The organism is Janthinobacterium sp. B9-8 (assembly GCF_000969645.2).
Taxonomy (GTDB): Bacteria; Pseudomonadota; Gammaproteobacteria; order Burkholderiales; family Chitinibacteraceae; genus Iodobacter.
On record NZ_CP014222.1, the window covers coordinates 4,542,983 to 4,658,325 of the forward strand.

Consider the following 115,343-nt stretch of genomic DNA (forward strand, 5'->3'; position numbering starts at 1 on the left):
TTTAAGCATATCGTATGCAGCCATGGTAGCTGGTTTGCAATATGTGGTGCCCGGGAAGGGGCATTCGTTAGTTTGTGTTACTCCAAAAGCAACGAGCGGCTGAGCAATGTCTAGCATATCGGGTGCTTTAAAGCCGGTACCAATCGAGCCACGAATTAAGAAAGATTTAGTTGGTTGGTAGCGAGCAGATAATTTGTATGTGCTCGCGGCCATGTCTTCGCCCATGGTTGTACCAGTAATGCCGTTATCAATTTTATTTATACTGTCGTAACGCAATGCGGCGCTAATTTCTAGATCTTTAATCACGGGCATGAGTAATTCCGCAAATACACCATAGGTGGCGCGATGCATGTCGTAGGCTGGAATATCGTTAAAGGCGTAAAGTTTACCGTTTGCCAATGGCGTTTGTTCATAACGGTAATCACGATAATCAGCTCCTAAACCTAAGCTGACTGCTCCACTTGGAAGTGTGAATAGCTCACTAGAGACTTTTGCATCCACGCCTTGTAGTGTGGTGGATGCTGTACGAACCGAGCCATTGAAAAGTGAATTCTTGATCAGTTGCTTTGTCGCGTCTGATTGGGTGCCAATTGGAGCGAATGGGTCAAATGAGCCATTTTTTAGCATGTCGCGGAATTCAGTGTCCTTCACATAGCCGCCGACATAGCGCTCTTCTAACTCATTCCTAGACCAAGTTAATGCGGTGTTCCAGCTCCAGCCATTTAAATCGCCCTCGGCACCGGCTACAAAGTGATTGGAATCAGTCAGAGTTTGACTATCACGCGTGCCCCAGTCGTACATACGATAGGTGGCGGAGATTTTTTTTACATCTGCAGCTTGTGACGTACTTAAAAAAGGTGCAATTGAGTTTTTGTAGTAGGCAGAGTTTTTATCAATGGTGACAGATACTGCATTGGGGGCAATGCGGGCAGTTAAGTCATAACGCGATAAGGCGATATCACCAAAGAACTGTAGGTTGTCGTTAACTTTCAGTTTGCCATTGACAAACAGAGTGTCACGTTTTGATTCTGGGTAGATTTCAATTGTATTAACAAAATCAAAGCCACAGGAGTCTTTAGTGCTTAAGCTTGGGAAATTCAACTCGCCACAATTACCTGTTTTAAGCAGACCCGGATTAAATGTCTTATTTGGATTCGTTTTTGCATCATTAAATTGAACTGTGGCATTGGCTGGTATTGATGATGGGCTGGTTTTATCAAAGATATAGTTTTTGCCGTTATGGCTTACTGGCAAATATGATGTTTTAGCAAAGTCACGATCTTTCGCTTTTAATGGTGCTTGTTCATCATGGCGATAGGTAATCAAAGCATTGAAGTTATTTTCGTCCAAATTGCCAAAGCCATAGGTGAATGAAGTATCCCAAGAAGAGCCCCCGCCTGATTGCTGCGGAGCATTGTAGGTGCCTTCTATTTGACCGCCTTGCAGATTTTTTTTAGTAATAAAGTTAATAACGCCGGCAATAGCATCAGAACCGTAAATCGCCGATGCACCATCAGTAAGCACTTCGATGCGTTCAAGTGCGCTCATTGGAATGGCGTTTAAATTTACGGTGCTGCCTGAGCCTTGTGGCGCAATTCGGCGGCCATTCAGTAATACTAAGGTGTATAGCTGGCCAATATCGTGCAGTGATGCATAGACGCTACCTCCGGAGTTTGTACCTGCCGCTGTAGCAGCAACCTGAAAGCCTTGCATGGCAGGGATATTTTGCAGTAATTCGGCAACGTTGGTAGCGCCTGAACGAGCAATTTCTTCTTTAGTAATTTGCTGAACGGGTAAAGCGCCTTCTTTAACGATGCGTTTAATACTTGAACCCGTTACTTCTACGCGTTGAACTTTATTGGGTGTTGGGGCATCTTCAGCAAAAGCTGTAGAAACACAGCTGATACTGGCGATAGCTAATGCTAAGGCTTTGATTGGGAATTTCATCTCTCGGCTTCCTTGGATCTGGCTTGTTTTATTTGAATAAGTGCCGCTGTAAGCAAGCGTGTAGTCTGATCGTAACAATTACCTTGTAAATATTCCCGTTTAAAACAGTAAGTCATGTCATTTGTTGCGCGTTTATGACAGGTGCGGCAATGAATCACCTTTCACTTGGGGCTGAAGTTGAATCCGCTTTTGCATTTGTGAGGGGCTTGATGCAATGGGTCCTTCTTAAACTCCGCAATACAAGCAAAGCCCTTGGCTAGTTTCCTTGATTGATTGCTCCTACACTCGAGCTGCGCCTTTGAGCGTGGTGTTTTCACATAAAAACGAGACAGGGAGACAAGATGACGCAGCCAGCGGGTGCACATATACAGTTGAAGTGGGAATGCCTGACTAATCATTACGAAGGCGATCACTTTTTAGCCGAGCTGACGATTACTAATCTGTCTGATGTGGCTTTAAGCGGGCAAGATTGGGCGATTTACTTCAATACCTGCCGCAAGATTAAGCCAGAGACGGTGCAAGGCGGCGTGGTGATGGAGCATGTAAACGGCGACGTTTCGCGCTTTATTCCCGCTGCAGATTTTGCGGGCCTGCCTGCTGGCGCTTCGATGGTGGTTCGCTATCAGGGGATCTTCTGGGTGATTAACGAAACCGACGCGCCACTGGGCTTTTATATTGTTTATGGCAATGCGGTGGCGGATGCGATTGGCGATCCAGAGATCGTGCCCTTTAGTCGTCCAGAGCAATGTAATCGTAATTTAGTAGATGCCGTGCCTTTGATGACAGCCGCATTACGCTTTGCAGAGAACCAGGCACTCACGCTATTGCCTGGTGATGCTGTTGGCAAGATTACGCCAACGCCGCTCGAGGCGCGTTGGGATGCAGGTCAGTACCTTATTACTCATACGACTTTGATTGTGTATGGCGAGGCGCTTGCTCAAGAAGCAGCCTTCTTGCGTGCTGCTCTGCGCGATGTATCGGGCGTGGAATTACAAAGAGCCAGCCGTGGCGCTGGGATTACTTTGCAAGTGGCTAAGGTGGATGTACCCCAGAGTGGCGCGCCGCTAGAGGCTTATAGCTTAGAAATTAGCGCAGCAGGGATTGTGATTACCGGCGCAAGTGCGGCAGGTGTGATGAATGGGATTCAATCGCTGCGTCAGCTTTTACCAGTAGGCAGCTATCTTAATCCGCTGGCTAGCTTGGCTGTGCCTTTCGGCTATGTGATCGATGCACCCCGTTTTGCTTATCGTGGCATGCAGCTGGATGTGGGGCGTAATTTCTCTAGCAAGGAAACCGTGCTGCGTCTTTTAGACTGCATGGCTCTATATAAACTGAATAAATTTCACTTTCATTTAACCGATGATGAAGGCTGGCGTTTAGAGATTCCATCTTTGCCCGAGCTAACCGAAATCGGCTCCTTGCGTGGCTTTAGTCCTAATGAAGAAAGTAGCCTGCTGCCAAGCTTTGGCTCTGGTGCTGTGGTGCAAGGCTCGGCGGGAACTGGCTTTTATAGCCGTGCCGATTTTATTGAAATCCTGCAATTTGCTACCGCCCGCCATATCGAAGTGATCCCAGAAATCGACGTGCCAGGCCATGCCCGCGCCGCAATCAAGGCGATGGAATTGCGCTATGAGCGCTTTAAAGCGGCTGGCGATTTGGCGGGGGCAGAAGAATATCTGCTTAGCGATTTCAACGATCAATCCAAGTATGAGTCGGTGCAGCTGTGGCACGACAATGTGATGTGCATCGGCCAGGAATCTTGCTATCGCTTTATTGAAACGGTGCTGGTGGATATGAAGGCGATGTTTGCCGAGGCAGGCGCTCCGCTCACCACCATGCATACCGGCGGTGATGAAGTGCCGCATGGTGCTTGGGAAGGCTCGCCTGTTTGCCAGGCGTTTATGCAGGCGCAGGGTATGGCTTCTATTCAAGCGCTGCAAAATTACTTTTTGGCCCGTTATCGCACGCTACTACAAAAGCACAATTTGGTATTCGGTGGCTGGGAAGAGATTGCCCTATCCAAGCAAGACGGCAAGCATGGCCCGAATCCGGAGTTTGTCGATGCCAAATTCCAGCCTTATGTTTGGAATAATGTCTGGGGCTGGGGGCAGGAAGATTTTGCTTATCAGCTAGCCAATGCGGGCTATCAAGTGGTGCTATCGAATGTGACTAATCTGTATTTCGATTTGTCCTACGCCAAAGATCCGCAAGAGCCGGGTTATTACTGGGGTGGCTTTATTGAAACGCGTGGCGCTTATGAATTCTGCCCGCTGGATATTTACACTACCGCCACGGTTGATCTGTTTGGCAATTCGCTTAATGCGGATAGCCTTGCCAAAATGCAGCGTCTCACGGCAGAGGGTACTAAAAATATCTTGGGGATGCAGGGCCAGCTTTGGGGCGAAAATACACGCAGCCAGGAGCGGGTTGAATATTTGGCGATGCCGCGAGTGATTGCCTTGGCAGAGCGCGCTTGGGCCGTTGATCCGGGCTGGACCAATATGAGCGACGTGGCTGCACGGGCTGCAAAAATGGATGCAGATTGGAACCAGTTTGCTAACCGCTTAGGCCAACGCGACATGCCACGCTTGGATGGTTTTCTAGGTGGCTACGGCTACCGCATTCCACTGCCGGGTGTGAAGCGAGAGAGCGGCAAGGTTGCGCTGAATATATCCGCGCCGGGCTTGGCTTTGCGCTACACCTTGGATGGTAGTGATCCTACTGCTGAGTCAGCTCTTTATACCGAGCCTTTTGCCGCCGAGGAAACGGTAAAAGCCGCCAGTTTTAGTCGTACAGGGCGTAAGAGCAGGACGGTAGTGGCTTAAAGCGTTTCGTAGGGTGTGCAAAAGCTGCGCATCGTCTTGCCGAGGTGCGTAACGACTTCGTCGTTTCACACCCTACGATTTATGCGTCTATTTTGCCAACGCCGCTTTCAGCATCTCTTCAATCTGCTGAACAATTGCCGCTTCCTTATCTGCATCGTATTGCTTAATCGCTGGCGTATGAATATGGCCGACGGGGATTTTTACCCCTAGCTGATCGCGTAGGCGCAGGCTGCGGTAGGAGATTTCGTTGGATAAATAACCACCGCCAGAGCCTTCTACCGATACTTCATTCGCTAATGCGGCCAGATTCTTTGGGCAATACTCTTTTTGCCGCAGGCTGCTGATGGTGCAGTTATCGTGCACGATAAACGGTGCTTGTACGGTGAGCATATTTTTAATTGGCAAGCTGAATTCTACAAATTCTGCACCCGGTAATGTCTTGCCTTTTAGCAGGGGCAGGACGGGATTAGTCAGTGTGCCGCCTGTTTTAATATTTAAATTATCCGGAAAATCAGCCGAGCGGCGTTTGCCCGGGTAGCGTTCTAAATCAAAATCTTTGCGCCCCATGCTGACGGTAACAATTAAATCGACAGGGTTTTTAAGATAGGGTGTGAGCAGGTCTTCTACAAAGCCTGCATCAAAATCGGCAAAGCGTACGGGCGCAATGGCGGTTTCGATTTGTGCTCTCTGGCCGTTTACTTCAATAAATTTGCCATCCAGTAGCAGGGCCGCCAGTCCGGATGGATTGCTTTGGTTGATATTTCTATCTAGCAGAAAAGGATCAAAACCCGTGAGCAGGATGCGCCGTACCCCTTGGGTGTAGCGGATATCTTGAATGCCACGGCTGTTTTGCTCAAATAGCACCAGCCAGTTATTGCGTTGGGCAGCATCGGCATCAAAGCCTAATTTGCCATCGCGAATTTGTTGAGTGATGGCGAGGCGAGCCCAGTAGAGCGGCCTGTCGTCTGTGGTTTGCCGTGCTTGTTGGCGGGCATCGTTCCATAGCACTTTTCCGGCTTCGATGAGCAAGGTATCGACTTCTGCACTATTTTTTGCCGCGGTTAAGCTGATGCTCAGCTTGCTGATTTGAGTCTCAAAAGGGGCAAGTAAATGCGGCATGGCGGCTTTGGCAGCATCTAATCGTTTTTCCTCCACACTGGCTGCAAGGCTTGAGGTGCTAACAATCAGGCTAAGACAGAGGCAGGCCGCTTTTAATATCATTCGATTTTATCCGGTGTGGGGGGCTTATATTAAGTGCGTAAGCATAAGCTGATCGCAATGCGGGCAGGCATAAAAAAACGCCTGAGCTCACATACTGTTGTATGTAAGCGCCAGACGTTTTTTATGTATCAGCAAGTTGGGTTACGCTATGTTGTCTACCATAAACCGGCGGATAACATGGCTAAGCGCGAGTTGCGATAATTAATGCGTTCGGGAATGTGGCAATTAAGCTGCTAAGCGTGCAGCAACTACATCCCAGTCAACCAGCTTCCAGAAACCTGTCAGGTAGTTAGGGCGGCTGTTGCGGTAGTCGATGTAGTAAGCATGCTCCCACACATCACAGGTCAACAGCGCAGTGTCAGCGGTAGTGAGCGGTGTTGCAGCAGCAGAAGTGTTTACGATATCGAGCGAGCCGTCTGCTTTTTTAACTAACCAAGTCCAGCCAGAGCCAAAGTTGCCAGCAGCAGAAGCATTGAAAGCTTCCTGAAACTTAGCAAACGAGCCCCACTTAGCGTCAATGGCTGCAGCCAGTGCGCCAGCAGGCGCGCGGTCAGCTGCCTCTGCATTTGGCTTAAAGCCTAGCCAGAAGAAAGTGTGGTTCCAAACTTGCGCTGCATTATTAAACAAGCCGCCTGCAGGGGCTTTTTTAACAATTTCTTCAAGCGACAGTGATTCATTGTCTGTGCCCTTGATTAAATTGTTTAAGTTGGTGATGTAAGTCTGATGGTGTTTGCCGTAGTGATACGACAGCGTTTCTGCTGACATAAATGGCGCAAGTGCGTCTTGTGCGTAAGGCAATTCAGGTAGCTTGTGTTCCATCGTGATCTCCGATCGGGTGTGTTTTTGGGCGCGAAACAGCTTGAATAAACATGGGGACTAAGTGGTCTTATTTCAAGCGTTGGGCGGAGTGAGTGCCGGTATTTTGCCAGCTTTCTGGCAAATTAAGTCGTTAATTTGTGCCAAATGATGGCTAAGCCATTTATGCTTACGATAAGTTTGCAATAACCGTGCATCGTGTACCGTATAGTTAGCAATACTCGGTTTTGGGGCTAGCGCTTGCCTGTGGTATCTTTCGCCGTCTGCAAAAGTTGTCGGTCACACCGGCTTCGGGAATTTAAAAATGACTATTCTTGCACTTATTATTGCACTGGCGCTGGAGCAGTTCCGGCCCTTATCAAATCGTAATCTGTTTACGCTGGCCTTTGTGCGGCTTGCCAATCAATTAGAGCGTGGCTTGAATGCCGGCGAGTATCGAAATGGTATGGGCGCTTGGCTGATGCTGGTATTGCCCTTATTGATTGTGTCGTTTGTGATTTATATGCTGCTGTGCCGCGTAAATGTGGGCTTTGCCCTGCTTTGGGATGTGGCAATTTTGTATCTGACGATGGGCTTTCGCCAGTTTAGCCATGCGTTTTCAGGGATTTCTAAAGCCTTGCAAGCGGATGATCTGGATACGGCGCGTGCTTTGCTTGCCGATTGGAATGGTCAGCACACATCTGAAATGAGCGCTGATGAAGTTTCCAGGATGGCTATCGAGCAAGGCCTGGCAGATTCTTATCGCTATGTATTTGGAACTTTATTCTGGTTTGTGGTGCTGGCGTGGTTTGCTGGCCCTGCGGGCGCGTTGCTTTACCGTTCGGCAAGCTTGCTGGCGCAAAAATGGGGCCGTAGCTCGGGCGCGTTTGGCCGTTTCTCGGTACTGGCGCTGGAAGTGCTCGATTATCTGCCAGTGCGCTTTACTGCCGCCAGCTTTGCAATTATGGGCAATTTTGAAGACGCTGTTTACTGCTGGCGCACGCAGGCTCAAAGCTGGTCAGATTATATTGATGGCATTCTATTATCGAGTGGTGCGGGTGCGATTGGCGTGCGTTTGGGTGATACCCTGCATCAAGATCACACGGTCAAGTTCCGCCCCGAGCTGGGTGTGGGAGAGGCGGCTACACCAGACTATCTGGCGAGTGCCGTGGGCCTGATCTGGCGCACTGCTATTTTGTGGATTGCACTGGTCTTACTCTTTAGTCTGGGCTCGTGGCTGGGGCATGTTTAGTTATTTTTCTTGATTTTTACATCAAGCTGATTTAAAAGCGGGCATTCGTCCGCTTTTTTTATCTGAGGAATCTGCCGTGCCCAGTATCCGAATCGATCAAACAAACATTAGCGTTAATAATATTTTTTGTGTAGCCCGAAATTACGTGGCCCATGCTGCCGAAATGGGCTCCAGCATCGGCAGCGAGCCGGTGGTATTTATTAAACCGAATTCCGCTATTTTGCAGTCTGGCCAGGCTTTGCAATTACCTGCATGGTCTAAGGATGTGCATCACGAAGCCGAGCTTGTGGTAGCGATTGGCCGTGGTGGTAAAAATATCAGCAAGGAAAATGCGCTGGAACACGTGGCTGGCTACGCTCTGGGCCTGGATTTAACCGCCCGCGATGTGCAGACAGAAGCCAAACAAAAAGGGATGCCGTGGACTTTGGCTAAGGGCTTCGATGGTGCAGCGGTGCTTACACATTTTGTGCCTGCTAGTGCGATCAGTAATCCGCCTGAGCTTGAGTTTATTTTAGAAATTAACGGCACAAGTAAGCAGCATGCTGATACCCGATTGATGGTTTTTGATGTAGCCACACTGATTGCGTGGATTTCCAGCCGCTTTACGTTGCAAGTAGGAGATTTAATTTACACGGGTACGCCAGAAGGTGTGGGTGCAATTCATTCTGGTGATCAGCTAAAGCTGACACTGGGCGAGCTGATTAATGAAACGTTTGTAGTGGCTTGATGGCTTGCAGAGGCACGGTAGGAAACTGAACCACGGAGGTCTCCGCGTTTCTCGGAGAAAACCTTAAGGATAAGGGCTTGGTTTTCTCCGTGGTTCAAGATTTGGTTTTTTTCTCGGCAGAGTAGAGATTAAAATTTGTGATTCAAACCGCAGGTAAGCTAGATAAATCCCAGCGAGGTTGCACCGCATAGCTGCCTGCTGGTGTGGCGAACTTCAAGCGCTGCGCGCCCGCAAAGGCAATCATCGCGCCATTGTCGGTGCATAATTCTAGTGGCGGATAAAACACTTCAAAGCGGCGTTTTTTAGCTGCCGCATCAAGGCCCGCCCGTAGCTGCTTATTGGCACCTACGCCACCAGCAATCACCAAACGATTCATCCCTGTCTGCTTTAGTGCTGCCAAGCATTTTTTGCTGAGTACCTCCACAACCGCCTCTTGAAACGCAGCGCAAATATCGGCTTGCGTTTGCTGATCCAGTTCTTCTTGCTTGCTGGCTAAAGTGAGTACGGCCGTTTTTAGTCCGCTAAAACTAAAGTCCAGGTTGCCAGAATGCAACATCGGGCGAGGCAAGCTAAAGCGTTTGGCATCACCAAGCTCGGCTAATTTAGACAGCGCTGGGCCACCGGGATAACCTAATCCTAATAATTTGGCAGATTTATCAAATGCTTCACCCGCCGCATCATCGACTGTTTCGCCCAAAATTTCGTATTGACCAATGCCGCGCACGGCCATCAACTGAGTGTGGCCGCCAGAAACGAGCAAGGCAATAAAAGGGAATTGGGGGGCTGGGTCAGCCAAGAGCGGAGAAAGTAAGTGCCCTTCCAGGTGGTGCACAGCGATCACAGGCTTGCCCAGAGAAAAAGCGAGGGCATTGGCAACAGAGGCGCCCACCAGTAGCGCACCGGCAAGGCCAGGGCCTGCGGTGTACGCAATGGCATCAATATCGGCCAGTGTTTTGCCTGATTCTGCCAAACAGGCCGAAGTGAGCGGCAGTGCCCGGCGGATGTGATCACGCGAAGCCAGCTCAGGCACCACACCACCATATTCGGTATGCATGGCGATTTGCGAGTGGATTTGATGCGCAAGTAAGCCTGTTTCGGTGTCGTATAACGCAATACCGGTTTCGTCACAAGAAGATTCAATGCCTAATACCAGCATGCCAATACTCTATAAAAAAGGGAGGTAATGCGCTATATTAGCGGGCTGTTGCAGATCTATAAAGCACTGATGCGCGATTGTCCTTTGACAGGTAGCAATAGTTTATGGATAATGCTACGCCTTGATTGATGTAAACGATTCGGTCTTTCAGATCATCGTAAAACAGGATTGCTCGATGCCTAACGTACGCGTAAAAGAAAATGAACCGTTTGAAGTTGCGATGCGTCGCTTCAAGCGTGCTGTTGAAAAAACTGGCCTGCTAACAGACCTTCGCTCACGCGAATTCTACGAAAAGCCAACGGCTGAACGTAAACGCAAACAAGCTGCTGCTGTAAAGCGTCAGCACAAGCGTCTGCGTAGCCAAACACTGCCACCAAAACTCTACTAAGAGTTTTTGTAGCAGCGCATGCCGGAAGGTCGCCTAGAGCGGCCTTTTAGCATTTCTACTTAATTAGATTGTTGCAAGTGAAAAAAGCTCAAAACCCAGTGGGCAGTATGCTGGCTTACGATTTGTGCATAAGCTTGTGTCGATCTGATTCAATCACAGGGAATGACCATGACTCTCAGACTGCAAATCCAGAACGATATGAAAACCGCAATGAAAGCGAAAGAGGCTGATCGCCTCGGTACGATTCGTCTTTTGCTGGCTGCAATTAAGCAGCGTGAAGTGGATGAGCGAATTGAGCTGGACGATGCCGCGGTCACTGCCGTGATTGAAAAAATGCTGAAGCAGCGCAAAGACAGTATTCAACAGTTTGAAGCAGCAAATCGCCAGGATCTGGCTGATAAAGAAAAGCTTGAAGTTGCTGTGCTCATTGCTTATATGCCGCAACAGTGTTCTCCGGAAGAGATTGCAGCGGTAGTTGCTGCTGCTATTACTGCTCATGGCAAAACACCGGCAGCAATGGGTAAGATTATGGCAGATCTGAAAGCGGCTTTATCTGGCCGTGCTGATATGAGCGAAGTTTCTAAGCTGGTTAAAGCTGGGATGGCTGCTTAAGTTTTGTAAGGGCAGCTAAAACCTGCCCCTGAAGTCGAGTCCATCTTTTAAGGCGGAAAACAGCACAAGATGGCAAAAATACCTGACGATTTTATTCAAGATCTCCTTAACCGCGTCGATATTGTTGACGTCGTTGAGCGCTATCTGCCGCTTAAAAAAGCGGGTCAGAATTACAGCGCCTGCTGCCCGTTTCATAAAGAAAAATCACCCTCATTTACAGTGAGCCAGACTAAGCAGTTTTATCATTGTTTTGGTTGCGGCGCGCATGGTTCGGCGGTGGGCTTTGTGATGGAGCATCAGGGGATGAGTTTTCCTGATGCAGTACGAATGTTGGCTGAATCGGTGGGCATGCAAGTACCGGTAAGTGATGCACCAATAAGCGAAAAAGCTAAGGCCGCTCCGGGTATTTATGACGTATTAAAAACGGCTATGAATTATTACCGCGCCCAGCTTAAAACAGCACCGGCGGCGATTGAATACTTAAAGAGCCGAGGCGTAGAGGGCAAAACGGCAGCACGCTTTGGCTTGGGTTTTGCTCCCAGCGCAGGGCAATCGCTGAAAGCCGTGTTTGCGGATTACGATAAAAACCCGGTGATTAAAGACGCTGGGCTGGTAGCCGAAGAAGAAAACACCTTGCGGCGCTACGATCGTTTTCGCTCTCGGGTGCTGTTCCCTATTTTAAATCAGCGCAGCCAGGTGATTGGTTTTGGCGGCCGGATTATGGGCAATGGTGCGCCCAAGTACTTGAATTCACCAGAAACGCCCGTATTTGAGAAGGGTAAAGAGCTATATGGCCTGCCACAAGCCAGAGCCGCGATTCGTGATCGTGGCCGTGTGCTGGTGGTGGAAGGCTATATGGATGTGGTGATGCTGAATCAGCATGGTGTGGAATACGCCGTCGCCTCCTTGGGTACGGCTTGCACGCCTGAGCACATCCGTAAATTACTAAAGCTGGCTGACGAAGTTTATTTTTGCTTTGATGGTGATAAGGCTGGTAAAAAAGCCGCGTGGCGAGCGTTAGAAAACAGTTTAGAGCAGCTGGTTGATGGCAAGAAACTCGCTTTCTTATTTTTACCCGCTGAGCATGATCCGGATTCTTACGTGCAAGAGTTTGGTCAGGTACAGTTTGAAAGTGCGCTCTTGCAAGACTCCGTGCCCCTCGCGCAATTTCTATTGAAGGAATTGTCTGCTCAAGTAGAGCTGGAGAGCGAAGAGGGTAGGGCTAAATTGATTTCTTTAGCAGCTCCAATGCTGAGCCTAGTCAAGGCCCCAGCCTTTGGAATGATGATCAGAAAGCGCTTAGCAGAGCTATCTCGCTTAGAAATGAGCGAATTAAGCACCGTTTTGGATGGTAGCCCTGTAAGATCTGTGCCCGAATATGTGCCAAGTGAAAGCTATCAGGGGGAATTTGCCCCGGAGCCTTGGCAAGATGGGCAGGAGTGGTCGAATGATGGGCAGCCTAGTCGGCAACAAAGTCAGCCAAATACGCAATATGCTAGGCAAGGTAATCGATCAGCGTGGAAGCCTAATTGGCAGCCAAAAGGTAAATGGAAAGGTCGCGGCGACGAACGGATTCCCGCTCATATGATGCCAAGACCAGCGCCTAGGGCGGCCCCCACTGGGCCAGTACATAAATTGATTCAGCTGGTTTTAGCGCATCCTGGTTTGGTGCGCCGTAGTGAGCCAGTATGGTTATCGTGGCCAGAGACCGATGCAATGGGCCTGGCGCAAGAATTGCTTCAAAAGATTTGCAACTACCCGGATTTATCTAGTTTGCAAATCGTTGAATCATGGCAGGGCATGTTTGACTACGATGTATTGCATCGTTTGCTTATCTCTGGCGGAGAGTATTTTGATAAGGCCTCAGAGGCTGAGCTGGATGAGCAACTGGCTGCTACGCTAAAAGCGGTGGAAGTCAGTGTGATTCGCCCTATGATGCAAGAGCGCTTTTATGCTCTGACCTATAAGCAAGCGAATGGTGGACTAACGGAGGCAGAAAAACTGGAATTTGCAGCACTCGTATCTCGCCGATAATCATCGTTGGCAACAAATTGTAGCGATTGCTGTCTAAAACAGCCTGCGTTTACAGCGTAAACGAGGACTATGGTGGCTTATTGTCACAGCAGTATCGGCATTGTTGACTAATGAACGATGCGGTGGATTTACTTACGCCGAAGAATTGTCACAAATTTGTGATACAATCTACGGTTTTCCCGAACATACCTGAACTCGAGAGTCATGGCGGCAGATCAAGAAATCGACAACGAAGACCAAGCGCGGACTGATTTCCGTGAGGTCAATCGGCCATCTGCTGAGCAGAAGGCCGATCCCGAACAACGTAAAGCGAAGTTTAAAACGCTGATCGTGCTCGGTAAAGAGCGCGGCTATCTAACCTACGCCGAGATCAACGACCACCTGCCAGATGACATGCTGGATGCCGAGCAAATCGAAGGCATCATCAGCATGATCAGCAATATGGGCATCCAGGTGTACGACGAAGCACCGGACGCAGAAGATCTGCTTATGTCCGATGCTGCGCCGTCTGTACCGGATGAAGATGCTGCTGAAGAAGCCGAAGCAGCCTTATCTTCCGTCGATGCAGAGTTTGGTCGCACTACTGACCCAGTGCGCATGTATATGCGTGAGATGGGTACGGTAGAGCTCTTAACCCGTGAAGGCGAAATTGAAATCGCCAAACGGATTGAGGACGGTCTTAAGCACATGATCCAGGCGATCTCTGCCTGCCCAACTACTGTTGCCTATATTTTAGGCTTGGTAGAAAAAGGCTTGGCTGATGAGATTCGCATTGATGATGTGATCGACGGCTTTATCGACCCTAACGCAGATGAAAACACCCCACCGCCAATCGAAGTGATTGAAGCGGAAGCCGAGGATGCTGACGATGCGGTCGATGAAGAAGAAGGCGAAGAAGACGACGGTAGTGCAGCAGCTAAGGCCAATCTTGAGTTATTAAAAACTCAGGTGCGTGAGCATTTCGACATTGTGCGTGAGCACTTTGACAAAATGATTAAAGCGCTGGCCAAAGAAGGCGCACACGGCAAAAACTATCTGGAGCACCAGCAAGCCATTGCCGGGATTTTCCTGATTACTCGCTTCTCGGCTCGCCAGGTTGAATCGCTCTGCGACCAACTACGTGGCATGGTGGATGAAATCCGCAGCTGCGAGCGTGAAATCATGGATATCTGTACTGTCCGGGTAAAAATGCCGCGTGATCACTTCATCAAAACCTTCCCAGGCCGTGAAACAGATACGACATGGGTAGTGGATGAGATCAACTACGGTCACAAATACTCCGCCATTCTTGCGCGCTATCAGCACGCCATTATGGAAAAGCAACAAACTCTGGCTCAGCTGCAAGTTAACGCAATGATTCAGATTAAGGACCTTAAGGAAATCAACCGTCAGATGTCGACGGGTGAAGCTAAGGCCCGCCGCGCCAAGCGCGAAATGATTGAAGCCAACTTGCGTCTGGTCATTTCGATTGCTAAGAAATACACCAACCGTGGTTTGCAGTTCCTCGACCTGATTCAGGAAGGCAATATTGGCCTGATGAAAGCGGTAGATAAGTTTGAATATCGCCGTGGTTACAAGTTCTCAACCTACGCAACATGGTGGATTCGCCAAGCGATTACCCGTTCGATTGCCGATCAGGCCCGTACTATTCGTATTCCGGTACACATGATCGAAACAATCAACAAGATGAACCGCATTCAGCGGCAAATCTTGCAGGAAACCGGCATTGAGCCGACTCCTGACGAGCTTGCTGAAAAAATGGAAATGCCGGAAGACAAGATCCGCAAAATCCTCAAGATCGCCAAAGAGCCGATCTCGATGGAAACGCCGATCGGTGACGACGACGATTCCCATTTGGGCGATTTTATCGAAGACTCAAACAATCTGGCTCCAGCCGAAGCCGCTATCTACGCAGGCCTGCGTGAAGCGACGAAGGAAGTGCTGGATACTCTGACTCCACGTGAAGCTAAAGTGCTGCGTATGCGCTTTGGTATCGATATGAACACCGATCACACGCTGGAAGAAGTGGGTAAGCAGTTTGATGTTACGCGTGAGCGTATTCGTCAGATCGAAGCCAAGGCTTTACGTAAGCTTCGCCACCCGACTCGTTCAGAAAGACTGAAAAGTTTTGTTGAAAGTCAGGCCAGCGAAGGTTAATATAGCGCCTCTTATGGGCCTGTAGCTCAGTTGGTTAGAGCAGAGGACTCATAATCCTTTGGTCGTCGGTTCAAGTCCGACCGGGCCCACCAGTATCGCAATAGAAAAATACCCAGCCATGTGCTGGGTTTTTTTCGCTTGTAATTCTAAAAAATATTTGTCGGGCTAATCATTTTGATGGCTGTATTGGCTTGTTAGCTGGAGTGTAGCCATGGTTTATATATTTTCTATATTATTACTTCCTTATAAAGAATTTTTTAAGATTGGTAATATAACTTTTAAAGGAAAGCGTCATGTACTAAAGGGGTGTTACGTAGTAATATAACAAAACAGAAGTAAGTATTTGTAAGTTTTTGGTGTAATATAGTTTGTTAAAATTAAAAAACGTTTAGTGCGCATGAAATTCATATATAAGTAATCAATTAATATACTGATATATTAATTTATGTAAGAAATTGATTAGGGTTTTTTATTATTCTTACAAGAAAATTGTTGGTATTTTGCAATGTAAAGCAGGATATGCAGTAAGTTGAAAATACAGGTAAACTGTTTGCTATGACATGTAGAAAAAATGTAACGCGACTATCAGTAGGCGATTTGAAATACTTCTCCTGTACCTTCCTAAATTAATAAGAGCTAAATAAGTAAGGATTTTAGTGATGTGGTTTCGTATTTGCCTGCTAGGGGTTTGTTTTATTGACTATGCGCAAGCTGCCTATGATCCGGAAGACATACTCAAATTGAACGCTGGCTTAGGGTATCAATACGATAGCAACTTATTTAAATTAGATGAAAACATTAATAATACGCAAACCAATAAAATGGGTAAAAGATCAGATTCAAAGTTAGAGGCACGGTTGGGCGGGCGTTTAGATTTAACTATTTCACGGCAGCTGCTTACTATTAATGCGGATATTAATCAGATTAGCTATCAGAATTTTAGTGATTTGAATCATAATGATTGGAACGCAGGGTTAACATGGAATTGGCTCGTGGGTAGCACTCTGAGCGGAAAATTAATTGCCAATACATCAACAAGAATGTCATCGTTCGAAGATGATTTTTTGAGTGGAAGCGGTAATAGTGTATTAGATATGCAGCGTCAGAATAGCTTGAATTGGCAAGGGACACTGCAATTGAAAAGCTCTATCGCTATTATTGCGTCAGCGGGAACGACTACAGAAAAGCATGATTTAAAAGAATATATTAACGCAAAAAGCGATGTTGCGAGTATTGGTATGCAATACCAATCAGAAAAAGGAAATTTTATTGCTGCGAGGCACAGTTGGCGAAAATATACCTATGATCAGGATTTGCCCTTTAGAGCTGGCTTTACAGAGCAAACAAGCTCGATTGATATAGGCTATGCGCCCAGCAGTAAAATAGATCTAAATGCAAGCGTGGGCTTAAGCCAATGGGAGTCCGCACTGAATGGGCAGAGCCAGAATACACCGCAGGGAGATTTAGCCCTTGTATGGCGTGCAACAAGTAAAAGTATTTTTAGAATGAGTTATGGTCAGAGTTTTGCCGAATTTACGAGTGGTGCGGGGCGAAACTTAGATCAGCGTATGAATTTAAACGCTAAATGGCTGATGACAGAGAGAACAGACTGGACGATTGATTTTAATCATAGAGATCGAAGTCTTGAAGTAGTGGGTAGTCGTTCGGCAAATGATGAAAGCACTGATAGTTTGCGATTGGCTTTGAGCTATAGAGCACTTAAGCCATTGACGATCTCTAGCTATGTTCAGGCAGAGCAACGCAAAAGTGATGTGCGCAATGGTAACTATAAAGATTATCAGTTTGGGTTTAATGCAAGGTTTGACTACTAAGTAATTATTTAATGGTAGAAGCATTATTTTATCTTGCAAAGAAATAAAAGATTGAAACTTTTTATTTCCTAAGGCGCTTAATATTTTGAATGACTCAGCAAAAAACATCGATCAATATATGGACAGAAACTCTTTAGAGACAAGTATTGTAGCAACACCTAGTTTGCTTGCAGATAGATTTCGCGAGTTCTCTAATGCTGCGCCATTTATTAGTTTCTTTAAGCTTTTCATTGATCCGATTTTGGTGGTGGTCACCCTCTATTTATTGGCAATTCCGTTCCATGTTGCGATGGATGGTTATGAGTTTATATTAGCAACGCTTGCTTTCCTGCTAACGGCGCTTTTGCTCGATGGCATGTTTTTATTTATGCCTGGCTACTCGCGGTCCTGGCTAGGGGTTGGCCGATTTATTACTGAGTGGCTAGGGGTTGTGATTGCGCTAGTGTTAATTGGCCGTATTTCAGGTTTTATAGATTACTACTACCCTCCGTTTGTTATTACATGGTTTATTGTCGCCCCTATTGTTTTGATTTCAGTGCATGTGGCAATAAGGGTTTATGTATTACGCGTAGACTCAGGTGAAAATGCAGAGCGCAGTAAAGTAGTGGTAGTAGGGATTAACCAGCCTAGCCAGCTTTTGGTTAAAAATATCCATGAAGAGCCATTTTTAAAAATGGACTTCATGGGGTATTTTGATGATAGATCAATTAGCCGCTTACCAAAAAGTGCATCAGAGCATTTAAAAGGTAGTTTAGATTCGCTGCCAAAATATATAAAAGAGCACGGAATTAAAAAAATATATATTTCTTTGCCGATGAGCTCGCAGCCTAGGGTGCTTGAGCTGATAGATGAGCTAAAAGACAGCACGGCATCAATTTACTTTATTCCAGATTTATTCGTTTTTGATCTGATTAACGCGCGGTTTGATAATGTGGCGGGCATGCCAATCGTCGCTATTTGTGAAAGCCCATTTATGGGGCTAAATGGCGTCATTAAAAGAATTAGTGATATTTCATTATCATTCCTTATTCTGGCAATGATCTGGCCTGTTCTGGTGGCGATTGCGCTTGCGGTGAAGTTCACATCTGCTGGCCCTGTTTTCTTTAAACAGCGCCGTTATGGTGAAAATGGCGATAGCGTGCTGGTGTACAAGTTCCGTTCAATGACCGTGATGGAAGATGGCGAAAAAGTAGTGCAGGCGACTAAAAATGATCAGCGCTTAACTTCTATTGGCAGTTTTCTTCGCAAAACATCCTTAGATGAGTTGCCTCAGTTTATTAATGTGCTGCAAGGAAAAATGAGTATTGTTGGCCCGCGCCCGCATGCTAATGCACATAATGAGCAGTATAGAAAACTGATTAAAGGCTATATGATCCGTCATAAAGTAAAGCCTGGTATTACCGGCTGGGCACAGGTTAATGGCTTTAGGGGGGAGACAGACACCCTTGATAAAATGCAGAACCGCATTAAGTATGATTTGGATTATTTACGAAATTGGTCGGTATGGTTGGATCTGAAAATTATTGTGTTAACAGTTGCAGTCATCTTCCGCGATAGAAACGCTTACTAAAACTTAATTTAAAAGTAAAAGGATTCGCAATGCTTAAGACAACAATAAAACCGCTGGTTCTAACGATTGCTGCAGTAGCGTTCTTGGCTGGGTGTGGAGATAAAGAAGAAAAAAAATCCCCAAGCCAGGTTTTAGCAAAGGTAAATAAAGCAGAAATTACTGTTCACCAGTTAAATGCTTTGCTGGGGCAAGTGCAATCTGCCACGCCAGCGATTAAGCAGCAAATGTTGGATCAATTAGTTGATCAAGAATTATTGGTGCAAAAAGCGACTGAGCTTAAATTAGACAGAGAGCCAAGTGTTTTGCAATCTATTGAAGCGGCCAAGCGCCAAATTCTGGCACAAGCGGCTGCTGAGCGTGTACTGGGTAAGCCTGAAGAGCTTAAGCCTGCAGATATTGAGCGTTTTTACAACGATAATCCGGCCCTGTTTGCTGAGCGAAAGAATTACGATTTTGCTGTGTTTAGTCTTGAAAAGAAATCTTATGACGATGCATTGATTAAGCAATTGGATAAGGCGGCTAGTGCGCAGCAAGTAAAAATGATTCTAAATACAGCCGAAATTAAATTTGATGAAAACGAAGTAAAGCGCACTGCAGAGCAATTACCACTTTCCTTATTACCTAAATTTGCAGCAATGAAAGTGGGCGACATCATTACCATGCCAGAAGCAGATAAGGTGGTATTGCTGCTCTTAAAAGAAAGCGTATCTGTTCCGGTTGCAAAAGAGAATGCCTCTCCTTTAATTCAGCGTTATTTGCAGAATGATAAAGTGCAGACAGATGCAAAAGCAAAAATTAAAGCATTACGCGATGCTGCAAAAATTGAGTACACACAAAAATTTGCTGAGTCAAAACCAGCAAGTGCAGCCAGCAATGTTGCAGCAGATGATGGAATAAAAGCAGGATTAAAAGGACTTAAATAATGAAAGCGACCCAGATAGTGGCTTTTGTTTTGATGCTATTTTGCAGCTGCATGGCTATGGCCGCTGCAAATAGTGAATATAGGCTAGGGCCGGGTGATATCGTTAAAATCAGTGTTTATGATCACCCTGATTTAAGTACGGAATTACAGCTGAATGAGCAAGGGTCTGTTGCTTTTCCTTTATTGGGTGAGGTGAAGCTATTAGGCCTGCCTTATACGGAAGCTCAAGCTTTGATTGCCAATGGCTTAAAAAAAGGTGGGTTTGTAAATCAGCCTAATGTGAGTGTTTTGATTTCTCAATACCGCAGCCAGCGTATTGCAGTGATTGGTGAGGTAAACAAGGCAGGGCGCTACGCACTTGACGGGGCGACTGATATGGTTGATTTACTGGCGATTGCAGGCGGTTTAAATGCCAATGCAGGCGATACGGTGGTGGTATTGCGTGGTGCAGAGCGGATTGAGTATCGTTTAAGCCAAGCCATGAAGCTGGGTGATCAAACGAAGCGCAGTATGCCGATTGCTAATGGTGATGTGGTGTATGTGCCACGTGCTCAGCAGTTTTATGTCTATGGCGAAGTAAACCGCCCAGGCGTATATCGCATGGAGCCAAAAATGACGGTGATGCAAGCATTGGCGGTATCGGGTGGGTTTAATCCACGCGCGTCACATCGTAATTTAGAGATCCATCGGATTGATCAGTCAGGTGCAGTAATTAAAGTAGAGGCTAATTTAAGTGATCTATTAGTAGAAAACGACACGCTTTTTGTGAAAGAAAGCCTTTTCTAATCTTTTCGTAATAGAGCTTAATTAATAATGACACTCGAACAGTTTTTAAATATTTTACGCGCCAGAAAACGAATTGGCATTGCTGTGTTTATCTCGGTGATTCTCGCTGCTCTGATTCTTAGCTTATTGCAGCCAAAGCAATACACTTCGGATGCAGCCTTGGCGGTGGATGTTAAAGCCACTGATCCTGTTACGGGGCAGCAGGTCGCTGGTTTTTTGGCGCCTAGCTATATGGCTACTCAAGTTGAAATGATTGCCAGCCAAAATGGGGCTTTAAAAGTAGTGGATGCACTTGGCTTAGCCTCTTTGCCAGAAGCGCAGGCCCAGTTTGCTGAGGCAACGCAAGGAAAAGGAGATATCCGTAATTGGTTTGCAGAATCTTTATTGAAAGGCCTGGATGTAAAGCCTAGCCGTGAAAGTAATGTGATCAATCTTTCATATACCGCAGCAGACCCACAATTTGCGGCCGCATTAGCTAATGCATTTACGCAGGCATATATACGCACTACGGTAGATATTAAAGTAGCGGCTGCTCAGCAAAATAATACTTTTTTTCAAGAACAGCTCAAAACATTGCAAGCTAATTTAGAAAAGACACAGCAAAAATTATCCGAGTATCAACAGGAAAAAGGCATTGTGGCGACGGATGAGCGCTTGGATATTGAAATGCAGCGTTTAAATGAAATATCCAGCCAGCTTGTTGGGGCGCAATCACAGACTTTCGATGCACAAGCGCGCGCGCGGGGGGGCCAAACAGCACCTGATGTATTGAATAACCCGCTTATTTTGCAATTAAAAGGACAGCTCTCTGCACAAGAAGCAAAGTTAAAAGAGCTGGCTGAAAAAAATGGCCCTAATCACCCACATTATCGTCAGGCACTGGCTGAAGTAACAGCAACACAAAATCAGCTTAATGATTTAATGAAGCAGTACTCAGGTGGCTTAAGTGGCATTGCTGGTAATTCCCAGTCAAGACAAGCTGCTTTAAATGAAGCCATGAAGGCGCAAAAAGAGCGTGTATTAGAGCTTAAATCAGGGCGGGCCAGCATCGATGTATTGCAGCGTAATGTAGATAACGCACAACGTAGTTATGATCAGGCATTACAGCGTTTTAGCCAGACCATGCTAGAAAGCCGTTCGGATCAAAGCAATATCACGATATTAAAATCGGCGACACCGCCTTTAAAACACTCAAAGCCTAAAACCGCATTAAATATGATTTTAGCTATTTTAGTGGGGGGCTTATTAGCAATTGGCATTGCAATGTTGGTTGAGTTGTTTGATCGGCGTATTCGCAGTAAAGAAGATATTGAAGCTATTCTTGGCATTCCTGTATTAGCCGATTTGCCTTTACCGGCCCGTAATAAGAAGAAAAGGTTTGGTCGCTTGCTAGGGGTAAAAGCATGAATAGCATGATTAATCACGAGATCATAAATACAACGGCAGCAGCAGGTAATATTGGTAAGCAGTTATTAGATGCAGGAAAGCTTACGGTTAACCAAGCTGAGAAAGTATTATTACTGCAAAAAGAAAGTAATTTACGCTTTGGCCAGGCGGCTATCCAGCTGGGCTATATTACTGAGGCAGATATTCAAGATGTCTTGGCTCATCAATTTGCATATCCTTATCTTAGCTCCGGCCAAAGCGGGATTGATGAACGCATTATCGCGGCCTACAAACCCTTTGATCCAAGAGTCGAGGCTTTGCGCAGCTTGCGTAGCCAACTATTGTTGAGCTGGGTAGAAAACGGTAATAAATCAATTGCCCTGGCTTCATATGATGCTGGAATCACAACAGAGTTACTGGCGGCTAATTTGGCAGTGGTGTTTTCTCAATTAGGCGAGCACACCCTGTTGGTGGATGCCAATTTACGCTCGCCGCACCAGCATGCTTTGTTTGGGCAAACCAATCGTATTGGTTTAAGCGATGTGCTGGCTAATCGAGCTGGCCTTGAAGCAATTCAAAAAATTGGCGATTTGCGTGATTTATCCGTGCTAACAGCGGGGACTCAAGCACCCAATCCGCAAGAATTACTCTCAAGAGATTCATTCAGCCAGCTAGTTACAGAATTAGCTAATCAATATGATGTAGTGATTTACCATACCAGCCCATTGATGAATGCGGTGGATGCGCAATTAATTGCCGCAAGAACTAAAGGAGTATTACTGGTTGTTAACCGCAATAAAACGCCAGTAAAAGGTTTAGCCACGACGAAGGAGCAACTCGAGTCGAGCGGTGCAGAAATATTAGGCTGTGTGCTTGCTACACCAGATGAGCAATATAAATGATGGTTTATATGAATAATCCACGCGAGTTGTTTAATAGAACATGGCCAGTTTGCCTAGGCTTGCTGCTCATGTTTATTCCGGCATTTTGGTGGCTAATTAATCATGTATGGGATAAAGAGAGCCAGGCCCACGGCCCTATTGTTTTAGGTATCAGTTTCTGGCTAATTTACAGAAATAAAGATAAAGCAATCGCTACCTTTTTGCAGGGTGAAAAAAAGCCTGCTATCGGATGGGGGCTACTTCTATCAGGATGTGTTTTATTCATATTAGGCAAATCACAGTCTATTGATTTAATTTTAGCATTCTCATTTATCGTGGTGCTTGCATCCCTGCTGCTTTTATATGGGGGATGGGCTGCTATCAAAGCAATGTGGTTTCCTCTATTTTTTATGCTATTTATGTTACCGCTCCCTGGGGGGCTGGTTGCTGCGTTAACGCTTCCTATGAAAATGGCGGTCTCATATGTTGCTGAATGGTTGCTTTATCATGCAGGTTATCCGGTTTCGCGCTCTGGCGTCATTATTCAGATTGATCAATACCAGATGCTCGTGGCGGATGCATGTGCAGGTTTGCATACACTATTTACTTTAGAAGCCATCGGATTGCTTTATTTAAATTTGATGGGTTATAAATCTTTTTCCCGAAACCTGTTTATTGCCCTGATGGTTGTACCTATTTCCTTTGCTGCAAATACAATTCGGGTGATTACCCTTATTTTAATTACTTATTACTTTGGAGATGAGGCTGGCCAAGGGTTTTTACACGGTTTTGCTGGTTTTGTCTTATTTGGTGTTGCGCTGTTTTTATTGATGTCATTTGATACTCTTGTTGGCTTTGTCATGAAGAAATTTGGCATTACAGATGCGGGGGTAAAAAAACATGCTTAAGCGTTTTTTTGCTAATGACTATTACTCACTGATTATTGCTTCCGTACTTTTTTTATCTGCTTTTTTGGGGTATGCCTTAACACCGCGCCAAGTAATGGCAACAAGTAGGCCACAAATTGATTTAGAAAAATCAATTCCTGCTTCTTTTGGTGATTGGAAGTTTGATGGCAGCGTCGCCCCGATTACTACTTCTGCCGATGTGCAAAGTAAGCTTGATGAGCTGTATAGCCAGATCGTTAGCCGCACTTATATAAATAGTAAAGGCCAACAAATCATGCTCTCTATTGCATATGGCAGAGATCAGGGTGGGGATGGTACTCAAGTTCATCGGCCTGAGTATTGTTATCCTGCACAAGGCTTTGAATTAAAAAATAGTAAAGATGGCCAGTTAAAATATAAAGAAAATGATATTCCTGTAAGGCGTTTATTAGCCATACATGGGAATCGAATCGAGCCAATTACCTATTGGATTACCGTGGGCGATACCGCTTTACGTTCTGGATTTGAACGTAAGATGGCTCAAATTAATTATGGTTTGAAAGGCACGATTCCAGATGGCTTGTTATTTAGAGTTTCAAGCATTTCTGCAGATTCAAATCAGGCTTATCAGCTTCAAGAAAAATTTACAAACGAATTATTAAACAGCGTAGACATGCCAACCAGAATCAGGTTGGCTGGACACTTACAAGGAGAATGAGTTGAGTAAAAAAGTAGCTTTAATTACTGGTGTTACCGGCCAAGATGGCTCTTACCTGGCTGAGTTTCTTTTAGAAAAAGGCTATGAAGTGCATGGCATCAAGCGCCGCGCATCGTCGTTTAATACCCAACGCGTCGATCATATTTATCAAGATCCGCATATTGAAAACAGCAGCTTCAAATTGCATTACGGTGATTTAAGTGATTCATCTAATTTAACCCGTATTTTGCAAGAAGTGCAGCCGGATGAGGTTTATAACCTTGGTGCGCAATCGCATGTGGCGGTCAGCTTTGAATCGCCCGAATATACGGCTGATGTCGATGCAATGGGCACGCTGCGCTTATTAGAAGCCATTCGCTTTTTAGGCTTAGAGAAGAAAACTCGTTTTTATCAAGCATCCACTTCCGAGCTATATGGTTTGGTGCAAGAGATTCCGCAAAAAGAAACGACGCCATTTCACCCACGCAGCCCATATGCTGTGGCAAAAATGTATGCCTATTGGATTGTGGTGAATTATCGCGAAGCCTATGGCATGTATGCATGTAATGGCATTTTGTTTAATCACGAAAGCCCGCGTCGTGGTGAAACTTTTGTTACGCGCAAAATCACCCGTGGTTTAGCAAATATCTCTCAAGGTTTAGAAAAATGTCTGTTTATGGGCAATATTGATTCCCTGCGCGATTGGGGCCATGCCCGTGATTACGTCAAAATGCAATGGATGATGTTGCAACAAGAAGTGGCGGATGATTTTGTGATTGCTACTGGCGTGCAATATAGCGTGCGTGATTTTATTCGCATGTCGGCCAGTGAATTGGGTATCTCGCTTAAGTTTGAGGGCACTGGGGTAGATGAAAAAGCCATTGTTACTAAAATTGAAGGCGATAAAGCACCTGCATTAAAAGAGGGCGATGTGATTATGCAAGTCGACCCGCGCTATTTCCGCCCTGCCGAGGTTGAAACATTATTGGGTGATCCAACAAAAGCCAAAGTGAAATTAGGCTGGGTACCAGAAACCACCTTGCCAGAACTAGTGCAAGAAATGGTGGCTCATGATTTAGTACAAGCCCGCCAGCATGCTCTGCTTAAAACGCATGGCTATCGTGTTTCTGTAGCGATTGAAAGTTAAAAATTAATTGGCTCAATTATAAAATTAGTTGAGCCAAAGGTAAAATATGAAAAAGGTTCCTCGTGATGAATTCGAATCCTATTTAAAAGAAAAATTGGGTGGCGTAAATAAATTTATACTTTTCTCTTGCAGAATTAAATTTACATTATTTCGCCTGATGATTAAATATATTCTTCATGTTGATTTGCCTTTTGGTAATTTAAAGGGCTTACGTATGGGGCACCCCTTTTCTATTGTAGTTAATAAAGGTACGAAATTAGGTCGTAATGTCACTATTTTTCAAGGGTGTACTTTAGGCAGCAAACGCGGTGGCAATAAAGCAGGTGCTCCTGATATTGGAGATAATGTAATTATATTTCCGAACTCTATTATTATCGGAAATATAAAAATAGGCGCTGGTTCTGTTATAGGTGCGGGATCGGTTGTTGTTAATGATATTGCTGAAAATATGATTGTGGCTGGCAATCCAGCTATTGCTCTTGCAATGGTAGAGGGAGTTTAGTTTTGTTTATTGAAAATTCAAATAAAATATACGTTGCGGGCCATCGTGGTATGGTTGGCTCTGCGATTGTGCGTGAATTAAATAAACTTGGGCTCACAAATATTGTGACGCGCACTCATGCAGAATTAGATCTGACAAATCAGACAGCAGTCGATGCGTTTTTTGCAGCAGAAAAGCCTGATTTTGTATTTTTAGCCGCAGCAAAAGTAGGCGGTATTCATGCCAATAATGTTTATCGCGGCGATTTTATTTATCAGAATTTAATGATTCAAAATAACGTGATTCATGCTGCTTACCAGCATGGTGTAAATCGTCTGATGTTTTTAGGCTCCAGCTGTATTTACCCTAAAGATTGCCCGCAGCCGATAAAAGAAGAATACCTGCTTACTGGTCCATTAGAGCAGACCAATCAGCCTTACGCTCTGGCTAAAATTGCCGGTATTGAGATGTGCTGGAGCTATAACCGTCAATATGGCACGCAGTATCTGGCTGTTATGCCGACTAATCTCTATGGCCCTGGCGACAATTATCACCCGGAAAACAGCCATGTGATTCCGGCACTTATTCGTAAAGCGCACGAAGCCAAAGAAAGCGGTGCAAAAGAAATGATGGTATGGGGTAGTGGCAAGCCACGCCGTGAATTTCTTTATTGTGAAGATATGGCCGCAGCATGTGTCTACTTGCTGAACTTGCCAGATGAAGAATATAAAAAGCAATTAAACGATCAACACCCACCGCTGATCAATATTGGCACGGGTGAAGATATGACGATTCGTGAATTAGCGAGCACGATTTGTGAAGTGGTCGGCTTTAAAGGTGAGCTGGTATTTGATGCGAGCAAACCGGATGGCACGATGCGCAAATTGCAGGATGTAAGTAAATTAAATGAGATGGGATGGCGGGCTTCAACTCGCTTTGACTTAGGGCTAAGAAACGCTTATGGCGAATTTACAGCTCGAAGTTTATAAGGTTTATAAATAAATTATGTTCAAAAAAGTATTTGGCGGGTTTTTTATTAGTAATGCACTGCAAGCAGGTTTGCAGTTTCTCATGATTCCATTTATTGTCCGGGCATTGGGAGTAGAGGAATATGGAAAATGGGGTTTGTTCGAACCTGCTATTTACTTGTTTGCGCTGATTGCACAATTTGGTGGTAACTGGAGTATTTTAAAGCTGGTTAATGCAGATAAAATGCCAGTTAATTTTGCATTGCGGCTTTGTCTTAAAATGTGTTTGTGGCCAGCATTGGTATCTATCGTATTGGCTTGTATATGGGCCATGCTGCAATTTAAATTAAAATATGCCATATTATTAATGCCCATTATTATTTTAGCAGAAGCTACTTTGGGTCTGGGTTTAGCTTCTGCACGGGCAAAATTGCTTGCACGCCCTTATTTTTTAGGAACTTTAGGTAAGTTTGGAGTTTTAGCTTTATTTTCTTTTATAAATGTCATGGAACACCCATTTATTGTTGATACGGCAATTGAGTGGCTGGCTGTGTATGCAATTGCAGTGAGTTTTTCTGCAATTCTGGTTAACTATCAAATATTAAAGAAAGAAAATTCAACAGTTTACTCCGTTGATAATGAGCAAGTGTTGAAAGTTGCCGCTTTAAAGTATGGCGTGCCTATAATGATTTCGGCTATTTTTGCTACTATTTTGAATAATGCTGATCGATATATTGTTTCTTCTACACTTGATCATAAAATATTAGGTAGTTATGTTGTTGCATTAAAGTTAGCAGGAGTATTAAATTTTTTAATAACACCTGTTGCACTTTGGTGGCCAACTGCGCGTTTTCAGCATATTGAAGATGTAGATAGAGGCCAAATATTTTTTTCAAAAATGTCTGTTTTTTTTAGTCTGGGCTATTCACTAGCAGGAGCTATTCTTTATTTTTTAGCGCCATGGTTATTGCCAATTCTTGCACCAAATGTTCATGTTGAATTTAGTATTTTACTTCCATTAATTATAGGTGTTGTAATTCGAGCTGTTGAACCTAGTTTGAATATTGGGTTACTTCAAGAAGGGCAAACTCACCTGTTGATTTACACCACAGCAATAGGTGCTATTTTTCAAATTGTATTAGGTTTTATTCTCTCATCTTATTTTATGGCACAGGGTGTTGCATGGGCGTTTCTAATATCCAGTTTATTTAGTGTTGGAGCAACCCATTTTATTTCTCAAAAAGTATATAAAATTAAATTTCCCTATTTTTTAATAATTTCTTGCGTAATTTTTCCGTTTGCTCTAGTTGGGGGAATTTAGATGGTAAGGCTAGGTTTTTTATTACTGTATTATGGTGTTTTTCGTTATTTACCGTCATCCTCCTCAAGAGGTTTTTTATGGACAAGGAAAATACGCCGTTGGTGCTGTAAAGGTCTTTTCTCTTCATGTGGAATAAATATTAACATTGAGCATGGTGCTTCTTTTGGTTCTGGTCGACAGATAAAAATTGGGAATAACTCCGGCTTAGGTGTTAATTGTAAGTTATATGGAAGTGTCGCAATTGGGGATAATGTCATGATGGGGCCTGATGTAATTATTCTGACGGTAAATCATGAGTTTGCAAGTATTGAGGTGCCAATGATTAATCAGGGAATGAAAGAATTTAAGCCTGTATGCATTGGGAATGATGTTTGGATTGGGCAGCGTGTCATTATTTTGCCGGGGGTTCATATTGGAAATGGTGTAATTATTGGCGCTGGATCTGTTGTCTCAAAGTCAATTCCTGACTATTCCGTAGTTGTGGGCAATCCTGCACGAATAGTTCGAAGCCGAGTGTCATGATATTCAGGCATTTTTAATTTTTGAGTGAGTACTCTGTATTGAAAGAAGAAAATAATAATCGGTCATTTTTTATTGTCATTTTTATTTTTATTCTAATGATGGGAGAGTTCCGTATATTTTCTGGAATTTCAGGCATGGTTAGCTTTACTGTGCTAGAGCTTGCTATTTACTTTGGATTTGCTCATGTTTTTTTATCTTTAGTTGCAAATCCATTAGTAATACCAGCCTGGAGGGATGCATTTTTTGAATCAAAATGGGTGATGCTTTACGCTTTACTTGCTGGAATAGGATCTGCGCTGGCGTTTGTTACTGGAGCAGCATCGGGCCTTCAGGCATTTAAAGATGTGTTACCTGCTTGTTTGCTTGTGCCATTGGTCTTGTTTCTTACTGATACTAAGAAACAATTATGGATTTTATTTTTGTTGCTTATTGTGCTTGGTTTGTTGAGTGCGGCAATGGGTATTATGCAGGGCCTTGTGGGCTGGCCCTACATTTTTGACGTAGATGTAGGTACTCTGGGAAAAATGGCGCTTGATGGGTCTGTATTAAAGTCGAATGTTGCTATCGGTTTTTTTAGGCATCCCAATGGTTTAGGGCTGTATCTGGTTTTCCCTGTTGTAGGTCTTTTTATGCTGGCGCTTTATGTGCGTTCTATTTTATTTAAAGCATTGTGTGTTATTGGCTTATTTCTGATGTTTACTGCCTTTTATTATGCTCAAACAAAAGGTGCATTTATATGGAGCTTAGTGGGGATCGCTTGTAGTCTGGCATATTTATGTATTGGAAAAAATGCTGGGCGTTTTATTATTGTCTTATTCCCTTTGCTTATTTTTTCTATAGTCAGTTTTTCTTTATCTTCGACCGAGCATACTTTATCAACGATGCAGACTCGTTATCAATTATGGCAATCAGCAATTCATGTGTTTTTAAACTCAGATTTCAAATTTTTTACCGGTTCATTACAGTTTGAAATGTTAAGGGCTAGTGATTATTATACTTTTGGTAAATTTATCTATCCTAATGCTCATAATACTTACTTAAATATAGTGATTAATTACGGTATTTTTTCATTGTTCGCATTTGTTTTTTTATTCAGTCATATTATTTTAGAAAAAATAAGTAATACTGAAGATAAGGAATTAAAATATATTGTTTGTGCGATAAAAGGCGGTATTGTTGGTTTGCTTGGGATTTATTTTTTCGAGCCGGCTGCTGCTGGTGTGCTCATTCAAGCACAATTTTTTGCATTGGTTGCAATCATATATAAAGCTAGAAGTATCATTAGGAATGAAAAATGAGGGATGTTGCATATTATAGAACGACGATGCCGTTTGTTTCTGAGTCATTTATTCTAGAGCAAGCTCATTCACTGCATAATTATAATGCTTTATTTGTATGCAGGGATTTAAAAGCACCTATTGAAGCTGATGTAGTTACTATTGATGCACTACATAAATATGAACGAATGAAGTTTACTTTGTTGCGGCAGTCTGCGGTGATTAAGCAGGGTTTAATTCAACATAAACCTGCAATAATTCACGCTCATTTTTTGCCTGATGCCGTTATGATTGCACCGATAGCAAAGAAACTTAATATTCCATTGATTGCAACAAGCCATGGCTTTGATACACAGATGAGCCGTTGGTCTTTGTTTAAAACACGTAAGCCTACAAATTGGCAATATTTATTGAATGAAAGAAGCTTGTATAAAAATGCAGATGCTTTTATTGCGGTATCCCAGTATATGCGGCAAAGAATGATTGAGCGCGGTATTGCGGATAGCAAAATATTTACACATTATATTGGTGTAGATACTGAAAAATTCCAGCCATTAATGCATCAGGGAAAATTTATTCTGAATGTTTCCAGGCATGTCAAAGTAAAAGGAATTGATGTGCTGCTAAGAGCTTTTGCTAAAGTGGCTGCTATTTTTGATTGGCAGCTGGTGCAAGTGGGGGCTGGCACAGAAACTTTACAATTAATGGCTTTGGCTAAGGAATTAGGTATTGAGCAACGAGTTACATGGTTGGGTGCCCAACCACATGCCGATGTTAAGCGCCTAATGCAGGAGTGCGCATGCTATGTGCAAGCGAGCATGCCAGATAAAAATGGACAAACCGAAGCTTTTGGTATTGTTCTATTAGAAGCCGCCGCTTCGGGCGTACCTGTTATTGCTAGTCGAAGTGGCGGGATGCCTGAAGCGTTAATAGATCAAGAAACTGGTTTTTTATTTGAGCCAGGTAATGTGGATAATCTGGCTGAAAAATTAGATTTTGTATTAGGGCAGACAAGTGAATGGCGTAATCGCATGGGTAAAGCGGGCAGAGATTTTGCACTGAGTTTAGATATTCGTAAGCAAGCTATGCTTTTGGAGAATATATATGACCAAATTATTGACCGCCATGCGAATTGCTAGGACCTTGTTGCTGGCAATGTTGACTGTTTGTTGCTTACAGTCTGCAGTTGCCGTTGATGAGCCATTAATGTTAAGAAAAAGTAATTCTGATTCTTTAATGGCAATACCAAAAACGAATATAGCTTCACGTTTTCAGCAGGAAATTACCGCTAGTTATTTTGGAGTGCATGTTCACCGGCCTGATTTGAATAAGGCATGGCCTATCTCGGGTATAAGTAGTTGGCGTCTTTGGGATCTTTATGTTGGCTGGAAAGATATTGAGCCTAGTGAGGGGCAATATAATTTTGCGAAGTTAGATGCAATTGTTGAATACAGCCAGAAAAACAATATTCGATTGCTTCTTCCATTAGGTGTAACACCTGTGTGGGCATCAAGCCGCCCTCAAGAAAAATGCGCTTATGGTTTAGGTTGTGCTGCCGAGCCTGCGAATATGGCTCATTGGCGCAGCTATGTTAGAAAAGTTGCGACTCGTTATAATAATGTTATTTATAATTATGAAATATTAAACGAGGTTAATTTAAAACCATTCTGGTCGGGAAAATGGGAAGCTCTGCTTGAGATGCAGAAAATTGCGTATATTGAATTAAAAGCAGTTAACCCAAAAAATCGTCTAGTTGCTCCGAGTATGACGGGTAATTCAGAAAATGAATTAGCAAAATGGGATAGATATCTTGCGATGGGGGGGGGTAAGTATTCAGATATACTTGCTTATCATTTTTATGTCCCTAAGTCAGAGCCTGAAGCGGCCTATGGTTTGGGTGAGAGGCTTTACCAAATTATGGGCAAAAATAGGCAGGCTCATAAGCCGCTCTGGAATACAGAATCAGGCTGGTTGATTGAAAATCTATCGGGACCTGAAATTAGTAAAAATTATAGTAATGAATGGCGTAGATTAAATCAAAGCCAAGCGGTTGCTTATGTTTTACGTGCAAATATTCTTGCTCTAATTCAGGGGGTAGGTGAGTCTTATTGGTATTCTTATGACCATGGGGAAATGGGTTTAGCTGAGCCAAAGAGTAAACATAAAAAAGCTGCTGCATTTGCTTATCAGAATTTTGCATCTCAGTTAATTGGCAGTACACCCCGAGGGTGTCAAATTGATGGATTGGTTGTCTGGATTTGTAAATTTACAGATCGCCAGAATGCGGCACAGTATTTTGTGTGGACGACCAGTGATGAAGTAACAAAAATTGCTCGGTCAAAAATCGGGAACATTAGCAAGGTAATCTCTTTCCCAATGGGCAGGGCAGAAGATATTTATAGCGATGAAATAGCGATTGGTGCTGTTCCTGTTATTCTTAAATAACGCCTCTCATCTCTCTGGTTTTTAAACCACGGTTACTTATTACTAGCATATAAATATTGCATCAATTTATTTCATAAGTTGGAAAGCGAGTATATGGTTAAAACGATGTATTTTTCTCATACATCATTTGTATTAAACTGTGTAACGATAAATGCATTTGTTCAAAATTTTGTAAAGTTTTTTGCAGAAGCATGTTTTTGAGTTTTACGCAGTTAATTATTATTTACAGTAATCAGGGTGTGCATTTTTCTGATCTTTTTTGGAATTAGCTGGGTTGTTGATGGGCTTTGTCTTTGGAAAAATAGAGTTATTGTAGCTATTTTTAGCTTACGAAGCAGGCTTGTTACGTACCCTTGCGCTTGTATAATTAAAACATTTTAAGAAATAGAACTTCGCTTATTTCATTTTGAAATAGTGATTTTATTTTATTTATTTTTAAATTTGAAATCCACTATGACTAAAAATGAAGTTAATGCTTGTTATCAGCCTACTGTCCTTTTTGTGCAAAGGCGCTTGCCACATTATCGGCTGCCCTTTTTCGAGGCTTTACGCCAAGAGCTTGAGGAAAGAGGGTGCAGGCTAAGATTGCTGCATGGTATGCCAAATAAAGATGAGCTGAGCAAGAATGACTCGGGTGAATTGCCTTGGGCAGAAAAACTACCTACCCATTATTTGCTGGGTGGACGAATTTGCTGGCAGCCCTTTTTTGAGAAAATAAAAGATGCTGATTTAGTTATTTGCAGTCATGAAAATAAATTATTATTTAATTTAGTTGCGCAATATCTGTACCCGTCAATTAAAGTGGCATTGTTTGGGCATGGTGCTAATTTACAGGGAAACCCAGATAGCTGGAGCGAGAAAGTCAAGAGAGTGATTGCAAAGCGTGCGGATTGGTGGTTTGGTTATACCGCAATGAGCTTGCCCTTGATTAATCGTTTTGATTTTCCTGTTGATCGGGTGACGATAGCAAATAATTCTATTGATACCCATCAAATGGCTAAATTATTTGGTGAGATTGATGATAGTAAAAAAGATGTAATTAGGGATAAATTAAAAATTAGTAGTAAGAACGTAGGTGTTTTTATTGGTTCTTTTTATGAAGAAAAGCGCATCGAGTTTATGCTTGAGGCGATTATTAAAATAAAAAAATTAGTTCCTGATTTTGAAATGCTTATTGCTGGTAATGGTGTTCAGCGTAAGCTTATTGAAGATTTTTGCCGTGAGCATGATTGGGCTAAATATGTAGGCCTATGCAAAGGTAAAGAAAAAGTGGAGCTATTGTCTGTTTCTACAGTGATGATTAATCCTGGGTTGGTTGGTTTAGGGATTTTAGACTCGTTTGTTTGCGCTGTACCTATGATCACAACTGATTGCGGTGTTCATAGCCCCGAAATTGCATACTTGAAAAGCGGAATTAATGGTTTGCTGGTTGATTTTTCGCAAGATAAATATGCGACTGCTGTGATTGAATTAATGAATGATCAGGGTAAATTATCTGCCATGCAGCAAGCATGTTTAGAAAGTGCTAAGGAGTACAGTGTAGAGAATATGGCAAGAAACTTTGCAGAAGGCATTATAAAGTGTCTTGCCGAGCCAATATACCGGGGCAATCAATAATGAAACGGGTGTTAATTGTTCACAATGCTTATCAGCAAAAAGGTGGTGAAGATTCGGTTGTTGATAATGAAATTGCATTGTTAAAGAAACATGGTCATGAGGTTGAGCATTATTTTCGTCATAATGATGAAATTATTAATCAATCAAAACTGTCATTATTGAAGCAGACCGTGTGGTCTAAAAAAACATATACTGAATTCTCGCTTTTGCTTAAGAGAGTAAAGCCTGATGTTATTCATGTTCATAATACATTTCCACTGATTTCACCTTCTTTATATTGGGCGGCTCAGGCTCTAAATGTACCTCTGGTGCAGACATTACATAATTTCAGATTGCTGTGCCCTCAAGCCACTTTTTTGCGCGATGGCCGTGTTTGTGAAGATTGCGTTGGGCATGCAACGTGGCGTGGCATTATGCGTCGTTGCTATAGAGATTCTTTTGCTCAAAGTGCTGTTTTATCTGGCATGCTAACAATTCATCGCTCTGTGGGAACGTATAAAAATAAGATTAATCGCTATATTGCTTTAAATGAATTTTGTAAGAATAAATACATTCAGGGCGGGATTCCTGCGGATAAAATAATGATTAAGCCCAATTTTGCTGAAGATGTGGGGTGTGGAGCAGAGCAAAGAAGTGGTTTCTTATATGTAGGCCGTTTATCTCCGGAAAAAGGGGCTCGTATTTTTGCGACAGCCTTTAGTGCTGATCCACATGGGCATTTAGCGGTTGTTGGGGCTGGTGAAGAATCTGTTTATTTGACTGGAATTGCTCAGCTTGATTTATGTGGCGCCTTACCGCAGCAAGAGGTTCGAGCCTATATGCGCTCAAGCCTGGCCTTGGTTTTGCCAAGTATTTGTTATGAAAATATGCCGATGACTTTGGTTGAGGCTTATTCAAGTGGTCTGCCGGTTATCGCTAGTCGCTTGGGGCCATTATGTGATTTGGTTGAAGATGGAAAAACAGGGTTATTATTTAATGCTAGTGATGCTGATGATTTAGCAAAAAAAATGACTTGGGCTGTTAACAACCCTGAAGCGATGGCAGAAATGGGGCGTAATGCGCGTGAGAAGTATTTAGCAGAATATACCCCGGATAAAAATTATGAAATATTAATGAATATATATAATGAGGCGATAAATGCATGTCCGAGATAATTGATAAGCCATTAGTGGCGAGAAAAACAACCTCTGTTCTGGGCGCTTCTATTGATGTGCTGGATTGGGATACGGCTTTGCAGCGTATCAAGCGATGGAGCTCCAGAAGAGAATCCCGTTATATTTGCATATGTAATGCCCATTCTGTGGTGACTACTACAAATGACCCGGCTTTTTATGATGTGGTTAAAAATGCAGATATGGCAACCTCGGATGGTGCGCCCGTTGCCTGGTTAATGCGTAAAATGGGGTTTTATAATCAGCAGCGAATTAATGGCCCTGATTTAATGTGGAAATATTGCACAGAGGCAAATAAATCAGGGGATTGGCCTTCGATTTATTTGTATGGTAGCAGTGAAGATACATTACGTATTTTACTGCTTAAATTGAGCAGTAGTTTTCCTGCATTGAAAATAGTGGGTGCATATTCCCCCCCCTTTCGCGCTTTAGCTGAGCAAGAAGAGCAGGAAATTATTAGTAATATCAATGCATCTGGAGCAGGGGTTGTCTGGGTTAGCCTAGGTTGCCCAAAGCAAGAAAAATGGATGGCTGCGCATCGTGGCAAAATTAATGCGGTGATGATTGGTGTGGGGGCGGCATTTGATTATCACGCAGGCACGATTGTTCGTGCACCTTTGTGGATGCAGCATTCAGGATTGGAATGGTTGCATCGTCTATGCTCGGAGCCACGACGTCTTTGGAAACGCTATTTCGTAACAAATACCATTTTTGTTATTAAAGCGATTCGCCAGCTTACTCATAAAAATTAATTTATTAAGTGGGAGTGTTTTTACAATGAAAATTACCGTGATTGGTTCTGGCTACGTAGGTTTGGTTACTGGCACATGCTTGGCGGAGTATGGCAATGATGTGTTATGCCTAGATGTAGATGCAAATAAAATCCGTATTTTGCAGGAAGGTGGCGTGCCGATTTTTGAGCCCGGCCTTGAGGAAATGATTAAGCGTAATGTGGCTGCAGGTCGTTTACGCTTTACAACGGATGTTAAAGAATCGGTAGAGCATGGCACGATTCAGTTTATTGCAGTGGGCACACCGCCCGATGAAGATGGCTCGGCAGATTTGAAGTATGTGGTGGCTGCAGCACGCAGTATTGGCCGCCATATGAATGGCTATAAGGTGATTGTGGATAAGTCCACTGTGCCGGTGGGCACTGGGGATAAGGTTCGCGCGGCCATTACGGATGAGTTGCAGCAGCGCAACGAGCAAACGAGTTTTGCGATTGTTTCTAATCCGGAGTTCTTGAAAGAAGGCGCTGCGATTGAAGACTTTATGCGTCCGGATCGGATTGTGATTGGCACGGATGATGATACGGCCAAAGATTTGATGAGCTCTTTATACGCGCCGTTTGTGCGTAATCATGATCGTATTTTATTTATGGATGTGCGCTCTGCCGAAATGACGAAATATGCGGCTAATGCCATGCTGGCTACGCGTATTTCGTTTATGAATGAATTGGCTAATTTATCAGAGGTAATGGGCGCAGATATTGAGCTAGTGCGTAAAGGGATTGGCTCTGATCCACGTATCGGCTATCACTTTTTATACCCTGGTGTGGGGTATGGTGGCTCATGCTTTCCTAAAGATGTGCAAGCTTTGCAGCGCACGGCTGAAGAGCATGGCATTAGCTTAAAAGTGCTGGATGCCGTTGAAAAAGCAAATCATGCGCAGAAATCGGTGCTGGTGGATAAAATTGTTAAGCGCTTTGGTGATAATTTAAAAGGTAAGCATTTCGCTTTATGGGGTTTGGCATTTAAACCCAATACAGATGATATGCGCGATGCGCCAAGCCGTGTAATTATTGAGTATTTGCTGAATCAGGGGGCGACGGTGGCTGCGCATGATCCGGTTGCAATTCACGAAGCACAGCGGGTGATGCCAGATTGGAAAGGTTTAAGCTATGGCGATAGCCCAAATGCGGTATTGCCTGATGCAGATGCTTTGATTATTGTCACCGAATGGAAAGCATTCCGCAGTCCTGATTTTACGGATATGAATAAACAGCTTAAAAATCCATTGATTTTTGATGGTCGCAATTTATTTGATCCAAAGCGCATGCAAAAAGAGGGCTTTGAGTATTACCCAATTGGCCGTCAGCAAGTCAGTCTTTAAGTTATTTTGCGGCGCGAGTCGCCGCAAAATTATATTGAAATAACAATTAATGGATAGTTCATGTCAATTACTCCGGTGATTCTTTGTGGTGGTTCGGGTAGCCGTATGTGGCCGCTGTCTCGTGGTGGTTACCCTAAGCAATTTTTAAAATTGCATGGTGATCAAAGCTTGCTGCAGCAAACGGCAACACGCTTGCAGGGAATGGCAGATGTAGCCGCGCCTTTATTAATCAGCAATCAGGAGCATCGCTTTTTGGTGGCCGAGCAATTGCGTGCGGTGGGCATGAGCGATTCCCGCGTGGTTTTAGAGCCGATGGGTCGTAATACTGCACCGGCTGTGGCGGCTGCGGCTTTGATTGCGCTGGAAGACAACCCGGATGCCATGCTGCTGGTGCTGCCATCAGATCATGTGATTCAGTTTGGCGATGTGTTTCAAGCCTTGGTGGCACAGGCGGCAAGTGTTGCCGCAACAGGTAAGTTAGTTACCTTTGGGATTACGCCTACTGAGCCGCAAACGGGCTATGGCTATATTCGCCGTGGCGATAGCCTATCTGGCGATGCCTATGCAGTTGCTGCTTTTGTAGAAAAACCGAATGCTGAGCGTGCGGCAGAGTTTTTAGCTTCGGGTGATTATTACTGGAATAGCGGCATGTTTATGTTCCGCGCCGATGCGTATGTAGCGGAAATGGCGGCTTATCAGCCTGTGATGTTGGCTGCGGTGCAGGCTGCGGTTACTAAAGGCGTGCGTGATTTAGACTTCTTGCGCTTAGATAGCGATGCTTTTGCTGCATGTGAATCAGATTCGATTGATTATGCAGTGATGGAAAAAACCGCGCATGCGGCGGTGATTGCTGCGGCGGGCTTAGGCTGGAGTGATATTGGCTCTTGGTCAGCACTCCGTGATGTAACGCCACAAGATGAAGCGGGCAATAGCGTGCTGGGCGATGTGATGCTTGATCGCGTATCAGGCAGCTATATTCGCAGCGAAACCCGCATGATTGCGGCGATTGGCGTGCAGGATCTGGTGATTGTAGAGACGGCCGATGCGATTCTGGTGGCGCATAAAGATCATGTGCAGGATGTGAAAAAGATTGTTGAGCGTTTAAATAGTGCCGGCCGATCAGAATCGGTTACGCATCGCCGCGTGTATCGCCCTTGGGGTAGCTATGAAGGCATCGATGCCGGTTCGCGCTTCCAGGTGAAGCGGATTGTGGTTAATCCAGGCGCGTCGCTGAGCTTGCAAATGCATTACCACCGTGCCGAGCATTGGATTGTGGTGAAAGGTACAGCCAAGGTGGTGAATGGGGATCAAGAGATTCTCTTGTCAGAAAACCAATCGACTTATATCCCGCTTGGTACGACGCATCGCTTAGAAAACCCGGGCAAGATGCCGCTAGAGCTAATCGAAGTGCAATCGGGCTCCTACCTGGGTGAGGACGATATCGTGCGCTTTGAAGATGTGTATGGCCGAACCAAATAAGGCGCTGCCGTTTCCAGCGTTTTTACAGGTGGTTGAGCGCGCGCCTTTGATATCTATCGATTTGATTGTGCAAAACTCAGCAGGCGATGTCCTGCTGGGGTGGCGCACAAACCAGCCCGCCTGCGATCACTGGTTTGTGCCGGGCGGACGGGTGCAAAAAAATGAAACGCTGGATGCTGCTTTTTTACGCCTGACTAAAGCCGAATTAGGCGTGGCTTTGGCGCGCTCTTCGGCGCAGTGGCTGGGCGTTTACGAGCACTTTTATGATAGTAATGCCGGGCGTGTGGAAGGTTTTGGCACGCATTATGTGGTGCTTGCCTACACGCTACAGCTTGATGAATCCGATATGGCCCTGCCGCTGGGTGAGCAGCATTCCCAGTATCGCTGGGCTAGCAGGGCAGAAATCGTACAAGACGCTGCCGTACACCTTCATTCCCGAGCTTATTTCGAGTAAACCAATGACTAAATTAACGTGTTTCAAAGCCTACGATATCCGCGGCCAGCTTGGCACTGAGCTCAATACCGATATCGCTTATCGTATTGGCCGCGCTTATGGCCAACTGCTCAAACCTAAACGTATTGCACTGGGTGGCGATGTTCGTTTGACCAGTGAAGAGCTAAAGCAAGCGTTGGCTAATGGCCTGATGGATGCCGGTAGCGATGTGATTGATTTAGGCATGACCGGTACCGAAGAAGTTTATTTTGCTGCGTTTCATCTGGATGTGGATGGCGGGATTGAAGTGACAGCCAGCCATAATCCGCTGGATTACAACGGCATGAAGCTGGTGAAGCGCGGTGCAGTGCCGATTAGCGGCGATACTGGCCTGCGTGATATTCAGCTCTTGGCTGAATCGGCTGATTTTGCACCGATTGCTCAGCGCGGCAGCAGCAGCTCGCTGTCTATTCTAGATGCCTATATCGAGCATCTGATGGGTTATGTGAATCTATCTGCCTTGCGCCCATTAAAAATTGTTTTGAATTCAGGTAATGGCGCAGCAGGCCATGTGGTGGATGCACTGGAGGCTAAATTTAAAGCGGCCCAAGTACCGGTTGAGTTTATTAAAGTGCACAACCAGCCGGATGGCACTTTCCCACATGGTATCCCTAACCCGCTTTTGCCAGAAAACCGTGCAGATACAGCCAATGCAGTCATTGCAAATGGGGCTGATTTGGGAATTGCTTGGGATGGTGATTTTGATCGTTGCTTCTTGTTTGACGAGCGCGGCGATTTTATCGAGGGTTATTACATCGTTGGCCTTTTGGCAGAAGCCTTCTTGCAAAAGAACCCTGGGCAAAAAATCATTCATGATCCGCGTTTAACTTGGAATACCGTCGATGTGGTGCAAGCTGCGGGCGGGGTAGCGATCCAAAGTAAAACCGGCCATGCCTTTATTAAAGAGCGGATGCGCTTGGAGGACGCGGTGTATGGTGGCGAAATGAGCGCTCATCATTACTTCCGCGATTTTGCCTATTGCGATAGCGGCATGATTCCGTGGCTATTGGTGATTGAGCTGATGAGTCGTCGCGAGCAAAAATTGTCCGCCATGGTGGAGCAGCGCATTGCGGCTTATCCATCGTCGGGCGAGATTAATCGCAAGCTGGTTGATGCTAAAGCAGCGATTGCTCGTGTTTGTGCGGCTTATCAGAGCGATGCTTTAATTGTAGATACGACCGATGGCATTAGCATGGAGTACGCCGATTGGCGCTTTAATCTGCGCTCGAGCAATACCGAGCCAGTGGTGCGTTTAAATGTGGAGTCGCGTGCGGATATGGCTTTAATGCAAAAGCATACTGAGGCGATTTTGCAGTTATTAGATGCGTAAATATGCATTGGAATAAGTAGTGAAAAACGCCTCTGATGGGGCGTTTTTTATGGCTTGATGAGGGGCGAGATAAATTTTTGCCTAAAAAAACGCCCCATAGATCATGGGGCGTTTTGCATGGCTTAAAGCTGATTAAGCTGTTTTACGACGACGAGCAAGCAGGGCAACCAGACCCAGACCCATCAGCGCGTAGGTTTCTGGCTCTGGAACCGGTGCTGCGTTCATTGTCAGTGTACCCGTACCTTTGTAGCCTGCCGTTGCAAGGCCAGCAAAGCTGATTAAGTACTTGCCTGCAGCTAAGGTAAACGGTGCTGCGTGCTCATTAATTTCTTTCACACCAGCGGCGTCACTTAGCGAGCCTTTGCCACCCAAAGAAATTGGGGTGTTTGGGTTGCTTAGCGAAGTAAGCGTGCCATTAAGGTAGCTAATTGTTGAGCTGTTAGCGATCGTTTGACGTACTGTCCACCAGCTATTTAACACTGATTGTTCAGCCAGTTCAAAAGTGAATGTTTTGTTCACACTACCTTTTACTTGAAAAGCAGATGAGGCATCACCATCACTATCGAAGTCAATTTGTACAGGTATAACGGCAGCCTGAGATAAACCTGCAGCTACAAAGAAAGTAGAGACTAGCAGTGTTTTAAGTAGTTTCATTTAGAATCCTTTTACATATTTGCAATGGATTGTTTAATACGGACGTAAGATATGTTGCAGTTATTGATTATACCTATTTAATTTTTGTTTTAGTGCAATTGCTGTTAATTATTTATTATTAATAAGCGTGCCATTTGTTTATTCGTATATAATTGTTTTCTAATTTTTAATGGTAATTATTTATATCTTTATTATTTACATGTCATTGCGTAAATAGGTGTGGTAATTGAATTGGCTTATTTATATATAAATGTAAATAAGCCAAAACAAGGGTAACTACACTCATTTGCTTTTGGGGTATTTTGAGTGCCAGCAAAAAACACTCTTCTCGAAGGGAGAGGTGATAAGCGCTTTAAGTTTTACGATGGCGCCAAAGCCGTGCAACTAACTCTGAGCGCATTGGTCTCTCTCTGGTACAGGCAGGCATCCAGTGCCTACATAGACTGACTCAGCACTAACTACAACGCCAGCTGCAAGTAAGTGGCTTGATATATCTCTTTCGTCGCTATGCAGCCTGATGATCGTGGCACGGGGGAATCCAGTAGCTCAGAATCGTGACGTAGCCAGCTGTGTTTGATATTGATAGATTTTATGAAAATATTTTTTAATCAGCGTGGGTAAATAAAAAGCATAGGTTGTTTTGTTTTTAATATTTTTATAATTTTATTAAGATGATGTGTTTTATTTTTAAATTTTTTTTTTAATTTCGTAATTTTTTTCTTATGAAGGTATCCTGATTTTTTGTTTTTAATTTTAATTAAAAAGCGTGCTATTATTTTAATTGTTATTTTCGTTGGGTGTAAGTTTAAGGGGGTGCCGCTTAATTGGCTTAATTGATTCACTTTGATTTTTTCTCGCTCAGGTAAATAGCGGGCCTTGGCTTATGCCGAGTACCTTGCTCATGCCAGAGCCCAAGAGAATCAGCCCGCTTTTGCGGCACACTTATTACTTAAATTTATGTTTTGTTTATTTGATTGATTGTTTAAGATTGATCCTTTAGGTAGCCAAGATTCAAAATGTCCCAATATCCTCGTCCTTCATTTGAACAAAAAATCTGCCCACCAGAGCAATTAGCCGCTCGATTAGCAGGTTTGCCGCGTCCGCTGGTGTTTACCAATGGCTGCTTTGATATTTTGCATCGTGGCCACGTTACATGCTTGGCACAGGCTCGTGCTCTGGGTGCTGGCTTGATCGTGGCGATTAATACCGATGCGTCGGTAAAGCGCCTTGGCAAGGGCGATGACAGGCCAGTGAATCATACCGAGCAGCGTGCTGCCGTGCTGGCTGCGCTGGAGTGTGTGAGTCTGGTAACGTGGTTTGATGCCGATACCCCGCTGGATCTTATTTTGGCCGTGCGCCCGGATGTGCTGGTCAAAGGTGGCGATTGGGTGCCCGAGCAGATTGTGGGCAGCCAGCAGGTGCTGGAATGGGGCGGCAGTGTGCATTCTATTCCCTTCTTATTTGCGACTTCCACCACCGAAACGATTAAGCGGATACGCCAAAGCTCATGAGCACACGTAATAATTTATTGATTGATTTTGTAAATGAGCTGGGTGGGCAAGGTTATTTGCACCCGCAGTTTTTTGCCCAGCTAGGGATGGTTTTATTTGCGCTGGCGTTCGCCTGGTGGGTGAATCGCAGCGTAAAGCGCAGAGTGAGCCCGGATCAGAACAGCTGGCACTGGCGTATGGGGGGCGAGGGTTTATTGCGGGCTTTTTTCCCTTTAAATGCTTACTTACTGGTTATTTTATCTGGGGTGATACTTAAAATATGGTTTGTGCCGCCTTTTAAATTGATTGCCTTGGCGAGCGTGCTTTTGCTGGCTATGGCCAATATTCGTATTTTGGTTTATGTGATTCGCCGTGTTTTTGATGGCGCATCATGGGTGATGCGTTGGGAGAAATATATCGCAGGGGCAATTTGGTTTGTCTATGCCCTGCATGTATTGGGCATCTTGCCCGAAGTGGCTGAAATGCTCGACAGCATTAGCCTTCCTATTGGTAAGGCGCATATCTCTGTTTTAACGATCGGGCAAGGCTTGTTATCTGTGGCCGCTACTTTGCTGATTGCGATGTGGATGGGCAGAGAGCTGGAAAGACGCTTAATGAGCAGCCAGATAATGGACATGAATGTCCGGGTGGTGTTGTCTAAAATTTCCAGCGTTTTACTGCTGATTTTTGCTATTGTGATTGCCCTGCCACTTGTGGGTATTGATTTAACCGTGCTCTCGGTTTTTGGTGGTGCGGTAGGTGTGGGTTTGGGTTTTGGCTTACAGAAAATTGCATCTAATTATTTATCGGGCTTTATTATTTTGCTGGATCGCTCAATCAAAATTGGCGATTTAGTTCAAATTGATAATCGACTAGGTACCATTAGCAGTATTACGGCGCGGTATGTGGTTTTAAAATCTGCAGATGGCACTGAGGCCTTAGTGCCTAATGACACGTTGATTACCTCGACGGTGGTGAATCAATCGTATAACGATAAATCCATTTGGACTTCCTTACCGATTCAAGTGGCTTACGGGACTGATTTAGATTTTGTTTTAGAATTATTACGTTCGACCACGGAGGGTGAGGCGCGAATTTTAAGCACGCCAGCCCCTGGCGCTTTTGTTTCCGCCTTTGCAGATAATGGTATTAATTTAGTGTTGGGCTTTTGGCTGGCCGATCCTGAAAATGGTCAGCTTTCTCTGCGATCTAGTCTAAATCTAAAGATCTGGCGCTTGTTTCAAGAGCACAATATTGAAATTCCTTACCCTAGACGTGAAGTCACCTTGCTTAACGCTGCGGCATTAAAGCCGCCACTTGATGCTGCTTGATGGGCAAGTCTTGCGTAAAATCAGTGCTTACAAAAAATAAAACAGGCTACTGGCCTGTGTGGAGATAAGAAAATGACTTGGCTAAATGGGCTGATTGATCTGCCTTGGTGGGGTTACATCGCAGTGATGCTGGTACTGACGCATATTACTATTGCTTCAGTTACCATTTTTTTGCACCGCCATCAGGCACATCGTGCGCTGGATTTGCACGCGATTCCTAGTCATTTCTTTCGTTTCTGGCTCTGGTTAACGACCGGTCAGATTACTAAAGAATGGGCTTCTATTCACCGCAAACACCATGCTAAGTGTGAAACGGCAGAAGACCCGCACAGCCCGCAAGTTTATGGGATTAAAAAGGTATTCTGGGAAGGCTATGAGTTGTATCGCGCAGAAGCTGCGAATAAAGAAACCATGCAAAAGTATGGCCACGGCACGCCTGATGATTTTTTAGAACGTCATCTCTATAGCAAGCACAACACCCTTGGCCCTGTTGTGATGCTGCTGATTGATCTTTGCCTGTTTGGCGCAAATGGGATCTGGATTTGGGCCGTGCAAATGATGTGGATCCCGATTACCGCTGCAGGCATTATTAATGGTATTGGTCATTATTGGGGCTACCGTAATTTTGAATGTGAAGATGCTTCAACCAATATTGTTCCTTGGGGAATTATGATTGGTGGTGAAGAGCTGCATAATAATCACCACACTTTTGGCACATCGGCCAAGTTGTCTTATAAATGGTTTGAGTTTGATATTGGCTGGATGTATATCCGCATTATCGAAATGCTTGGTCTTGCCAAAGTGCGCAAAATTGCACCTAAGATGACGCTTTCAGCTGCGGCGAAGCGCGAGCTGGATGAAGCCTCTTTGCAAGCAATTATTGCTAATCGCTACGCGATTGCTGCCAATTACGCACGTACTTTAAAAGATACCGTGGGTGAAGAAGTTGAACGGATGCGTAGCTCGGCCAAACTGCCACAGATCGATTTTGATCCGGTGCGGCAGATGAAAATCTGGCTCAAGCAAGATGCTAAAGACACGCCGGAGCAAGATCAGCAAATTCTGGCCAAAGTGTTGGCTGAAAGCACGGTGCTGGAGCAGATTTATCAAATGCGCCAGGAGTTGACGCGTTTATGGGAGCGCTCTACCTTATCCCGCCCAGAGCTGGTGAAGCTGCTACAAGATTGGTGTAACCGAGCAGAAGCCAGCGGAATTGCAGCACTGCAAGACTTCTCATTCCGACTGCGTACCGTAGTTTGATGGTATAAAAAAGGCGAACGACAGTTCGCCTTTTTTGTGTTTTCTATATACTTGAAAAGCTTAAAAAAAGATCTGTAGACACAGAGAAAGTGCAAAGAATACAGAGCACACAGAGAAAAAATTCATAGTTAAATAAGATTGTTTAACAGGGTTTAAAAATGCATTGAATTTGCAGCTGAATTCAAAGCAGAAAATTATATTTTGTTGCTTTTCTCCGTGTGCTCTGTGATCTTATTGATGTCTGTGTCTACAGAGCTTTTTAAGCTTTTCTTCAATTCAAAGGGAGTTTTAAATGTCTTCAATTCAACGTTATCACGTCGGTCCGCGTTTGTCTGAAATTGTGGTACACAACAATACTGTTTATTTAGCTGGGCAAATTGCGGAAAATTTAGAGGCCGATGCAAAGAACCAAACCGTTGAAGTATTGGGTTTTGTTGATAAATTATTAGGTGAAATTGGCTCGGATAAACATAAGATTCTTTCGGTAACGATTTATCTGGCTGATATGGCCGATTACGATGCAATGAATATCGCTTGGTCAGAATGGGTGCCTGCCGGTCATACCCCTTGCCGTGCAACGGTTGAAGCCCGTTTGGCTGATCCGCGTTATAAAGTAGAAATGTCTGTGATTGCTGCCTTGTAAGTAATTAGTCAGCAAATCTGAAACGGCAGGCATAAATCGCGTCTTTTTCCGCCTAGCTGCGTTGCTCGTCATTGCATAGCCAGCTATGCGGCTTCCTCGCGCCTTGCCAGACGAAAAAATCCATCGATTTCTAACCCGCCTTTTTCAACTAGACTGACTACTAGGCGGCTACTTGACCGTAGATGAGGGCGCTATGAAGCATATTTTATTGGGCTATATCGCAGGCTGGACTGATTGGTCTGGCTTGCCGCTAGAGCGGGATGCCGCAAGGCTCACGCATATTTGCTATGCCTTTGCCAATATTAAAGAAGGCGAAGTGGTGTTGTTTACCGAGCAGAGCAAAGATCAAAGCCAGCCCCGTGCCGTGGAGGGGATTGCCCATTTGCGCGGCCTGCGCTCCCGGCACCCTCATCTTAAGCTCTTGATTTCGATTGGTGGCTGGGAGGCAGAAGGCTTCTCTGACGCGGCTTTAACGACCAACTCGCGCGCGCAATTTGCAGCGTCTGCAATTCGCTTTATGCATCTGCATGGTTTTGATGGCATCGACTTAGATTGGGAATACCCGGCGAATGATATGGCGGGGATTAAGGCAAGGCCGGAAGATAAGCACAATTTTACGCTGCTGTTGGCCGAATTACGCCGCCAGCTTCATGCAGAATCTAAAACGCATGGCGATAGCTATTTGCTCACCATCGCTGCCGGTGCTGGCCAATATTATCTCGATGGCGTAGAGATGCCAGCGGTAGCCGAGCTATGCGATTTTGTTAATTTAATGACTTACGATTTTTATAATGGCTGGGCGACACGCGCTGGCCACCACAGCAATTTATTTAATAGCTCGCTTGATCCAGAAGGCGATAGCTGCGCTAAATCGGTGGCACTCTTTACGGCCAATGGCTTACCGGTAAATAAACTGGTCTTAGGCTGCGCTTTTTATGGCCGTAGCCTGATTTCACCAGCCTTGGGTGAGGCGGGGGTCGCAAAAAGTAATGGTAGCGCCAGTTATAGCCAAATTACTCACGAGCTGATTCCGGCTGGCGCGGTAAAGCATTGGGATGAGGCCGCCAAAGCGCCGTGGCTGATGGCGGGTGAGCGTTTTGTGAGCTATGAAGACGAAGCCTCCATTGCCCACAAGATGGCTTTTGTGAAGCAACATGGCTTAGCAGGCGCTTTCTTCTGGGAATACACAGAAGACCGGGACGGTGTTTTGATGGATGCGCTGTGGGAAGGCTTGCAATACGAGTAGGGTGGGCACGACGTTGTGTCCACGCGTGTATAAACGAGTGGGCAGAAAAACCTGCCCACCCTACCTTTTAATTACTTAAACAAACTACCTATCCGCTGTTCAGCGGACAAGATGTATTTTTGGCCATTGTCTTGCAAGGCTTTGCCATCAAAACGATCAATACGGTAGATCGTGCCAAAAGAGAAGGTTGGCGCGGCAACACCGGCTCCACCGACTACTTCTGCTCCGCGACGTACATTATCGGCCATCCATGAAGTTAAACGTAGATGGTAAGGATTGCGTTGTACTTCGCCTACGTGGCAAGCTAGCGCGGCGATCAGATCCGCGGTATCGGTGATATTGGTTTCGATCAGTGCATTGGGTGTGGCCATCGCGCGCCAGAATTCGGATTGCACCACAAAGCAGGCGTGGCCTAGCTTAGCTAGGGCATCTAGCAAGAGGTAATGCGTGCCAATATGCGCGGCATGGCCGTCGTTGTCGTTAGGCACGACGCATATGGTAGGCTGGTATTGCTCGATCAGCCCGGCAATCACATCCACTTTCTCTGCCCATGCCGCAGGATCGCTATTGCGTGTTGTCGGGTTAACCGCCATCAGGCCACCGGGGATTGTTTCTTGTAATTCAAAACCAAGTACCTGACAGGCACGATCCAGCTCGGCCAAGCGCTCTGGCTGGCGTGGCATATTAGAGCCGAGTGTGACCGCTACATTAATGACACGATAGCCATCTTCACGCGCTAAACGCAGTGGTAAAGCACCGATAATGCATTCATCGTCTGGGTGGGGGGCAAAAACCATCGCAACAGGAGCGGCTGCTTGGGCTTGCTTTGTTGCAATGGCCAAACCATCCAGTGTCGTGAAAAGAGGGGCATCGTGCTTTTGCAATAGGGCATCGTGGGCCTTAACCAGCTCGATATACGGGTTACTCATGCAGTTTTCTCCGGGGCTTAACTTAGTGAAAGTACTTACGTAGTATATGCTTTTGCGTTAATCGAGGGGAGGGGGTGATCTTGATGTAGATCGTGATTGGGCAGGCTTCCCGCGCAGGATTTGCTACTCCCCACTCCCTTTCTCCCCGCCTCTTTTTACAAAGCGGCTAATAATTTGCCATGTATGCCACCAAAGCCGCCATTGCTCATAATCAAAATATGGTCGCCCGCCTGCGCCGCTTGGCGAACGGCTTCGATCAGGAGCGTTAGATCATCAAAGCTTTGGGCTTTTTCTCCTAGGCAAGCGAGCGCCTCACTGCTGCTCCAGCCTAAGTTTGCACCGTAGCAAAAAATCAGATCCGCCCCTTGTAAGCTGCCGGGCAGGGCTTGTTTCATGCTGCCTAATTTCATGGTGTTTGAACGCGGCTCCAGCACGGCCAAGATGCGCGCGTTGCCGACTTTCTTGCGTAAGCCCGCTACGGTGGTGGCAATGGCTGTGGGGTGGTGAGCAAAGTCATCGTAAACGGTAATGCCCTTGTTATGGCCTTTGATTTCCATGCGGCGTTTTACATTTTTGAATTCTGCTAGCGCGGCAATCGATTGCTGAGGGGTAACACCCACATGGCGGGCTGCAGCAATGGCGGCCAGGGCGTTCATTTGATTATGCTCACCGATAAGCGCCCAGTGCAGCTCGCCTTGCAACTGATCGCCGAGCAGTACTTCAAAGCCATCGCTAAAAGATTTGCCGACTCGCCAGCCTGATGCGCCACCAAAGTATTCAATTTCACTCCAGCAGCCTTTATCCAGCACCCGTTTCAGGCTGTCTTCCCTACCATTGACGATCAACCGGCCCAGCCCAGGCACGGTGCGCACTAAATGGTGAAATTGGGTTTCGATGGCGGCCAGATCAGCAAAAATATCGGCGTGATCAAATTCCAGATTATTCAGTACGGCAGTGCGTGGCCGGTAGTGGACAAACTTACTGCGCTTATCAAAAAAAGCGGTGTCGTATTCGTCGGCTTCCAGTACAAAGAAGGGCGAGGTAGAGGCCATATCCTGGCGTGGTGCGCCGGGGGCTCGGGCAGAAATACCAAAGTTTTCTGGAATGCCGCCAATTAAGAAGCCCGGTGCCAAACCTGCGTATTCTAAAATCCATGCCAGCATCGAGCTGGTACTGGTTTTGCCATGCGTGCCCGCTACCGCAATCACCCATTTATCCCGTAGCAGATTATCCCCCAGCCACTCTGGGCCGGATGTGTAGGGCAGGCCTCGGTTAAGGATTTCTTCCATCAGTGGATTGCCACGCGTAACCACATTGCCGATCACATAAAGATCTGCGCCTAAAGCCAGTTGATCTAAATTCCAGCCTTCGATCAGCTCAATGCCCAGTGCTTCGAGCTGGGTAGACATTGGCGGATAAACATTGGCATCGCAGCCGGTGACTTTATGGCCTGCTGTGCGAGCAAGTGCAGCAATCCCACCCATAAATGTGCCGCAAATGCCAAGGATATGTATATGCATATTGATTTAAATTCCTAGGGTGATAAGGGTATTGTCATAGATTCATCGCTTGTGATTGCGTACAATCGTTCTTCTAAATGACTTGTGCAATGGCTCTGAGTATCTATGTCTAATGTATCAGCTATCAATCCGGTGGAAATTGCACGGATTGCACTTAAAAAGCTCTCGGAACGTGGATTAACGCCTACACCAGAAAATTACACCAAATTTTACAACGCCATTGCCACAATTAAGTCACCCGACGCCAAAACATCGAATGAAACTTTACAAGCCTGGCAATTGCTTTACAAAGTGGAAGATATTCTGGGTGATATGGGGGAAACGGCCGATCAGTTACTTTCTGCTTTAGCCGGGGGCAATGAAGCGATGTCTGCCAGCCTCGATCAATTACAAGATACAAGGCGGGCGCATTTAGAGCAGCGAGTTAGTGCAGATGATACGCACAGCAAGCTTGAATCTTTGCTTAATACCATTATCCATTCTACTTCTGAAATGCATTCAACGGTAAGCGCTTCAAATACCGATTTACTGGCGATTCGTGATTCGGTGCGCAGCATTGAAGAAAATCTAGCGATTAGCCGGCAAATTTTAGAGCAAGATGCATTAACGGGGGCGATGAATCGCCAAGGATTTGATAATCGTCTGGTGGGCGAGGCAAAGCTGGCTCAACGCCTTGGGCATAAATTATCCGTGGTGCTGTTTGATCTGGATGATTTCAAATTAGTGAATGATCGCTTTGGTCATGCAGTAGGCGATAATGTGCTGATTCATATCGCAGGCCTTGCAAAATCGGTATTAAGAGACTCGGATATTCTGGTGCGCTATGGTGGCGAAGAGTTTTTGATTTTGTTGGCAGAAACCGATATGCACGGGGCTCGGTATGTTTTGGAGCGTTTACAGCAAATGGTTCGCCGTAATCCATTTATGTATAAGCAGCAGCGTTTGGATATCACTTTTTCAACCGGTATTGCCATGCTGCGTCATGATGAAAACGGCCGGGCTTTGGTGCTGCGTGCAGATGAAGCTTTATACGTGGCAAAGCGTAATGGCCGTGGCTTAATTGAAATGGCTGAGTGATCATTTATTAAAAATAGATACTCGGTTTCTGCCATTATGTTTTGATGCATACAGCGCTAAATCGGCGTATTCAAGCAGCTTTTTGGAGTTTTCGGTGTGCAGCGGGTAGACAGAAATACCCGCTGAAAACGTGATTTTCAGCTCACCGTTCTGATGCCGGATAATGGTGTTGGAGAAATCATCCCGATGCCGGTCAATTTTTAGCAGGGCGTTTTCAGCCGAAGCGCCCATCATTAAAATCAAAAACTCCTCTCCGCCTAGGCGGCAAACCACATCGCTACTCCGGGCTTGCTCACTTAAAAACAGCGCCAGACATTTGAGTGCTTCATCGCCTGCCGGATGACCATAGCTATCATTTACCGCTTTAAAGTGATCGATATCAATCATTACGGCACTCAGCGGCATATTATTGCGGGTGGCTTGCGCCAGCATAATATCGAGTGTTTCTGCCAGGTAGCGCCGGTTATAGAGGCCAGTTAAAGGGTCTCTCAGTGCGGCTTCTAATAGCTTATCTTGTAATGAGACGATTTCTTCCAGCTTGGTTTCCAGTTTGATTTTTGCATCTTGCAAGGCATCAAAAGTGTGTTTTCTTTGGGTGATATCTTCGTAAGCACCCACAATACCAATAACCGACCCATCGCTTTCTAATAGGGGCACATGGTTTAGGCTGATATGTGTGAGTTTGCCATCATGGGTGGTAATCGCACCCTCTTGATTTAGCAAGCTTTGCCCGGTGCTGATTACGGTATGGGCAAATGCTTGCAGCGCAAATGCACGCTCCGGCATCAGATCAAAATCTGTTCTGCCTATGATGTCTTCAGATGAAACCATGCCATTATCATTGGCGAAGTGCCGATTACAGCCGATATAGCGGGAATCAGGGTCTTTCCAGAAAACGCGGATCGGAATCGCATCTAATACGGCATTAAGTAAGCGCTTGGCTTTTTCCGCATCAAGCTCTTTTTGCTCAAGTACTTTGGCAAATGCTAAAAGCTCATGGTGCATTTTATTCTGTGAAATATGCGAGCGAACGCGGGCGCGCAAGATGGTGCGGCTAATTGGCTTAGTGACATAGTCCACCGCGCCCAAGGCAAAAGCACGTTCTTCATCGGCCACATTTAATAAGGCCGTGACAAACACAACAGGAATTTCTGCGGTGGCAGGTTTTGCTTTGAGCTGCTCACAGACGGCATAGCCATCCAGATCAGACATCATGATATCCAGCAAAATTAAATCGGGCAGATGTTGAGTGGCTAATTCCAAAGCAATACGGCCATCATCGGTCGTGAGCAGCTGATATTCGTCTTCCAGGCAAGACGAAAGAATGGCAATGCTATCCGCTCTGTCATCAACGATTAAAACGGTAGGCTTGGTCTCAGCTTTCATGATCGCACTCAGTTGATGGTGATAGTGCAAAGCGGCAGAGGTTTTATAAGGGCGGCTTACTTGCACGATGCCGCCCTCTGATTACAAAAGGGCTTACTGATTAATCTAAACCACGTTTACGCAAGAGGGGAAGAACCTCCGCCGAGCGGCCGCGAAATGCAAGATAAGCGTTGGCCGGTGCAATGGAATTTCCCACACTATAGATAGTGCGATACAAACGTTCTGCCGTGGCCGGATCAAAGGGGTTGCCGCATTCTATAAAGGTATCGAAAGCATCGGCCTCTAAGACTTCAGCCCACATATAAACGTAATAGCCTGCTGCGTAGTCATCGCCTGCAAAAATATGCCCAAAATGGGGCAGGCGGTGGTTAATGCCTACGGCTTTAGGCAGGCCCATTTTTGCCAGTGTTTCTTGCTCAAAATGGCTGATATCGTGTAAATCGCTCGATAAATCTAAATGAATCTGCAAATCGAGCAGGGCAGAACCCAGATAGCGTACGGTTTCAAAGCCTTGATTAAAAAAGCGCGCATTTTTGATTTTTGCTAGCAGCGCATCGGGAATGGCCTCACCGGTTTCAATATGCAAGGCGTGTTTTTTGAGCACCTCATCCTGTTCGGCCCAGTTTTCATAAAGCTGCGATGGCAGCTCTACATAGTCTTGCGCCACAGAAGGCCCGGCTAGCCGCTTGTATTCAACATCGGATAACAGCCCATGCAGGCCATGGCCAAATTCGTGAAATAAAGTGCGCACATCATCAAATGAAAGCAGGGTAGGCTGGCCAGCGGCGGCTTTAGAAAAGTTATTATTGTTGATGACAATTGGCAAAATACGCTGCCCGTTAGAGCGGCTTTGAGTGCGGAATTCATGCATCCATGCGCCGCCTTGCTTGCTGGTGCGCGAGAAATTATCACCAATAAAGAGGCCGATCACGTTGCCGTGGCGGCAGACTTCCCAAAGCCTTGCATCTGGATGATAAAGCGGCACATCAAAACGCTCTTTAAAGCTCAGGCCAAATAGGCGGCCTGCGCAATCAAAAGCAGCGGCGATCATATTCTCCAGCGCAAAGTAAGGCTTGATTTCGGCATCGTCCAAATCAAATCGCGCCAGGCGTTGTTGCTCGGCGAGATAAAACCAATCCCAAGGCTCGATATCCAGTGGCTCACCCAGCTCGGCAGCCAAAGTTTGCAGATCGGCTTGTTCTTCAAGCACGCGCTGCAGCGCAGGTTGCCAGACTTTATTCAGTAAGTCTAAAGCGGCCTGCGGCGTACCCGCCATGCGATCGCTCAGGGCGTAATCAGCAAAATTGGCGTAGCCCAGCAATTTAGCTTGTTCAAGACGCAGCGCCAGAATTCGCGGGGCTATCGGGCGGTTATCTGCTTTGCCTGCATTTTCGCCGCGTGCTTTCCATGCCTGATGCGCTGCTTGACGTAAATCACGGCGGCTGGAGTAAGTCAGAAAAGGCACTACTGACGAGCGTGAAAGTGTAATGGCATAGCCATCCACGCCTCGATCAGCTGCGGCTTGCCTCGCTGAGTTTTTAATTGAATCGGGCAGGCCTGCTAAATCGTTTTCGCCATTGAGCATTAAGCGATACTCCGCTTCATCGCTGCGTACATTTTGTGCAAATTGTGTGCTTAGCGTAGCAAGCTCGGCCACGATGGCAGCAAAACGCTGGCGGGCTTCACCTTTGAGCTCTGCACCATTACGCACAAAATCTAAATGAATTCGCTCTAAGAGCCGCATTTGTTCGGTGCTTAGCTTTAAATCACTGCGCTGTTGGTAAAGGGCATTCAGGCGGATAAACACTGCTGCCTGTTGATAAACTGCATTATGGTGAGCCGCTAATTCAGGAGCGAGGGCGAGTTCAATGGCTTCGAGCTCTGCGCTGGTTTCAGAGGCGGTCAGGTTTTCAAATACGGCTTGAATACGCGCAAGTAATGATCCGGCGCTGGCAAAGCTTTCTACACTATTGGCAAAATCGGGCAAGCTGGTTTGTGCTGCAATGGTATTTAATTCTTCACGATGCTGAGCCATCGCAAAGGCAAAAGCGCTAGGGAAATGTTCGGGATGAATTTGATAAAATGGTGGCAGACCATAAGGCGTTTGCCAGTCTTGCAATAAAGGATTGCTCTCTGTATTCATGGTAAGCCCACATGCGATTGGAGTTTGAATTTTATTACAACGGCATGTGGCTGACTATTGGTGAATTAAGAATAAAGCGTTTAATGCTAATTTCTGCTGAAATCATTGCTTTATAAAAAGTTTTTTGAGCTGTATCGTCATCCTTTGCTGAAAAAGCGTGGTATTAATCTGATGATTCATCTGCATAAATATAGCTGGCTAAGCAGCAGCTATGATTTTTGACTACGCTGTTTAGCTGATTTTGTGAATAATAATCACGGATTTTAGAATTGAAAATTGCAGCGGAGTGCTATAAACACCGCTGCATTCAAGGTAATCAGAAAACGATGATGTAATTGTTGTTCTGTAAAGTATAAATAAGACATGCAAATATATTGCGGCGCACAAGGATGGCTTATTGTGCGGCTAACAAAATAGCTTATGGAGAAAGCGATGGAGAATAACCAGCTATTACACACTTCTGTTGTGCTGTTGGCAGCAGCGGTGATTGCAGTCCCCATATTTAAGCGTTTTAATTTAGGATCGATCTTAGGCTACTTGGTGGCTGGCGTAATCGTTGGTCCCTATTTCCTTGGCTTTATTGATAACCCTACTGCGGTACTGGATTTTGCTGAAATAGGTGTGGTGCTGTTGTTATTTGTTTTAGGTTTAGAATTAAACCCTAAATCACTTTGGCAAATGCGTAAAAAAATTCTTGGATTAGGCGGGGCACAGTTATTGTTTTGTGGCTTGGCTTTAGCTGGATTATCAATGCTCTCCTTGAGTATTGATTTTAAAGCCTCATTATTGATCGGTGTTACGCTAGCCCTATCTTCTACGGCATTTGCGATTCAGCTCTTAAAAGAGCGCAGTATGTTGAATCAGCCTATGGGCAGAATTGGCTTTGCTATTTTGCTGATGCAAGATCTGGCCGTGATTCCTGTCTTGCTGAGTTTGCAAGCGATGGCACCGGATCCAAGTGGGCATATTGCACCTTGGTGGCTGGGCCTATTGGCGGTGGTGATTACTTTATTTATTGGCACTTATCTACTAAACCCGCTGCTAAAAATTGTAGCCAAGTATGGTAATTCAGAAGTGATGACGGCCGCGGCGCTGCTAATTGTATTAGGTGCGGCACTTGGTTTTGAGTATGCTGGTTTATCGATGCCAATGGGGGCGTTTATTGCGGGAATTATGCTGGCTAATTCCAGCTTCAGGCATCAATTAGAAGCAGATATTGAGCCTTTTAAAGGTTTATTGCTCGGGTTATTTTTTATTACCATTGGCACCAGTATTAATTTAAAAATGTTGTTGGCCGATCCATGGGTTTTATTCTCTGCCGCTTTATTACTGCTGCTAGTTAAGAGCTCGGTGATTGCGGGCCTAATTGCCTACACAGGGCAATCTAAGCTCAATAGCTTTAGGCTGGGGCTGATGCTGGCACAAGGCGGTGAGTTTGCTTTTGTGGTGATGGCACAGGCCTTATCTTTACATATTTTAGATAGCCAAATTACCGAAGAAATTACTATTGTCGTTGGTTTGTCGATGGCTTTGAATGCACCCTTATTAATGATCTTTGAGCGTCTTATTCATCGTAAAGTCAAAGAAAAGAAAGTCGATTATAGTAATGTGAAATTTGAAACCAATAAAGTCATCATTGCTGGATTTGGCCGCTTTGGTCAAGCCACGGGGCGCTTATTGGCCGCAAAGGGCATGCAATTCACCGCCTTAGATAAAGATCCTGAGCATATTGAATTTTTAAAAAAAGTAGGCCATAAAATCTATTTTGGGGATGCCACACGTTATGATTTACTAAGAAAAGCAGGCGCAAAGCAGGCTACGGTATTATTAATCGCCATTGATAATATCAGTGATTCTCTGCATTTAGCGCAAATGGCCAAGCGCAAGTTTCCTCATTTGCAGATTATTGCTCGGGCGCATAATCGTACCCATGCATTGTCTTTAATGGATTTAAATGTGGATGTGGTGATTCGTGAAGTATGGGAAGGCAGCTTAACTGCGGCAGAGCATACTTTATTAGCCTTGGGGTATTCGCCCTCACATGCTGAGCGAATGATTGATATTTTTCAGCGCCATGATGAAGCGTCTTTATTAGAGCAATTAGAGCATAAAGACGATATGAATGCTTTAATGGCTTTGGCAAAAGCCAATCGCCAGCAAATGCATGATTTATTTGTGGCCGACAGAAATGTTTATGCCAGTGAAGAAAAAGTGGTTGAGTAATGAATGAATTAAAGCGTTGGGATATTTTTTGCCGTGTAGTTGATAACTACGGTGATATTGGCGTGTGTTGGCGCTTAGCGCGGCAATTGGTGGCAGAGCATGGTTTTGTTGTGCGGCTGATGGTGGACGATTTAGCCAGCTTTCAGCGGATTCAGGCAGAGATTCGTACTGATCTTGATCAGCAGATGTGCTCGGGTGTAGAGGTTCAGCATTGGGGTGAATCATTGCCTGATATAGAGCCTGCTGATGTTGTTATCGAGGCTTTTGCTTGCGATTTACCTGACGGCTATATCGCTGCTATGAAGGCTAAGACTAGCGATTTGGTTTGGTTGAACTTGGAGTATCTTTCGGCAGAAGACTGGGTGCTGGGTTGCCATGGCTTACCGTCGCCAGCTCAAGGCTTAGCCAAGTTTTTCTTTTTTCCTGGCTTTGTCGATGGCACGGGCGGCGTATTGGGCGAGCAGGCGCAGCTTAGCGCTCGGGCGGCTTGGTCGCAAGCGGATAGCGAAGCGTATTTGGGCCAATGGCAGGCTCTAGAAGCCAATAGTATTAAGGTGTCTCTCTTTGCTTATGCCAATCAGGGTTTGGCCGATTTGCTGAGTATCTGGCAGCAATCAGATCGGCCCGTGCAGGTGTTTATGCCCGAAGGCTTGTTACTGCCTTTGGCCGAAATCGCGCTAGGGCAGGCATTGCCGATAGGCGAAACAATTTGTCGTGGTACGCTTAGCTTATCGGTGCTGCCGATGCAATCTCAAGATGATTACGATCGCCTGCTATGGAGTTGCGATCTTAATTTTGTGCGGGGGGAAGATTCTTTTGTGCGTGCACAGTGGGCTGGATTGCCGATGGTCTGGCATATTTATCCGCAAGATGATGATGCGCATCGCGTGAAATTAGATGCGTTTTTAGCGCATTATCTGGCCGTTTGTCCTGAGAAGCCTGCACAGGCATTAAATGAATTTTGGCAGGCATGGAATCATGGCGGCGATCTGCAAGCCGCGTGGCATAAGCTTTTACCGCAAATTTCTGCTTTAACGCTGCATACAGTAGTCTGGTGTGAAAATTTGATCAAAAGGGGGGATCTCGCCACTAATCTGGTCAGATTCGTTAATAGCAAGGTAAAATGGCGCGTTAAATTTTAACCATCACTTAAGCTCTAGGTAAACACCGCAATGGCAATCAAAACCGCACAAGAAGTTCGCGTTGGTAACGTAATCATGGTTGACGCTCAACCTTGGGTCGTTCAAAAAACCGAATACAGCAAATCTGGCCGTAACTCTTCCGTTGTTAAAGTAAAAGCGAAGAGCTTGTTGGGTACATCTTCTTCAGAAAACGTTTACAAAGCAGACGAAAAGTTTGAAGTTGTAACATTAGATCGCAAAGAATGTACTTACACTTACTTCGCAGATCCAATGTATGTATTTATGGATACAGAGTTTGAACAGTATGAAATCGAAAAAGACAATTTGGGTGACACGCTCAACTTTATCGAAGACGGTATGCAAGATGTTTGCGATGTAACCTTCTACGAAGGCAAGGCTATTTCGGTTGAAATGCCAACGACTATCGTTCGTGAAGTGGTTTACACCGAGCCAGCAGTTCGTGGTGATACTTCAGGTAAAGTAATGAAACCAGCTCGTCTGGTTAATGGCTTTGAATTGCCAGTAGCTGCATTTATCGAAATCGGCGACAAAATCGAAATCGACACACGCTTCAACGAATTCAAAAAACGCGCCTAATCGCCGTTTAGAATCAAAAAAAGCCATCTTTACGAAGGTGGCTTTTTTGTAAACCAAAATCTTTAACTACGGAGTTAAGGAGGACACGGAGATACACGGAGAAAAACAACAACCTTTTGTACTCTCTTTTGCTTTTCTCCGTGAAACTCCGTGTTCTCTGGAGCCTCCGTGTTTCAATACCTGGGTTTTAGAGACTTACTTCAGCATCTTCCACAAAAAGCTATATTCCAGCGCGGTCATGTCGGCTTTTTGGCTGTTGTCTGCCGCTCCTGCATGGCCGCCTTCCATATTTTCAAAGTACCAAACCGATTTAACGCCCTCGCTTTGCATTTTGGCCATCATTTTACGGGCGTGTCCTGGGTGAACTCGGTCGTCACGAGTGGATGTGGTAAACAGAACATTCGGGTATTGCGTTTTGGCTTTAATATTGTGATACGGCGAGTATTTGCTGATGTAATCCCACTCCGCTGCTATATCCGGATTACCGTATTCGCCCATCCACGAAGCACCCGCCAATAGCTGATTAAAGCGGCGCATATCTAAGAGCGGTACCTGGCAAACTACCGCACCAAATAAATCTGGGCGCTGCGTCATCATTACTCCCATCAAAAGCCCACCATTGCTGCCGCCCATAATGCCGAGCTTTTTAGGTTGGGTGATTTTTTTAGCGACGAGGTCTTCCGCCACGGCGATAAAATCATCGTAGGCTTTTTGGCGATTTTCTTTTAGTGCGGCCTGATGCCAGCGCGGGCCAAATTCGCCGCCGCCACGAATATTGGCCAGCACATATACGCCGCCTTTTTCTAGCCAAGCCTTACCTACACCTGCTGAATAATAGGGGGTGAGGCTGACTTCAAAGCCGCCATAGCCATAGAGCAGCGTCGGGGTATTGGCATCAAGTTTTAAATTTTTAGGCTTAACAATAAAGTAAGGCACACGTGTGCCATCTTTAGATAGGGCCTCGTTTTGTGCGATTTCCATGCTGCTGGCGTTAAAAAAGGCGGGGCGCTGCTTAAGTAGCTCTCGCTCATCTGTGCCAGCATGGGCTAGATAGAGCGAATCAGGCGTGAGGAAATCGACGTGGGTGAAGAAGTAATCATCTGATGTGTCGGCATCAATCGCCGTTGCGCCGATACTGCCAAAAGCGGGTGTATTGATGGCGCGCTGTGACCACTGGCCTTCTTTTAATCGCCATTCAACAAGCCGGCTTTTTACATTGTCTAATGCGTCAATGATGAGATGGTTTTTGGTGCTGGTTATGCCATTGAGCGCCGTGCTTGGGGTGGGGCTAAAGAGCGGTGTGAATTGGCGCTCGCCCGCCTGAAATTTATCGAAATCGCTGGCGATTAGGCTGCCGCTAGGCCAGGTTTTGCCGCTGATGGTCCATGCAGATTTTAGGGTAATCAGGATTTGCGGGCCAAAAAAGCTGATATTGGCGTCGTCTGGTACAGCAATGCGGCTGAGCTTTTCACCGCTGCGTAAATAGGTTTCATTGGTATAAAAGGTGACGCCACGGCGGATAATTTCGCGGCGGTAGCCTGCTTCTTCGGCTACATAGGCAGAGACAGAAATATCTGTTTTTTGACCTTCATAAATTGTTTTAGCGGCGCTAAGCGGCGTGCCGCGTTGCCAAAGTTTGACGATGCGCGGATAGCCTGAATCGGTTTGGCTGTCTTTACCAAAATCGCTGGCCACAAAAATGGCGTCTTTGCCCTGCCAGCTAAGCTCTGATTTAGCCTCAGGCAAACTAAAGCCATTTTTTACAAAGGCTTTTTTATTTAAATCAAATTCACGTACTTCAACCGCATCGGCCCCGCCGCGAGAAAGGCTAATTAAGCAGCGATCGTATTGGGGATAGCGGCAGTCTGCGCCTTTATAAACCCAGTTGGCATTTTCGGCTTTGGCCAATGCATCTAAATCTAATACAGTTTCCCACACTGGATTGGCCGTTTTATAACTGGTCAGCGTAGTGCGCCGCCAAATACCGCGCTGATGATCGCCATCGCGCCAGAAATTATAAAAAAAGCCGCTCATTTTATTCACATAGGCAATACGCTCTTTAGAATTAAGAATATCAAGTACTTGATTTTTAAGCGGATTAAAACCTGCTTCTTTCTCTAGCATGCCATGGCTAATGGCATTCTGCGCCTTTACCCAATCTAATGATTTTTTACCGCCTACATCTTCCAGCCACTCAAATTGATCGCTGGCGGCATGAGATAAAAGGCTGGCGCTGGCTAGTGCTATTGAAAGTAATACCTTTTGCATATTCTTCCTTTGCTGAAATCAATAATTAAACAGAGTGGCAGGCGGGCGTTTGCACATATGCCATATGGGTCGGAAAATATAGCATATTTGCCCAAGGCAGGAGGGGATTAAGCAATAAGTGCATCTGTGTGTTTGCAGGGCTGGAAAAACCCGCGAGCAATGCTGAAAAACACGCACCCGCCCTACAAAGGACGTGACGCTTGCAAATGAGCTGTTATGGCCATGGTAAATGCCTAGCTGGATGCTTATAGGCTAGAAGAGCGGTGCGCAAGAAAAACGCCTTGCGCACCCTACAAATCTACGGCGTTTAAAAAAACTTAAAGGAAAACGGCTCAATTCCCAATCTTTTTCCTTTGTGTGCTGCTTTTACCTCTGTGTTCTCTGTGTCTACAGAACTTTGCTTGATAGAGAGAGCAACTCCAATCAATTCCCAAACACCTGATCCCTTAGCATTTTTAGCTGATCACGCAATTGGGCGGCTTTTTCAAATTCTAGGTTTTTCGCCGCATCGATCATTTCTTTTTCGAGGCGTTTCAATTCTTTGGCGAGGGATTTTTCGTCAAATTCATTAAGCATTTTTTGCCGCTTCATTTCTAATCTTGCGGCTACGGCTTCTTCCTCGTTATAGACGCCATCAATCATGTCTTTAATACGTTTAACGACGCTGCGCGGTGTAATGCCATTGGCCAGATTAAATGCCGTTTGTTTGGCACGGCGGCGTTCTGTTTCACTAATGGCTTTTTCCATCGACTTGGTAATTCGGTCGGCGTAAAGAATGGCTTTACCATTTAAATTACGCGCGGCGCGGCCTATGGTTTGAATTAAGCTGCGCTCTGATCTTAAAAAGCCTTCTTTATCCGCATCTAAAATAGCGACCAGTGATACCTCGGGGATATCCAAGCCTTCGCGCAATAAGTTAATCCCGATTAGCACATCAAATACGCCAAGGCGTAAATCGCGTAGGATTTCGACGCGCTCTACGGTATCAATATCTGAGTGCAAATAGCGCACTTTTACGCCGTGCTCGCTTAGATAATCAGTCAGCTGCTCGCTCATGCGTTTGGTGAGCGTGGTGACCAGCACCCGTTCGCCGATGTTGGTGCGTAGCTTGATTTCCGAGAGTAAATCATCCACCTGCGTGCCAACAGGCCGCACTTCAATCAGCGGATCAACCAAGCCGGTTGGCCGCACGACCTGCTCCACCACCTGGCCCTGATGCTTGGCTTCATAATCCGATGGCGTGGCGGAGACAAACACCGTTTGCGGCATCAGCTGCTCGAATTCTTCAAACTTCAGCGGCCGGTTGTCCAAGGCGGAGGGCATACGAAAGCCATAATCGACCAGATTTTCCTTACGTGATCGGTCCCCTTTATACATCGCGCCAATTTGCGGGATGGTGACGTGGCTTTCGTCGATAATCATGATCGAATTGGGCGGCATATAGTTAATCAGCGTCGGCGGGGCCGAGCCTGCTGGTTTGCCGGAGAAATGCCGCGAGTAGTTTTCAATGCCCTTACAAAATCCCATTTCAATCAGCATTTCCAGATCAAAACGGGTGCGCTGCTCTAGCCGCTGCGCTTCAACGAGTTTGTGTTCTTTATAATAAAACGCCAGCCGGTCAGTCAGCTCTGCCTTGATGGTTTCGATGGCTTCCAGCACTTTTTCACGCGGGGTAACGTAATGGCTGCTAGGGAACACCGTAAAGCGACCCACACGCTGCTTGATATGGCCTGTAAGCGGATCGAATAATTGCAGCGTTTCTAATTCATCATCAAATAAATTTACCCGCAGCGCTAATTCGGCCGATTCGGCGGGGAAGATGTCGATCACATCGCCACGCACCCGGAAACAGCCGCGGCTAAAATCAGTGTCATTTCTATCGTATTGCATGGCGGTTAGGCGTTTGATCATATCGCGCTGGGCAACGCGCTCGCCTTCTTTCAGATGCAAAATCATTTTATGGTAGGAGCTAGGATCGCCAATCCCGTAAATCGCGCTAACGGTGGCCACAATAATACAATCCGGCCGCTCTAAAATCGCCTTGGTGGCAGAGAGCCGCATCTGCTCAATGTGCTCATTAATCGCCGAATCTTTCTCAATAAATAAATCGCGGCTGGGCACATAGGCTTCGGGCTGGTAGTAATCGTAGTAAGACACGAAATATTCAACGGCATTTTGCGGAAAGAATTCACGCATCTCCGAGTAAAGCTGCGCCGCTAGCGTCTTATTCGGAGCCATCAAAATAGCCGGCCGCCCCGATTGGGCAATCACATTGGCCATCGTATAAGTCTTACCCGAGCCTGTTACCCCAAGCAGGGTCTGATACTGTAAACCATCTTCCAGCCCTTCAAGCAACTGAGCAATGGCCGTTGGCTGATCGCCAGCAGGCGGAAAAGGCTGAAACAGGCGATAGGGGCTGCCGGGGTAATCGACAAACATGGGTAAGATCCTGTGTTGACGAGGCGAAGTATGCTTATTCTACCCAATAGAACGCTCGTCCGCTTTAATGGTTTTTGGGGAGAGGGAAGGCTGTGATCATGAGGGATAGGAGAATCTGCAGGGGCGATGATGTTCGCTAGTTCTTTTGTCGTGAATATACTTTGATCTAACTTCAGTTTTCTCCCTATTTATCACTCTTTTAAGTTCGGCTTGGCTAAAGTATTTCTATGTACTATCTTTTATTTTCTTGCACTTATTAAAAGAATTTAATGTTGTTTTAGTAAGAATTTGCAAGATTTAAGAACTTGCTGTGAAAATCCATATTGATGCTCTTAATGAGAAATAGGAGATATATGAATAATTCTATTGTTCCCTTCCCTTCAGATGACTTTCTATGCGTAAGCATGTTTCAGAACAAGTCTAATCAACTGGAATTTTCCAGCTCATCTAATGGAATGGATTGGACTCCGGGAGTAGTGCCATTCCCAAGTATATTGGCCTGCAACCCTGTTTCTTATACTTTCGATGGTAAATTGTATATTGCCTATCAAGGGTATGGGCCATATCAGGGGATGAGCTCTGCAATTTATAAATTATATTTAGCCTCTACAGAAAATGGCGTTGACTGGAATACTAATTCAGTACCGATTGCGACTAATATTGGTGGTTATCATTGTGCTATGTTTTCATTTGACGGGGCATTTTGCATTATTTACCAAGAAGTAAATACAGCCAGACTTTGCCTTATTTCATCTTCTGATGGTTCAAATTGGTCGACGCCGAGTTATGTTGGAGATTATGCAACTAAAACAGGTCCCTCAGTAACAGTTGATCAAAACACTATTTATCTGGTATTCCAAAATAATGACACTCAGCAATTAGTATTAACAACGTCAAAGGACTTAATGACTTGGTCGCCAGTAAGTATACTTTGCAATCAGCAATTAGCGTGCAACCCATCTATTTGTGTTCATCAGGGAGAGTTGTTCTTAATTTATCAGCCTTGGGCTGATGGCAAAGTGGTTGGAAAACTGTATTTTGCTACTTATGGTCATGGGATAAACTGGCAGTATGACTCTTCACCTATTTCAACAGAAATTGGTGGTTTTCCTGCGGTAATTACGGCCTCTGAAACAGGTTTGTGCATTTTATACCAGATGATCAATAGTGCTTCACTGTGCTGTATGCAAAAAAGCTATTCAGGAAGCTGGGGGCCTACGCAAACAATTTTAGATTTTTTCACATTAACTGGCCCAGCATTTTGTAACATCCCTTATGTGTATGAAGCTGGCCGGAAGCTAGCTGCAGCCCACCCTATTTATGCTTCAGATGATTTACCTTTACCTGCAAATTGTGTGGCTATTTTGGGGCCTGATGCAGAATATAATTGGGCGAATAAGCCAAAAGAAGCGGAAACATTCTGGGGTTTTACCGGTATAGTTGCTATTAAAGATACTCAATATGGCACTGATGCAAATCCAATTTCTTTAAAGGCAGGCTCGGTGATCATCTTTCCTGGAACGCATAGTCCCAAGTTGGCACGCAATGCGAAATCAATTTATGAGGGGCTTGCTCAGGTTAATTCAGTTCCTACAGATGCTATTTATAAAGGTTATGATGTTGCATTGGAGCCGGAGACTTCCTTGCATCAACAGGTTTGTAAATTATATATGCCACCAAGCTATAAAGGCGGATTGCCGGCTTATATCAAAAATTTTATTGGATTTGCTTTTGATGTCACCGTGCAAAAAAAAGTGCCGCAATATTATATGTTATACAACAGCGGTCAACTCAATAATCCTTATTTTTACTATCTAAGCGATACCAATCAAAAGGTTCCTGCATCCTTAATGTCAAAAGAATGGAGGAGTTGGTTAGCCGCATTCTGCACTAAAAATTTTCAAGGTTTAATTGAGAGATAAATTTTTAATTAAATATGGAGTCTCACTCTCTGTAAGGAATTATGCTGAAATTAATTATTAAACAGCATGGTAGCTTGGGCTAAATATTTATTAGCCCAAGCTTTTCATTTACAGGGATGCGTTGGGCTGATAGAGCATGCCCAACTTACTTGCTGATCCAATTTCATTCGTTGGTTTCACCACATGCGCGCAAACCAACGTCAGAAAGATCTTTTAAGGGCCTTCGGCACGTTGATTTTAGAGCGGTAGTCACTGCGGGGCCTTCCTTTCTTGAACGGCCAAGAAACGAAGCCAAAGAAGGCCGCCCCACGAAACACGAAGGCCCCTGCTGCGGTCCAATCGGGTCGGCGGCGGGCGGGATTGGCTCGCTGCCTCGCTCCCTTGCCGAAACCCCGCCCCGCTTGTTCCTCGCTACGGCGTGTTTCAAGGGGACTTTTTAGCCCTACGCATGGAGCGTGGTTATTGCGTTTTTCTGCTGTTTGCTAATAAAAAAACAATTTGCTTAGCGAGTATGGGGCTTCACCCGCCCCACAAAACCATTCCCCTTATGCCCTAGCGTTCCTCTGTGAAACCCCCTGTTCTTCGCGCCCTTTGTACTTCAAGGCTCAGGTTTTTTTACATAGCTGAATCCTTGCGTTAAGGTGTCGCCATTGTTGAATCATGTTAGAAGCACTCCCAATGATAAATACTCCCCATTACTGCGAATTGAATGCCCAGCATCGTGCTGCGGCTGCCACATACGTGCAAGATATTGTCAGCGTGGCGATTGGCCATGGTGCGGATGAAGCGGCTTTGATTGTTTATGATATCGAATGCCCTTTGGCGCAGGTGTTGGCCGATAGCTATCAGCTGGCTTTACCTGGCGCGCAAGTGATTGAAATCAGCAGCGTTGATAACGATGCGGTGATGGCGGCGTTTCATGCTCAGCCTGCGGGGGCTTTGGTGGTGTTGATTCAGTCTACGCATTTTCGCCTTGATGCTTATCGTTTGCGGGTGCAGTTGTTTAACCAAGAGTTAAAAGTCATCGAGCATGTGCATTTGGCGCGCATGGTGGCGGATGAAGCGCCCTTGTATATCGAAGCGCTGGCTTACGATGCTGCATATTATCGCGGCACGGGCGCGGCCTTGCAGGCGAGGATTAATGTGGCACCGCATGCGCGCATCAGCAGCGGCGTGGGCCATGAGCTGATCTATGCTGGCCCACTTGAGGGGGCTAAGTTAAATGTGGGCGATTACCGCCAGATGAAGCATATTGGCGGGCAGTTTCCGATTGGTGAAGTGTTTACTGAAGCGTGTGATTTAACGCAGCTAAGCGGCCGCGCCGATATTTTTGTGTTTGGGGATACTAGTTTTCATTGCAATTTTCCAGCCTTGCCGATTACTTTGATTGTTGAGCAAGGCCGCGTCGTTGGGGTAGAAAACAGCACGCCGTATTTTGATGAAGTGCTGGCTAAAATCCGCGCCGTTGAAGGCGAAGTATGGGTGCGTGAATTGGGCTTGGGCCTCAATCGTGCCTTTAGCCGCGAGCGCACTGTGAGCGATATCGGCACTTTTGAGCGGCAATGCGGGATTCATCTATCGCTTGGTGCTAAGCACGGCAGCTACAACAAGCCGCAATTTAAACGCAAAGACACGCGTTTCCATATCGATGTATTTGTTGCGGCAACGGGCGTGTATTTAGGCGATGAAAATGTCTATATCGACGGGCAATGGCGGGTGTGAATGGGGTATTTCAAGGGCATGGGGCTGGCTTGAATTTATTTACCGCAATGGCACATTCAATAAAATCGTCACTCCCTAGTGGCTCTGCTGGAACTTGTTGGATTTAGCGGCTCTGCTACTCGGGCAGTAATAGCGATAGTTCTGCTATTGAGTTTGTTTGCCATCTTCGTATGGCTCGCCAAATATTTTCTGCACACGCTGTGCATCGTTTTTACCTCTAGAAGCTTCTAAATCTTAGGTTTAAACCTAGCAGATTGCTTAGCCTGGCTTTTTTGTCAATACAAGTTGACGAGTATTCATTCGTCAACTATCATTGACGAATGAATCATCTTAAATCTCTCCCTTCCCCTGATGACCCTGCCGAAGCACTTGCGGCGGTTGTGGCTTTGCGTCTGATGGCCGAGCAACTAGAGCAGAGCGCGGTTGGCGCTGCGCTTGAACAGGGTTGGTCATGGTCGCAAATTGCTGAGGCTTTGGGGGTATCCAAACAGGCCGCCCATAAGCGTCTGGCAACGGGGCTTTTGAAGAAAAATCTGAAATAGGAGCTAGGCATGCTCGGTAAGATTAAGCAAAAAATTTGTGATATGGGTACAGTCAAAACGCTTTGTTTAGAAGCGGAAAAGTATGCGAATGCCAATGGGCAGAAGGAGCCGGGAGCTGAGCATTTTTTTTTGGCGGCACTGGCCCTACCTGATGGAACCGCACGTAAGGCTTTTGAGCGGATTCATATTGATCCCAATGGCTTTCAGGCTGCGATTAATCAGCAATACCAAGACGCTTTGCGAAATGTGGGGATTGAGCCACATTTTGCATTTAGCCAAGACACAGTAGCCGTGCTGCCTAGTACTGGCGTTTATAAGGCGCAATTTTCTGCCCAATCGCTGATGCAAGAGCTGGCGCGGCAAAGGAAGGCGGAGCCGGGTATGCCTTTGCTGAGCGCACATGTCATTATGGCGCTAGGTAGCGCCCAGTATGGTATTGCTATGCGTGCGCTTAAAGTGATGGGGGTTGATATGCAGATGCTTATTGAATCTGCTGCAGCAGAAATTAAGCTGATTTATAAGGCGTAAAAATAGATTTGGCAGCAATCAAACTTAGTATTAGCTGCCAAACATTTATCAATGATAAAGATTAAAAAAAAGCCCCAAGCGTCGCTCGGGGCCTCAAAAGCTGCCGTGAAGCAGTATTTCTATAGTGATTACAGTGCGCTGTGGCGCAGTTGTTCCAGAATCGCCGGGTTTTCTAGGGTAGAAATATCCTGAGTGATTTCTTCACCCTTGGCGATATTTCTAAGCAAGCGACGCATGATTTTGCCGGAGCGAGTTTTAGGCAGATTGTCGCCAAAGCGGATCTCGTCTGGCTGAGCAATTTTGCCGATCTCATGCGCTACCCATTCGCGTAGCTGCTTGGCAATCAACTTGCCTTCTTCGCCTTCAGGGCGATCGCCTTTGAGTACCACAAAGGCAACGACTGATTCGCCCTTGATTTCGTGTGGTCTACCTACCACAGCGGCTTCTGCTACTAGCGGGTTGGCGGCCAGAGCCGATTCAATTTCCATGGTGCCAAGGCGGTGGCCGGATACATTCAGCACATCGTCGATGCGGCCCATAATCCAGATGTAGCCGTGCTCGTCGTAGTGAGCCGAATCGCCAGCAAGGTAGTATTTGCCGTTAAATTCATCCGGGAAATAGGTGCTTTTAAAGCGCGCTGGGTCGTTATAAATGGTGCGAACCAAAGAGGGGAATGGGCGAGTAATCACTAGCGATCCCCCCTTGCCCGGCTCTACCGGCGCGCCGGATTCATCCACGATGCCAGTCATAATACCTGGTAGCGGCAGGGTGCAAGAGCCCGGTTTTGTGGCGACTGCACCCGGTAGTGGGGCCACCATATTCGAGCCGGTTTCGGTCTGCCACCAAGTGTCTACAATCGGGCAACGGCCGCCACCAATGGTCTCGTGATACCACATCCACGCATCAGGGTTAATTGGCTCACCCACCGTGCCTAGAAGGCGCAGGCTGGATAAATCGTATTGCTTAGGCAGATCGCCACCAAGCTTAATCAAGGACCTAATCGCGGTTGGTGCGGTGTAGAAGGTGGTGACTTGGTGTTTTTCAATCATCGCCCAGAAGCGGCCAGCGTCTGGATAGGTTGGCACGCCTTCAAAGATGACTTGTGTTGCGCCGATGCCCAGTGGGCCGTAAGCAATATAGCTGTGGCCGGTAATCCAGCCGACATCGGCGGTGCACCAGTACACATCGTCTTCTTTGTAATCGAATACCCATTTCATCGATACTTGCGTGCCAAGGAAGTAGCCCGCGCTGGAATGCTGGATGCCCTTAGGCTTGCCTGTGGAGCCGGAGGTATACAGCACGAAGAGTGGATCTTCGGCGTTCATCCATTCTGGCTCGCAAATATCTGGCAAGCCTTTGACCAACTGATGCCACCAAACATTATTGCTCTCGCTCCAGTGATCTGGCTTGGTGCCGGTGCGCTGGAATACGATGACTTTTTCGACTGACTCGCAGTTACCAATGCCCAGCGCTTCGTCTGTCATGGCTTTGAGCGGTGTGGCCTTGCCACCGCGTACTGATTCATTGGCGGTAATCACGATCTTGGCCGTGGCATCCTGGATGCGATCACGCAGCGCGCCCGCAGAGAAGCCGCCGAATACCACCGAGTGAATCGCGCCAATACGAGCGCAGGCCTGCATGGCGATCACGGCTTCTACCGTGTGTGGCATATAAATCACCACGCGATCGCCCTTGACCACACCAAGGCTCTTTAAGCCGTTGGCGAACTGGCAAACGCGGTGATACAGCTCGCGGTAAGTGACGCGAGAGACTGAGCCATCGTCCGCTTCAAAAATAATCGCAACTTTATTCGCTTTGCTTTCAAGGTGACGGTCGAGGCAGTTGTAAGACACATTCATTTCACCGTCTTCAAACCACTTGAAAAACGGCGCATTCGATTCGTCCAATACCTTGGTAAAAGGCTTGCGCCAGCTGACTAACTCGCGCGCTAAATCGCCCCAAAAGCCTTGATAATCGCTATTGGCTTTCTCGCAAAGGGTGTGATAGCCCTCCATGCCGGATACATTGGCCTTGGTGCGGAAATCGTCGGAAGGTGGAAACAGACGGGTTTCCTTAAGTACGGAATCAATGCTGCTCATTTAGGCTTCCTTCTTGCAGAGATAGTCAGATAAATCGGGTCAGCTCCAATGTATCAGCGAGCACAGCCGCAAGGCTAATCGTGTTTTTTGATGGGGTGAATCAGAAAGACTGATGTGAGGGTTTTTATGTATTTTTCTAATCTGCCCGCTCTGCAATCAGGCTATAGCTGAGCGGCAAGCGGGCCTCGTTTTGCTCTAATGCGGCATAGGTAACCGATATCTCATTGGGGTATTCTGCAAAGTGGCGTAATTGCAGACCCTGCTGCAGGCAGCCGCCAATAATATCGGAGAGGGTGTGGGGAAACCAATAAGAAGGCGCGCTGCCTGTGCCTTGGGTATCAATGTATTCTGGCAGCATTTCATCAATAAAAGGCTCTTTACGGAAATAAGAGCTATCCATGACATGTGGTGGAATAGGGTTAAACATATCCAAAATAGGGTGCTGCTCATAAATAAATAACTTCCCATTCGGCTTTAGCCAAGAGTGAATCAAAGCCAATAAACGCGGCAGATCGGGCATCCACCCTAATACCCCAACCGTGATATAGATCCAATCAAAAGAGCGCTGGTAGTGATTTTCAAGATCAAAAACATTGCTGCAAATAAATTCAATATCAAGCTCTGCATGCTGGGCCAGTGTTCTGGCTTGTTCAATAAACGAGTCAGAAATATCAACACCCACGCAGCGGCCAGCACCTGCGCGTTTTACACTGCATAGCTCCTGGCCACTATTGCAGCCAATCTGCAGCACATCTTTGCCTTTGAGCGGAAACCGGGTAAATAGCTCTTTTTCTACCGCATCAAAGCTTGAGAATTCTGGGTTTCTTATTGCTGATAATAGTTTATCAAACCCTTCTTTCTTATTGATATCGGCCGTTAAATTCCACATGGTGCGATTGATTTGTGTGTGGTTTATTTTTTCTTTCATTGTTTTTCTCTTTAAGTTTTATGATTGCTACATCTGCATATTGAGACTAGCCTTTGAAGTTTGCATTTTTATTGTTTCCATAAATAAATAACATCTTTACCATCACTATTAAGCGATTTATTTTGTTCTACCAATAGATAGCGAGTTTACCTTCGGCAACCAGTTTAAAGGCTTGTAATCTGGTGCTATAGCCAAGGATTGTCAAACCTGTTTGCATTTGTTGGAAATCAGCAGGCGAATAGACCATGGACACGCCTGTGCTATTGGGATAGTGAAACGTTGTACGGATCATATTGCCCTGTGCATCAAAGCTTAAGTGCTCAATGTCGCTGTCATCCTGGCAATCGCTTATGCTGGTTTCAAAGCGTTGCCCAGCCAGCTCGATTGCAGAGCTCACTTTGATAGCATTAGCTGCAACTATGACGTAAGTGCCTTTCTTATCTTTTACGCCGCCCAACCCAGGCTCGCAAAGCATGGCTGCAAAAGGTAGGTGTGGGTTCTTTGGCAGACGATATACCCCGCTGCCGCCATTTAAGCCATTGCCCCAGCTATATTGGCCATTGGCATCATAAGTGAAACTGCCTTTGGGAATGATAGGACTACTGATGCCCGCACCTGCATCGTTAAGCTTTGTATTGGTTGCCAGCATTTTGCTGCATAGTGATAGGATAAATAATTACTGCTGGGGGCTGCTATGGGTGGCGTTGCGGTATCGTTACCGCCGCCACCACAGGCTGATAAGGCGAATGTAATAAGATAGATTGCGGATTTCATATGATTAATTTTTAGTTAGTGTTTGTGAAAATTCAGAATTTAATAATCCATAAATTAAATCATTGTGCCATTGTTGGTTTAATTTAAAGTTATCCCTTATTCTGCCTTCTTGTATAAATCCTAACCGCTCTAATAAGCTGGCTGAGGCGATATTTCCTTCTGTTACTGTGGCTTTCATTTTGTGAAATAAGCAATCATTAAAGGCAAATTGCAGTACGGCTTGTAAAGATTCTTTGCCATAGCCTTTGCCCTGCTCATTCGGGTGCAATAAAAAACCAACTTCAGCCTGCTGATATGGCTCCCACTTGGGCATAAAGCCAATCACCCCAATGGGTGTATTGCTGCTCTTATCAATAATCATTAGGCATAGCCAGTGCGAGCTGTGTTTGGTCCATGCGGGCAGGCGGCTGTTAAATTTTTCATTGACTGCATCGGCAGATAAAGGATCACTTACATATCGCATGACATCCGGGTGTTGTTGGAGCGGGCTAAAAAAAACTCTGTCTGCTTCGGTAAGAGGTCTAAGGATTAATCTTGCTGTTTCTAAAAAGATGCTCATCTTATTGCCTTTTTTAATTCATGGCTGAGTTGCCAGCTCATGTCGCCTATTATGCGTATGGTTTTCATATGGTGCTTTTAAGTTAATACCGCCAATTCACCCTGTAATAAAAAAAATGCCGTGATCGCCATCAGGCTAGCCATACTGCCGTTAAATAGTTTTAATATTTTGGGGACTAGTAAATGCTGGCGCAAAGCGTCGCCCAGCCATGCCCAGATACAGATGCAGGGTAAATTAATCAGCGCGCATAACAGGGCCAAGCCCCCAGCTGTGAATAGATTATTTTGTCCGGCGGGCAGAAACAGGATGACGGTATTGATTACCATCACCCATGCTTTGGGGTTAATCCATTGAAACAGCGCCGCAGCTAAAAAACTCATCGGTTTTGCGGCTTCTTTGCCCTCAGGAGACGCAGCTTTCCATATTTTCCACGATAGCCACAATAAATATGCACAGCCAAATACGCCTAGAATGGGCCGCACAGTATGAATACCCGCCATTACCCAAGCCAAAAGCATCCCCACAATCAATACCTGAATACCATGGCCGATGCTGATGCCTAATAGGTGTGGAATGCTGCGGCGAAAGCCAAAATTGCCGCCAGAAGCCGCCAACATTAGATTATTGGGGCCGGGGGTAACAGACATCAGTGCAACATAGCTGAGTAAGGCGGGGTTAAACATGGTTTTAACTCGGTATGGGTGAAAGGCAAGTCATCATAAAAGTATCGTCATAAAGGTTACAGTGTCATTGCTTGCCTATTTTTATGGGTACAATTTAGACATTGCAGCCTTACCCGGTACTTATGATGCAAATGGATACGCTTTATCAGCAGCTGGCAGATGACTTGGCGCTGGCGATCAGCCACGGCTCTTTGCCGCCCGGCTCCAGATTGCCATCGGTGCGTAAAACGGCACAAAGCCGCAGGCTGTCTTTGAATACGGTACTCACGGCCTATCGCATGCTGGAAGACCGTGGTCTGGTGGTGGTCAGGCCGCAATCTGGCTATTACGTGCGCAGCCATTTGCCTATGTTGCCGGCGGGCAGAGCCTGTGCAGCGCCCAGCCCGCCACAGGGTACGGCCGGTGAGGTGCTGGATTTGATCGGCGCGGCTTTATTGGCCCAGCAAACGCCGGGTTATATCAATCTGGCTTTAGCCTGCCCCAAGGGGGGCGATTTTTACCCCAGCAATAAGCTGGCGCGGATTATGGGGCAGGTGCTCAGGCAAAATCCGGGCATGGTCAGCAGCTATGCTTTGCCGCCTGGCTCAGAGCGATTACGCACCCAGATTGCCCGCCGCAGTGTGGAGCTGGGGATGTCTTTGCAGGCTGAAAACATCGTGCTCACTCATGGCTGTATGGAGGCCTTGCAATTATCTTTGCGTGCCATCTGTGTGCATGGTGATGCCGTGGGGATTGAATCGCCTACCTACTTTAATTTGTTGCCTTTGTTCAGTAGCTTAGGTTTAAAGGCGGTGGAAATTCCAACTGATCCGCAAACAGGCATGTCGCTTGATGCGCTGGAACAATTACTGAGTGATGGTCAGCTACAGGCCATTGTGGCCATGCCTAATGTGCATAATCCCCTGGGCTGCAGCATGCCGCTGGAAAACAAGCGGCGGCTGGCTGGTTTATTAAAGCGTTATCAAATCCCCCTAATTGAAGACGCGCTCTACGCCGAATTGCAATTTACTGAGGCCTTTGCGCCTGCCGTAAAAGCGTTTGATGAAGAGGGTTGGGTGTTAATTTGCGCGAGTTACACCAAGACGCTGGCCCCTGATTTCCGGATAGGCTGGGTAGAGGGCGGGCGTTTTACCGAGCAGATTCGTAAACTTAAATTCTCTTATTCTGTTGCCGAATCTTTGGTGCTGAGCGAAACGCTGGGCCTGTTTTTAGAATCAGGCGGCTACGATCATCATTTGCGCCAGCTTAAGCGCCGCTATGCGATTCAGGTGGATAAAGTACGCGCGTTGATTGCCGAGCATTTTCCGCAGGGCACCAGCGCCACCCAGCCCGCAGGCGGGTTTTTATTCTGGGTGGAGCTGCCTGCCAGTTGCGATAGCGTTAAATTATTTCACCGTGCCATTGCAGAGAAAATCAGCATCTCGCCCGGCCCGCTGTATTCCCCCAGTGGCCGCCATACTTCGGCTCTGCGTTTATCCTGTTGCCAGCCTTTAGATGAAAGCTATATCCAAGCATTAGTGCGGCTGGGCGAGATGGCGCAGCAAATTATCGATGAAGCTGCTGGCGTTTAATCCACGGGATGCGTGGCGGCGGCAGAGAACACCTGACGTGCACCCAGCTCTAGGCCTGATGATGGCGGGGTGCGTGGCTTGTGCATTCATTTTTTCAGCTAGGGTTTTGCGTAATGTTGGGATATCTATGTTACAGCCGTAAGGAATAGCTTTGATCGCTTATCTTTGAAATATGGATGCCTAGTGTTTTTATCTTGTAAGGTTTGTCCAAGCCCCGTTTTGTATTCATGATTTTTTCATCATCAGAGCAGCGGTAAATAAAGCGTAGTTAGCAACTCCTGAGGCGCGGTATTACGTGGGTCGTTGAGGTATTCCTCAAACATCGGGGCGTTGGCGGCCTCCTGCCCGGATGCGGGTAGCCAGCTGCCGCATAGCCATTGGATAACAGCTTCTAAATCGGCATAGGGCCCTTGATAAGTGAGTACGGCGTATTTACCTGCGTCGATTTTATATTGCACAAAAGGAGCGGCCAAGGATGTGCCTGCAGGCACGCTGATGCAGGCTTTTGAGCGCAGATCTTTTTCTGTGGTGATGTGAGGGTCATCAAAGTAAACGCCAATCCAGCGGGTGTCAGCAGTAAACAGCGAGCGAGCGCTGGTGCTGCTGGCAATCAGGTCAAATGTTTGGTTAATTTTTAGATAAGAGCCTTGGTGCTCAAGGCCAAATAGTTCAATTTCTGGGTAGGTTTTGATGGCAACAGGGTACATTTTTTCGCTCCTTGCAGGGGTAGATACGGCCTGAGAAAGTGGGCTGCCTTCTTTGCGATAACGAGCTGGCGGCAAACCATAAGCCGCAGCAAAAATCCGCGTAAAGGATTGCACATTGGGGTAGCCCGATTGCCTGGCTATTTTTTCGATGGGCAGATCACCATGGCTTAACAAAGTGGCCGCACCTTGCAGGCGTAAACGCTTCACCGTTGCCACCACGCTTTCGCCATACACGGCCAAATAAACCCTGTGCCAGTGATAGGGCGACATGCAGGCAATCTCCGCCAATTTATTTAAATCTAAATCTTCCTCCAGATGCGTATGCAAATAGCTAATCACACGCTGAAGGCGGAGCTCAATACTGGCTTGGCTGAGGTTGTTTTGCATCGCTGTTTTGCTCTGTTCGTATGAGCAGAACAATAGCATGGGGGGATTTGACAAATCTTGCGGAGTTGGCAGTGTAGGGCGTATTCGACGTGCAGCGGCAATACGCCGAATGGGGGATATTCATGCGGCGCAAGGGCGATTGCGCCGCATGAATAAGACGTGAGTTTGCCGTATGGCTATTAATTCACGCTGTATTCCTTAATATCCTTTGGTAGTTTAAATAGCCATAGCCGAGAAGGGGCTTGAGTTGGGTCGCCTCGGCTGATATTTAATTTCACCGCATCGGCCGCGACTGCTACATCATCAATTTTGCAGCCGGTGAGCTTGCCTTCGGTGATGACGCAATCGGTGGCGATTTTGCCTTTGGCATCTTGCAGGCTGGCTTTGATATCAAAGTCATTATCGTTAACGATGGCAATGGTTTTGCCGTCTATCATGGCGAGGCCTTCTGATTTCTCAGCCAAATAGCCAAAGCCGCCACTGAGCGCGTCGTAATCAAATAGCTTGGTGCGCTTCACCATTTGGATATTCGCCAAATCTGCTATCGCGCCAAACTCCAGATCTCTCTTATCGCCTAAGGTTTTGCCGCTTAGATCGGTAGCGCTGCTGATATCGATTAGATAAATACTGCGATGCATCAGGCCATCTTTTTGAATGCCTTGTTCGATCAGCAAGAAGCGGGTGTCGGAAATCGCCAGCAGATCGCCAATTTTTAGCTCTTTGCTTTTGGCGTAGTTGGCATCAATCGGGTAGGCAAACATGCGGGTGGCCTTGGTGGCTGGGTCGTATTCGGCGATCCGCGTGAATAGCGCCTTAGTCGATTTGTTTTTCTTGCTGTCGATGATTTCTAAATTGCTTTGTATTGCGGCGTAGATTTTGCCGCTGGTGGGAGTAATGGCAAGGCCTTCAAAGCCACGGTTTGCTTGGCGATGGGCAAGCACTGCCGGCAGGCCCGCGCCGGGAGAGAGCTTTTCAGCAATCTTGCCGGTTTTAGCGTCGATACGGATCAGGAAGGGGCCGTATTCATCGCAAATCCACAAATCACCATTTTTATCGACTGCGATTCCTTCTGGGTCGATGCCGTTTTTATCTGTGGCGAGGGTTTGCAATGTTTCGGATAGAGGTGCTTCTTTGCTGGAGCCAACTTCATTAGCGGCAGTGGGGCGGCCCGTGGTTTTGCTGCCGTCGGTATTTAAAATATCCGTCACTGAAACAAGGCTGGCAACGCCATCTTTTAAGCGCATGACACCAAATTTAGGCGTGAAATCAGGTGCGGGGAATACTTTGGTGGCAGTGCCATCGGCCAGATTAGGTGAATCGGCATTGGGGCCGCGGTCGCTCAATACATAAAACTCAATCGCGCCGTCTTTGGTTTTTTCTTTAAAGGCTAGTGCCGAGCCCATGCTAAATGGGAAGCCATTTGGGAAAGTGGCTTTCAGGCCCGCTAATGTGCCCGGATAGGCCACATTAAATTTGGGATCGACCACAATTTGGTGCTTGGTTACGCTGATATCAGCAATCTTGCTGGTATTGTCTTTGCCAAACTGACTGGCGAGTGTGGATTCAAAATGCTCGCTGGCCAAATTGCGATCACGCACTTTCAAGCCAAGTTTGGCAAGCTCTGCACCAAAGTCTTTGCCACTTGCGGCTAATTTGATGCTGGATTCAGTTAATGATTTTAATAAATCGCGCTGGGTGGCTTCAAGCTTAATCCCATTGCTTGGGTCGCCATCGCTATCAAGCGTTTGCAATAATTGGGCGATATTAATCGCTTTATCATTAAAGCCACCGCTTAAATCAGCAGGGGATAATTTAGCGGTGGCAATGGCTTTACCTAATACTACGCCGCCAATTTTAAAGGTGATTTCGTCACCTACTTGATATAAATAAAATCCATCGGCCTTGGTGTATTGCACGCTTGGGTTACTAGTGGTGCTGTATTCCAAGCCTTCTACGGCTGAGTCTTGAAATACACCGCTGATAATAAAGGGTTTATTGTTTGTGCTAGTGGTGGTTTCGGTATCGTCGCTATTGCAAGCAGTCAATAGTGAGCCAAGCGCGATACTGAGTGCAATAGCCAGTGTTGTGTGTTTCATTGAATTAGCCTTTTATTAGAATTAAATGAATAGTGCCATTTGATTATGACAAAGGGGTTAAAGTTGTGGTGTAAACTAATGTATTGATTAAATTCGTTTTATCTTTTGAAGGGGGGATTAATCAACTCTATCAACTTAAGCTTATTGAATTGGGTGAGTCGGCATTTATAGGGTGTACAACGACGCAGTCGTTGCGCACCAAGAACGGTGCGCAAGAAAAGCGACTTGCACACCCGATACAAAACCAACAATATTTTGATCTTAATTTGATAGGATTGGGGTATTAATCCTTATAAAAATAAATTTAATCATTAAATCGGCGCAATAAAAACGCCATGCATTGCGCATGGCGTTGTGTTTTTTTTATTAAAAATTCTTAATGTTTTGACGCACCTTCTGCACCCACGCCGGTCATAGAGCGGATAAATTGTGGCAAGAATGCGGCGCGCTCAGAATCAGCCTGAGTGCTTTTATCTGTAATGGAGAAGATCCAAGTCATCACAAAAGCTAAAGTCATTGAGAAGATTGCTGGGTTTTTATAAGGGAATAATTCGCTGCCCTTGGCATTGCCCAGTGTATCTACCCAAACGGCTGGCCCTAGAACAATCAGCACGACTGCAGAGATCAGACCTGCGTAGCCACCGATCACGGCACCGCGAGTGGTTAAGCCTTTCCAGAACATGGATAAAAATAGCACTGGGAAGTTGGCAGATGCTGCGATAGAGAAGGCTAAGCCCACCATAAAGGCGATGTTTTGCTTCTCAAACATAATGCCTAGCAAGATGGCCACTACACCAAGGCCAACTGTCGCATATTTTGAGACGCGGATTTCTGTTGCTTCATCCACACGGCCATGGCGCCAAACACTGGCGTATAGATCGTGTGAAACGGCTGACGCACCGGAAAGGGTTAAGCCTGAAACCACGGCCAGAATGGTGGCAAAGGCAACGGCCGAAATAAAGCCAAGGAATAAATCGCCACCTACTGCGTGTGAAAGGTGGATCGCCGCCATATTAGAGCCGCCCAGCAACTTGCCTGCCGCGTCTTTATACGATGGATCGGTGGAGACCAGCATGATCGCGCCAAAGCCGATAATGAAAGTCAGAATGTAGAAGTAGCCAATAAAGCCTGTGGCAACAAATACGGATTTTCGCGCAGCCTGTGCATCTTTTACGGTAAAGAAGCGCATCAGAATATGCGGCAAGCCCGCTGTACCAAACATCAATGCAAGGCCAAGAGAAATCGCATCGATGGGGTTAGAAACCAAACCGCCGGGTGCCATGATGTTTTTAGCGGCTTTCACTGCGGCTTTGGCTGCATCCGATGCTTTTTCGACCAGCGTAGCCGCATCAGGCGCATTACTGGCCACGGCTTGTGCTGCGACTTCTGAGGCGGCAGAGGCTTTGATGGCTAAGAGCTGTGCGCCTGCTTCTTTCACATGCACGGCTTGGGCAAACATGCCTTCAACGCTGAAGTTCACATGTTTAAGCACCATAAAGGCCATAAAGCTTGCACCAGATAAGAGCAGCACGGCTTTAATAATCTGCACCCATGTCGTGGCCAACATGCCACCAAAAATCACGTAAATCACCATCAACACGCCAACCATGACCACGGCGGTGCTGTAGTTCAGACCAAATAGCAGTTGGATTAGCTTACCTGCACCTACCATTTGCGCGATTAGATACAGCGCCACCACAACCAGTGTGCCGGTGGCCGCAAAAGTGCGCACTGGGCCTTGTTGCAGGCGATAAGAAGCCACATCGGCAAAGGTGTATTTACCAAGGTTACGCAAACGCTCTGCCACCAAGAAGGTAATCACCGGCCAGCCTACTAAAAAGCCTAGCGAGTAAATCAGCCCATCGTAGCCGGTATCAAATACCAGCGCGGAAATTCCAAGAAATGACGCAGCCGACATATAGTCGCCCGCAATCGCCAATCCATTTTGAAAACCGGTAATGCCACCGCCAGCAGAATAAAAATCTTTTGCAGAGCGGGTTTTACGTGCTGCCCAGTAAGTGACCCCAAGGGTAAAGGCGACGAATAGAAAAAACATAATGATGGCGTGCCAGTTCATCGCTTGCTTGGCGACAGGGCCATCGATGGTGCCTGCTGCCCATGTTGGCAAGCTGGCAAGCGCCATCAGGGCGCCGCAGCCTAGCTGCTTTTGCAATTTATGCATCATTGCTTTGCTTCCTCGATGATTTCACGGGTCAACTGATCAAATTCAGTGGCACGGCGTACATAAATGCCGGTGAGCACGAAGGCCGATAAAATCACCATGATGCCAATGGGAATACCGATGGTGGTGACACTGTTACTAGAGAGCGGGATCCCCAGCGTTGTGGGGGAAAATGCAATGACCAGAATAAAGCCGTAGTAGATCACCAGCATGACTGATGATAAAAGCCAGGAGAGGCTGGTTTTCTTCTGGACCAGTTCGGCAAATTTTGGATTGTGCTGAATACGGTCGATGATAGGTTCATTCATGCTTAGACTCCTCCTTCGATACAAGGTGGATCCCGGAAGGGACAACCGATCTGTAATGTAACGACAGCGATCTTTAGATGCTAATTGCAATTTTTGATGCACAAAATCAGCAAAGCTGATGTTGCGTTGCACTTTGCCTAGCGCTTAGGCAGATACTTTATCTACACAGAGCATCGCCTATTCTGGTGAATAAGCTGACAGTGAACGTATTTTTGAGCATACTTTCCGCATGGAAATCTACCAACTTCGCACTTTTATTGCCGTTGCACAGCAGGGGCATCTGACTCAAGCTGCAGAATTATTGCATCTGTCTCAGCCTGCCGTAACGGCGCAAATTAAGGCATTAGAAGAAGAATTTGGCGTTCCTCTGTTTGAGCGTTTCCCCGGTGGCGTGCAGCTTACCGAGGCGGGAAAGCTATTACAGCCGGATGCAGAAAACATCCTCGCTTTGGCGCGTGGTATGCAAAATCGCGCAAAAGCACTTGCTGGCGAGCCTAGGGGAAAAGTTAAAATTGGCACGATTGGTGTACCTGCAAGGCTGCGTCTAGGCTCTTGGCTGGCCCATTTGCGTGAGAAGTATCCCTTGATTTCGGCCCAAACGACTCATGGTATTTCGGTGAGTGTGTTAAATGATGTACGAAAAAAAGTGCTGGACGGTGGTTTTTATCTGGGACGCAATCCCTATCAGAATGTCACCACATTACAGCTTACTGAGATTGGTTTCTGTGTCGCCTTGCCACCGAGCATGGCTGCTGAGCTAGCTAATGCGGATTGGAAAACCCTAGGTAAAGCACCTTGGTTGGGTTTGTCTCAATTTACCAGTCTTGCAGAAATCACTTTAGAGCTATGGCGCAGTCAGAATATTGCGCCAAAAATTGTGGGTGAGTTTGATGAAGAAGCAACGCTGGTGGAGTTAGTTAAAGCGGGAATGGGTGTGGCTATTTTGGCTGAGCGAACGGCGAAGCGATTTGTAGCCGATGGCTCGATTGCCTTGTGGCGAGGTGGGGAGATTGCGGTGCGAGTGCCTTTGCAATTTATTTATTCGGCAGATAGAGAGCAAGATCCGTTGATTAGCATGCTCAAAAGCTCGCTTAAAACTGAATGGGATTTACCCTGATTTTGTACAGAAGGCAGAGGAAAAGCCAGATTAAGTCTGGCTTTTTTTGAGACGCCAGAAATACAAAAACCCCACCAAGGGCAGGGTTCGAGTATGAAGGCCACCGTACAACAACTGAATTACTTCAGCTTGGTTTCCTTGTAGATCACGTGTTTACGAACCACGGGATCGTACTTCTTGATTTCTAGCTTAGTTGGCATTGTGCGCTTGTTCTTGGTCGTTGTGTAAAAGTGACCAGTACCTGCGCTGGATTCCAGCTTGATTTTTTCACGCATGATTTCTTACCTCAGCCTCAAACTTCGCCACGAGCGCGGAGATCCGCGAGGACGACTTCGATGCCTAGTTTATCGATAGTACGGAGTGCTGCGTTAGATACACGCAGACGAACGAAGCGGTTTTCGCTTTCTACCCAGAAACGGCGGCTGTGCAGATTAGGAAGAAAACGACGCTTAGTCTTGTTATTGGCGTGGGAAACATTGTTCCCTGTCACTGGGCGTTTGCCGGTGACTTCACATACTCGTGCCATGGTGGGTAATTCCCTGACTTCTGAGAAAAACCGGATTTATAGCATAGATCCCTACTTTGTTTCAAGAGTTATGTCACTTTGCCCTTAGGTAATTATGTTTTTTCTACTCGTGTTTTGTGCGCTATGGCTAGGCTCTGTGCGGCTTGGGGCTGGGTTTGGTAGATATTTGTAAACACGCAAAAATATCGAGTAAAAATAGTGCCTGCTTTGGGCTAACTGTGACCTAAGAAAGGGTGGGTATGCCTGGCGAAAAACGTGTTTTATCCTTACCGAGCTAAAGGTTGCTTAATAGGGCTGAGATAAAACAGGTAAACGGCTTATTGATGGGGCTGGGTGCAATTTTGCAAGGCACTTCCCCAACTGTTTGTTGGGGAAGTGCCTATGCTTTGGGCGTGGGCCCCTTATTCACTAGCAGGGGCCAGCACAGTGCGATTGCCGTTGGTTTCCATGCCGCTGACCAAGCCTGCGGCTTCCATCTGCTCAATCAGCCTTGCAGCACGGTTGTAGCCAATGCGTAACTGACGTTGCACTGATGAAATCGACGCACGGCGGCTTTTGAGTACAAAGGCAACCGCTTCATCGTAGAGTGGATCGCTTTCATTATTACTTTCGCTGCTGCTACCACCTGCTGCAGCCTCGGCTTCAAAGCCACCATTCAGTATCCCGTCGATATAGTTAGGCTCGCCTTGTTGCTTGAGGTTTTCAACTACCTGATGCACTTCGTTGTCGTCTACAAAGGCACCGTGCACGCGCAGCGGATAGCCACTACCCGGCGGTAGGAAGAGCATATCCCCCTGACCCAGCAAGGCCTCTGCACCCATTTGATCCAGAATGGTGCGGCTATCAATCTTGCTGGATACCTGAAACGCCAGCCGTGTCGGGATATTGGCCTTGATCAGGCCGGTAATGACGTCCACAGATGGGCGCTGGGTGGCCAGAATCAAATGGATACCGGCAGCACGAGCTTTTTGTGCGAGGCGGGCGATGAGCTCTTCAATTTTCTTACCCGCCACCATAATCAGATCGGCAAACTCATCCACCACCACCACAATAAACGGTAGGTGCTCAAGCCGCTCAGGATCTTCCGGTGTTAGCGTAAAGGGATTGGTGAGTGGCTTACCGGCTTTTTCGGCTTCGCGAACTTTTTGGTTGAAACCGGCCAAATTACGCACACCAAAGGTACTCATCAGGCGATAGCGTTTTTCCATCTCGGCCACGCACCAGTTCAGCGCGTTGGCGGCCAGCTTCATATCAGTGACCACAGGGGCCAGCAAATGCGGGATGCCTTCGTAAACCGATAGCTCGAGCATTTTGGGGTCGATCATAATAAATCGCACTTCATCTGCCGTGGCCTTGTAGACCAAGCTTAAAATCATCGCATTCACACCAACCGATTTACCCGAGCCAGTTGTCCCTGCAACCAACATATGGGGTGCTTTGCCCAGATCGGTCACGATTGGCTTGCCAGTAATATCTTTACCCAGCGCAATGGTGAGTTTGCTGCTCATGGCGTGATAAGGCTCGGAGGATAAAATCTCTGATAGGCGAATCATCTGCCGTGTTGGGTTGGGTAGCTCAAGCCCCATGCAGGTTTTGTCCGGGATAGTTTCTACAACGCGAATCGAAACAAGGCCTAGCGCGCGCGATAAATCCTTCATCAAATTGACAATTTGCGAGCCTTTTACACCGACTGCGGGCTCAATCTCGTAGCGGGTAATTACGGGGCCGGGGTAGGCGGCAATCACTTTGACTTCTACATTAAAGTCGGCCAGCTTTTTCTCGATCAGCCTTGAGGTGAATTCCAGTGTTTCCTTGCTGATCGTTTCTTTAGCGGGTGGTGCAGGCGTGAGTAGCTTGATCGGTGGCAAAGCCTGGTTGCTGGCAATCATAGGTAAGTCTTCAGCATTAAACAGCGGCACTTGTGCGGCTTTTTGCTGTTCTTCCTGCGCTTTCTTGCTGAGCTTAGCTGCGATGACGGGTGCTTCGGCGTGAGCTGCTTCTATGCGCACAGGGGGCTTATCATCAAAGCGTTTTTTCTCTGAGGTGACTTTCTCGCTGCGCTGCACTTTGGCTTCTCGGCCAATTTTTCGATCGCGCGATGCCTGAATGGCATCTTTTGCTTTAAGCGCGCTCAGCTCGATGAGGGCTCCCAAGTTTTCCATCAAATGCAGCCAGGATAGGCCGGTAAAGAGTGAAATACCGATGCAAATTGTGGCCAGCAAAAACAGGGTTGCACCAGAAAAGCCAAAGCTGAGATAGAGCCAGCCACCCAGCGTCACGCCTAATATTCCACCCGGTGCCTGTGGTAATACGGCATGAATACTGTGTAAACGTAGCGCTTCAAAGCTAGAGCTGGCCAGAATAATTAGCAAAAAACCGATGCAGGCAAAGAGTACTGTAGGGCGAGCGCCATCACTCACATGATCAATCCGGCGATAGCCCCATAAGATGGCGGCAAAGCAAAAGCCTACCCACCACCAAGCTGAAAAGCCAAATAAGTAGAGCAAGATATCGGCAACCCATGCGCCAACAGCACCGCCTCGATTGTGGATTTCAGGCCGGGTGGCGCTATGCGACCAGCCGGGATCTCCGGGGCTATAGGTGCTCAATACCAAGACGAGGTAAATCACTAAGACGACCAAAATAAACCACCATGATTCGCGTAATAAAATAGCGATCTGTGGTGGCAAGGCGGCGCGGCTGGATACATTCGCGACGTTTTTTTTACGAAATATGGCCATGTTTGGCTTGGTTGCTATGAATATGCCGCTAATTATAGCGGCAACATCCTACAAACAGCAGTTGACTGTTTAATTTGGGTAATAAGCCAATGGATTGGTGTGAAGGCTCACTCAAGAAAACGCTTTTGCCATTCTAAATAAAGCGCATAGGTATGGCGGGAGTAATCATCTTTATCTTTAAACTGGCTGGCTTCCAGCGGATCAAAAATATGATAGTGCGCTACCTTATTCGGTGAGCACATAATCTGCCCTATTTTTTGCAGCAGTGTGGTATTTGGGGCCCATTCAAAGGCTTCTTGTGCTTCGTAATGTAAAAATACGGGCAATATCGGCACCTTGGTTTCGAGAGACACGATAAACGCGCCGTATAAAAACTTATCCCACAGGCGGCGGCCCTTACAGCCTCCTTCCGGATAAAGCGCAATAGAATGTCCTGCATTAACCGCCGCAATCATATTGAGCAGCGCCGCGTGACGAGCATCTTTTTCTTCGCGTTTTACAAAGATAGTCCCCGCCGCTTCAGCAATCCGCCCCACAAACCACCAATTGCGCACTTCTTCTTTGGCTAAATTTCTAACAGGGAAAAAAGCGGGTATACCCACATCTTCTAAGGCCGAAGGATGATTGGCAATCAGGATATATTGAGCAGGGAGCGGATGCTTGTGGTGTTGATGAATGTGCAGCTCTACTCCTAGCGCGCTCACAAAACAGCGGCACCAAGCTTGAAATAATGAGGGGTACCAAGCAGATAAAAGTGTCACAGGCAGACGAGCAAGCAGCAGCATTAGCAGGGTAAAAGCAGAGAGATCTAGCCAGGCAAGGATAAGGCGTAGCCATTTGGCAAACCAGAGCATGGTGAAATCTCCGCAGGGCGATTGCGATTGCGAATGAGGTTGGGTGGGGGCAAGTCATGGTGGCTGGGTTTGAAATTATTTTGGCGGGTTGTATCCGCCCTAAGGTAATAATCTTGCTCTAGTTTTTAAGACAAAAACCCCGCTAGTTTATTTTCCAGCACCCGTGGATTTTCACCGTTGGCGATGGTGACCAGGCCTTCTACCAGCATTTCACGGCGTCTTACTTCGGTTTGGATATGTTGTTTTAGCTTATGGGCAATCGGCAGAAATAAGAGATTGGCCATGGCTACGCCGTAAATGGTGGCGACAAAAGCGACAGCGATCCCTGCACCCAGTTTGGAAGGATCGGTGAGGTTTTCCATCACATGAATCAGGCCCATTACCGCACCGATAATGCCGATGGTAGGGGAGTAGCCGCCGGCTGCTTCCCAAATTTTGGCGGCTGAGCGGGCACGGTCTTCAAATACATCGATATCTAGCTCTAAGGCGCGGCGGATGACTTCGGGTTCGGCCCCATCGACAACCATTTGCAGGCCGCGTTTTACAAAAGGATCTTTCTCGCTTTGCACATAGGCTTCAAGGGCCAGAAGGCCTCCACGGCGCGCTTGCTGGCCCCAGTTTACGAGTACGCCCAGTTGTTTTTTAAAATCGTGCTGTGGAGGGATAAAAATCCACTTCACCATTTTTAAACCCGCAATAAAATGATCTTGCCGTGTTTGCAGCATCACCGCACCGAGTGTTCCGCCGGTGACAATCAGAAAGGCAGTGGCTTGCATCAGAGATGCAACATGGCCGCCCTCTAGAATTTGCCCGAGAACAATCGCTGTTAAGCCAAGCAAAATGCCAAAAATACTAATCTTATCCATATTCCCTAATCTGCTTTTATTTATATATTTCGCTTATTGGCCTGTCCAATCGCCTAATCGGGCCCGCAGCCGGGCAATGGCCTGGCTGTGTAGTTGGCAAACACGGGATTCGGTTACGCTGAGCACGGCACCAATTTCTTTAAGATTGAGTTCTTCGTCGTAATACAGCGCCATGACGAGTTTTTCCCGTTCTGGCAGCACATCAATGGCTTCAATTAATTTTTGCTTAAAATGGGTTTCTGATAATTGATGCAATGGGTTTTGCGTTTGATCTGCGATATTGTGTTCGCTGTGATGGCTTTCTTCGTCTTCTTCAAAGTCATCTAAGTGCACAAGCTGATGGCCACGGGCCTCGGTCAGCATATCTTGGTATTCTTCTAGGCTAAGCTGAAGGTAGCTTGCCACTTCGCTTTCCAGCGGCGCTCTGCCTAGCTTATGTCCCAGCTTCACTAAGGCGGCTTCAATATCCCGCATATGCTTTCTAGCCTGGCGCGGCATCCAGTCAGCGCTTCTTAATTCATCCAGCATTGCGCCGCGAACACGTTGCGAGGCAAAGGTTTCAAACAACACGCCTGCATTCGGGTCAAAACTTTTGGCGGCTTCCATCAAGCCCATCATGCCCACTTGGATTAAATCATCCACTTCCACGCTGGCAGGCAAACGGCTCACCAGATGATAGGCGATGCGTTTGACCAGTGAGGTATGAAGCGTAACGTAATCGTCTTCGCTGCTTGCCTGGGTCTGCCGATAGAGGGAAAGTGCGCGTGGCGCGGCCATGGGTTTCTACTGTGAGGTGGCAAAGTCAGTTTAGCCTAGGGAAGTGAAATCAGCGTGCTTTCTAGTTGCTTAAGCGTGTTTGCAAGCGCGCGATCCAATCCCGCTGCAATTTCATTGGCCGTTGTGCCAGTTAGAGGTTCATTTGCCGTAAGAATAGTATCGAGTATAACAGGGGAATTCGCCGAGCTTAAGCGTATATGCAGTTTTGCTACTGCAAGGGGCTGGGCTTGCAGGTCGGTATGAAGTGTTAGCAATTCCCCGGATAATTGGTAATCTCCTGCTTGTTTAGCAGCCAGTGGCAGCACTTCGCTAAATAAACCACTGGCTTGCAGCCAGCGTTGAGTGCTTAAGGTGAGCAGCTGTGCAGGCGGGGATAGCCATTCACGATAGGGGTCTTTTACAAAACGCTGGGCGCTTTCCCTGTAAAAGAAACTGCGTTCGGCAAAGGGGGCTTGAGCACTGAAAGGAGCAATTTGTAAACTGCCCTTAAAGTGCTTTGCTTGCGCCATACCAGTACGTTCTGCAACGGGCAGGTAAGTTTCTTTAATAGGAATTGCTGTGCCGCAAGCGGCTAAGAGAACTGTGCAAAGTAAGACGATCAGTTGTTTCATAAGGTGTTGTCATCAATATAAAAGCGATTCAATGAAGGTAGGCTTGTCACTTTTGTGCTTTTTGAAATCATTTTTTAGCCGCAGGCAGCACATAGGGCGCTGGCGGTTTGCCTAGCAGCAGGCCGGTGGGGTTGGCGCGGGCCGATTCGCTGATGACACGCAAGTCTTCGCTGATTTGCTGCATATTATTGAGAGTACTGTCTAAGCCACCCTCGTGCTCAGCAAGCAGCCGGTCTAGGCGATTTAAGCTGCTTTCCATTTTTTGTAAGCTGCCTGCTAAGCTGGGGTTTTCAAGCAGTGCTCTTGCTTGTTTGCTGCTGGCAGCCAAATCGCCAGGCATACTGGCCCAGGCCGGATCGGCCAGTAATTTTTGAATGGATTGATTGCTGGCGCGCGCCTCGTGCATCAAGCCACTGGCCTCGGTGCTTAATTCATCAAAGGGAATTTTTTCCAGTTTCTCCATAATGACGAGCATTTTTTTTGTTAAGGCTTGCAATGGCACTTCGTCCATCTTGGTATTGGCCGTGCTTAATAGCTTATTCAAATTGCTGATTAGCCCTTCGATATCCAGTTTTTGCAGCCGTAATGCGAGGTTTTGGGTGCTGTTTACTAATTGAGCGACAGTGCTGCGAGTCGACGGAATATAGAGATTCTGCGGTTGCCACTCTATGGCTAGGATGGGATTGCGGCCTGGATCCTGATAATCAATTTCTAAGTAGCTCGTGCCGGTTAAGCCTTGTGGATTAAGCCTGACACGCAGGCCTTTATCGATTTCCTTGCTGAGATAGCTTTGATCAGGAAACGGCATGCTTTTGCCGCCAAATAATTCAGGGCGTAGCTTGGCCTCGATCAGCACATATTGCTGGCGCTCGCTAGGCTCTAGTTCCTGCTCATAGCGGGAATAAGTAAAGCCTATATGGCTGACTTCTCCCACAATCACGCCCCGGTATTTTACTTTGGAGCCAATATCGATGCCTTGTACCGATTCATTAAAGTAGCTCTCTAGTGTGATCGTGGTACGAGTCCAGCGTCCGGCACCAAAGGCGATGGCCAGAATAATGCAGATACTTAGCGCAGCAAGGACAAAGACACCTAGTCGGAAATGTTGTTTTTGAGCACTCATCAATGAATATGCCGATTAAAAAAATGACTAATACGTGGGTCGGAGTGACTGGCCAACTCTGAAGGCGGGGCGATGGCTAACACGCCCTGAGTTTCCTTATCGAGCATGATGGCCCGGTCGGCAATGCTAAAAATACTGGCTAGCTCATGCGTTACCACAATAAAGGTGGTGTGCAGGCTATGCGCTAATTGCAAAATCAAGGCATCTAATTCTGCTGCCGTGATCGGGTCTAGCCCCGCTGATGGCTCGTCTAAAAATAAGACTTGTGGGTCGAGTGCCAACGCTCGGGCAATGGCCGCGCGCTTTTGCATGCCGCCTGATAAAGCACTGGGCAAAAAATCGGCATAGGCTTCTAGCCCTACTAAGCGCAGCTTTAAACGGGCGACTATCTCGCGGGCTTCTGCATTGAGTGCGGTGTATTCTGCCAGCGGCAGCATGACGTTTTCTAGTACGGAGAGCGAGCCAAATAGCGCGCCCGATTGATACATCACCCCGATGCGGGCCAAAATGCGCTGCCGCGTTTCGCCAAGCGCATGAATAATATCTTCGCCGCCAATCAAAACTTCGCCTTGGCGAGCGGGCAGTAAACCAATCATATGCTTGAGCAGGGTGGATTTGCCGCAGCCTGATCCGCCTAAGATGGTAATGATTTCGCCCTTGCTGACCTCAAAGCTCACATCACGCAAAATAATACGATCGCCGTAGGCACATTGCAGCTGCTTTACTTGAATAATGGCGTCGCTCATTACCAGCCTGCCAGATAAAAAATAAAAGCAAACAGCCCATCGCTCACCACAATTGCCACAATGCTACTGACGACTGCTTGCGTAGTGGCCGCGCCCACTGCACTGGCTCCGCTGCCTGCTTGCAAGCCGCGATAGCAGCCGATCAGTGCGATCTCCATCCCAAATACAGCGGCTTTAAACAAGCCGCCGGTAAAATCGCCTAAATCAACAATGGTTGAAACGCGGGTGATATAGGTTTGAATAGGAATATTAAAACTCAGCATCACGATGGCTGCGCCGACGAGGCCAATCAGCACCGCGCAGGCAGAGAGCAGCGGTGCCATAAGCGTGGTGGCGATAATTCTGGGTAGCACCAGATAGCGGATGGGGTTGAGGCCCAAAGTCACTAAGGCATTCAGTTCTTCGTTGACTTTCATACTGGCTAGCTCAGCCGCAAAGGCCGCGCCTGTGCGCCCCGCTAATAAAATAGCCATCATTAAGGGGGCAAGTTCCCGTACCAGCGATAGGCCGACTAAATCAGCCACAAACACTTCAGCGCCAAACTGGCGCATCGGAATGGCCGATTGAAACGCCAAAATCATCCCCAGCAAGGCGGCAATCAGGGCCACGATGGGCAGTGCGTCTGCGCCATTTTTACTGGCCGTGGCGAGCACTTCGCGGATTCTTAATTTGCTTGGGGCCAGCAAGATCTGATGGATGGCAGCACTTAGCTCCCCCAAGTAAGTGATGGCGATGCGTAGTGCTGTTTTGTGTTCTGCCGTGGCTTTGCCTAGTGCGGTAAGCCAGCCGATTGGGGGTGAGGGTGGGGCTTTAAAAAGAGGTTTTTCAATTTGAAAAACATCGAGTAATTCGGCAAAGGGCGGGGCCAGATGATGAATAGTGGCTCCACCTTGAGCCAAGGTATAAAAAAGCGCCACACCCGCGCCATCACAATAAGTCACACCACTGGCGTCTACTTCGCAAGCGCCCGCTTGCCGAATTTTTGCCCAGAGTGGGGCAACAGTTTGTGCATCCAGGCGGCCAGAGAGCTGCAGGGTTGTGTTTTGGGGGCGGGGGCTGATTGCAAGCTGAGCCATTAACAACCCCAGCGAGGAAAAAAAATAGGATTAAGCCTTGAATCTTGGCTGAGGATCTTGATCTCAGTGAAGAAAGTCGTTTTATGGTTTGAATACTTAAGTTTGAGCAATCGTAATCGCCCTTTAATGCTGGAGTTGTTCTGTGAGCAGGCGGCTGGATTCCACCAGACGGTAGAGAAAACCGCTGCTGTCTACGCTATGGAGCGGTTTGCGCCAGCGTAGCATCACATCGGCAAGCTGGCGGAAAGCATGGCTGGAATCGGCGTCAGGAAAGGCATCAAGTACGGTGCGTCCCAAACGGGATGCACGTTTTAGTTTTTCGTCTTCGGGCACATAGCCAATCAATTTCATTTGCACCGCATCGCCCAAATACTGCTTGGCCACGCTTTTAAGGCGATTAAAAATCAGCCCTGCTTCGGTAATGGTATCGACGCGATTGACTAAAATCCGGAAATCACGCCTTGCGTATTCGGTGCCGAGTAATTTAATGGTGGCGTAAGCGTCGGTGAGCGATTCGGCGCTATTGGATACAATTACCATCACATCGTCGGCAGCAAGGCTAAGGCAGGGCACGCCATGGCTGGCGGAGGGGCGGGTATCGAGTAGTAAAAACTCGGCGTATTGGGTGAGCTGTTCAAATTCGGCTGATAGCCACGTTAGCTCGCGCTCATTCAGGCTGCTTAATACGGTGGCTTTGGCGCTAATCGGCAAAATAGAAAAGCCCGCTTCGGTAGCAAGCAGGGTATCGGCCAGCGTGACTTCACGGCGCAACACATGATCCAGCTCGTGTTTTTGTTCTAGGCGCATGCGGTGGGCGGCATTGCCCATGCCGGTGAATTCGTCTAATAAAATCACTTCACGATTGCGTTCGGCCAGCGCTGCGGCCAAGTTAATCGCCAGCGTGGTGGTGCCACTGCCGCCGCGACCGCCATTGAGGCTGATGCTGCGGCAGGGCGTTGGGGCAATCATGGCGCGCAAGCCCGCTGCTTGATCTGACCAAAGACTAGCCACGGGAATGGCTCGCATGGTTTATATTGAAATCAAGCGGGCTATCCATCGTGCCGCCTTGCGCGCCCATAAAGAGTGGAAATTCATCAGGCTTGAGGGTAAAAGCGCTGTTTTGCGTTTCGCCTCTGAAGGCTCTATCAACCAGATACGACACATTGGCACGGTGCAGATCTTCTGGCACACGCTGCCCATTGGTTAAAAAGTGCAGGCGGAGTTTATGCCGGATCGCCACATCAAGGCAGCCGCCTAAATTCATGGTTTCATCGAGCTTAGTCAGAATGCAGCCCGCTAAATGGGTATTGCGATAGCGGCGTGCCACATCGTCTAGCGTGCCCGTTTGAGCATTGGCAGCGAGCAGCAGCAGGGTCGATACATTGTCTTCGTCAAACAAGGCTAGTTGCTCACTGATGCGCTGATCGCGCTGCCCCATGCCGACGGTATCAATCAGTACCAGATGCTTTTCGCTCAGATCGGCAAGGGTAAATTGCAAATCGGTTTCGTCTTTGACTTCATGCACCGGCACACCGATGATGCGGCCGTAAATACGCAGCTGATCGTGCGCACCAATCCGGTAGCTGTCGGTGGTGAGCAGGGCCACCGAATCTGGCCCGTGTAAGAGCGCACAACGCGCCGCCAGCTTGGCTACGGTGGTGGTTTTACCCACACCCGTCGGGCCGATGAGGGCGTAGATTCCGCCGCGGTTGATCAAATCGTCGTCTGTGGTCGCTGCAGCCAGATTATGCGTGAGCGCGGCTTTTACCCAGCGCATGCCTTGATCCAGCGTCATTTGCGCTGGCATTTTTTCAACGAGTTGGCGTGAAAGCGCTGGGCAAAATCCAGCGGATAAAAGCTGGCGCAAGGCTTCGAGCTTTTCAGGCGCATGGCGCGATAATTCACCCCAAGCCATGCCTGCGAGCTGGCTTTCTAGTAAGCCACGCAAGAGGCGGATTTCGCGTGCAATGCCATCCATCGCTGCTTTATCAGCCAGGCTTTGTGTTGGTGGTGCTTCATCGTCTTCAAAGCTGAAAGTAGGCAAGGCCTGGGCAGGACGACGCGGTGGTGGCGGCGCAGGCCGTGGTGCTGGGCGGCTAGGTCTGGGCTGCTGATATTCTGGATTGCTGTCGAGCGGTATGGGCGCGGTAGCGGCAGGCTCCGGCTGGCGTGGTGCATGGCGATTGCTGCGCAGGACAACCGGCTCATCGTGCAGGATATGCTTGGTGCTGGGTTCTTCATCGTCATCATCGGGGATGGCGTAAGAGCGGGCGAGGGCTTTGCTGATTGGCGCAGCAGCTTGCGCGCTTTGTAGCAGCTTTGCGCCATTTTGCGCGCCGCGGGTATTTTGTTGTGGCGCAGGGCGTGGCTGTGCGGCAACGTTTTGGACGTTGGTCAGCGCGGCGACATCGGCGTCTGCCACGGCCATGATCTCTATGCCACCACCAGACACCTGGCGGTTGGATAAGATAAGCGCATCTGGGCCAAGTTCGTCCCGAACCTGACGCAGCGCGTCACGTGTAGTCGCTCCGTAGAACTTTTTTACGACCATATCCAGTTGCCGTCTGAAAACAAAAGATGATCCTCGTGCAAGCCAATGGGTATGAAATATACAGTTTAGCTGCGTGTATTTTAGTATGTTTTGTCAGTTTACTCTTAAGCATACCTAGCTTAATTAGGTAATTATTCTTTAATTTATCTGGACAGTTGTTTTTACCTACCTGATTCGAGTTTAATTGGCCCCTAACATCCCTACAATTCTGATGGTTTTACTATCAGGAATCTCGGTATGCGCAATCACGCGTAAGCCCGGAATAGAGCGGCGTAAAAATCGGCTTAGCATCGGGCGCAGCTGGGCAGGGGCGATCAGCACGGTGCTCAGACCTTGCTGCTCTAATTGCTCAGATAATTCAGAGGCTTGTTTCAATACGCGCTCGGCAAGGCCAGGCTCTAAGCCGCCTTGCGAATTACCCGAGACGGCCGAGAGTAGAATATTTTCGAGCTGTGGCTCAAGCGTCACAACTTGCAATTCGTTTTCGCCAGGGAAAAGCTGATGAACAATCGCCCGGCCCAGCGCCACACGCACGGCAGCGGTTAGCTCGTCGATATTTTGGGTGCGGACAATATGCTCGGCCAGTGTTTCCAGGATGCTCCGCAAGTCGCGGATATGCATCCCTTCTTCAAGTAAATTTTGTAATACTTTCTGTAAAGTGCCGACAGGAATAATTTTGGGAACCAAGTCTTCCAGCAGCTTGGGTGCTTCTTTGCCAAAGTGCTCAAGTAATTGCTGGACTTCTTCGCGGCCTAAAAGCTCAGCAGAATGGCTTTGTAAAATATTTGAGATATGGGTGGCCACCACGGTGGAAGCATCCACCACGGTATAGCCAAAGGCTTGCGCCTGATCGCGTAAGCTGCCATCAATCCAGACGGCAGGTAGGCCAAAAGTAGGGTCTTGGGTTGGCGTGCCAGGCAGTTGGCCGATGGCGTTGCCCGGATTAATGGCCAGCCATTGCGCTGCAAAAGCTTCACCCGTGCCCACATCTACGCCTTTGAGTTGGATGCGGTATTGGTTGGGCTTAAGCTCTAAATTATCGCGGATATGCACGGAGGGCACCAAAAAGCCTAGCTCTTGTGCAATTTTTTTACGGATGCCGCGAATGCGCCGCAGTAATTCGCCATCTTGATTGCGATCGACGAGCGGGATCAGCCGGTAGCCAACTTCCAAGCCGACCGGATCGACGGGCTGGACATCATTCCAGCTGACTTCTTGCAAGGGGGGCGTTGCAGCGGGCGCGCCACCCGGAGCGCCTGCGGGGCCTGCTGCCCCGCCATCGGCTGCTGCAGTTTGCAGAGCGTTGGTTCTGTTGCGCTGGTCAAGCTGCCAGGCGATGCCGCCTAAAATAAAAGCCATAAGCAAAAAGGCCATATGGGGCATGCCGGGGATAATGCCTAAAACGCCTAAAACACCTGCGGTAACATACATGACCTGCGGCTGAGAAAACATCTGACCTAAGATTTGCTCGGATAAATCTTCGCCGTCCCCTACGCGTGAAACCACAATACCGGCCGCGACCGAGATAATCAGAGAGGGGATTTGCGCTACAAGGCCATCACCAATGGTCAGCAGGGTGTAGGTTTTTCCCGCTTCGGCAAAAGGCAGATCATGCTGCGCCATACCAACAATCAAGCCGCCGATGATATTGATCACCATGATCATTATCCCGGCCACCGCATCGCCACGCACAAACTTGGATGCACCATCCATAGAGCCGAAAAAATTAGCTTCTTGCGAGATTTCTGAGCGGCGGCGTCTGGCGTCTTCTTCGCCTATCATGCCGGCGTTTAAATCCGCATCAATTGCCATTTGCTTACCGGGCATGGCGTCCAGCGTAAAGCGGGCAGATACCTCGGCAATGCGCCCCGCACCCTTGGTAATCACCACAAAGTTAATAATGGTCAGAATAATAAAACCGATCACACCGACGGTTAAATTATCACCAATCAAAACGTGGCCAAACGCTTCAATCACCTTACCTGCAGCATCTGCGCCATTGTGGCCTTCTGTCAGCACCAGCTTGGTTGAGGCTACATTTAAAGACAGCCGCAGTAGGGTGGTAAACAGCAAAATAGTGGGGAAGCTGGAGAATTCAAGCGGCTTACGGGTGTAAAGCGCCACCATGAGCACAATGATGGAAATCGCAATATTGAAGGTAAAAAAGAAATCGAGCACAAGCGCGGGCAGCGGCAAAACCATCATGCCGAGCACCATAAGCACCAGCGCAGGGCCGGCTAATTTGCTGTAATTAAATGTACGCCACATGGGGCATTAAGCTCTGGATTGATCGTTATGTTTCGCTGCCGGGGTCTAGCTCGCTAGGTACAGGTAGCTCATCGGCCAGGTTGGGCTCATCGCCACCATAATTTTGCCAGTGTTTAAGCTGGTAGATATAAGCCAGCACTTCAGCTGCCGCAGTATACAGTGCAGCGGGAATCTCGGCTCCGAGTTCAGCATGATGATAGAGCGCTCGGGCAAAAGGCGGGGTACGCACTACAATCACTTTATGCTCTTTGCCTAGCTCAATAATGCGCTCTGCCAGTAAAAATGCGCCTTTGGCTACGACCTTGGGCGCACGCATGGCTTCGGTATATTGCAGCGCCACAGCGTAGTGAGTCGGATTGGTGACAATCACATTGGCTTTGGGAATCTCACTCATCATGCGTTTTCGGGCGGCTTCGTGTTGCAACTGGCGAATCCTACCTTTTACTTCCGCTGAGCCTTCGGCATCTTTCCCTTCCTGCTTGACTTCTTCCTTGGTCATGCGCAGGCCCTTGTAATAATCCCAAAGCTGATAGGGCGCATCAATCGCTGCTAAAAGAGCGAGCGAGCTAATGACGAGCAATAAAGTGTGTTGCACCATATCCCACATAAAGGGCAGGCCTATCTCCAGCGGCATGGTAATTAGCTGCAAAAATTCTTCTCTTTCACTCCAGAGCACCCAAGCGGCTACACCACCAATTAAGCTCGATTTAAGAATGGTTTTAACCATGTTTACAACGCTTTTAAGCGTAAACATACGGCCAATGCCACTAATGGGATTCATGCGGGAGAAATTGGGCGCTAAGGCATCAAAGGTAAATAGCCAGCCTCCGACTAAAACAGGCGTAATTATTGCTATAAGTGCGCAGGGCAGAATAATCGGCAGGCAGGCCATCAGTGCTTTATAGCTTGAGCTCATAAAGTGCAGCAGCATTTGATTGGGGTCGGCGATGGTGGCGCGGTTAAAAGTAAGCTCGGTGACAAAAATGGTTTTTAAAGTTTGTAGCAGCTCAGGCCCAAGCTTGATCAGGGCGACTACGCCAACCATTAAAATTGAAAAAGTGGCTAATTCTTGCGAGCGTGGAATTTGTCCTTTACTTCGCGCCTCCTCAAGGCGCTTGCCAGAGGCGGGCTCCGTGCGTTCTGCATCTGAATCTTCAGCCATTATTTCTCCTTAAAACACGATAGCCCCATGCCATTCTAAAACGAGCATCAACAAGGACTGAAACAAAAGCTTTGGGGTCTTCTGGGCGTGCTTTCCCGCTTACGGGGATAAGACATTTGCTGAGTTTATCATAGCCATTTATCAGGGCTGGCACTGCAATTGCTTATGTTATGTTTACATTTATTGAGGAGCCTGGTCATGGCGAGCAATCTCACTGTTACAGCCAGTGCGCAAACGAGTCGTTCAACAGATTTACGTTCCTCAGTTTCAATGGGGGCAGATACTGCTCAGCCGTTTGCCAAAGTACTGGAGCGCGAAGTCAATACCCGCCAGGAAGGGCAGTCTGCCGAGTCAGGTGAGAAAAAACCATCAGAGCCCGCAGAAGGCAGCGCGAATAGCGAAGAAAAACAAGCCGTTGCTGCTAGTGTGCAAGCTGTTCAGCCTTGGCTGGCGATGTTGCAAGCGCAGGCAATCTCTCAAACAGCGCCTGTGATTGCCGATGTGCAAAATGAAGTGGGCGTTGAAGGCAGCGTGCTGGATCTGAGCAAGCTGGGTCAAGGCTTACTAGGCGAAGGTAATGCTAAAGACGCTCAGGATTTTAGCGCTTTAGAAGACGCTGATTTTAATCCGGCAAGTTTGCTCGCCGGTGGAATCGATGCGGCAAAATTTGCCTTGCTACGGCAAAAAGCGGCCAGTGGTGCTGAGGGGTTTACTGCACCAGCAGATGAGTTTTCTGCTTTATTGGCAAGCTCTAAAGATCAGGTTTTGTTTCCTAAAATAGATGCTGTACCACAAATGACGCTACGCACGCCTGCGGTGGAGGCCAAGCCTGCTACACCTCAACACACGGTGGCAGAGCCTATGGGTAGCGCTCGCTGGGGCGATGCCGTGGCACAGCGTGTTTCGATGATGCTGCAAGATCAGCATCAGCAAATTGATATGCAGCTTAATCCTCCGCATTTGGGCCCGATGGAAGTCCGTCTGACCATGTCGGGCGAGCAGGCCAGCGTGGTATTTAGCTCGCAGCATGCTTCCGTACGCGAAGCACTGGCGGCTGCAACGCCTAGATTGACGATGCTGCTGGCTGACCAGGGTATTCAGTTAAGCAATGTGCAAGTGGCGTCTGATTCTTTGAGCCAACATACTCAGCAACAAGCCCAGCAGCAGGCCCAGCAACAAGCAAGCAGTCAGCAAATGGATCAGCAGCGCCAATCCAGATCACAGCAGTTTATGGGTGATCTTAGTGGTGCTTATGCTGATGGTCAGCCCAGAGTGATGACAGACGTTGCCTTACCTGTGGCAAGAAGTGGTTTAAATCTTTATGTTTGATCAAAGCCAATCTTGTTGCTTTACCACAAGACTCGCAGCTTACTACCTGTTTGTTAATGCTTTTTAAGCTATAATCAACTCTATTATTTCCAAGGCCCGCGCCCCTCGCTCTTTGTTCGGGGCGCTTTGTTCTGGCCTAAACACTTCTTTTTTATCAAATATTTCAATCCATTCAAGGTGATGTGATGTCAGATGCCAAAGTGGAAGCAGCGCCTAAAGCGAAGAAAAATATTCTTTTGTTCGCAGTCATTGGGCTATTAGTTGTTTTATTAATCCTTGTTGGCGGGGTTGCAGCCTTTTTATTAACGAAAAGTAGTGATCCTGCTGCCGATGAAGTGGCTGCAGAGGCTACGGCACAAGACGATGTAAAAAAGAAAAAGAAAGATAAGAAAAAGAAAGAAGAGCATCCTGCTGTGTATGAGAAATTGCCGCAATTTACAGTTAATTTGTCTTCGGATGAGGGCGAAGCAATTTTGCAGACTGATATTTCAGTAGAGCTGGGTGACCCGTTGGTGGCAGAAAAAATCAAAGCGCAGATGCCAAAAATTCAGGCTCAAGTAAACAAATTATTGCGTTCTAAAACAATTGTAGAAGTAAAGGCAATTGATGGAACAGATAAGCTTGCAAAAGAAATTCGCGAGCTGATGAATAAGATTTTGCACGCTGAATCTGAAGATGAAGGCGTTGTTTCAGTGAACTTTACAACGTTTATCGTTCAGTAAGCTGCGTCATAAAACGTGTTTGGCGTATTGATTACGTCTTAATTGTAATGGGTTTAATAAGCTGTAAAAAGACGCTTTGCTGCCGGTGGCAGGCACTAAGGCGTCTTGCTTGCAGTTATATATTTAATAACGGGTAAGTGTTTATCCGGACTAAGGATTATGGCAGACGATATCCTTTCTCAGGAAGAGGTCGACGCGCTACTGCGCGGTGTGACTGGTGAAGAAGATTCTTCCGACGAAGAGGTCGATGCTTCTGCTGTCCGTGATTACGATATCGGCCGTCAGGAACGTATCGTTCGCGGCCGGATGCCGACGCTTGAAATCTTGAATGAGCGTTTTGCACGTAATTTGCGGGTGGCCTTATTTAACTTTATGCGCCGCAACGCAGAAATCTCCGTTGGCCCCGTTCGGGTTCAAAAATACAGCGAATTTATTCGCAATCTGGTCGTTCCCACCAATTTAAACCTGATTCAGATGAAGCCGCTACGCGGAACGGGCTTGTTTATTTTTGATCCCGATTTTGTGTTTCTAGTGGTGGATAATTTATTTGGCTCAGATGGCCGCTATCACGTGCGGGTTGAAGGGCGTGATTTTACGGCGACCGAGCAGCGGATTATTCAGCGCCTTTTGGAAGTGGTTTTTGAAGAATATCAAAAGGCATGGTTACCCGTTTTTCCTTGCGAGTTTGTTTATGTTCGCTCGGAAATGAATACGCAATTTGCCAATATCGCCACGCCAACCGAAGTGGTAGTGGCCTACACATTTAAAATTGAGTTGGGCGCTGGGGGCGGCGATTTTCATATCTGCTTCCCTTATTCGATGATCGAGCCGATCCGAGATGTCTTGTACAGCACCATGCAGGCGGATCGGATTGAAGTCGACAATCGCTGGACCACCTTGATGCAAAAGCAAATTCAGCATGCAGAAGTGGATTTGGTCGCTACTTTAGGCAATGCAAAAGTAACCTTAGGTGAAATTTTGGAATTGCAGCTGGGTGATATTATTTCTTTAGAAATCCCCGAAGCCATTATTGCTGCTGTGGATAATGTGCCAGTGCTGGAGTGTAATTACGGCACTTTAAACGGGCAATATGCTTTAAAAGTGAGTAAAGTTCTCGGCTCTGCTGAAGCATTAACGGGCAGTGAGACGGAAGGAGGCATTGATGAGAACTATGAAAAGAGAAAACCATAAGTTGTAATCGTCGCAGAATCAAAGAGAAAGCCATAGCATGTGAGTTATGGCTGATAAATATATAAAAAGTCATGGCAGTGAATCGTGGCTGATGAAAAGCCAAGGAGTACTTAATAATGGCTGATGAAGATGAAATGGCAATGGATGACTGGGCTGCCGCCTTAGCCGAGCAAGAAGTGGCTGATGCTGCGATCGCAGATAAACCGGATGTACAAGCGGCTGATATTTTTCAGCGCTTTGATACCAGTGCGCCAATTGCTAATGCGCCAAGTAATATTGATATGATTTTGGATATTCCCGTTTCACTGACTGTGGAGCTGGGCCGGACTAAAATCGCTATTCGTAGTTTATTGCAATTGGCACAGGGATCGGTGGTGGAACTCGACGGTATGGCGGGTGAGCCAATGGATGTGCTGGTTAATGGTTGTTTAATTGCGCAGGGTGAAGTGGTGGTGGTGAATGATAAATTTGGTATTCGTCTCACCGATATTATTACACCGGCAGAACGTATTCGCCGTTTACATAAGTAAGCTCATGCTGTTCTTCTTTCGTTTCTTTGCGCTAGCTTGCTTCCCTTTGATGGCTCAGGCAAGTGCATCCTCCCCTGTTGCCGCATCTCCTTCCAGCCTGATGTCGATTGCCCAAGTGGTGTTGGCACTGGCTTTTGTGATCGGCCTGATTTTATTCAGTGCATGGCTGCTGCGTCGCCTGTCTGTATTACCAATGAATGGCGGGCAAAAGGCGCCGCTCAAAGTGGTGAGCGGCGTCATGGTGGGCAGTAAGGAGCGGGTGGTGGTGGTTGAAGTAGAAGGCAGCTGGCTGGTGCTGGGGGTAACATCAAGCTCGGTGAACCTGCTGCATACCCTGACCGCCCCCGAGCAAGTAGAGTCAGCTCCGGTTGTTTCTTCTTTTGCTGCAAGCCTGGCGGCTGTTTTACAAAGGAAAACACCTTGAAACGCGCCATGATTGTTGTGCTGAGCATAGTATTGGCCGGGGCCGCTTTTGCTGCAGACCCCGGTATTCCTTTTATGACAGCCAATGCGCAAACAGGGGGCACGCAATATAGCCTACCTATTCAAACGCTATTGTTTCTAACCGCGCTTGGTTTTTTACCTGCGCTCTTATTAATGATGACTGCATTTACCCGTATTGTGATTGTTTTGTCTTTATTGCGCCAGGCATTGGGCACGATGCAAGCACCGCCCAATCAAGTGATTGTGGGCATGTCTTTATTTCTTACTTTTTTTATTATGTCGCCGGTATTTGATAAAATTTATCAAGTGGCTTATCAGCCTTATGCAGAGCAAAAAATAGGCTTTAATCAGGCGGTTGAAAAAGGCGTGGTGCCATTAAAAGATTTTATGCTGAAGCAAACCCGCCAAAAGGATTTAGCATTTTTTATTGATATCTCCGGCGAAAAAAAACCGAATGGCCCTGAGGATGTGAGCTTACGTACCCTTGTGCCTGCTTTTGTGACCAGTGAGCTTAAAACGGCGTTTCAGATCGGCTTTATCGTTTTTATTCCCTTTATTATTATCGACTTTGTGGTGGCGAGTATTTTAATGGCCATGGGGATGATGATGGTGTCCCCTGTGATTATCTCCTTGCCCTTTAAGTTAATGCTCTTTGTCTTGGTGGATGGCTGGGCTTTGCTCATGGGATCCTTAGTGCAAAGCTTTTATGTTGCGGGGTAGCGCAAATGACGCCAGAAGCCGTTGTAACGGTGATTCAAAGAGCGATGGAGGTGATGGTGCTGCTGGGCGGGCCATTGCTGCTGACCGCGCTGGTGGTCGGGTTGGTGGTGAGTATTTTTCAAGCGGCAACACAAATCAATGAAGCCTCACTTTCTTTTATTCCCAAGCTGCTGATTACTTTTCTGGTCTTTGTTTTGATTGGGCCATGGATGATTGAAACGGCTATGGATTACACCATTCGCTTATTTCAAAGTATTCCGCAGTTGATTAGCTGATGAAAGATATCTGGACAGTTAGCCAGCTACAAATCGATTTATGGCTCGCTATTTTCTGGTGGCCGTTTTGTCGTATCTTCGGTTTTTTATTGGCTGATCCGTTTTATTCAAGCAAAGCGATTACTGTTAAAGTACGCATCTGTGTGGCCATTTTTATTTCTTTGATTATTGCGCCTGTATTGCCTGCGATGCCGCAAGTGCCGATTGTTTCCCCTGCAGGTATTCTGATTGTGATTAACCAGTTACTGATTGGTATTGCTATTGGCTATATTGTGCGAATTATTTTTTCTGCTGTAGAAATGGCTGGGCATTTAGCAGGTTTGCAAATGGGGCTGGGTTTTGCCTCTTTTTATGATCCGCTACATGCGACCAGTGTGCCGATTGTGGCGCAGTTTTTAAGCCTGATGACCATTCTGGTGTTTCTTGCTTTGAACGGGCATTTGATGGTGCTGCAAACTTTACTCACTAGTTTTACCAGTTTACCGATTCGGGTAGAGCCTATTTCGGGATTGGGCTTTAAACTACTAGTGGATTATGGTTCGCAGATTTTTAGCGCCGGTGTTTTATTATCTCTGCCAGTGATAGGCTCGCTGCTAGTGACCAATCTGGCAGTAGGGATTATGACGCGGGCAGCACCACAGTTGAATGTGTTTGCTGTGGGTTTTCCTCTGATGATGGGGATTGGCCTGCTGGCCATGTATTTGTCTTTACCCTATATGCCCGCCCATATTGAAATCATGCTGAGTGAAGGCTCACGCTTCGCAGCCAAGATGGTGGCTGCTTTTGCGGGTAAGTCTTAATTTAGTGTGGCTGCACCAGAAGTTTTTAGCTATCAGGCGTGTAGATTTTTACAATAATTCCCGAGTGCTTTACTCGGGTATTCTCAGTGTTATAATCTCTCACATTAGAATTTATTTTTTGGAGCAACACCCCATGACCATGGCGATTGCCGACGTGCAAAACACGGTGGATACCCGCAATATTGCGATCAATAAAGTGGGCATTAAGTCCATTCGTCACCCAGTTAAAGTAGCGGATCGTACCGATGGCGTGCAGCACACTATCGCCATGTTTGATATGTATGTGTTCTTGCCTAAGCAGTTCAAAGGTACACATATGTCGCGCTTTGTTGAGATTTTAAACAGCCACGAGAAAGAAATCTCGGTGGATTCTTTCGAAACGATCCTGCGCGAAATGTGCGATCGCCTAGAAGCAGAATCTGGTTATTTGGAAATGCGTTTTCCGTATTTTATTAATAAGACAGCACCAGTGTCTGGCGTGCAGAGCTTGATGGATTACGACATCACCTTGGTGGGTGAGTTGAAAAACGGTGTGTTTGAGCAAAAGCTTAAAGTATTAGCGCCAGTCACTAGCCTTTGCCCTTGTTCAAAGAAAATTTCTGCCTATGGCGCGCATAATCAGCGCTCGCACGTGACCGTAACAGCCACGCTGGCAAAGAGCATTTGGATTGAAGAAATTGTTACCCTGATCGAGGAAGAAGCCTCTTCTGAGCTATGGGGTTTACTGAAGCGTCCGGATGAAAAATACGTCACCGAGCGTGCTTACGATAATCCGAAGTTTGTAGAAGATATGGTGCGTGATGTGGCCGCCCGTGTTCATGCAGATCCTCGTGTTACAGCCTATGTGGTTGAATCAGAGAACTTTGAGTCGATTCATAATCACTCCGCTTATGCACTGATTGAGTACGATAAGCGCGAAGCGTAATTTTTAAATTGGATTTGGCGCATGCTTTGACCACACTTTTTTTGTATTTTACTTTCAGTATTTGTCAAAACGAGTAAGTCTGGTATTTTGGTAACTGCACTTGGCTTCGCAGTAGTGCGAGCCTTGTATACGCGATTGGCAAAGGCTTATTTTGTGTGTAGTTGACGTTTGAATTTTAGCTTGGGTTGTTTTATAGCCACCCCTGAGCAAACAATCGAATAATGCTGCATCAACAAAGCTGTTTACTTAATTACTAGGGAAAACGTGATGTCTAGCAAGATGATGGGTACTGTAAAGTTTTTTAATACCGAAAAAGGGTTTGGTTTTATTTCTCCTGAAGACGGCAGCAAAGATGTGTTTGTACATTTTTCTGCTATTCAGTCTACAAGTTTTAAAACCTTGGATGAAGGGCAGCGAGTTGAGTTTTCTGTTGAGCAAGGACAGAAAGGCCCCGCAGCTGCAAACGTAGTGGCTTTGTAAGAGCAACGTTTCTGTTGATTGACTATTGCAGCCTGCCGGACTTAAGTATGATTAGTGAAAGAATGTCCGGTTCTAGATAGATTTTGATACAGACCAAAGCCTCGGAAACGGGGCTTTTTTTGATTGGATGCACTATGTATATTATTTTGATTGGATATTTATACGTGGTGATGATGTTTTCTATTGTCATGGGTACCATCGCCAAGGGCTTGGTCGTGTTCTTTATATTTGGCTTTATGCCGACTGTGATTCTGATCTGGCTTAAACGCGGCAAGCAGATTGTGAAAGAGCGTAAGCGGGAAGAAGGGGAAGATGTGTAGGGCGGATGAAACCTGCTATTTTCTTGTTTGAGACCATATGCAGGCCTCGCTTACAAATAAAAAACCAGAGCCATTAAGACTCTGGTTTTTTTATGCACCAACGGTTATTTTGCTAGCAAGGGCATTTACTGATTTTTCCTGCGCCGGGAAAGCGTGCTTCAAGGCAGTATTGATAAAACTCTTTGCGCGTTTTAGCGGGCACTTCGGGGTGGTGGGCCTGCATATGCGCCAGATAGTTTTCATAATCATGCACGCCCACCATCAGGCGGCAGGTCTGGACTACTTTATGGGCATGGCTTCTAAAGGTGGAGCCTGCTTGCAGAAATTTAAGCATGGCCACCCTCGGTTTGTAATTGCCCACCAATTTCTTGCACGGTGACATGCTTATGGCCCAGTGCTTTGCGAATTTGAATAATGGCAGCCACTAGCATTGTCATGGCAACCAGCATAAAGAAGGCGCAAAGAGCAGTGTTAATTTGATTGTTAAATACAATCCTTTCCATGTCTGCAATATTTTTGGCAGGGGCGAGCAGTGTGCCGTCGGCAATGGCGGTATTAAAGCGTTTTGCTTGCGCTAAAAAGCCGATTTTAGGGTTTTCATGGAAGATTTTTTGCCAGCCAGCTGTCATCGAGGTGATAAATAGCCACACCGTTGGCAGAATGGTTACCCAGGCATAGCGTTGTTTCTTCATCTTAAAGATGACTACCGTGCCAAGCAAAAGCGCCATGGTGGCGAGCATTTGGTTACCAATCCCAAACAACGGCCACAGCGTGTTGATCCCACCTAATGGATCGGTCACGCCTTGATAAACAAAGAATCCCCAGCCAGAAACCGCCACGGCTGTGCCGATTAAATTGCCGACCCATGATTGGCTTTTAGCTAAGCCAGGGATAAATACACCCACGGTATCTTGCACCATAAAGCGGCAAGCACGCGTGCCTGCGTCAACGGCCGTTAAGATAAAGAGCGCTTCAAAAAGAATTGCAAAGTGATACCAGAAGGCCATCATGGCGGTGCTGCCGGTGATGGTGCTGATGATATAGGCCATACCCACGGCAAAGGTCGGTGCGCCGCCTGCACGCGATAGAATCGAATGCTCACCTACGTCTTTAGCAATTTGCGCCAAATACTCAGGCGTAATCACAAAGCCCCAGCTATTAATCACTTGCGAGGCGCTTTCTACCGTGGTGCCGATGAGTGCTGCGGGGGAGTTCATGGCGAAATACACGCCAGGCTCGAGCACCGAAGCGCAAATCAGCGCCATCAGCGCTACAAACGATTCCATCAGCATTGAGCCATAGCCAATCATGCGGATATGACTTTCTTTCTCGATTAACTTAGGCGTGGTGCCGGAGGCGACCAAGGCGTGAAAGCCCGATATTGCGCCGCAAGCAATGGTAATAAACAAAAATGGGAACAGGCTGCCGGCAAAAACAGGGCCGCTGCCATCAATAAAGCGGCTGACTGCAGGCATTTTTAACTCGGGCGCGGCAAAAATAATCCCCACAGCTAAGCCTGCAATCACACCAATTTTTAGGAAGGTAGATAGATAATCGCGGGGTGCTAATAGCAGCCAAACCGGTAATACCGAAGCAATAAAGCCATAAATAATCAAGGCCCAGGTGAGCTGAGTGCCGCTCATGGTAAAGAAAGGCCCCCATTCAGGGCTGGCTGCAATATTGCCACCGTAGATAATGGCCGCCATCATCAGCACAAAGCCAATCAGTGAAATTTCACCAATATGCCCAGGGCGTAGATAACGCATATAAACGCCCATAAACAGCGCAATGGGAATAGTGGCTGCTATCGAGAATACGCCCCAAGGGCTTTCAGCCAGCGCTTTAACAACGACTAAAGCTAGGGCGGATAAGATAATAATCATCACGCCTAGCGCGCCCAGCATCACAATCACACCGGCAAATGGCCCTAGCTCTTGCTTGGCCATTTCCCCCAAGGAGCGGCCATCGCGGCGGGTGGAAATAAATAACACTAAGAAATCTTGCACTGCACCAGCCAGCATCACGCCGACCAAAATCCATATCGTGCCGGGTAAAAAGCCCATTTGTGCTGCCAGAATCGGCCCAACCAAGGGGCCTGCTCCTGCAATTGCGGCAAAGTGATGGCCGAATAACACCCATTTATTGGTGGGGACATAGTCCAGACCATCATTGCGGCGCTGGGCGGGGGTAGGGCGGTTATCGTCGAGCTCGAAGATTTTTTCGGCGATAAATTTGGAGTAAAAGCGGTAAGCAATGCTGTAGCAGGAGATGGCAGCTAAAACCAGCCAGACTGCGTTGACATGCTCTCCCCGGCTGAGCGCCAGCATGGCAAAGGAGAATGCGCCACCAAGAGCTACCAGCAGCCAGACCCCCCATTTTTTAAAATGATTCATCGCCTTTCCTTATAAGTGTTTTATTTTGAATAACTTACATGCAGGGCGATGATGAAACGATGCCGCTGATCGTCACATAGGTGCTTTCCCTAGGAGTCAGTTAAAAACCTAGCCTTTGTAGGAAAAGGACAACATTTTGTTTCAAACAGGGGGAGCAGGGCGACAAGGTATCGCGTCATATCTCTTTATGGAATGGGCTTGAGGATGAGATGAATTTAGATGCGTGGCAATAAAGTATTTTTGTACTTTATTGCCACGTTAGATCAGTGCGGGAATAAAAAGTGTGGCACAGCAATAAATGCTACTCCAGCCAGAATCAGCGTCACTTGCTGAGCGGTATCTTTAAGCTGAGGGCGTTTATGCAGGCCAGGGATGAGATCGGCAATGGCGACATAAATCATGCTGGATGCACCCAGCGCCAGCAGATAAGGCTGCCAGTGGGTAACGGTTTGCAGCGACCAGTAGGCGAGCAGCGCGCCGATTAATGCGGCTAGCGACGACATGGCATTGAGCAGCAAGGCTTTGGTTTTGCTATAGCCTGAATGCAAGAGCACAATAAAATCGCCGACTTCCTGTGGCACTTCGTGAGCGATAATGGCCAGCGATGTGGCGATCCCCACATTAATATCAGTCATAAAAGCAGCGGCAATCAGTGCGCCATCTAAGAAATTATGGAAGGTGTCGCCGACAATAATCATCAGCCCCGCTCGGCCGTGGCCGTGGCCATGCCCGTGTGTATGTTCGTGCGGCTCTAATTCTTCGCATGCTTCGTGATGGCAATGCCGCCAGATCACGAGTTTTTCCATAATAAAAAACGCTAGAATCCCTGCGAGCAGTGTTAAAGAGATGCTCGATGCTGAAGGGCTTTGTGAGTGTTCTTCGTGATCTGTGTCTTTGCTTGCAGAGTGATCGTGTTCTGCGTGGGTATCCGCTTTGCTGACAAGGTGCTCATGCTCTGCCATGATCGAATTATTGCTTGTTGTCTGGGCGACAGCAGGCCGATGATCGTGTTCACCAAAAGCATGGGGAAGAATTTCTAGAAAGGCGGCTGCTAAGAGCGAGCCGACGGCAAAACTGACTAATTTTGGAATCCAGCTAGGCCGTGCGGCGTAGGCAATACATGCGGCGGCGAGCACACTGAGTAAGCTGCCCGCTACGCTGGCGGTCATAATCCAAGCAAGAACACTCATTAAAGACTTTCAAAATATCTGTAGATGCAACAGTGTATCATTCCATCATCATTCGGTCAGCCAAATTAAGCTGGCCATACGGCCTGTGCGCTGATCGCGGCGGTAAGAAAAAAAGCGATCGGAATCCGTAACCGTGCAATAGTCGCCGCCATAAATCGCGTGTACACCACAGGCTTGTAGCCTTTGCTTTGCCAGTAGATAAATATCAACCAACCATTTTCCATTGTTTCTGCTGGGTCTAAATGCGTTGATTGCGGTGCTATCGTGCGCCATAAATGCCGTACGGACTTCTTCTCCCACTTCAAACGCATTCGGGCCAATGGCAGGCCCAAGCCAGGCCATGAGCGTATCAGATGGTACTTGCATCTGCGTAATGGTGGCTTCGATCACGCCACTGCAAAGGCCGCGCCAGCCCGCATGGGCAGCCCCAACCACGGTGCCAGCCTGATTGCAAAGTAAGACGGGCAGGCAGTCTGCCGTCATCACCGCGCAGACTGCGCTTACAGTATGCGCAGTCACGGCATCGGCTTCGGTATTTTGCAGAGCAGTGGCAGCATCGACCACCTGTACACCGTGTACCTGCGTTAGCCATACCGGGGCGCTAGGCAGATACTGGCGCACAATGGCCCGGTTGTGAGCAACCGCTTCAGGAGAGTCGTCAACATGGTTGCCCAGGTTGAGGCTCGCCCAAGGCGCGGTACTTACACCACCGTGGCGGCTGGTCGAAATAGCCTGCACCGTGGCAGGTGCAGGCCAATCCGGCCTGATCCACATTGGGGGGAGTGGCTTATTCACGGACATACATGACTTCGCAGTCGCTATCGTCAACATCCCAATCGTCGTCCCAGTCTTCTTCCAGCATGCCAGCGTCTAAGCGCAGCACATTGACCAGCATGTCCATGTCTTCCGGAAGCGCGGCTTTCCAAGTCATGGTTTTGCCGGTTTCAGGGTGAATAAGCGACAGTTTGCGGGCATGCAATGCCTGACGTGCAAATTCACCGAGTGCAATACTGACTTCCGGCGAGTGTAGTCTTGGTTTGCCGCCATAAATCGGGTCAGCTGCCAGCGGGTGATTGATATGCGCCATATGCACGCGGATCTGATGCGTGCGGCCCGTCTCAAGCTGACATTCAACTAAGGTGTGCGCGGTAAAGTGTTCGCGAATCTTATAGTGAGTCACTGCATGCTTGCCTGAATACACTACCGCCATTTTAATTCTTTCTTTAGGATGGCGGCCAATTGGGGCGTCTACTTTGCCATCATTGGAAAGTAAACCTTGAGCAATGGCCATATAGTGGCGCTTGACTGTACGTGCTTGTAATTGTTGCACAAGACTATTTTGCGCCATCAAGGTGCGTGCAATCACCATTAAGCCACTGGTATCCTTGTCCAGTCGGTGTACGATGCCTGCGCGGGGAATAAGTTTAAGCTCTGGGTAGCGGTGGAGTAAGCCGTTAAGTACAGTGCCTGTCCAGTTGCCTGTGCCGGGATGCACAACTAAACCCGGTGCTTTATTCAGCACAAGTAAGGTAGCATCTTCGTAAATAATATCTAATTCGATATCTTCAGGCTGAAAAGCACTAGTCTCAGCTTCGGGTTGGGGTAAGACACTAATCGTTTCACCACCCCATAATTTTGTTTTGGGGACGGCAGGGTTGCCGTTAAGAAAGACTAGGCCGTCTTTAATCCATGTGGAGAGTCGGTTACGGGAAAATTCGGGCAGCATCTTGGCTAAAGCAGCGTCCAAGCGCTCCCCAGCCAAATCGGATGGCACGGTCAGGACATGCGCCTGCTCGAAGTCGTTATAATCGTTTAATTCGTTTTCGGAATGCATCATGAATAAGATTCTACCGCGATTCATCGTCTCTGCAGTACTTGCCGGATTATTGGCAGCTTGCGCATCCACTCCTGATGAACAGGATGAAACCCGTGGCTGGACGGCCGAGAAGATTTTTACCGAGGCAAAAGCCGAGCAAGACAGCCGCAATTTTGATCGTTCAAACAAGCTGTTTGAAAAGTTAGAAGCACGTTTTCCTTATGGCAGACATGCTCAGCAAGCGCAAATCGAAACGGCTTATAACCATTATAAAAACCAAGAGCCTTTGTTGGCTTTTGCGGCAATCGATCGCTTTATTAAGCAATACCCAGCGCATCCAAATATTGATTACGCCTACTATTTAAAGGGTTTGGTTAACTTTAACGAGGCGCAGGGCTTCTTATCCAGCCTGATCAAGCAGGATATGTCGGAGCGCGATCCAAAGGCAGCAAGGGAGTCATTTGATACCTTCCGCCAGCTTGTTACCCGCTATCCAGAGAGTAAGTACGCCGCTGATTCAACGGTACGTATGGGGTATTTGGTTGGTGCATTGGCTAGCCACGAGTTGCACGTAGCTAAGTACTATTACAACCGTGGTGCATTTTTAGCCGCAGCAAATCGTGGTAAATATTTACTAGAAACGTATTCGAGTACCAAGCAGGTGGAGCCCGCTTTAGGCATCATGGCCTTGGCTTACGATAAGCTTGGTTTAGTTGAGTTGCGTGACGATGTGAAAAAAGTGTTGTTTAAGAATTACCCGCAAACAGCAGTATTGGATGAGGGCGTTTTGTTCTCTGACGCTGACTGGTGGAAGCCTTGGTAAGAAATATTTAGTTTATTTGCGATCCGGGGGTTTACAGGCTGAAATTAGCTCTGTAATATTCGGATCTCTTTCGGGGGGTATAGCTCAGTTGGTAGAGCGCTTGCATGGCATGCAAGAGGTCAGCGGTTCGATTCCGCTTACCTCCACCAGAACGGTTTAAGTCATAAAATGCCATGGCTTATAAGTAAAGTTTTAGATTGATCCCATCGTCTAGAGGCCTAGGACACTGCCCTTTCACGGCGGCGACCGGGGTTCGAATCCCCGTGGGATCGCCAAGTTTTATAGTGCGGCTGTAGCTCAGTTGGATAGAGTATCTGGCTACGAACCAGAGGGTCAGGAGTTCGAATCTCTTCAGCCGCACCACAGTATTTGCAGTAATGCATTAAAAGTATGATCCCATAGTTTAGCGGTTAGAACACTGCCCTTTCACGGCGGCGGCCGGGGTTCGATTCCCCGTGGGATCGCCAGTTTAAAAAACCTGCCCATGTGGCAGGTTTTTTTTCGTCCGTACAAGCCACAGGCTTTCCCGTGTAAAATTCTGGCGGGACTCTCTCTTAGGAACACTATGATAGCGTTGGGTCGTTTTCTCTCGGTAGAAGGCATTGATGGCGCGGGTAAAAGCACTCAACTGGCGTGGATTGCACAGTGGCTGGCTCAGCAAGGCATTGCCTTTGTCCAAACGCGCGAGCCAGGTGGCACACCTATGGGCGAGAAGCTGCGTGAGTTACTTCTTACCGAGCCTATGCACTTAGAAACAGAAACGCTGCTGATGTTTGCAGGGCGGCGTGAACATCTGGCGCAAGTGATTTTGCCTGCGCTAGAGCGTGGCGATTGGGTGCTGTGTGATCGCTTTAGCGATGCCAGCTATGCCTATCAGGGCGGCGGACGAGGCTTGCCGCGCGAGAAGTTTATTGCGCTGGAGGAATGGGTGCAGGGTAGTGGCCTAAATAAAATCCAACCTGATTTAACATTTATTTTTGATGTACCCTTGGCGGTTAGCCAAGAGCGTATGGCAAATGGCCGTACTTTAGATCGCTTTGAGCGTGAAGCCGCTGATTTTCATGCGCGGGTGCGTGCAGCTTATTTAGAAAGAGCTGCTAGCGAGCCGGAGCGGATTCGCGTGATTGATGCTAATCGCTCTTTAGAGCAAATCCAAACCGAGCTAGCTGAGATACTGAGTACCCTACTTTAATGCGAAGCCGTCGGTTTCCATGAGCGGATTTGCGTGATTGATGCTAATTGCTCTTTAGAGCAAATTCAGGCCGAGCTAGCAAAGATACTGGGCACCCTACTTTAACCAGAGCAATGAGTGCCACGATGAAAACACTTTACCCTTGGCAAGCAGCGCCTTGGTCGCAATTGATGCGTGAAATTGATCGCCTGCCACACGCCATGCTGATCACGGGTGAGGAAGGTATCGGAAAAAAGCGCTTTGCAGAATACCTGGCGCAATTTCTGCTCTGCGAAGACGAAGCAAAAACCACTGCACCATGTGGTGTATGCGATGGTTGCCGCTGGTATCTGGCAGGTAATCATCCTGATTTTCGGCTGGTTTCTCCAGAAGACGGGGATGGGGAAGCGAGTGAAGATGCCAAACCTAAGCGTAAATCGCAGGTGATTGGCGTTGATGATATTCGTGATCTGGCTGATTTTGTGAATCTGACGGCACATAGAAAGGGCATTCGTGTGACCTTGGTGTATCCGGCAGAGGCATTAAATATTGCCGCCGCCAATGCTTTTTTAAAAACGCTGGAAGAGCCGCCATCTGGTGCCGTGTTTATCTTGGTATCCAATCACTGGCGGCGCTTATTGCCTACGATACGTAGTCGCTGCCGGGTGTTTCCTATGGCCACTCCCGATCAAACTGCGGCAATGGCATGGCTGGCGCAGCAGCAAGTGGTTAACCCTGCTTTGCATTTATCGCATACGGGCGGCGCACCTTTGGCTGCACTGGATGATGCCAGTGCAGAGTGGTTGCCTAATCGTAAAGCGTTTTTAGCGCATATTGCCAATCCGGCGGCTTTAGATGTGCTGGCAGTGGCTGCGGAGCTAGAAAAGGCTAAACTGGAAATGGCATTAGTAGTTGGCTGGTTGCAAAAGTGGGTGCATGATTTAATCAATATAAAGATGACGGGCAAACTTCGCTATTATCCTGATTGGGATAGCGATTTACGCCGCATCGCGACTCAATCATCTGCCTTTTTTCATTACACAGATCGTTTGAATGAAGCCATGCGTCTTGCGCATCACCCTTTAAATCAGCGATTAGTGTTTGAATCTTTATTGTTTGCTTACTTGGATGCACTGCGTGGTAAAAGCAGTAAGGGAAGAAAATGAGTGAACCTATTAAAGCACCGGTCTCGCGCCCTGGTGTGTTATCACTAAATATTAAAGAAAAAGCCGCTTTATATGCTTCATACATGCCTTTTATAAAGGGGGGCGGGATTTTTATTCCGACCAATAAGGCCTATGTATTGGGCGATGAAGTTTTTATGCTGTTATCTCTTTTAGATGATCCGGCCAAAATTGCAGTATCAGGCAATGTGGTCTGGATTACGCCTCAGGGTGCGAATAATAATCACCAGCAGGGCATCGGCGTGAAATTCTCTGGTAATGAGGCGGGTAATCAGGCCAAAACCAAGATTGAAGGCTTGCTGGGCGGCTATTTGCAATCTGCTCGCACCACGCACACGATGTAATTCGGGTGTTTTTAAAAAGACCTAAGTCTGTAGATACAGAGAACACCGAGTTTAAAAGCAGAACACTGAGAAAATGCACTTCGGATGAAAGCATTTGCTTGCGAAAAACATGAAATGCCTGAATCAAAATGATGCAATGTGTATATATGCTTACTTTCGTTGTGCCACTCTGTGATTCAAGATTTAGGTTTTGTGTGTGCCCGAAGTTCTGACGTAAAACCCTATTAATCTCTTCGAAGTCCTTATGTTTATTGATTCGCATTGCCATATTAATTTCCCCGATCTTGCAGCCAATATCGACCAGCACTTAGCTAAGATGGCTGAAAATAAAGTGACGCATGCTTTGTGCGTAGCTGTGAATTTGCCAGAGCTGCCTTCGGTATTGGCCCTTGCTGATGCGCACGCTAATATCTTTGCTTCGGTTGGTGTGCACCCAGATTACGAAGATACGCCAGAGCCAACGGTTGAGCAGCTTGTTGAGCTGGCTTTGCATAAAAAGGTTGTGGCGATTGGTGAAACGGGGCTGGATTATTATCGCTTGCAAGGCGATTTGGAATGGCAGCGCGAGCGCTTCAGAGTGCATATTCGCGCCGCAAAAATGGCTGGTTTGCCGCTGATTATTCATACCCGTTCTTCGGCGGAGGATACGATTCGTATCCTAAAAGAAGAAGGCGCGGCGGAAGTAGGTGGTGTATTGCACTGCTTTACCGAGAGCTGGGAAGTGGCGCAGGCGGCGATGGAGTTGGGGTTTTATATATCTTTCTCAGGCATTGTGTCGTTTAAAAAAGCCGTTGAGCTACACGAAGTAGCGCGTTTAGTGCCTTTAGATCGAATGCTCATCGAAACCGATTCGCCCTATCTGGCCCCTGTGCCTTTCCGTGGTAAGCAAAACCAGCCAGCCTGGGTGCGGCATGTGGCTGAATCGATTGCCGATTTGCGCGGCGTGAGTGTGAATCAGATTGCAGACGCCAGCACGGCTAACTTCTTTAAATTATTTGCTCGAGCTAAAGCATGAATGCACTAGCGATGCCGATGGTGGCAACACTGGCCGATTTGCGCGGCATGAGCGTGAACCAGACTACGGATGTCAGCAGGGCTAACTTCTTTAAACTCTTTCACCTGGCCACAGTATGAAAGTAGAGGCGCTTTTACTGGGTGTAGGTTCCAGCGGTGGCTCGCCAGCACTGGGCTGCTCTTGCCCGACCTGCGCCTCGACTGATCCCAAAAACAGCCGTACCCGCGCCTCTGCCGTGCTGCGTGCCGGGGGTAAAACTTTTCTGATCGATACCGGCCCTGATCTGCGCCATCAGGCCTTGCGCGAGCAGCTATTGCATGTAGATGCGGTGCTTTATACCCACCCCCATGCCGATCATTTGAATGGTATCGACGATATTCGCGCTTTTTGCTGGCTGCAAAGAGCGGCTATTCCGGTGTTTGGTAATGAGTTTATGCTCGACCATATCCGTCAGCGTTTCCCCTATACCCTGTTTCCGCCTAATAATTTCTGGGATAAACCGGTACTGACTCTGCATTCGGTGAGTGATAGCACTTTTGAATTTGCGGGCATTGCTATCGAGCCTATTCCCCTGATGCACGGCAAATGGCCGATTCTGGGCTATCGCATTGGTAATGTGGCGTATTTAACTGATGTGTCCGAGATCCCCGCTACCAGCATCGCCAAACTGCAAGGCCTGGACATCGTATTTTTAGATTGCCTGCGCCGCGTGCCTCATCCTACGCATTTTTCTGTTGATCAGGCGATTGCTGCAGCTCAATTGATTGGTGCAAAGCAAACCGTGATGATCCATATGACTCACGAGCTGGAATACCAAGCACTCTCACAAGAGTTGCCTGCGGGTATGGTGGTGGGCTATGACGGCATGCGATTGATCAGTGAAGTAACTTAATTAGCTCACCTCATATGCTGCCTGAATTGTTTCTTAAAATTAAAAGACGGTTAAGCAATTGCTGGTTCTGAAACAAAAATAGCAGTGATTTGATTATTATTTGCACATTTTCTGTCATATCTCTGAATGATAATCACCCATCGATGAAAGGTAGGGGATTATTCACAGAAAAAGATTGGGGCTAACTTTCATGATCTAATGGTGTCTCTTACAGGTATTTATCTGTATCCGTAATAGAGATGCTGTGCTTATGCTAAAGCTCCAGATTACGTTGCGCGGTGCTCTTCCCTGCGCTTGCGCCCTTTTAGTGGCTTGTGCCGCTGCCCCTCAGGCCGAGAAACACGGCCATCCTCTTCCTGCCTATTACCCCGCTGATCAAACTATTCCTTCTGCCCAAGCTACGGCGGCTGCTGGCTTGGGCTGGAAAAACCTATTTGTTGATCCGTATTTACAAGGGCTAATTAGCAATGCGCTGGCTTATAACAGCGATTTGCGAGTGGCCAGTGCCCGCGTGGCAGAGGCGAAAGCACTGTATGGCATTCAGGATGCAAATCGTTGGCCGATGG

The 115,343-nt window shown here is 47.0% G+C and carries 104 protein-coding genes and 5 tRNA genes (2 of these 109 running past the window's edge); 69 read left to right on the top strand and 40 right to left on the bottom strand.

Features of this window, described 5'->3' with window-relative positions; genetic code table 11:
• Positions 1 to 1,947, bottom strand: partial view of a TonB-dependent receptor plug domain-containing protein gene (locus VN23_RS20385; RefSeq protein ID WP_046350436.1) — the 5' portion only. The gene continues 777 nt to the left of window position 1, outside the view; the window shows 1,947 of its 2,724 coding nt (coding positions 1-1,947); its start codon is at positions 1,945 to 1,947; its stop codon lies off the left edge, out of view.
• A 341-nt stretch (positions 1,948 to 2,288) separates the two neighbouring features.
• Between VN23_RS20385 and VN23_RS20390 the strand changes: the two genes are divergently transcribed.
• Complete coding sequence (locus VN23_RS20390) at positions 2,289 to 4,772, top strand: family 20 glycosylhydrolase (protein ID WP_046350435.1); 2,484 nt, start codon at positions 2,289 to 2,291, stop codon at positions 4,770 to 4,772.
• Positions 4,773 to 4,859: 87 nt separating this feature from the next.
• On the opposite strand, the gene VN23_RS20395 is transcribed toward VN23_RS20390, so the two are convergent.
• Entirely contained in the window at positions 4,860 to 5,993 is a 1,134-nt protein-coding gene (locus tag VN23_RS20395) for a hypothetical protein (RefSeq protein WP_046350434.1), read from the bottom strand.
• 225 nt (positions 5,994 to 6,218) lie between these two features.
• A complete protein-coding gene (locus VN23_RS20400; protein ID WP_046350433.1) occupies positions 6,219 to 6,812 on the bottom strand; it encodes a superoxide dismutase in 594 nt (197 codons plus the stop codon).
• A gap of 301 nt (positions 6,813 to 7,113) precedes the next feature.
• Between VN23_RS20400 and VN23_RS20405 the strand changes: the two genes are divergently transcribed.
• Positions 7,114 to 8,040, top strand: coding sequence for a CobD/CbiB family protein (locus tag VN23_RS20405; RefSeq protein ID WP_046350432.1), 927 nt, complete (start codon positions 7,114 to 7,116; stop codon positions 8,038 to 8,040).
• A gap of 76 nt (positions 8,041 to 8,116) precedes the next feature.
• Entirely contained in the window at positions 8,117 to 8,767 is a 651-nt protein-coding gene (locus VN23_RS20410) for a fumarylacetoacetate hydrolase family protein (protein WP_046350431.1), read from the top strand.
• 142 nt (positions 8,768 to 8,909) lie between these two features.
• Here VN23_RS20410 and tsaD read toward each other — a convergent pair whose 3' ends face one another.
• Positions 8,910 to 9,923, bottom strand: coding sequence for a tRNA (adenosine(37)-N6)-threonylcarbamoyltransferase complex transferase subunit TsaD (gene tsaD, locus VN23_RS20415; RefSeq protein ID WP_046350430.1), 1,014 nt, complete (start codon positions 9,921 to 9,923; stop codon positions 8,910 to 8,912).
• A 175-nt stretch (positions 9,924 to 10,098) separates the two neighbouring features.
• Here tsaD and rpsU point away from each other — a divergent pair, with 175 nt between their 5' ends.
• The 28 genes from rpsU to cpsG all read left to right on the top strand — a co-directional run bounded on the left by rpsU (position 10,099) and on the right by cpsG (position 40,439).
• Entirely contained in the window at positions 10,099 to 10,311 is a 213-nt protein-coding gene (gene rpsU / locus VN23_RS20420; protein WP_046350429.1) for a 30S ribosomal protein S21, read from the top strand.
• Between the two features lie 168 nt (positions 10,312 to 10,479).
• Positions 10,480 to 10,923 (top strand): GatB/YqeY domain-containing protein, encoded by a 444-nt coding sequence (locus VN23_RS20425; protein ID WP_046350428.1) that lies wholly within the window; start codon positions 10,480 to 10,482, stop codon positions 10,921 to 10,923.
• Between the two features lie 69 nt (positions 10,924 to 10,992).
• Positions 10,993 to 12,957, top strand: a complete 1,965-nt coding sequence (dnaG, locus tag VN23_RS20430) for a DNA primase (RefSeq protein ID WP_052746417.1) — start codon at positions 10,993 to 10,995, stop codon at positions 12,955 to 12,957.
• Positions 12,958 to 13,161: 204 nt separating this feature from the next.
• Positions 13,162 to 15,114 (top strand): RNA polymerase sigma factor RpoD, encoded by a 1,953-nt coding sequence (gene rpoD / locus VN23_RS20435; RefSeq protein WP_082752867.1) that lies wholly within the window; start codon positions 13,162 to 13,164, stop codon positions 15,112 to 15,114.
• 15 nt (positions 15,115 to 15,129) lie between these two features.
• Positions 15,130 to 15,206 (top strand) — tRNA-Ile (locus VN23_RS20440).
• A 567-nt stretch (positions 15,207 to 15,773) separates the two neighbouring features.
• Positions 15,774 to 16,946: a hypothetical protein gene (locus tag VN23_RS20445; protein WP_046350427.1), complete on the top strand. Its 1,173-nt coding sequence runs from the start codon at positions 15,774 to 15,776 to the stop codon at positions 16,944 to 16,946.
• An 85-nt stretch (positions 16,947 to 17,031) separates the two neighbouring features.
• On the top strand, positions 17,032 to 18,516 hold the full coding sequence (locus VN23_RS20450) for an undecaprenyl-phosphate glucose phosphotransferase (protein ID WP_231743321.1): 1,485 nt from the start codon (positions 17,032 to 17,034) through the stop codon (positions 18,514 to 18,516).
• 29 nt (positions 18,517 to 18,545) lie between these two features.
• Positions 18,546 to 19,439, top strand: a complete 894-nt coding sequence (locus tag VN23_RS20455; protein ID WP_052746416.1) for an EpsD family peptidyl-prolyl cis-trans isomerase — start codon at positions 18,546 to 18,548, stop codon at positions 19,437 to 19,439.
• On the top strand, positions 19,439 to 20,224 hold the full coding sequence (locus tag VN23_RS20460; protein WP_052746415.1) for a polysaccharide biosynthesis/export family protein: 786 nt from the start codon (positions 19,439 to 19,441) through the stop codon (positions 20,222 to 20,224). Before VN23_RS20455 ends, VN23_RS20460 begins: the two co-directional genes overlap by 1 nt.
• A gap of 27 nt (positions 20,225 to 20,251) precedes the next feature.
• Entirely contained in the window at positions 20,252 to 21,631 is a 1,380-nt protein-coding gene (epsF, locus tag VN23_RS20465; RefSeq protein WP_046350426.1) for a chain length determinant protein EpsF, read from the top strand.
• Positions 21,628 to 22,512 carry a chain length determinant protein tyrosine kinase EpsG gene (gene epsG, locus VN23_RS20470; RefSeq protein ID WP_046350425.1) on the top strand — a complete coding sequence of 295 codons (885 nt, stop codon included), beginning with the start codon at positions 21,628 to 21,630 and terminating at the stop codon, positions 22,510 to 22,512. The genes epsF and epsG overlap by 4 nt, the downstream gene beginning before the upstream one ends.
• 8 nt (positions 22,513 to 22,520) lie before the next feature.
• A complete protein-coding gene (gene xrtB / locus VN23_RS20475) occupies positions 22,521 to 23,399 on the top strand; it encodes an exosortase B (protein WP_197432976.1) in 879 nt (292 codons plus the stop codon).
• On the top strand, positions 23,392 to 24,096 hold the full coding sequence (epsI, locus tag VN23_RS20480) for an exosortase-associated protein EpsI, B-type (RefSeq protein ID WP_046350423.1): 705 nt from the start codon (positions 23,392 to 23,394) through the stop codon (positions 24,094 to 24,096). Before xrtB ends, epsI begins: the two co-directional genes overlap by 8 nt.
• A 1-nt stretch (position 24,097) precedes the next feature.
• On the top strand, positions 24,098 to 25,222 hold the full coding sequence (gene gmd / locus VN23_RS20485) for a GDP-mannose 4,6-dehydratase (protein WP_046350422.1): 1,125 nt from the start codon (positions 24,098 to 24,100) through the stop codon (positions 25,220 to 25,222).
• Between the two features lie 46 nt (positions 25,223 to 25,268).
• On the top strand, positions 25,269 to 25,724 hold the full coding sequence (locus tag VN23_RS20490) for a serine acetyltransferase (protein ID WP_052746414.1): 456 nt from the start codon (positions 25,269 to 25,271) through the stop codon (positions 25,722 to 25,724).
• An 8-nt stretch (positions 25,725 to 25,732) separates the two neighbouring features.
• Positions 25,733 to 26,692 carry a GDP-L-fucose synthase family protein gene (locus tag VN23_RS20495; RefSeq protein WP_046350600.1) on the top strand — a complete coding sequence of 320 codons (960 nt, stop codon included), beginning with the start codon at positions 25,733 to 25,735 and terminating at the stop codon, positions 26,690 to 26,692.
• A 16-nt stretch (positions 26,693 to 26,708) separates the two neighbouring features.
• Positions 26,709 to 27,992, top strand: a complete 1,284-nt coding sequence (locus VN23_RS20500) for a lipopolysaccharide biosynthesis protein (RefSeq protein ID WP_046350421.1) — start codon at positions 26,709 to 26,711, stop codon at positions 27,990 to 27,992.
• Positions 27,993 to 28,514: a DapH/DapD/GlmU-related protein gene (locus VN23_RS20505; protein WP_046350420.1), complete on the top strand. Its 522-nt coding sequence runs from the start codon at positions 27,993 to 27,995 to the stop codon at positions 28,512 to 28,514. It begins immediately after the preceding gene.
• 38 nt (positions 28,515 to 28,552) lie between these two features.
• Positions 28,553 to 29,812: an O-antigen ligase family protein gene (locus VN23_RS20510; RefSeq protein WP_046350419.1), complete on the top strand. Its 1,260-nt coding sequence runs from the start codon at positions 28,553 to 28,555 to the stop codon at positions 29,810 to 29,812.
• On the top strand, positions 29,809 to 30,930 hold the full coding sequence (locus VN23_RS20515; RefSeq protein WP_046350418.1) for a glycosyltransferase: 1,122 nt from the start codon (positions 29,809 to 29,811) through the stop codon (positions 30,928 to 30,930). Before VN23_RS20510 ends, VN23_RS20515 begins: the two co-directional genes overlap by 4 nt.
• Positions 30,896 to 32,236: a cellulase family glycosylhydrolase gene (locus VN23_RS20520; protein ID WP_046350417.1), complete on the top strand. Its 1,341-nt coding sequence runs from the start codon at positions 30,896 to 30,898 to the stop codon at positions 32,234 to 32,236. The genes VN23_RS20515 and VN23_RS20520 overlap by 35 nt, the downstream gene beginning before the upstream one ends.
• Positions 32,237 to 32,689: 453 nt before the next feature.
• A complete protein-coding gene (locus VN23_RS20525) occupies positions 32,690 to 33,853 on the top strand; it encodes a glycosyltransferase family 4 protein (RefSeq protein WP_046350599.1) in 1,164 nt (387 codons plus the stop codon).
• Positions 33,853 to 35,007, top strand: coding sequence for a glycosyltransferase family 4 protein (locus tag VN23_RS20530; RefSeq protein ID WP_046350416.1), 1,155 nt, complete (start codon positions 33,853 to 33,855; stop codon positions 35,005 to 35,007). Before VN23_RS20525 ends, VN23_RS20530 begins: the two co-directional genes overlap by 1 nt.
• Positions 34,995 to 35,777: a WecB/TagA/CpsF family glycosyltransferase gene (locus VN23_RS20535; protein ID WP_046350415.1), complete on the top strand. Its 783-nt coding sequence runs from the start codon at positions 34,995 to 34,997 to the stop codon at positions 35,775 to 35,777. Before VN23_RS20530 ends, VN23_RS20535 begins: the two co-directional genes overlap by 13 nt.
• Positions 35,778 to 35,802: 25 nt before the next feature.
• Positions 35,803 to 37,137 carry a UDP-glucose dehydrogenase family protein gene (locus VN23_RS20540; protein WP_046350414.1) on the top strand — a complete coding sequence of 445 codons (1,335 nt, stop codon included), beginning with the start codon at positions 35,803 to 35,805 and terminating at the stop codon, positions 37,135 to 37,137.
• Positions 37,138 to 37,197: 60 nt separating this feature from the next.
• Positions 37,198 to 38,616, top strand: coding sequence for a mannose-1-phosphate guanylyltransferase/mannose-6-phosphate isomerase (locus VN23_RS20545; RefSeq protein ID WP_046350413.1), 1,419 nt, complete (start codon positions 37,198 to 37,200; stop codon positions 38,614 to 38,616).
• Complete coding sequence (locus tag VN23_RS20550) at positions 38,600 to 39,070, top strand: GDP-mannose mannosyl hydrolase (protein ID WP_046350412.1); 471 nt, start codon at positions 38,600 to 38,602, stop codon at positions 39,068 to 39,070. The genes VN23_RS20545 and VN23_RS20550 overlap by 17 nt, the downstream gene beginning before the upstream one ends.
• 4 nt (positions 39,071 to 39,074) lie before the next feature.
• On the top strand, positions 39,075 to 40,439 hold the full coding sequence (cpsG, locus tag VN23_RS20555) for a phosphomannomutase CpsG (RefSeq protein WP_046350411.1): 1,365 nt from the start codon (positions 39,075 to 39,077) through the stop codon (positions 40,437 to 40,439).
• Between the two features lie 132 nt (positions 40,440 to 40,571).
• Here cpsG and VN23_RS20560 read toward each other — a convergent pair whose 3' ends face one another.
• Positions 40,572 to 41,093 (bottom strand): FxDxF family PEP-CTERM protein, encoded by a 522-nt coding sequence (locus VN23_RS20560; protein ID WP_046350410.1) that lies wholly within the window; start codon positions 41,091 to 41,093, stop codon positions 40,572 to 40,574.
• 608 nt (positions 41,094 to 41,701) lie between these two features.
• Entirely contained in the window at positions 41,702 to 41,935 is a 234-nt protein-coding gene (locus VN23_RS20565; protein ID WP_046350409.1) for a hypothetical protein, read from the bottom strand.
• A 174-nt stretch (positions 41,936 to 42,109) separates the two neighbouring features.
• On the opposite strand from VN23_RS20565, the gene rfaE2 reads away from it, so the two are divergent.
• From rfaE2 to VN23_RS20590, 5 genes are all read left to right on the top strand, one after another.
• Complete coding sequence (gene rfaE2, locus VN23_RS20570; protein WP_046350408.1) at positions 42,110 to 42,604, top strand: D-glycero-beta-D-manno-heptose 1-phosphate adenylyltransferase; 495 nt, start codon at positions 42,110 to 42,112, stop codon at positions 42,602 to 42,604.
• Complete coding sequence (locus VN23_RS20575; protein WP_052746411.1) at positions 42,601 to 43,914, top strand: mechanosensitive ion channel family protein; 1,314 nt, start codon at positions 42,601 to 42,603, stop codon at positions 43,912 to 43,914. Before rfaE2 ends, VN23_RS20575 begins: the two co-directional genes overlap by 4 nt.
• 72 nt (positions 43,915 to 43,986) lie before the next feature.
• A complete protein-coding gene (locus tag VN23_RS20580) occupies positions 43,987 to 45,174 on the top strand; it encodes a DesA family fatty acid desaturase (protein WP_046350407.1) in 1,188 nt (395 codons plus the stop codon).
• A gap of 292 nt (positions 45,175 to 45,466) precedes the next feature.
• Complete coding sequence (locus VN23_RS20585) at positions 45,467 to 45,817, top strand: RidA family protein (protein ID WP_046350406.1); 351 nt, start codon at positions 45,467 to 45,469, stop codon at positions 45,815 to 45,817.
• A gap of 193 nt (positions 45,818 to 46,010) precedes the next feature.
• Positions 46,011 to 47,063, top strand: a complete 1,053-nt coding sequence (locus tag VN23_RS20590; RefSeq protein WP_046350405.1) for a glycoside hydrolase family 18 protein — start codon at positions 46,011 to 46,013, stop codon at positions 47,061 to 47,063.
• 71 nt (positions 47,064 to 47,134) lie between these two features.
• Here the strand turns inward: VN23_RS20590 and VN23_RS20595 are convergent, their stop codons facing one another.
• Together VN23_RS20595 and mpl are read right to left on the bottom strand one after the other, a co-directional pair.
• Positions 47,135 to 47,992, bottom strand: a complete 858-nt coding sequence (locus VN23_RS20595; RefSeq protein WP_046350404.1) for a PIG-L deacetylase family protein — start codon at positions 47,990 to 47,992, stop codon at positions 47,135 to 47,137.
• Positions 47,993 to 48,147: 155 nt separating this feature from the next.
• Positions 48,148 to 49,512, bottom strand: a complete 1,365-nt coding sequence (gene mpl / locus VN23_RS20600) for a UDP-N-acetylmuramate:L-alanyl-gamma-D-glutamyl-meso-diaminopimelate ligase (protein WP_046350403.1) — start codon at positions 49,510 to 49,512, stop codon at positions 48,148 to 48,150.
• A gap of 105 nt (positions 49,513 to 49,617) precedes the next feature.
• Between mpl and VN23_RS20605 the strand changes: the two genes are divergently transcribed.
• The gene (locus VN23_RS20605) at positions 49,618 to 50,589 is read left to right on the top strand and encodes a GGDEF domain-containing protein (RefSeq protein WP_046350402.1); all 972 of its coding nucleotides are present in this window, start codon (positions 49,618 to 49,620) and stop codon (positions 50,587 to 50,589) included.
• On the opposite strand, the gene VN23_RS20610 is transcribed toward VN23_RS20605, so the two are convergent.
• Positions 50,590 to 51,975: a diguanylate cyclase gene (locus VN23_RS20610; RefSeq protein WP_197432977.1), complete on the bottom strand. Its 1,386-nt coding sequence runs from the start codon at positions 51,973 to 51,975 to the stop codon at positions 50,590 to 50,592.
• Between the two features lie 100 nt (positions 51,976 to 52,075).
• Positions 52,076 to 54,118: a M3 family metallopeptidase gene (locus VN23_RS20615; RefSeq protein WP_046350400.1), complete on the bottom strand. Its 2,043-nt coding sequence runs from the start codon at positions 54,116 to 54,118 to the stop codon at positions 52,076 to 52,078.
• A gap of 432 nt (positions 54,119 to 54,550) precedes the next feature.
• Between VN23_RS20615 and VN23_RS20620 the strand changes: the two genes are divergently transcribed.
• Genes VN23_RS20620 through efp form a run of 3 tightly spaced genes read left to right on the top strand, consistent with a single transcriptional unit; the run spans position 54,551 to position 58,080 of the window.
• Positions 54,551 to 56,341: a monovalent cation:proton antiporter-2 (CPA2) family protein gene (locus VN23_RS20620; RefSeq protein ID WP_046350399.1), complete on the top strand. Its 1,791-nt coding sequence runs from the start codon at positions 54,551 to 54,553 to the stop codon at positions 56,339 to 56,341.
• A complete protein-coding gene (gene earP / locus VN23_RS20625; RefSeq protein WP_046350398.1) occupies positions 56,341 to 57,483 on the top strand; it encodes an elongation factor P maturation arginine rhamnosyltransferase EarP in 1,143 nt (380 codons plus the stop codon). Before VN23_RS20620 ends, earP begins: the two co-directional genes overlap by 1 nt.
• Before the next feature lie 36 nt (positions 57,484 to 57,519).
• Positions 57,520 to 58,080: an elongation factor P gene (gene efp, locus VN23_RS20630; protein WP_046350597.1), complete on the top strand. Its 561-nt coding sequence runs from the start codon at positions 57,520 to 57,522 to the stop codon at positions 58,078 to 58,080.
• 195 nt (positions 58,081 to 58,275) lie between these two features.
• Here efp and VN23_RS20635 read toward each other — a convergent pair whose 3' ends face one another.
• Together VN23_RS20635 and uvrB are read right to left on the bottom strand one after the other, a co-directional pair.
• The gene (locus VN23_RS20635; RefSeq protein ID WP_046350397.1) at positions 58,276 to 60,348 is read right to left on the bottom strand and encodes a prolyl oligopeptidase family serine peptidase; all 2,073 of its coding nucleotides are present in this window, start codon (positions 60,346 to 60,348) and stop codon (positions 58,276 to 58,278) included.
• A 423-nt stretch (positions 60,349 to 60,771) separates the two neighbouring features.
• Entirely contained in the window at positions 60,772 to 62,787 is a 2,016-nt protein-coding gene (gene uvrB / locus VN23_RS20640) for an excinuclease ABC subunit UvrB (protein ID WP_046350396.1), read from the bottom strand.
• A gap of 353 nt (positions 62,788 to 63,140) precedes the next feature.
• On the opposite strand from uvrB, the gene VN23_RS20645 reads away from it, so the two are divergent.
• The 4 genes from VN23_RS20645 to VN23_RS20660 all read left to right on the top strand — a co-directional run bounded on the left by VN23_RS20645 (position 63,141) and on the right by VN23_RS20660 (position 67,501).
• Entirely contained in the window at positions 63,141 to 64,709 is a 1,569-nt protein-coding gene (locus VN23_RS20645; RefSeq protein ID WP_156455234.1) for a hypothetical protein, read from the top strand.
• A 678-nt stretch (positions 64,710 to 65,387) separates the two neighbouring features.
• Positions 65,388 to 66,431, top strand: coding sequence for a hypothetical protein (locus VN23_RS20650; protein ID WP_046350596.1), 1,044 nt, complete (start codon positions 65,388 to 65,390; stop codon positions 66,429 to 66,431).
• Positions 66,432 to 66,751: 320 nt separating this feature from the next.
• Positions 66,752 to 66,973: a helix-turn-helix domain-containing protein gene (locus tag VN23_RS20655; protein ID WP_046350394.1), complete on the top strand. Its 222-nt coding sequence runs from the start codon at positions 66,752 to 66,754 to the stop codon at positions 66,971 to 66,973.
• Between the two features lie 9 nt (positions 66,974 to 66,982).
• Positions 66,983 to 67,501 carry a Clp protease N-terminal domain-containing protein gene (locus VN23_RS20660; RefSeq protein WP_046350393.1) on the top strand — a complete coding sequence of 173 codons (519 nt, stop codon included), beginning with the start codon at positions 66,983 to 66,985 and terminating at the stop codon, positions 67,499 to 67,501.
• A gap of 128 nt (positions 67,502 to 67,629) precedes the next feature.
• On the opposite strand, the gene acs is transcribed toward VN23_RS20660, so the two are convergent.
• The 5 genes from acs to VN23_RS20685 all read right to left on the bottom strand — a co-directional run bounded on the left by acs (position 67,630) and on the right by VN23_RS20685 (position 72,544).
• On the bottom strand, positions 67,630 to 69,600 hold the full coding sequence (gene acs, locus VN23_RS20665; RefSeq protein WP_046350392.1) for an acetate--CoA ligase: 1,971 nt from the start codon (positions 69,598 to 69,600) through the stop codon (positions 67,630 to 67,632).
• A gap of 136 nt (positions 69,601 to 69,736) precedes the next feature.
• Positions 69,737 to 70,528, bottom strand: a complete 792-nt coding sequence (locus tag VN23_RS20670; protein WP_046350391.1) for a class I SAM-dependent methyltransferase — start codon at positions 70,526 to 70,528, stop codon at positions 69,737 to 69,739.
• 127 nt (positions 70,529 to 70,655) lie between these two features.
• Positions 70,656 to 71,177, bottom strand: a complete 522-nt coding sequence (locus VN23_RS20675; RefSeq protein ID WP_046350390.1) for a hypothetical protein — start codon at positions 71,175 to 71,177, stop codon at positions 70,656 to 70,658.
• Between the two features lie 129 nt (positions 71,178 to 71,306).
• Positions 71,307 to 71,861, bottom strand: a complete 555-nt coding sequence (locus tag VN23_RS20680; protein WP_197432978.1) for a GNAT family N-acetyltransferase — start codon at positions 71,859 to 71,861, stop codon at positions 71,307 to 71,309.
• A gap of 77 nt (positions 71,862 to 71,938) precedes the next feature.
• Complete coding sequence (locus tag VN23_RS20685; protein WP_046350389.1) at positions 71,939 to 72,544, bottom strand: LysE family translocator; 606 nt, start codon at positions 72,542 to 72,544, stop codon at positions 71,939 to 71,941.
• A 131-nt stretch (positions 72,545 to 72,675) separates the two neighbouring features.
• Here VN23_RS20685 and VN23_RS20690 point away from each other — a divergent pair, with 131 nt between their 5' ends.
• A complete protein-coding gene (locus VN23_RS20690; RefSeq protein WP_197432979.1) occupies positions 72,676 to 74,115 on the top strand; it encodes an aminotransferase-like domain-containing protein in 1,440 nt (479 codons plus the stop codon).
• Positions 74,116 to 74,357: 242 nt separating this feature from the next.
• Here VN23_RS20690 and VN23_RS20695 read toward each other — a convergent pair whose 3' ends face one another.
• From VN23_RS20695 to VN23_RS20710, 4 genes are all read right to left on the bottom strand, one after another.
• Positions 74,358 to 75,209, bottom strand: a complete 852-nt coding sequence (locus tag VN23_RS20695; RefSeq protein WP_046350388.1) for an AraC family transcriptional regulator — start codon at positions 75,207 to 75,209, stop codon at positions 74,358 to 74,360.
• Between the two features lie 179 nt (positions 75,210 to 75,388).
• Positions 75,389 to 77,305 (bottom strand): esterase-like activity of phytase family protein, encoded by a 1,917-nt coding sequence (locus tag VN23_RS20700; protein WP_046350387.1) that lies wholly within the window; start codon positions 77,303 to 77,305, stop codon positions 75,389 to 75,391.
• Between the two features lie 376 nt (positions 77,306 to 77,681).
• Positions 77,682 to 79,487 (bottom strand): cation acetate symporter, encoded by a 1,806-nt coding sequence (locus VN23_RS20705; RefSeq protein ID WP_197433138.1) that lies wholly within the window; start codon positions 79,485 to 79,487, stop codon positions 77,682 to 77,684.
• Positions 79,487 to 79,795: a DUF485 domain-containing protein gene (locus VN23_RS20710; RefSeq protein WP_046350385.1), complete on the bottom strand. Its 309-nt coding sequence runs from the start codon at positions 79,793 to 79,795 to the stop codon at positions 79,487 to 79,489. The genes VN23_RS20705 and VN23_RS20710 overlap by 1 nt, the downstream gene beginning before the upstream one ends.
• 229 nt (positions 79,796 to 80,024) lie before the next feature.
• On the opposite strand from VN23_RS20710, the gene VN23_RS20715 reads away from it, so the two are divergent.
• Positions 80,025 to 80,912, top strand: coding sequence for a LysR family transcriptional regulator (locus VN23_RS20715; protein WP_046350384.1), 888 nt, complete (start codon positions 80,025 to 80,027; stop codon positions 80,910 to 80,912).
• A 119-nt stretch (positions 80,913 to 81,031) separates the two neighbouring features.
• Here the strand turns inward: VN23_RS20715 and rpmG are convergent, their stop codons facing one another.
• The 14 genes from rpmG to flhB form a co-directional block, all read right to left on the bottom strand.
• Positions 81,032 to 81,187, bottom strand: coding sequence for a 50S ribosomal protein L33 (rpmG, locus tag VN23_RS20720; RefSeq protein WP_046350383.1), 156 nt, complete (start codon positions 81,185 to 81,187; stop codon positions 81,032 to 81,034).
• A gap of 17 nt (positions 81,188 to 81,204) precedes the next feature.
• Positions 81,205 to 81,438, bottom strand: coding sequence for a 50S ribosomal protein L28 (gene rpmB, locus VN23_RS21635; RefSeq protein ID WP_082752868.1), 234 nt, complete (start codon positions 81,436 to 81,438; stop codon positions 81,205 to 81,207).
• Positions 81,439 to 81,839: 401 nt separating this feature from the next.
• Positions 81,840 to 84,179 carry a DNA translocase FtsK gene (locus tag VN23_RS20725; protein WP_046350382.1) on the bottom strand — a complete coding sequence of 780 codons (2,340 nt, stop codon included), beginning with the start codon at positions 84,177 to 84,179 and terminating at the stop codon, positions 81,840 to 81,842.
• 107 nt (positions 84,180 to 84,286) lie between these two features.
• Entirely contained in the window at positions 84,287 to 85,033 is a 747-nt protein-coding gene (locus VN23_RS20730; protein ID WP_046350381.1) for a lysophospholipid acyltransferase family protein, read from the bottom strand.
• 125 nt (positions 85,034 to 85,158) lie between these two features.
• On the bottom strand, positions 85,159 to 85,899 hold the full coding sequence (locus tag VN23_RS20735) for a flagellar motor protein (RefSeq protein WP_046350380.1): 741 nt from the start codon (positions 85,897 to 85,899) through the stop codon (positions 85,159 to 85,161).
• 33 nt (positions 85,900 to 85,932) lie between these two features.
• Positions 85,933 to 86,676, bottom strand: a complete 744-nt coding sequence (locus tag VN23_RS20740; RefSeq protein ID WP_046350379.1) for an RNA polymerase sigma factor FliA — start codon at positions 86,674 to 86,676, stop codon at positions 85,933 to 85,935.
• A 35-nt stretch (positions 86,677 to 86,711) separates the two neighbouring features.
• Positions 86,712 to 87,287, bottom strand: coding sequence for an ABC-type transport auxiliary lipoprotein family protein (locus tag VN23_RS20745; RefSeq protein WP_046350378.1), 576 nt, complete (start codon positions 87,285 to 87,287; stop codon positions 86,712 to 86,714).
• A 67-nt stretch (positions 87,288 to 87,354) separates the two neighbouring features.
• A complete protein-coding gene (locus tag VN23_RS20750) occupies positions 87,355 to 88,410 on the bottom strand; it encodes an MlaD family protein (protein ID WP_052746410.1) in 1,056 nt (351 codons plus the stop codon).
• Complete coding sequence (locus tag VN23_RS20755) at positions 88,410 to 89,156, bottom strand: ABC transporter ATP-binding protein (protein WP_046350377.1); 747 nt, start codon at positions 89,154 to 89,156, stop codon at positions 88,410 to 88,412. The genes VN23_RS20750 and VN23_RS20755 overlap by 1 nt, the downstream gene beginning before the upstream one ends.
• Positions 89,156 to 90,232: an ABC transporter permease gene (locus VN23_RS20760; RefSeq protein ID WP_046350376.1), complete on the bottom strand. Its 1,077-nt coding sequence runs from the start codon at positions 90,230 to 90,232 to the stop codon at positions 89,156 to 89,158. The genes VN23_RS20755 and VN23_RS20760 overlap by 1 nt, the downstream gene beginning before the upstream one ends.
• 123 nt (positions 90,233 to 90,355) lie before the next feature.
• Entirely contained in the window at positions 90,356 to 91,258 is a 903-nt protein-coding gene (locus VN23_RS20765) for a MinD/ParA family ATP-binding protein (protein ID WP_046350375.1), read from the bottom strand.
• On the bottom strand, positions 91,236 to 92,783 hold the full coding sequence (gene flhF / locus VN23_RS20770; protein WP_046350374.1) for a flagellar biosynthesis protein FlhF: 1,548 nt from the start codon (positions 92,781 to 92,783) through the stop codon (positions 91,236 to 91,238). The genes VN23_RS20765 and flhF overlap by 23 nt, the downstream gene beginning before the upstream one ends.
• A 180-nt stretch (positions 92,784 to 92,963) precedes the next feature.
• Entirely contained in the window at positions 92,964 to 95,051 is a 2,088-nt protein-coding gene (gene flhA / locus VN23_RS20775) for a flagellar biosynthesis protein FlhA (RefSeq protein ID WP_046350373.1), read from the bottom strand.
• A 25-nt stretch (positions 95,052 to 95,076) separates the two neighbouring features.
• Positions 95,077 to 96,213, bottom strand: coding sequence for a flagellar biosynthesis protein FlhB (gene flhB / locus VN23_RS20780; RefSeq protein ID WP_046350372.1), 1,137 nt, complete (start codon positions 96,211 to 96,213; stop codon positions 95,077 to 95,079).
• A gap of 198 nt (positions 96,214 to 96,411) precedes the next feature.
• On the opposite strand from flhB, the gene VN23_RS20785 reads away from it, so the two are divergent.
• The 11 genes from VN23_RS20785 (at position 96,412) to VN23_RS20835 (ending at position 103,949) form a co-directional block, all read left to right on the top strand.
• Complete coding sequence (locus tag VN23_RS20785; protein ID WP_046350371.1) at positions 96,412 to 97,542, top strand: flagellar hook-length control protein FliK; 1,131 nt, start codon at positions 96,412 to 96,414, stop codon at positions 97,540 to 97,542.
• A 185-nt stretch (positions 97,543 to 97,727) separates the two neighbouring features.
• A complete protein-coding gene (locus tag VN23_RS20790; protein WP_046350370.1) occupies positions 97,728 to 98,264 on the top strand; it encodes a flagellar basal body-associated FliL family protein in 537 nt (178 codons plus the stop codon).
• Between the two features lie 159 nt (positions 98,265 to 98,423).
• Positions 98,424 to 99,455 carry a flagellar motor switch protein FliM gene (fliM, locus tag VN23_RS20795; RefSeq protein ID WP_046350369.1) on the top strand — a complete coding sequence of 344 codons (1,032 nt, stop codon included), beginning with the start codon at positions 98,424 to 98,426 and terminating at the stop codon, positions 99,453 to 99,455.
• Positions 99,456 to 99,571: 116 nt separating this feature from the next.
• The gene (gene fliN / locus VN23_RS20800; RefSeq protein WP_046350368.1) at positions 99,572 to 99,985 is read left to right on the top strand and encodes a flagellar motor switch protein FliN; all 414 of its coding nucleotides are present in this window, start codon (positions 99,572 to 99,574) and stop codon (positions 99,983 to 99,985) included.
• A gap of 4 nt (positions 99,986 to 99,989) precedes the next feature.
• Positions 99,990 to 100,409 (top strand): flagellar biosynthetic protein FliO, encoded by a 420-nt coding sequence (fliO, locus tag VN23_RS20805; RefSeq protein ID WP_052746409.1) that lies wholly within the window; start codon positions 99,990 to 99,992, stop codon positions 100,407 to 100,409.
• Positions 100,410 to 100,417: 8 nt separating this feature from the next.
• Positions 100,418 to 101,149 carry a flagellar type III secretion system pore protein FliP gene (fliP, locus tag VN23_RS20810; RefSeq protein WP_156455279.1) on the top strand — a complete coding sequence of 244 codons (732 nt, stop codon included), beginning with the start codon at positions 100,418 to 100,420 and terminating at the stop codon, positions 101,147 to 101,149.
• 5 nt (positions 101,150 to 101,154) lie between these two features.
• Positions 101,155 to 101,424: a flagellar biosynthesis protein FliQ gene (gene fliQ / locus VN23_RS20815; RefSeq protein WP_046350366.1), complete on the top strand. Its 270-nt coding sequence runs from the start codon at positions 101,155 to 101,157 to the stop codon at positions 101,422 to 101,424.
• On the top strand, positions 101,424 to 102,224 hold the full coding sequence (fliR, locus tag VN23_RS20820) for a flagellar biosynthetic protein FliR (protein ID WP_156455236.1): 801 nt from the start codon (positions 101,424 to 101,426) through the stop codon (positions 102,222 to 102,224). Before fliQ ends, fliR begins: the two co-directional genes overlap by 1 nt.
• A gap of 118 nt (positions 102,225 to 102,342) precedes the next feature.
• A complete protein-coding gene (gene folE2 / locus VN23_RS20825) occupies positions 102,343 to 103,149 on the top strand; it encodes a GTP cyclohydrolase FolE2 (RefSeq protein WP_442905410.1) in 807 nt (268 codons plus the stop codon).
• Positions 103,150 to 103,416: 267 nt separating this feature from the next.
• Positions 103,417 to 103,629, top strand: a complete 213-nt coding sequence (cspE, locus tag VN23_RS20830) for a transcription antiterminator/RNA stability regulator CspE (RefSeq protein WP_046350364.1) — start codon at positions 103,417 to 103,419, stop codon at positions 103,627 to 103,629.
• Positions 103,630 to 103,763: 134 nt separating this feature from the next.
• On the top strand, positions 103,764 to 103,949 hold the full coding sequence (locus VN23_RS20835; RefSeq protein ID WP_046350363.1) for a hypothetical protein: 186 nt from the start codon (positions 103,764 to 103,766) through the stop codon (positions 103,947 to 103,949).
• A 112-nt stretch (positions 103,950 to 104,061) separates the two neighbouring features.
• On the opposite strand, the gene VN23_RS20840 is transcribed toward VN23_RS20835, so the two are convergent.
• From VN23_RS20840 to rluD, 5 genes are all read right to left on the bottom strand, one after another.
• Positions 104,062 to 104,283, bottom strand: coding sequence for a YbdD/YjiX family protein (locus VN23_RS20840; protein ID WP_052746408.1), 222 nt, complete (start codon positions 104,281 to 104,283; stop codon positions 104,062 to 104,064).
• The gene (locus VN23_RS20845; protein WP_046350361.1) at positions 104,276 to 106,342 is read right to left on the bottom strand and encodes a carbon starvation CstA family protein; all 2,067 of its coding nucleotides are present in this window, start codon (positions 106,340 to 106,342) and stop codon (positions 104,276 to 104,278) included. Before VN23_RS20845 ends, VN23_RS20840 begins: the two co-directional genes overlap by 8 nt.
• A gap of 263 nt (positions 106,343 to 106,605) precedes the next feature.
• Positions 106,606 to 107,532 carry a ZIP family metal transporter gene (locus VN23_RS20850; protein ID WP_046350360.1) on the bottom strand — a complete coding sequence of 309 codons (927 nt, stop codon included), beginning with the start codon at positions 107,530 to 107,532 and terminating at the stop codon, positions 106,606 to 106,608.
• Between the two features lie 48 nt (positions 107,533 to 107,580).
• A complete protein-coding gene (pgeF, locus tag VN23_RS20855; RefSeq protein WP_046350359.1) occupies positions 107,581 to 108,333 on the bottom strand; it encodes a peptidoglycan editing factor PgeF in 753 nt (250 codons plus the stop codon).
• Positions 108,320 to 109,369 (bottom strand): 23S rRNA pseudouridine(1911/1915/1917) synthase RluD, encoded by a 1,050-nt coding sequence (gene rluD / locus VN23_RS20860; RefSeq protein WP_046350358.1) that lies wholly within the window; start codon positions 109,367 to 109,369, stop codon positions 108,320 to 108,322. The genes pgeF and rluD overlap by 14 nt, the downstream gene beginning before the upstream one ends.
• Between rluD and VN23_RS20865 the strand changes: the two genes are divergently transcribed.
• From VN23_RS20865 to VN23_RS20915, 12 genes are all read left to right on the top strand, one after another.
• A complete protein-coding gene (locus VN23_RS20865; protein WP_046350357.1) occupies positions 109,368 to 110,171 on the top strand; it encodes an outer membrane protein assembly factor BamD in 804 nt (267 codons plus the stop codon). The two genes, rluD and VN23_RS20865, sit on opposite strands and share 2 nt — an antisense overlap.
• 73 nt (positions 110,172 to 110,244) lie before the next feature.
• Positions 110,245 to 110,320, top strand: a tRNA-Ala gene (locus VN23_RS20870).
• A 50-nt stretch (positions 110,321 to 110,370) separates the two neighbouring features.
• A tRNA-Glu gene (locus tag VN23_RS20875) sits at positions 110,371 to 110,446 on the top strand.
• An 11-nt stretch (positions 110,447 to 110,457) separates the two neighbouring features.
• Positions 110,458 to 110,534, top strand: a tRNA-Arg gene (locus tag VN23_RS20880).
• 29 nt (positions 110,535 to 110,563) lie between these two features.
• Positions 110,564 to 110,638: transfer RNA gene (locus VN23_RS20885), tRNA-Glu, on the top strand.
• A 98-nt stretch (positions 110,639 to 110,736) separates the two neighbouring features.
• Positions 110,737 to 111,363 (top strand): dTMP kinase, encoded by a 627-nt coding sequence (tmk, locus tag VN23_RS20890; protein WP_046350356.1) that lies wholly within the window; start codon positions 110,737 to 110,739, stop codon positions 111,361 to 111,363.
• 125 nt (positions 111,364 to 111,488) lie between these two features.
• Positions 111,489 to 112,508 (top strand): DNA polymerase III subunit delta', encoded by a 1,020-nt coding sequence (gene holB / locus VN23_RS20895; RefSeq protein WP_046350355.1) that lies wholly within the window; start codon positions 111,489 to 111,491, stop codon positions 112,506 to 112,508.
• The gene (locus VN23_RS20900) at positions 112,505 to 112,870 is read left to right on the top strand and encodes a PilZ domain-containing protein (protein ID WP_046350354.1); all 366 of its coding nucleotides are present in this window, start codon (positions 112,505 to 112,507) and stop codon (positions 112,868 to 112,870) included. The genes holB and VN23_RS20900 overlap by 4 nt, the downstream gene beginning before the upstream one ends.
• A gap of 244 nt (positions 112,871 to 113,114) precedes the next feature.
• Positions 113,115 to 113,885, top strand: coding sequence for a TatD family hydrolase (locus VN23_RS20905; protein ID WP_046350353.1), 771 nt, complete (start codon positions 113,115 to 113,117; stop codon positions 113,883 to 113,885).
• Positions 113,882 to 114,004: a hypothetical protein gene (locus tag VN23_RS22335; RefSeq protein ID WP_257722036.1), complete on the top strand. Its 123-nt coding sequence runs from the start codon at positions 113,882 to 113,884 to the stop codon at positions 114,002 to 114,004. The genes VN23_RS20905 and VN23_RS22335 overlap by 4 nt, the downstream gene beginning before the upstream one ends.
• The gene (locus tag VN23_RS20910; RefSeq protein ID WP_046350352.1) at positions 114,001 to 114,777 is read left to right on the top strand and encodes an MBL fold metallo-hydrolase; all 777 of its coding nucleotides are present in this window, start codon (positions 114,001 to 114,003) and stop codon (positions 114,775 to 114,777) included. Before VN23_RS22335 ends, VN23_RS20910 begins: the two co-directional genes overlap by 4 nt.
• A gap of 250 nt (positions 114,778 to 115,027) precedes the next feature.
• Positions 115,028 to 115,343, top strand: partial view of an efflux transporter outer membrane subunit gene (locus tag VN23_RS20915; protein WP_046350351.1) — the beginning only. Its footprint extends 1,130 nt past the window's final position; only the first 316 of its 1,446 coding nucleotides appear in the window; the start codon lies at positions 115,028 to 115,030; the stop codon falls past the right edge of the window.

What these genes read in the sequence shown, in the direction of transcription:
- VN23_RS20390 (WP_046350435.1), top strand. Translation starts at nt 2,289, where the DNA reads ATGACGCAGCCAGCGGGTGCACATATACAGTTGAAGTGGGAATGCCTG.
- VN23_RS20395 (WP_046350434.1), bottom strand. Translation starts at nt 5,993, where the DNA reads ATGATATTAAAAGCGGCCTGCCTCTGTCTTAGCCTGATTGTTAGCACC.
- VN23_RS20400 (WP_046350433.1), bottom strand. Translation starts at nt 6,812, where the DNA reads ATGGAACACAAGCTACCTGAATTGCCTTACGCACAAGACGCACTTGCG.
- VN23_RS20405 (WP_046350432.1), top strand. Translation starts at nt 7,114, where the DNA reads ATGACTATTCTTGCACTTATTATTGCACTGGCGCTGGAGCAGTTCCGG.
- tsaD (WP_046350430.1), bottom strand. Translation starts at nt 9,923, where the DNA reads ATGCTGGTATTAGGCATTGAATCTTCTTGTGACGAAACCGGTATTGCG.
- rpsU (WP_046350429.1), top strand. Translation starts at nt 10,099, where the DNA reads ATGCCTAACGTACGCGTAAAAGAAAATGAACCGTTTGAAGTTGCGATG.
- VN23_RS20425 (WP_046350428.1), top strand. Translation starts at nt 10,480, where the DNA reads ATGACTCTCAGACTGCAAATCCAGAACGATATGAAAACCGCAATGAAA.
- dnaG (WP_052746417.1), top strand. Translation starts at nt 10,993, where the DNA reads ATGGCAAAAATACCTGACGATTTTATTCAAGATCTCCTTAACCGCGTC.
- rpoD (WP_082752867.1), top strand. Translation starts at nt 13,162, where the DNA reads ATGGCGGCAGATCAAGAAATCGACAACGAAGACCAAGCGCGGACTGAT.
- VN23_RS20445 (WP_046350427.1), top strand. Translation starts at nt 15,774, where the DNA reads ATGTGGTTTCGTATTTGCCTGCTAGGGGTTTGTTTTATTGACTATGCG.
- VN23_RS20455 (WP_052746416.1), top strand. Translation starts at nt 18,546, where the DNA reads ATGCTTAAGACAACAATAAAACCGCTGGTTCTAACGATTGCTGCAGTA.
- VN23_RS20460 (WP_052746415.1), top strand. Translation starts at nt 19,439, where the DNA reads ATGAAAGCGACCCAGATAGTGGCTTTTGTTTTGATGCTATTTTGCAGC.
- epsF (WP_046350426.1), top strand. Translation starts at nt 20,252, where the DNA reads ATGACACTCGAACAGTTTTTAAATATTTTACGCGCCAGAAAACGAATT.
- epsG (WP_046350425.1), top strand. Translation starts at nt 21,628, where the DNA reads ATGAATAGCATGATTAATCACGAGATCATAAATACAACGGCAGCAGCA.
- xrtB (WP_197432976.1), top strand. Translation starts at nt 22,521, where the DNA reads ATGAATAATCCACGCGAGTTGTTTAATAGAACATGGCCAGTTTGCCTA.
- epsI (WP_046350423.1), top strand. Translation starts at nt 23,392, where the DNA reads ATGCTTAAGCGTTTTTTTGCTAATGACTATTACTCACTGATTATTGCT.
- VN23_RS20490 (WP_052746414.1), top strand. Translation starts at nt 25,269, where the DNA reads ATGAAAAAGGTTCCTCGTGATGAATTCGAATCCTATTTAAAAGAAAAA.
- VN23_RS20500 (WP_046350421.1), top strand. Translation starts at nt 26,709, where the DNA reads ATGTTCAAAAAAGTATTTGGCGGGTTTTTTATTAGTAATGCACTGCAA.
- VN23_RS20505 (WP_046350420.1), top strand. Translation starts at nt 27,993, where the DNA reads ATGGTAAGGCTAGGTTTTTTATTACTGTATTATGGTGTTTTTCGTTAT.
- VN23_RS20515 (WP_046350418.1), top strand. Translation starts at nt 29,809, where the DNA reads ATGAGGGATGTTGCATATTATAGAACGACGATGCCGTTTGTTTCTGAG.
- VN23_RS20520 (WP_046350417.1), top strand. Translation starts at nt 30,896, where the DNA reads ATGACCAAATTATTGACCGCCATGCGAATTGCTAGGACCTTGTTGCTG.
- VN23_RS20525 (WP_046350599.1), top strand. Translation starts at nt 32,690, where the DNA reads ATGACTAAAAATGAAGTTAATGCTTGTTATCAGCCTACTGTCCTTTTT.
- VN23_RS20530 (WP_046350416.1), top strand. Translation starts at nt 33,853, where the DNA reads ATGAAACGGGTGTTAATTGTTCACAATGCTTATCAGCAAAAAGGTGGT.
- VN23_RS20535 (WP_046350415.1), top strand. Translation starts at nt 34,995, where the DNA reads ATGTCCGAGATAATTGATAAGCCATTAGTGGCGAGAAAAACAACCTCT.
- VN23_RS20540 (WP_046350414.1), top strand. Translation starts at nt 35,803, where the DNA reads ATGAAAATTACCGTGATTGGTTCTGGCTACGTAGGTTTGGTTACTGGC.
- VN23_RS20545 (WP_046350413.1), top strand. Translation starts at nt 37,198, where the DNA reads ATGTCAATTACTCCGGTGATTCTTTGTGGTGGTTCGGGTAGCCGTATG.
- VN23_RS20550 (WP_046350412.1), top strand. Translation starts at nt 38,600, where the DNA reads ATGGCCGAACCAAATAAGGCGCTGCCGTTTCCAGCGTTTTTACAGGTG.
- cpsG (WP_046350411.1), top strand. Translation starts at nt 39,075, where the DNA reads ATGACTAAATTAACGTGTTTCAAAGCCTACGATATCCGCGGCCAGCTT.
- VN23_RS20560 (WP_046350410.1), bottom strand. Translation starts at nt 41,093, where the DNA reads ATGAAACTACTTAAAACACTGCTAGTCTCTACTTTCTTTGTAGCTGCA.
- rfaE2 (WP_046350408.1), top strand. Translation starts at nt 42,110, where the DNA reads ATGTCCCAATATCCTCGTCCTTCATTTGAACAAAAAATCTGCCCACCA.
- VN23_RS20575 (WP_052746411.1), top strand. Translation starts at nt 42,601, where the DNA reads ATGAGCACACGTAATAATTTATTGATTGATTTTGTAAATGAGCTGGGT.
- VN23_RS20580 (WP_046350407.1), top strand. Translation starts at nt 43,987, where the DNA reads ATGACTTGGCTAAATGGGCTGATTGATCTGCCTTGGTGGGGTTACATC.
- VN23_RS20585 (WP_046350406.1), top strand. Translation starts at nt 45,467, where the DNA reads ATGTCTTCAATTCAACGTTATCACGTCGGTCCGCGTTTGTCTGAAATT.
- VN23_RS20590 (WP_046350405.1), top strand. Translation starts at nt 46,011, where the DNA reads ATGAAGCATATTTTATTGGGCTATATCGCAGGCTGGACTGATTGGTCT.
- VN23_RS20595 (WP_046350404.1), bottom strand. Translation starts at nt 47,992, where the DNA reads ATGAGTAACCCGTATATCGAGCTGGTTAAGGCCCACGATGCCCTATTG.
- mpl (WP_046350403.1), bottom strand. Translation starts at nt 49,512, where the DNA reads ATGCATATACATATCCTTGGCATTTGCGGCACATTTATGGGTGGGATT.
- VN23_RS20605 (WP_046350402.1), top strand. Translation starts at nt 49,618, where the DNA reads ATGTCTAATGTATCAGCTATCAATCCGGTGGAAATTGCACGGATTGCA.
- VN23_RS20610 (WP_197432977.1), bottom strand. Translation starts at nt 51,975, where the DNA reads ATGAAAGCTGAGACCAAGCCTACCGTTTTAATCGTTGATGACAGAGCG.
- VN23_RS20615 (WP_046350400.1), bottom strand. Translation starts at nt 54,118, where the DNA reads ATGAATACAGAGAGCAATCCTTTATTGCAAGACTGGCAAACGCCTTAT.
- VN23_RS20620 (WP_046350399.1), top strand. Translation starts at nt 54,551, where the DNA reads ATGGAGAATAACCAGCTATTACACACTTCTGTTGTGCTGTTGGCAGCA.
- earP (WP_046350398.1), top strand. Translation starts at nt 56,341, where the DNA reads ATGAATGAATTAAAGCGTTGGGATATTTTTTGCCGTGTAGTTGATAAC.
- VN23_RS20635 (WP_046350397.1), bottom strand. Translation starts at nt 60,348, where the DNA reads ATGCAAAAGGTATTACTTTCAATAGCACTAGCCAGCGCCAGCCTTTTA.
- uvrB (WP_046350396.1), bottom strand. Translation starts at nt 62,787, where the DNA reads ATGTTTGTCGATTACCCCGGCAGCCCCTATCGCCTGTTTCAGCCTTTT.
- VN23_RS20645 (WP_156455234.1), top strand. Translation starts at nt 63,141, where the DNA reads ATGAATAATTCTATTGTTCCCTTCCCTTCAGATGACTTTCTATGCGTA.
- VN23_RS20650 (WP_046350596.1), top strand. Translation starts at nt 65,388, where the DNA reads ATGATAAATACTCCCCATTACTGCGAATTGAATGCCCAGCATCGTGCT.
- VN23_RS20655 (WP_046350394.1), top strand. Translation starts at nt 66,752, where the DNA reads ATGAATCATCTTAAATCTCTCCCTTCCCCTGATGACCCTGCCGAAGCA.
- VN23_RS20660 (WP_046350393.1), top strand. Translation starts at nt 66,983, where the DNA reads ATGCTCGGTAAGATTAAGCAAAAAATTTGTGATATGGGTACAGTCAAA.
- acs (WP_046350392.1), bottom strand. Translation starts at nt 69,600, where the DNA reads ATGAGCAGCATTGATTCCGTACTTAAGGAAACCCGTCTGTTTCCACCT.
- VN23_RS20670 (WP_046350391.1), bottom strand. Translation starts at nt 70,528, where the DNA reads ATGAAAGAAAAAATAAACCACACACAAATCAATCGCACCATGTGGAAT.
- VN23_RS20675 (WP_046350390.1), bottom strand. Translation starts at nt 71,177, where the DNA reads ATGCTGGCAACCAATACAAAGCTTAACGATGCAGGTGCGGGCATCAGT.
- VN23_RS20680 (WP_197432978.1), bottom strand. Translation starts at nt 71,861, where the DNA reads ATGAGCATCTTTTTAGAAACAGCAAGATTAATCCTTAGACCTCTTACC.
- VN23_RS20685 (WP_046350389.1), bottom strand. Translation starts at nt 72,544, where the DNA reads ATGTTTAACCCCGCCTTACTCAGCTATGTTGCACTGATGTCTGTTACC.
- VN23_RS20690 (WP_197432979.1), top strand. Translation starts at nt 72,676, where the DNA reads ATGGATACGCTTTATCAGCAGCTGGCAGATGACTTGGCGCTGGCGATC.
- VN23_RS20695 (WP_046350388.1), bottom strand. Translation starts at nt 75,209, where the DNA reads ATGCAAAACAACCTCAGCCAAGCCAGTATTGAGCTCCGCCTTCAGCGT.
- VN23_RS20700 (WP_046350387.1), bottom strand. Translation starts at nt 77,305, where the DNA reads ATGAAACACACAACACTGGCTATTGCACTCAGTATCGCGCTTGGCTCA.
- VN23_RS20705 (WP_197433138.1), bottom strand. Translation starts at nt 79,487, where the DNA reads ATGCATAAATTGCAAAAGCAGCTAGGCTGCGGCGCCCTGATGGCGCTT.
- VN23_RS20710 (WP_046350385.1), bottom strand. Translation starts at nt 79,795, where the DNA reads ATGAATGAACCTATCATCGACCGTATTCAGCACAATCCAAAATTTGCC.
- VN23_RS20715 (WP_046350384.1), top strand. Translation starts at nt 80,025, where the DNA reads ATGGAAATCTACCAACTTCGCACTTTTATTGCCGTTGCACAGCAGGGG.
- rpmG (WP_046350383.1), bottom strand. Translation starts at nt 81,187, where the DNA reads ATGCGTGAAAAAATCAAGCTGGAATCCAGCGCAGGTACTGGTCACTTT.
- rpmB (WP_082752868.1), bottom strand. Translation starts at nt 81,438, where the DNA reads ATGGCACGAGTATGTGAAGTCACCGGCAAACGCCCAGTGACAGGGAAC.
- VN23_RS20725 (WP_046350382.1), bottom strand. Translation starts at nt 84,179, where the DNA reads ATGGCCATATTTCGTAAAAAAAACGTCGCGAATGTATCCAGCCGCGCC.
- VN23_RS20730 (WP_046350381.1), bottom strand. Translation starts at nt 85,033, where the DNA reads ATGCTCTGGTTTGCCAAATGGCTACGCCTTATCCTTGCCTGGCTAGAT.
- VN23_RS20735 (WP_046350380.1), bottom strand. Translation starts at nt 85,899, where the DNA reads ATGGATAAGATTAGTATTTTTGGCATTTTGCTTGGCTTAACAGCGATT.
- VN23_RS20740 (WP_046350379.1), bottom strand. Translation starts at nt 86,676, where the DNA reads ATGGCCGCGCCACGCGCACTTTCCCTCTATCGGCAGACCCAGGCAAGC.
- VN23_RS20745 (WP_046350378.1), bottom strand. Translation starts at nt 87,287, where the DNA reads ATGAAACAACTGATCGTCTTACTTTGCACAGTTCTCTTAGCCGCTTGC.
- VN23_RS20750 (WP_052746410.1), bottom strand. Translation starts at nt 88,410, where the DNA reads ATGAGTGCTCAAAAACAACATTTCCGACTAGGTGTCTTTGTCCTTGCT.
- VN23_RS20755 (WP_046350377.1), bottom strand. Translation starts at nt 89,156, where the DNA reads ATGAGCGACGCCATTATTCAAGTAAAGCAGCTGCAATGTGCCTACGGC.
- VN23_RS20760 (WP_046350376.1), bottom strand. Translation starts at nt 90,232, where the DNA reads ATGGCTCAGCTTGCAATCAGCCCCCGCCCCCAAAACACAACCCTGCAG.
- VN23_RS20765 (WP_046350375.1), bottom strand. Translation starts at nt 91,258, where the DNA reads ATGCGAGCCATTCCCGTGGCTAGTCTTTGGTCAGATCAAGCAGCGGGC.
- flhF (WP_046350374.1), bottom strand. Translation starts at nt 92,783, where the DNA reads ATGGTCGTAAAAAAGTTCTACGGAGCGACTACACGTGACGCGCTGCGT.
- flhA (WP_046350373.1), bottom strand. Translation starts at nt 95,051, where the DNA reads ATGTGGCGTACATTTAATTACAGCAAATTAGCCGGCCCTGCGCTGGTG.
- flhB (WP_046350372.1), bottom strand. Translation starts at nt 96,213, where the DNA reads ATGGCTGAAGATTCAGATGCAGAACGCACGGAGCCCGCCTCTGGCAAG.
- VN23_RS20785 (WP_046350371.1), top strand. Translation starts at nt 96,412, where the DNA reads ATGGCGAGCAATCTCACTGTTACAGCCAGTGCGCAAACGAGTCGTTCA.
- VN23_RS20790 (WP_046350370.1), top strand. Translation starts at nt 97,728, where the DNA reads ATGTCAGATGCCAAAGTGGAAGCAGCGCCTAAAGCGAAGAAAAATATT.
- fliM (WP_046350369.1), top strand. Translation starts at nt 98,424, where the DNA reads ATGGCAGACGATATCCTTTCTCAGGAAGAGGTCGACGCGCTACTGCGC.
- fliN (WP_046350368.1), top strand. Translation starts at nt 99,572, where the DNA reads ATGGCTGATGAAGATGAAATGGCAATGGATGACTGGGCTGCCGCCTTA.
- fliO (WP_052746409.1), top strand. Translation starts at nt 99,990, where the DNA reads ATGCTGTTCTTCTTTCGTTTCTTTGCGCTAGCTTGCTTCCCTTTGATG.
- fliP (WP_156455279.1), top strand. Translation starts at nt 100,418, where the DNA reads ATGATTGTTGTGCTGAGCATAGTATTGGCCGGGGCCGCTTTTGCTGCA.
- fliQ (WP_046350366.1), top strand. Translation starts at nt 101,155, where the DNA reads ATGACGCCAGAAGCCGTTGTAACGGTGATTCAAAGAGCGATGGAGGTG.
- fliR (WP_156455236.1), top strand. Translation starts at nt 101,424, where the DNA reads ATGAAAGATATCTGGACAGTTAGCCAGCTACAAATCGATTTATGGCTC.
- cspE (WP_046350364.1), top strand. Translation starts at nt 103,417, where the DNA reads ATGTCTAGCAAGATGATGGGTACTGTAAAGTTTTTTAATACCGAAAAA.
- VN23_RS20835 (WP_046350363.1), top strand. Translation starts at nt 103,764, where the DNA reads ATGTATATTATTTTGATTGGATATTTATACGTGGTGATGATGTTTTCT.
- VN23_RS20840 (WP_052746408.1), bottom strand. Translation starts at nt 104,283, where the DNA reads ATGCTTAAATTTCTGCAAGCAGGCTCCACCTTTAGAAGCCATGCCCAT.
- VN23_RS20845 (WP_046350361.1), bottom strand. Translation starts at nt 106,342, where the DNA reads ATGAATCATTTTAAAAAATGGGGGGTCTGGCTGCTGGTAGCTCTTGGT.
- VN23_RS20850 (WP_046350360.1), bottom strand. Translation starts at nt 107,532, where the DNA reads ATGAGTGTTCTTGCTTGGATTATGACCGCCAGCGTAGCGGGCAGCTTA.
- pgeF (WP_046350359.1), bottom strand. Translation starts at nt 108,333, where the DNA reads ATGTCCGTGAATAAGCCACTCCCCCCAATGTGGATCAGGCCGGATTGG.
- VN23_RS20865 (WP_046350357.1), top strand. Translation starts at nt 109,368, where the DNA reads ATGAATAAGATTCTACCGCGATTCATCGTCTCTGCAGTACTTGCCGGA.
- rluD (WP_046350358.1), bottom strand. Translation starts at nt 109,369, where the DNA reads ATGATGCATTCCGAAAACGAATTAAACGATTATAACGACTTCGAGCAG.
- tmk (WP_046350356.1), top strand. Translation starts at nt 110,737, where the DNA reads ATGATAGCGTTGGGTCGTTTTCTCTCGGTAGAAGGCATTGATGGCGCG.
- holB (WP_046350355.1), top strand. Translation starts at nt 111,489, where the DNA reads ATGAAAACACTTTACCCTTGGCAAGCAGCGCCTTGGTCGCAATTGATG.
- VN23_RS20900 (WP_046350354.1), top strand. Translation starts at nt 112,505, where the DNA reads ATGAGTGAACCTATTAAAGCACCGGTCTCGCGCCCTGGTGTGTTATCA.
- VN23_RS20905 (WP_046350353.1), top strand. Translation starts at nt 113,115, where the DNA reads ATGTTTATTGATTCGCATTGCCATATTAATTTCCCCGATCTTGCAGCC.
- VN23_RS22335 (WP_257722036.1), top strand. Translation starts at nt 113,882, where the DNA reads ATGAATGCACTAGCGATGCCGATGGTGGCAACACTGGCCGATTTGCGC.
- VN23_RS20910 (WP_046350352.1), top strand. Translation starts at nt 114,001, where the DNA reads ATGAAAGTAGAGGCGCTTTTACTGGGTGTAGGTTCCAGCGGTGGCTCG.